Origin of the sequence: Neobacillus sp. GCM10027624, from assembly GCF_042675345.1 — a bacterium.
GTDB classification, from domain to species: Bacteria; Bacillota; Bacilli; order Bacillales; family Cytobacillaceae; genus Neobacillus; species Neobacillus cucumis_D.
This window is the reverse complement of the sequence record NZ_JBHTHD010000011.1, coordinates 690995-805520: the sequence shown is the minus strand read 5'-3', so window position 1 is coordinate 805520 and position 114526 is coordinate 690995. Positions and strand designations below refer to the sequence as shown.

122 protein-coding genes, 2 tRNA genes, 1 pseudogene and 2 other annotated features (2 of these 127 cut by a window edge) are annotated in these 114526 nt (G+C 38.6%); of the genes and pseudogenes, 30 read left to right on the top strand and 95 right to left on the bottom strand.

Annotation, left to right across the window (positions count from 1 at the left end; all coding sequences use genetic code 11):
- From ACFQZ9_RS20455 to ACFQZ9_RS20445, 3 genes are all read right to left on the bottom strand, one after another.
- A protein-coding gene (locus ACFQZ9_RS20455; protein WP_498945122.1) for an endonuclease MutS2 crosses the window boundary here: on the bottom strand, window positions 1-1827 show its 5' portion. The gene continues 99 nt to the left of window position 1, outside the view; only the first 1827 of its 1926 coding nucleotides appear in the window; the start codon lies at window positions 1825-1827; the stop codon falls past the left edge of the window.
- A gap of 390 nt (window positions 1828-2217) precedes the next feature.
- A complete protein-coding gene (locus ACFQZ9_RS20450) occupies window positions 2218-2895 on the bottom strand; it encodes an LrgB family protein (RefSeq protein ID WP_498945121.1) in 678 nt (225 codons plus the stop codon).
- On the bottom strand, window positions 2879-3268 hold the full coding sequence (locus tag ACFQZ9_RS20445; RefSeq protein ID WP_198308846.1) for a CidA/LrgA family protein: 390 nt from the start codon (window positions 3266-3268) through the stop codon (window positions 2879-2881). The genes ACFQZ9_RS20450 and ACFQZ9_RS20445 overlap by 17 nt, the downstream gene beginning before the upstream one ends.
- A gap of 129 nt (window positions 3269-3397) precedes the next feature.
- On the opposite strand from ACFQZ9_RS20445, the gene ACFQZ9_RS20440 reads away from it, so the two are divergent.
- Entirely contained in the window at window positions 3398-4000 is a 603-nt protein-coding gene (locus ACFQZ9_RS20440; RefSeq protein WP_498945120.1) for an SCO family protein, read from the top strand.
- Between the two features lie 60 nt (window positions 4001-4060).
- Here the strand turns inward: ACFQZ9_RS20440 and ACFQZ9_RS20435 are convergent, their stop codons facing one another.
- Window positions 4061-4195: a hypothetical protein gene (locus ACFQZ9_RS20435; RefSeq protein ID WP_256218458.1), complete on the bottom strand. Its 135-nt coding sequence runs from the start codon at window positions 4193-4195 to the stop codon at window positions 4061-4063.
- 204 nt (window positions 4196-4399) lie between these two features.
- Between ACFQZ9_RS20435 and ACFQZ9_RS20430 the strand changes: the two genes are divergently transcribed.
- Window positions 4400-6019 (top strand): ABC-F family ATP-binding cassette domain-containing protein, encoded by a 1620-nt coding sequence (locus tag ACFQZ9_RS20430; RefSeq protein ID WP_498945119.1) that lies wholly within the window; start codon window positions 4400-4402, stop codon window positions 6017-6019.
- 55 nt (window positions 6020-6074) lie between these two features.
- Here the strand turns inward: ACFQZ9_RS20430 and ACFQZ9_RS20425 are convergent, their stop codons facing one another.
- A complete protein-coding gene (locus ACFQZ9_RS20425) occupies window positions 6075-6206 on the bottom strand; it encodes a YuzL family protein (RefSeq protein ID WP_498945118.1) in 132 nt (43 codons plus the stop codon).
- 99 nt (window positions 6207-6305) lie between these two features.
- Here ACFQZ9_RS20425 and ACFQZ9_RS20420 point away from each other — a divergent pair, with 99 nt between their 5' ends.
- On the top strand, window positions 6306-6548 hold the full coding sequence (locus ACFQZ9_RS20420) for a YkuS family protein (RefSeq protein WP_133337998.1): 243 nt from the start codon (window positions 6306-6308) through the stop codon (window positions 6546-6548).
- Between the two features lie 30 nt (window positions 6549-6578).
- On the opposite strand, the gene ACFQZ9_RS20415 is transcribed toward ACFQZ9_RS20420, so the two are convergent.
- On the bottom strand, window positions 6579-6941 hold the full coding sequence (locus tag ACFQZ9_RS20415) for a hypothetical protein (protein WP_498945117.1): 363 nt from the start codon (window positions 6939-6941) through the stop codon (window positions 6579-6581).
- 169 nt (window positions 6942-7110) lie between these two features.
- Window positions 7111-7599, bottom strand: a complete 489-nt coding sequence (locus tag ACFQZ9_RS20410) for an Hsp20/alpha crystallin family protein (protein WP_498945116.1) — start codon at window positions 7597-7599, stop codon at window positions 7111-7113.
- A gap of 93 nt (window positions 7600-7692) precedes the next feature.
- Between ACFQZ9_RS20410 and ACFQZ9_RS20405 the strand changes: the two genes are divergently transcribed.
- Both ACFQZ9_RS20405 and modB read left to right on the top strand, forming a co-directional pair.
- Window positions 7693-7956: a hypothetical protein gene (locus ACFQZ9_RS20405; protein ID WP_133338004.1), complete on the top strand. Its 264-nt coding sequence runs from the start codon at window positions 7693-7695 to the stop codon at window positions 7954-7956.
- Window positions 7957-8112: 156 nt separating this feature from the next.
- Window positions 8113-8781, top strand: a complete 669-nt coding sequence (gene modB / locus ACFQZ9_RS20400; protein ID WP_498945115.1) for a molybdate ABC transporter permease subunit — start codon at window positions 8113-8115, stop codon at window positions 8779-8781.
- Between the two features lie 25 nt (window positions 8782-8806).
- On the opposite strand, the gene mprF is transcribed toward modB, so the two are convergent.
- Complete coding sequence (gene mprF, locus ACFQZ9_RS20395; RefSeq protein WP_498945114.1) at window positions 8807-11335, bottom strand: bifunctional lysylphosphatidylglycerol flippase/synthetase MprF; 2529 nt, start codon at window positions 11333-11335, stop codon at window positions 8807-8809.
- A gap of 222 nt (window positions 11336-11557) precedes the next feature.
- Between mprF and ACFQZ9_RS20390 the strand changes: the two genes are divergently transcribed.
- The 4 genes from ACFQZ9_RS20390 (at window position 11558) to ACFQZ9_RS20375 (ending at window position 16165) form a co-directional block, all read left to right on the top strand.
- Window positions 11558-12010: a cupredoxin domain-containing protein gene (locus ACFQZ9_RS20390; protein WP_198308852.1), complete on the top strand. Its 453-nt coding sequence runs from the start codon at window positions 11558-11560 to the stop codon at window positions 12008-12010.
- Between the two features lie 267 nt (window positions 12011-12277).
- Window positions 12278-14503, top strand: coding sequence for a formate acetyltransferase (gene pflB / locus ACFQZ9_RS20385; protein WP_498945113.1), 2226 nt, complete (start codon window positions 12278-12280; stop codon window positions 14501-14503).
- A 61-nt stretch (window positions 14504-14564) separates the two neighbouring features.
- Entirely contained in the window at window positions 14565-15302 is a 738-nt protein-coding gene (gene pflA, locus ACFQZ9_RS20380; protein ID WP_498945112.1) for a pyruvate formate-lyase-activating protein, read from the top strand.
- A 131-nt stretch (window positions 15303-15433) separates the two neighbouring features.
- Window positions 15434-16165: an urease accessory protein UreH domain-containing protein gene (locus tag ACFQZ9_RS20375; protein WP_498945111.1), complete on the top strand. Its 732-nt coding sequence runs from the start codon at window positions 15434-15436 to the stop codon at window positions 16163-16165.
- 25 nt (window positions 16166-16190) lie between these two features.
- Here ACFQZ9_RS20375 and ACFQZ9_RS20370 read toward each other — a convergent pair whose 3' ends face one another.
- Window positions 16191-17771, bottom strand: coding sequence for a cation:proton antiporter (locus ACFQZ9_RS20370; RefSeq protein WP_498945110.1), 1581 nt, complete (start codon window positions 17769-17771; stop codon window positions 16191-16193).
- 507 nt (window positions 17772-18278) lie between these two features.
- Here ACFQZ9_RS20370 and yidC point away from each other — a divergent pair.
- On the top strand, window positions 18279-19070 hold the full coding sequence (gene yidC / locus ACFQZ9_RS20365) for a membrane protein insertase YidC (protein ID WP_198308857.1): 792 nt from the start codon (window positions 18279-18281) through the stop codon (window positions 19068-19070).
- Window positions 19071-19107: 37 nt separating this feature from the next.
- Here the strand turns inward: yidC and crcB (ACFQZ9_RS20360) are convergent, their stop codons facing one another.
- Window positions 19108-19467, bottom strand: coding sequence for a fluoride efflux transporter CrcB (crcB, locus tag ACFQZ9_RS20360; RefSeq protein WP_198308858.1), 360 nt, complete (start codon window positions 19465-19467; stop codon window positions 19108-19110).
- A complete protein-coding gene (gene crcB / locus ACFQZ9_RS20355) occupies window positions 19464-19847 on the bottom strand; it encodes a fluoride efflux transporter FluC (RefSeq protein ID WP_498945109.1) in 384 nt (127 codons plus the stop codon). The genes crcB (ACFQZ9_RS20360) and crcB (ACFQZ9_RS20355) overlap by 4 nt, the downstream gene beginning before the upstream one ends.
- 145 nt (window positions 19848-19992) lie before the next feature.
- On the opposite strand from crcB (ACFQZ9_RS20355), the gene ACFQZ9_RS20350 reads away from it, so the two are divergent.
- Complete coding sequence (locus tag ACFQZ9_RS20350; protein ID WP_498945108.1) at window positions 19993-20556, top strand: YhcN/YlaJ family sporulation lipoprotein; 564 nt, start codon at window positions 19993-19995, stop codon at window positions 20554-20556.
- Window positions 20557-20644: 88 nt separating this feature from the next.
- Here the strand turns inward: ACFQZ9_RS20350 and ACFQZ9_RS20345 are convergent, their stop codons facing one another.
- Window positions 20645-20848 (bottom strand): DUF6501 family protein, encoded by a 204-nt coding sequence (locus ACFQZ9_RS20345; protein WP_133338072.1) that lies wholly within the window; start codon window positions 20846-20848, stop codon window positions 20645-20647.
- Window positions 20849-21014: 166 nt separating this feature from the next.
- Window positions 21015-21776, bottom strand: coding sequence for a VOC family protein (locus tag ACFQZ9_RS20340; RefSeq protein WP_498945107.1), 762 nt, complete (start codon window positions 21774-21776; stop codon window positions 21015-21017).
- A gap of 191 nt (window positions 21777-21967) precedes the next feature.
- On the opposite strand from ACFQZ9_RS20340, the gene sda reads away from it, so the two are divergent.
- Entirely contained in the window at window positions 21968-22093 is a 126-nt protein-coding gene (sda, locus tag ACFQZ9_RS20335) for a sporulation histidine kinase inhibitor Sda (RefSeq protein WP_371261560.1), read from the top strand.
- A 61-nt stretch (window positions 22094-22154) separates the two neighbouring features.
- Here sda and odhB read toward each other — a convergent pair whose 3' ends face one another.
- The 13 genes from odhB to trpE form a co-directional block, all read right to left on the bottom strand.
- Window positions 22155-23423 carry a 2-oxoglutarate dehydrogenase complex dihydrolipoyllysine-residue succinyltransferase gene (gene odhB / locus ACFQZ9_RS20330; protein ID WP_498945106.1) on the bottom strand — a complete coding sequence of 423 codons (1269 nt, stop codon included), beginning with the start codon at window positions 23421-23423 and terminating at the stop codon, window positions 22155-22157.
- Window positions 23416-26265 carry a 2-oxoglutarate dehydrogenase subunit E1 gene (locus tag ACFQZ9_RS20325; protein ID WP_498945105.1) on the bottom strand — a complete coding sequence of 950 codons (2850 nt, stop codon included), beginning with the start codon at window positions 26263-26265 and terminating at the stop codon, window positions 23416-23418. Before ACFQZ9_RS20325 ends, odhB begins: the two co-directional genes overlap by 8 nt.
- Window positions 26266-26475: 210 nt before the next feature.
- Window positions 26476-27876 carry a HAMP domain-containing sensor histidine kinase gene (locus ACFQZ9_RS20320; protein ID WP_198308865.1) on the bottom strand — a complete coding sequence of 467 codons (1401 nt, stop codon included), beginning with the start codon at window positions 27874-27876 and terminating at the stop codon, window positions 26476-26478.
- Complete coding sequence (locus ACFQZ9_RS20315) at window positions 27873-28550, bottom strand: response regulator transcription factor (RefSeq protein ID WP_198308866.1); 678 nt, start codon at window positions 28548-28550, stop codon at window positions 27873-27875. The genes ACFQZ9_RS20320 and ACFQZ9_RS20315 overlap by 4 nt, the downstream gene beginning before the upstream one ends.
- Window positions 28551-28587: 37 nt before the next feature.
- On the bottom strand, window positions 28588-28713 hold the full coding sequence (locus tag ACFQZ9_RS20310) for a hypothetical protein (RefSeq protein WP_268884128.1): 126 nt from the start codon (window positions 28711-28713) through the stop codon (window positions 28588-28590).
- A gap of 380 nt (window positions 28714-29093) precedes the next feature.
- Entirely contained in the window at window positions 29094-30173 is a 1080-nt protein-coding gene (gene mnmH, locus ACFQZ9_RS20305) for a tRNA 2-selenouridine(34) synthase MnmH (protein WP_498945101.1), read from the bottom strand.
- 219 nt (window positions 30174-30392) lie between these two features.
- Window positions 30393-31178 carry a tryptophan synthase subunit alpha gene (gene trpA, locus ACFQZ9_RS20300; RefSeq protein WP_498945100.1) on the bottom strand — a complete coding sequence of 262 codons (786 nt, stop codon included), beginning with the start codon at window positions 31176-31178 and terminating at the stop codon, window positions 30393-30395.
- A 2-nt stretch (window positions 31179-31180) separates the two neighbouring features.
- The gene (gene trpB, locus ACFQZ9_RS20295) at window positions 31181-32380 is read right to left on the bottom strand and encodes a tryptophan synthase subunit beta (RefSeq protein ID WP_498945099.1); all 1200 of its coding nucleotides are present in this window, start codon (window positions 32378-32380) and stop codon (window positions 31181-31183) included.
- A complete protein-coding gene (locus tag ACFQZ9_RS20290; protein WP_498945098.1) occupies window positions 32377-33003 on the bottom strand; it encodes a phosphoribosylanthranilate isomerase in 627 nt (208 codons plus the stop codon). Before ACFQZ9_RS20290 ends, trpB begins: the two co-directional genes overlap by 4 nt.
- Complete coding sequence (gene trpC / locus ACFQZ9_RS20285) at window positions 33000-33791, bottom strand: indole-3-glycerol phosphate synthase TrpC (protein WP_498945097.1); 792 nt, start codon at window positions 33789-33791, stop codon at window positions 33000-33002. Before trpC ends, ACFQZ9_RS20290 begins: the two co-directional genes overlap by 4 nt.
- The gene (trpD, locus tag ACFQZ9_RS20280; protein WP_498945096.1) at window positions 33792-34817 is read right to left on the bottom strand and encodes an anthranilate phosphoribosyltransferase; all 1026 of its coding nucleotides are present in this window, start codon (window positions 34815-34817) and stop codon (window positions 33792-33794) included. It abuts the gene before it with no gap.
- Window positions 34789-35400, bottom strand: a complete 612-nt coding sequence (locus ACFQZ9_RS20275) for an anthranilate synthase component II (RefSeq protein WP_498945094.1) — start codon at window positions 35398-35400, stop codon at window positions 34789-34791. Before ACFQZ9_RS20275 ends, trpD begins: the two co-directional genes overlap by 29 nt.
- Window positions 35397-36785, bottom strand: a complete 1389-nt coding sequence (gene trpE, locus ACFQZ9_RS20270; RefSeq protein WP_498945092.1) for an anthranilate synthase component I — start codon at window positions 36783-36785, stop codon at window positions 35397-35399. The genes ACFQZ9_RS20275 and trpE overlap by 4 nt, the downstream gene beginning before the upstream one ends.
- 69 nt (window positions 36786-36854) lie before the next feature.
- Window positions 36855-37131 (bottom strand) — a binding site (T-box leader).
- Window positions 37132-37169: 38 nt separating this feature from the next.
- Window positions 37170-37426: a binding site (T-box leader), on the bottom strand.
- A gap of 181 nt (window positions 37427-37607) precedes the next feature.
- Here trpE and bcbE point away from each other — a divergent pair.
- Window positions 37608-38891 (top strand): MFS transporter, encoded by a 1284-nt coding sequence (bcbE, locus tag ACFQZ9_RS20265; RefSeq protein WP_498945091.1) that lies wholly within the window; start codon window positions 37608-37610, stop codon window positions 38889-38891.
- Between the two features lie 33 nt (window positions 38892-38924).
- Here bcbE and ACFQZ9_RS20260 read toward each other — a convergent pair whose 3' ends face one another.
- Complete coding sequence (locus ACFQZ9_RS20260; protein ID WP_498945090.1) at window positions 38925-39725, bottom strand: DUF2935 domain-containing protein; 801 nt, start codon at window positions 39723-39725, stop codon at window positions 38925-38927.
- 197 nt (window positions 39726-39922) lie between these two features.
- Here ACFQZ9_RS20260 and ACFQZ9_RS20255 point away from each other — a divergent pair, with 197 nt between their 5' ends.
- Window positions 39923-40828, top strand: a complete 906-nt coding sequence (locus ACFQZ9_RS20255; RefSeq protein ID WP_498945089.1) for a nuclease-related domain-containing protein — start codon at window positions 39923-39925, stop codon at window positions 40826-40828.
- A 55-nt stretch (window positions 40829-40883) separates the two neighbouring features.
- On the opposite strand, the gene ACFQZ9_RS20250 is transcribed toward ACFQZ9_RS20255, so the two are convergent.
- The 4 genes from ACFQZ9_RS20250 to ACFQZ9_RS20235 all read right to left on the bottom strand — a co-directional run bounded on the left by ACFQZ9_RS20250 (window position 40884) and on the right by ACFQZ9_RS20235 (window position 45014).
- Entirely contained in the window at window positions 40884-41243 is a 360-nt protein-coding gene (locus ACFQZ9_RS20250) for a hypothetical protein (RefSeq protein ID WP_498945088.1), read from the bottom strand.
- A gap of 227 nt (window positions 41244-41470) precedes the next feature.
- Window positions 41471-43339: a PTS fructose transporter subunit IIABC gene (locus ACFQZ9_RS20245; RefSeq protein WP_498945087.1), complete on the bottom strand. Its 1869-nt coding sequence runs from the start codon at window positions 43337-43339 to the stop codon at window positions 41471-41473.
- A gap of 11 nt (window positions 43340-43350) precedes the next feature.
- Complete coding sequence (gene pfkB, locus ACFQZ9_RS20240; RefSeq protein ID WP_498945086.1) at window positions 43351-44265, bottom strand: 1-phosphofructokinase; 915 nt, start codon at window positions 44263-44265, stop codon at window positions 43351-43353.
- Window positions 44262-45014, bottom strand: coding sequence for a DeoR/GlpR family DNA-binding transcription regulator (locus ACFQZ9_RS20235; RefSeq protein WP_498945085.1), 753 nt, complete (start codon window positions 45012-45014; stop codon window positions 44262-44264). The genes pfkB and ACFQZ9_RS20235 overlap by 4 nt, the downstream gene beginning before the upstream one ends.
- Window positions 45015-45206: 192 nt before the next feature.
- Here ACFQZ9_RS20235 and ACFQZ9_RS20230 point away from each other — a divergent pair.
- The 3 genes from ACFQZ9_RS20230 to ACFQZ9_RS20220 all read left to right on the top strand — a co-directional run bounded on the left by ACFQZ9_RS20230 (window position 45207) and on the right by ACFQZ9_RS20220 (window position 45783).
- A tRNA-Gly gene (locus ACFQZ9_RS20230) sits at window positions 45207-45280 on the top strand.
- A gap of 4 nt (window positions 45281-45284) precedes the next feature.
- Window positions 45285-45376, top strand: a tRNA-Ser gene (locus tag ACFQZ9_RS20225).
- A 113-nt stretch (window positions 45377-45489) separates the two neighbouring features.
- The gene (locus tag ACFQZ9_RS20220; RefSeq protein ID WP_498945083.1) at window positions 45490-45783 is read left to right on the top strand and encodes a DUF6509 family protein; all 294 of its coding nucleotides are present in this window, start codon (window positions 45490-45492) and stop codon (window positions 45781-45783) included.
- 35 nt (window positions 45784-45818) lie between these two features.
- Here ACFQZ9_RS20220 and ACFQZ9_RS20215 read toward each other — a convergent pair whose 3' ends face one another.
- The 4 genes from ACFQZ9_RS20215 to ku all read right to left on the bottom strand — a co-directional run bounded on the left by ACFQZ9_RS20215 (window position 45819) and on the right by ku (window position 48502).
- Window positions 45819-46022 carry a cold-shock protein gene (locus tag ACFQZ9_RS20215; protein WP_026576573.1) on the bottom strand — a complete coding sequence of 68 codons (204 nt, stop codon included), beginning with the start codon at window positions 46020-46022 and terminating at the stop codon, window positions 45819-45821.
- A 173-nt stretch (window positions 46023-46195) separates the two neighbouring features.
- Window positions 46196-46396 carry a cold-shock protein gene (locus tag ACFQZ9_RS20210; RefSeq protein ID WP_026576574.1) on the bottom strand — a complete coding sequence of 67 codons (201 nt, stop codon included), beginning with the start codon at window positions 46394-46396 and terminating at the stop codon, window positions 46196-46198.
- A 208-nt stretch (window positions 46397-46604) separates the two neighbouring features.
- Window positions 46605-47555 carry a nucleoside hydrolase gene (locus ACFQZ9_RS20205; RefSeq protein ID WP_498945082.1) on the bottom strand — a complete coding sequence of 317 codons (951 nt, stop codon included), beginning with the start codon at window positions 47553-47555 and terminating at the stop codon, window positions 46605-46607.
- Between the two features lie 92 nt (window positions 47556-47647).
- Window positions 47648-48502, bottom strand: a complete 855-nt coding sequence (ku, locus tag ACFQZ9_RS20200; RefSeq protein ID WP_198308884.1) for a non-homologous end joining protein Ku — start codon at window positions 48500-48502, stop codon at window positions 47648-47650.
- A gap of 131 nt (window positions 48503-48633) precedes the next feature.
- Between ku and ACFQZ9_RS20195 the strand changes: the two genes are divergently transcribed.
- Entirely contained in the window at window positions 48634-50472 is a 1839-nt protein-coding gene (locus ACFQZ9_RS20195) for a DNA ligase D (protein ID WP_498945195.1), read from the top strand.
- Window positions 50473-50481: 9 nt separating this feature from the next.
- Here ACFQZ9_RS20195 and dapF read toward each other — a convergent pair whose 3' ends face one another.
- The 7 genes from dapF to ACFQZ9_RS20160 all read right to left on the bottom strand — a co-directional run bounded on the left by dapF (window position 50482) and on the right by ACFQZ9_RS20160 (window position 55671).
- Window positions 50482-51465 carry a diaminopimelate epimerase gene (dapF, locus tag ACFQZ9_RS20190; RefSeq protein ID WP_498945081.1) on the bottom strand — a complete coding sequence of 328 codons (984 nt, stop codon included), beginning with the start codon at window positions 51463-51465 and terminating at the stop codon, window positions 50482-50484.
- An 83-nt stretch (window positions 51466-51548) separates the two neighbouring features.
- Window positions 51549-52325, bottom strand: a complete 777-nt coding sequence (locus tag ACFQZ9_RS20185; protein ID WP_498945080.1) for a hypothetical protein — start codon at window positions 52323-52325, stop codon at window positions 51549-51551.
- Between the two features lie 107 nt (window positions 52326-52432).
- Window positions 52433-53293 carry a patatin-like phospholipase family protein gene (locus ACFQZ9_RS20180; RefSeq protein WP_198308887.1) on the bottom strand — a complete coding sequence of 287 codons (861 nt, stop codon included), beginning with the start codon at window positions 53291-53293 and terminating at the stop codon, window positions 52433-52435.
- Between the two features lie 77 nt (window positions 53294-53370).
- Entirely contained in the window at window positions 53371-54150 is a 780-nt protein-coding gene (locus ACFQZ9_RS20175; protein WP_498945079.1) for an ABC transporter permease, read from the bottom strand.
- On the bottom strand, window positions 54147-55055 hold the full coding sequence (locus ACFQZ9_RS20170) for an ABC transporter ATP-binding protein (protein WP_498945078.1): 909 nt from the start codon (window positions 55053-55055) through the stop codon (window positions 54147-54149). The genes ACFQZ9_RS20175 and ACFQZ9_RS20170 overlap by 4 nt, the downstream gene beginning before the upstream one ends.
- Window positions 55055-55246: a PLD nuclease N-terminal domain-containing protein gene (locus ACFQZ9_RS20165; RefSeq protein WP_198308890.1), complete on the bottom strand. Its 192-nt coding sequence runs from the start codon at window positions 55244-55246 to the stop codon at window positions 55055-55057. The genes ACFQZ9_RS20170 and ACFQZ9_RS20165 overlap by 1 nt, the downstream gene beginning before the upstream one ends.
- Window positions 55247-55347: 101 nt before the next feature.
- Window positions 55348-55671 (bottom strand): DUF4870 domain-containing protein, encoded by a 324-nt coding sequence (locus ACFQZ9_RS20160; protein WP_026576584.1) that lies wholly within the window; start codon window positions 55669-55671, stop codon window positions 55348-55350.
- Window positions 55672-55958: 287 nt separating this feature from the next.
- On the opposite strand from ACFQZ9_RS20160, the gene ACFQZ9_RS20155 reads away from it, so the two are divergent.
- Both ACFQZ9_RS20155 and ACFQZ9_RS20150 read left to right on the top strand, forming a co-directional pair.
- A complete protein-coding gene (locus ACFQZ9_RS20155) occupies window positions 55959-57095 on the top strand; it encodes an amidohydrolase (RefSeq protein WP_198308891.1) in 1137 nt (378 codons plus the stop codon).
- 294 nt (window positions 57096-57389) lie between these two features.
- On the top strand, window positions 57390-57950 hold the full coding sequence (locus ACFQZ9_RS20150) for a GNAT family N-acetyltransferase (protein WP_498945077.1): 561 nt from the start codon (window positions 57390-57392) through the stop codon (window positions 57948-57950).
- A gap of 81 nt (window positions 57951-58031) precedes the next feature.
- Here the strand turns inward: ACFQZ9_RS20150 and ACFQZ9_RS20145 are convergent, their stop codons facing one another.
- Window positions 58032-58190: a hypothetical protein gene (locus tag ACFQZ9_RS20145; protein ID WP_498945076.1), complete on the bottom strand. Its 159-nt coding sequence runs from the start codon at window positions 58188-58190 to the stop codon at window positions 58032-58034.
- A 234-nt stretch (window positions 58191-58424) separates the two neighbouring features.
- On the opposite strand from ACFQZ9_RS20145, the gene ACFQZ9_RS20140 reads away from it, so the two are divergent.
- Entirely contained in the window at window positions 58425-59792 is a 1368-nt protein-coding gene (locus ACFQZ9_RS20140) for an MATE family efflux transporter (protein ID WP_498945074.1), read from the top strand.
- A 9-nt stretch (window positions 59793-59801) separates the two neighbouring features.
- Here ACFQZ9_RS20140 and ACFQZ9_RS20135 read toward each other — a convergent pair whose 3' ends face one another.
- Window positions 59802-60596, bottom strand: a complete 795-nt coding sequence (locus ACFQZ9_RS20135) for an SDR family oxidoreductase (RefSeq protein WP_498945073.1) — start codon at window positions 60594-60596, stop codon at window positions 59802-59804.
- 196 nt (window positions 60597-60792) lie between these two features.
- Here ACFQZ9_RS20135 and ACFQZ9_RS20130 point away from each other — a divergent pair, with 196 nt between their 5' ends.
- Entirely contained in the window at window positions 60793-61272 is a 480-nt protein-coding gene (locus ACFQZ9_RS20130; RefSeq protein ID WP_498945071.1) for an Hsp20/alpha crystallin family protein, read from the top strand.
- Between the two features lie 64 nt (window positions 61273-61336).
- Window positions 61337-61813, top strand: a complete 477-nt coding sequence (locus ACFQZ9_RS20125; RefSeq protein WP_498945070.1) for an Hsp20/alpha crystallin family protein — start codon at window positions 61337-61339, stop codon at window positions 61811-61813.
- A gap of 29 nt (window positions 61814-61842) precedes the next feature.
- Here ACFQZ9_RS20125 and yoyC read toward each other — a convergent pair whose 3' ends face one another.
- Window positions 61843-62121: a protein YoyC gene (gene yoyC / locus ACFQZ9_RS20120; protein ID WP_498945069.1), complete on the bottom strand. Its 279-nt coding sequence runs from the start codon at window positions 62119-62121 to the stop codon at window positions 61843-61845.
- A 94-nt stretch (window positions 62122-62215) separates the two neighbouring features.
- Between yoyC and ACFQZ9_RS20115 the strand changes: the two genes are divergently transcribed.
- The gene (locus ACFQZ9_RS20115; RefSeq protein ID WP_026576592.1) at window positions 62216-62458 is read left to right on the top strand and encodes a hypothetical protein; all 243 of its coding nucleotides are present in this window, start codon (window positions 62216-62218) and stop codon (window positions 62456-62458) included.
- Between the two features lie 50 nt (window positions 62459-62508).
- Here the strand turns inward: ACFQZ9_RS20115 and ACFQZ9_RS20110 are convergent, their stop codons facing one another.
- The 6 genes from ACFQZ9_RS20110 to deoD form a co-directional block, all read right to left on the bottom strand.
- Window positions 62509-63327, bottom strand: coding sequence for a hypothetical protein (locus tag ACFQZ9_RS20110; protein ID WP_498945067.1), 819 nt, complete (start codon window positions 63325-63327; stop codon window positions 62509-62511).
- Window positions 63328-63388: 61 nt separating this feature from the next.
- Complete coding sequence (locus tag ACFQZ9_RS20105; protein ID WP_498945066.1) at window positions 63389-64330, bottom strand: CobW family GTP-binding protein; 942 nt, start codon at window positions 64328-64330, stop codon at window positions 63389-63391.
- A gap of 997 nt (window positions 64331-65327) precedes the next feature.
- Window positions 65328-66083 (bottom strand): LCP family protein, encoded by a 756-nt coding sequence (locus ACFQZ9_RS20100; RefSeq protein ID WP_498945065.1) that lies wholly within the window; start codon window positions 66081-66083, stop codon window positions 65328-65330.
- A 121-nt stretch (window positions 66084-66204) separates the two neighbouring features.
- Window positions 66205-67671 carry a lmo1851 family serine protease gene (locus ACFQZ9_RS20095; RefSeq protein WP_498945194.1) on the bottom strand — a complete coding sequence of 489 codons (1467 nt, stop codon included), beginning with the start codon at window positions 67669-67671 and terminating at the stop codon, window positions 66205-66207.
- A 206-nt stretch (window positions 67672-67877) separates the two neighbouring features.
- Window positions 67878-70070, bottom strand: a complete 2193-nt coding sequence (locus ACFQZ9_RS20090; protein ID WP_498945064.1) for a heavy metal translocating P-type ATPase — start codon at window positions 70068-70070, stop codon at window positions 67878-67880.
- 187 nt (window positions 70071-70257) lie between these two features.
- Window positions 70258-70962: a purine-nucleoside phosphorylase gene (gene deoD, locus ACFQZ9_RS20085; RefSeq protein ID WP_498945063.1), complete on the bottom strand. Its 705-nt coding sequence runs from the start codon at window positions 70960-70962 to the stop codon at window positions 70258-70260.
- Window positions 70963-71144: 182 nt separating this feature from the next.
- On the opposite strand from deoD, the gene yoyE reads away from it, so the two are divergent.
- The gene (gene yoyE, locus ACFQZ9_RS20080; protein ID WP_268884107.1) at window positions 71145-71276 is read left to right on the top strand and encodes a protein YoyE; all 132 of its coding nucleotides are present in this window, start codon (window positions 71145-71147) and stop codon (window positions 71274-71276) included.
- 26 nt (window positions 71277-71302) lie between these two features.
- Here the strand turns inward: yoyE and ACFQZ9_RS20075 are convergent, their stop codons facing one another.
- The 5 genes and pseudogenes from ACFQZ9_RS20075 to ACFQZ9_RS20055 form a co-directional block, all read right to left on the bottom strand.
- Window positions 71303-71611: a YodL domain-containing protein gene (locus tag ACFQZ9_RS20075; protein ID WP_498945062.1), complete on the bottom strand. Its 309-nt coding sequence runs from the start codon at window positions 71609-71611 to the stop codon at window positions 71303-71305.
- Between the two features lie 161 nt (window positions 71612-71772).
- Window positions 71773-72543, bottom strand: a complete 771-nt coding sequence (locus tag ACFQZ9_RS20070) for a sporulation protein (RefSeq protein WP_498945061.1) — start codon at window positions 72541-72543, stop codon at window positions 71773-71775.
- 15 nt (window positions 72544-72558) lie between these two features.
- The gene (locus ACFQZ9_RS20065) at window positions 72559-73350 is read right to left on the bottom strand and encodes a serine/threonine-protein kinase (RefSeq protein WP_498945060.1); all 792 of its coding nucleotides are present in this window, start codon (window positions 73348-73350) and stop codon (window positions 72559-72561) included.
- 624 nt (window positions 73351-73974) lie between these two features.
- Window positions 73975-74117: pseudogene (locus ACFQZ9_RS20060) on the bottom strand (transposase); the annotation flags it as partial.
- Window positions 74118-74519: 402 nt separating this feature from the next.
- Entirely contained in the window at window positions 74520-74693 is a 174-nt protein-coding gene (locus ACFQZ9_RS20055; RefSeq protein WP_071355860.1) for a YozD family protein, read from the bottom strand.
- A 188-nt stretch (window positions 74694-74881) separates the two neighbouring features.
- Between ACFQZ9_RS20055 and ACFQZ9_RS20050 the strand changes: the two genes are divergently transcribed.
- Window positions 74882-75049: a hypothetical protein gene (locus ACFQZ9_RS20050; protein WP_155925828.1), complete on the top strand. Its 168-nt coding sequence runs from the start codon at window positions 74882-74884 to the stop codon at window positions 75047-75049.
- A 5-nt stretch (window positions 75050-75054) separates the two neighbouring features.
- Here the strand turns inward: ACFQZ9_RS20050 and yodN are convergent, their stop codons facing one another.
- The 13 genes from yodN to msrA all read right to left on the bottom strand — a co-directional run bounded on the left by yodN (window position 75055) and on the right by msrA (window position 86398).
- Window positions 75055-75750 (bottom strand): germination protein YodN, encoded by a 696-nt coding sequence (gene yodN, locus ACFQZ9_RS20045; RefSeq protein WP_026576603.1) that lies wholly within the window; start codon window positions 75748-75750, stop codon window positions 75055-75057.
- A 144-nt stretch (window positions 75751-75894) separates the two neighbouring features.
- Window positions 75895-76116 (bottom strand): YozE family protein, encoded by a 222-nt coding sequence (locus ACFQZ9_RS20040; protein ID WP_026576604.1) that lies wholly within the window; start codon window positions 76114-76116, stop codon window positions 75895-75897.
- Window positions 76117-76258: 142 nt separating this feature from the next.
- Entirely contained in the window at window positions 76259-76543 is a 285-nt protein-coding gene (locus ACFQZ9_RS20035; RefSeq protein WP_498945059.1) for a YokU family protein, read from the bottom strand.
- An 11-nt stretch (window positions 76544-76554) separates the two neighbouring features.
- Window positions 76555-77982, bottom strand: a complete 1428-nt coding sequence (kamA, locus tag ACFQZ9_RS20030; protein WP_498945058.1) for a lysine 2,3-aminomutase — start codon at window positions 77980-77982, stop codon at window positions 76555-76557.
- Between the two features lie 156 nt (window positions 77983-78138).
- A complete protein-coding gene (locus ACFQZ9_RS20025; RefSeq protein WP_498945057.1) occupies window positions 78139-79539 on the bottom strand; it encodes a sigma-54 interaction domain-containing protein in 1401 nt (466 codons plus the stop codon).
- 66 nt (window positions 79540-79605) lie between these two features.
- Window positions 79606-80463 carry a putative beta-lysine N-acetyltransferase gene (gene ablB, locus ACFQZ9_RS20020; RefSeq protein WP_498945056.1) on the bottom strand — a complete coding sequence of 286 codons (858 nt, stop codon included), beginning with the start codon at window positions 80461-80463 and terminating at the stop codon, window positions 79606-79608.
- 108 nt (window positions 80464-80571) lie between these two features.
- Window positions 80572-81840, bottom strand: coding sequence for a zinc-binding metallopeptidase family protein (locus ACFQZ9_RS20015; protein WP_498945055.1), 1269 nt, complete (start codon window positions 81838-81840; stop codon window positions 80572-80574).
- Between the two features lie 32 nt (window positions 81841-81872).
- Window positions 81873-82538, bottom strand: coding sequence for a sugar phosphate isomerase family (locus ACFQZ9_RS20010; RefSeq protein WP_498945054.1), 666 nt, complete (start codon window positions 82536-82538; stop codon window positions 81873-81875).
- Complete coding sequence (locus ACFQZ9_RS20005; RefSeq protein ID WP_498945053.1) at window positions 82523-83215, bottom strand: CoA transferase subunit A; 693 nt, start codon at window positions 83213-83215, stop codon at window positions 82523-82525. The genes ACFQZ9_RS20010 and ACFQZ9_RS20005 overlap by 16 nt, the downstream gene beginning before the upstream one ends.
- Window positions 83216-83230: 15 nt before the next feature.
- Window positions 83231-84574, bottom strand: coding sequence for a PLP-dependent aminotransferase family protein (locus tag ACFQZ9_RS20000; protein WP_498945193.1), 1344 nt, complete (start codon window positions 84572-84574; stop codon window positions 83231-83233).
- 526 nt (window positions 84575-85100) lie between these two features.
- Window positions 85101-85259 carry a YjcZ family sporulation protein gene (locus tag ACFQZ9_RS19995; protein ID WP_198308914.1) on the bottom strand — a complete coding sequence of 53 codons (159 nt, stop codon included), beginning with the start codon at window positions 85257-85259 and terminating at the stop codon, window positions 85101-85103.
- Between the two features lie 151 nt (window positions 85260-85410).
- On the bottom strand, window positions 85411-85842 hold the full coding sequence (msrB, locus tag ACFQZ9_RS19990) for a peptide-methionine (R)-S-oxide reductase MsrB (RefSeq protein ID WP_198308915.1): 432 nt from the start codon (window positions 85840-85842) through the stop codon (window positions 85411-85413).
- Complete coding sequence (gene msrA / locus ACFQZ9_RS19985) at window positions 85832-86398, bottom strand: peptide-methionine (S)-S-oxide reductase MsrA (RefSeq protein ID WP_498945052.1); 567 nt, start codon at window positions 86396-86398, stop codon at window positions 85832-85834. The genes msrB and msrA overlap by 11 nt, the downstream gene beginning before the upstream one ends.
- 128 nt (window positions 86399-86526) lie before the next feature.
- On the opposite strand from msrA, the gene ACFQZ9_RS19980 reads away from it, so the two are divergent.
- Together ACFQZ9_RS19980 and ACFQZ9_RS19975 are read left to right on the top strand one after the other, a co-directional pair.
- Window positions 86527-87279, top strand: a complete 753-nt coding sequence (locus ACFQZ9_RS19980; RefSeq protein ID WP_498945051.1) for a DUF4397 domain-containing protein — start codon at window positions 86527-86529, stop codon at window positions 87277-87279.
- 100 nt (window positions 87280-87379) lie between these two features.
- On the top strand, window positions 87380-88744 hold the full coding sequence (locus ACFQZ9_RS19975; RefSeq protein WP_498945050.1) for an RsmF rRNA methyltransferase first C-terminal domain-containing protein: 1365 nt from the start codon (window positions 87380-87382) through the stop codon (window positions 88742-88744).
- Window positions 88745-88785: 41 nt separating this feature from the next.
- Here ACFQZ9_RS19975 and ACFQZ9_RS19970 read toward each other — a convergent pair whose 3' ends face one another.
- The 9 genes from ACFQZ9_RS19970 to ACFQZ9_RS19930 all read right to left on the bottom strand — a co-directional run bounded on the left by ACFQZ9_RS19970 (window position 88786) and on the right by ACFQZ9_RS19930 (window position 97146).
- Window positions 88786-89364, bottom strand: a complete 579-nt coding sequence (locus ACFQZ9_RS19970) for a YpmS family protein (protein ID WP_198308919.1) — start codon at window positions 89362-89364, stop codon at window positions 88786-88788.
- A gap of 6 nt (window positions 89365-89370) precedes the next feature.
- Window positions 89371-90195, bottom strand: a complete 825-nt coding sequence (locus ACFQZ9_RS19965; protein WP_498945049.1) for an SGNH/GDSL hydrolase family protein — start codon at window positions 90193-90195, stop codon at window positions 89371-89373.
- Window positions 90196-90339: 144 nt separating this feature from the next.
- Window positions 90340-90918, bottom strand: a complete 579-nt coding sequence (locus ACFQZ9_RS19960) for an SCO family protein (RefSeq protein WP_498945048.1) — start codon at window positions 90916-90918, stop codon at window positions 90340-90342.
- Window positions 90919-90998: 80 nt separating this feature from the next.
- Window positions 90999-92150 carry a Ger(x)C family spore germination protein gene (locus ACFQZ9_RS19955; RefSeq protein WP_198308922.1) on the bottom strand — a complete coding sequence of 384 codons (1152 nt, stop codon included), beginning with the start codon at window positions 92148-92150 and terminating at the stop codon, window positions 90999-91001.
- On the bottom strand, window positions 92140-93255 hold the full coding sequence (locus ACFQZ9_RS19950) for a GerAB/ArcD/ProY family transporter (protein WP_498945047.1): 1116 nt from the start codon (window positions 93253-93255) through the stop codon (window positions 92140-92142). Before ACFQZ9_RS19950 ends, ACFQZ9_RS19955 begins: the two co-directional genes overlap by 11 nt.
- Before the next feature lie 10 nt (window positions 93256-93265).
- Window positions 93266-94783, bottom strand: a complete 1518-nt coding sequence (locus ACFQZ9_RS19945) for a spore germination protein (RefSeq protein WP_498945046.1) — start codon at window positions 94781-94783, stop codon at window positions 93266-93268.
- A gap of 93 nt (window positions 94784-94876) precedes the next feature.
- Window positions 94877-95857, bottom strand: a complete 981-nt coding sequence (locus tag ACFQZ9_RS19940; RefSeq protein ID WP_498945045.1) for a DUF418 domain-containing protein — start codon at window positions 95855-95857, stop codon at window positions 94877-94879.
- Between the two features lie 58 nt (window positions 95858-95915).
- Window positions 95916-96758, bottom strand: coding sequence for a DegV family protein (locus tag ACFQZ9_RS19935; RefSeq protein ID WP_498945044.1), 843 nt, complete (start codon window positions 96756-96758; stop codon window positions 95916-95918).
- Window positions 96759-96894: 136 nt separating this feature from the next.
- Complete coding sequence (locus ACFQZ9_RS19930) at window positions 96895-97146, bottom strand: DUF2535 family protein (RefSeq protein ID WP_198308927.1); 252 nt, start codon at window positions 97144-97146, stop codon at window positions 96895-96897.
- A 296-nt stretch (window positions 97147-97442) separates the two neighbouring features.
- Between ACFQZ9_RS19930 and ACFQZ9_RS19925 the strand changes: the two genes are divergently transcribed.
- Window positions 97443-98918 carry a PAS domain-containing sensor histidine kinase gene (locus ACFQZ9_RS19925; protein ID WP_498945043.1) on the top strand — a complete coding sequence of 492 codons (1476 nt, stop codon included), beginning with the start codon at window positions 97443-97445 and terminating at the stop codon, window positions 98916-98918.
- Window positions 98919-98952: 34 nt separating this feature from the next.
- On the opposite strand, the gene tatC is transcribed toward ACFQZ9_RS19925, so the two are convergent.
- Both tatC and ACFQZ9_RS19915 read right to left on the bottom strand, forming a co-directional pair.
- On the bottom strand, window positions 98953-99690 hold the full coding sequence (tatC, locus tag ACFQZ9_RS19920) for a twin-arginine translocase subunit TatC (protein WP_498945042.1): 738 nt from the start codon (window positions 99688-99690) through the stop codon (window positions 98953-98955).
- Between the two features lie 103 nt (window positions 99691-99793).
- Window positions 99794-99988 (bottom strand): twin-arginine translocase TatA/TatE family subunit, encoded by a 195-nt coding sequence (locus tag ACFQZ9_RS19915; protein WP_026576628.1) that lies wholly within the window; start codon window positions 99986-99988, stop codon window positions 99794-99796.
- A 303-nt stretch (window positions 99989-100291) separates the two neighbouring features.
- Here ACFQZ9_RS19915 and ACFQZ9_RS19910 point away from each other — a divergent pair, with 303 nt between their 5' ends.
- Window positions 100292-100534 (top strand): hypothetical protein, encoded by a 243-nt coding sequence (locus ACFQZ9_RS19910; protein WP_198308931.1) that lies wholly within the window; start codon window positions 100292-100294, stop codon window positions 100532-100534.
- A gap of 47 nt (window positions 100535-100581) precedes the next feature.
- Here ACFQZ9_RS19910 and ACFQZ9_RS19905 read toward each other — a convergent pair whose 3' ends face one another.
- From ACFQZ9_RS19905 to ACFQZ9_RS19835, 15 genes are all read right to left on the bottom strand, one after another.
- Entirely contained in the window at window positions 100582-101070 is a 489-nt protein-coding gene (locus ACFQZ9_RS19905) for a dihydrofolate reductase (RefSeq protein ID WP_498945041.1), read from the bottom strand.
- On the bottom strand, window positions 101067-101861 hold the full coding sequence (locus ACFQZ9_RS19900; protein ID WP_498945040.1) for a thymidylate synthase: 795 nt from the start codon (window positions 101859-101861) through the stop codon (window positions 101067-101069). Before ACFQZ9_RS19900 ends, ACFQZ9_RS19905 begins: the two co-directional genes overlap by 4 nt.
- A gap of 126 nt (window positions 101862-101987) precedes the next feature.
- Entirely contained in the window at window positions 101988-102566 is a 579-nt protein-coding gene (locus ACFQZ9_RS19895) for a TerD family protein (protein WP_198308934.1), read from the bottom strand.
- A 34-nt stretch (window positions 102567-102600) separates the two neighbouring features.
- Window positions 102601-103212: a TerD family protein gene (locus ACFQZ9_RS19890; RefSeq protein ID WP_198308935.1), complete on the bottom strand. Its 612-nt coding sequence runs from the start codon at window positions 103210-103212 to the stop codon at window positions 102601-102603.
- Window positions 103213-103235: 23 nt separating this feature from the next.
- Window positions 103236-104342, bottom strand: a complete 1107-nt coding sequence (locus ACFQZ9_RS19885) for a toxic anion resistance protein (RefSeq protein ID WP_498945039.1) — start codon at window positions 104340-104342, stop codon at window positions 103236-103238.
- Between the two features lie 3 nt (window positions 104343-104345).
- Window positions 104346-105983, bottom strand: coding sequence for a YceG family protein (locus tag ACFQZ9_RS19880; protein ID WP_498945038.1), 1638 nt, complete (start codon window positions 105981-105983; stop codon window positions 104346-104348).
- Window positions 105984-106390: 407 nt separating this feature from the next.
- A complete protein-coding gene (locus tag ACFQZ9_RS19875; RefSeq protein ID WP_498945037.1) occupies window positions 106391-107218 on the bottom strand; it encodes an HAD family hydrolase in 828 nt (275 codons plus the stop codon).
- A complete protein-coding gene (locus ACFQZ9_RS19870; RefSeq protein ID WP_498945036.1) occupies window positions 107215-108336 on the bottom strand; it encodes a cysteine protease StiP family protein in 1122 nt (373 codons plus the stop codon). Before ACFQZ9_RS19870 ends, ACFQZ9_RS19875 begins: the two co-directional genes overlap by 4 nt.
- The gene (locus tag ACFQZ9_RS19865) at window positions 108329-109687 is read right to left on the bottom strand and encodes a phosphoribosyltransferase family protein (RefSeq protein ID WP_498945035.1); all 1359 of its coding nucleotides are present in this window, start codon (window positions 109685-109687) and stop codon (window positions 108329-108331) included. The genes ACFQZ9_RS19870 and ACFQZ9_RS19865 overlap by 8 nt, the downstream gene beginning before the upstream one ends.
- On the bottom strand, window positions 109638-110822 hold the full coding sequence (locus ACFQZ9_RS19860) for an HpcH/HpaI aldolase/citrate lyase family protein (RefSeq protein ID WP_498945034.1): 1185 nt from the start codon (window positions 110820-110822) through the stop codon (window positions 109638-109640). Before ACFQZ9_RS19860 ends, ACFQZ9_RS19865 begins: the two co-directional genes overlap by 50 nt.
- Before the next feature lie 74 nt (window positions 110823-110896).
- Window positions 110897-111673 carry a TerC family protein gene (locus tag ACFQZ9_RS19855; protein ID WP_498945033.1) on the bottom strand — a complete coding sequence of 259 codons (777 nt, stop codon included), beginning with the start codon at window positions 111671-111673 and terminating at the stop codon, window positions 110897-110899.
- Between the two features lie 80 nt (window positions 111674-111753).
- Entirely contained in the window at window positions 111754-112335 is a 582-nt protein-coding gene (locus tag ACFQZ9_RS19850) for a TerD family protein (RefSeq protein WP_198308943.1), read from the bottom strand.
- Window positions 112336-112439: 104 nt separating this feature from the next.
- Entirely contained in the window at window positions 112440-113021 is a 582-nt protein-coding gene (locus tag ACFQZ9_RS19845) for a YpjP family protein (RefSeq protein WP_498945032.1), read from the bottom strand.
- Between the two features lie 153 nt (window positions 113022-113174).
- On the bottom strand, window positions 113175-113948 hold the full coding sequence (locus ACFQZ9_RS19840; RefSeq protein WP_498945031.1) for a class I SAM-dependent methyltransferase: 774 nt from the start codon (window positions 113946-113948) through the stop codon (window positions 113175-113177).
- A 237-nt stretch (window positions 113949-114185) separates the two neighbouring features.
- On the bottom strand, window positions 114186-114526 hold the 3' portion of the coding sequence (locus tag ACFQZ9_RS19835) for a BrxA/BrxB family bacilliredoxin (RefSeq protein ID WP_498945030.1). 97 nt of this gene lie beyond the right edge of the window; the window shows 341 of its 438 coding nt (coding positions 98-438); the start codon falls outside the window, past its right edge — the gene reads right to left on this strand; the stop codon is at window positions 114186-114188.

Sequence of the window (114526 nt, the reverse complement as noted above, 5' to 3'; positions counted from 1 at the left end):
ATAATCATCCGGGTAAAGCTCAGCTGCCGATATATAAAGCTTTAATCTCTTATGGTTCACGGAAATCCTCTCACCTTTGATTTGAACAAGATAGTTCCCTTGCTGATCCGGACCGGTATAGATGATCCCATATTCATTGGAAGGAGAAATTTTGACATTGTCGCCCTGATGATAAATTGGGACATTATGATTATCTTTAATTACTTCCTTCCGTTTTTGATGCTTGTTCACAATGATTTGTTTTTCTATTTCTTTACGTTTCCAGGAATCGGTTTCGGCCATTTCATAATGTTTTTCTTCCTTATAGGTAATCGCATGCGCTCTTTCAATGATGTTTGGATGGATTCCCAGCTTAAGTGCAATCGCAAAGGCCTGGCTATCTCCCCCTCTGCCAATATTAAGGCGATACGTAGGCGAGAGCGTCTCCAAATCGAATTCCATCGATCCGTTTATAAATCCTGAATGCACTTCGGCAAATTCCTTTATTTCGCTATAGTGAGTGGTTGCAAATAATGTAGCCCCTTTATCATAGAGTGTTTCTAAAATAGAGGTTGCTAACCCCATCCCTTCACCGGGGTCCGTTCCCGATCCCAACTCATCTAATAAGACCAATGATCGATCATTGGTATCCTTTAAAATTTCAATGATATTCACGATTCTAGAACTAAAGGTGCTTAAATTCTCAGTAATGCTTTGGCCGTCCCCAATATCAACAAGAATACGATGAAAAATACTAAGACTACTTCCCGTGGCTGCAGGAATATGAAGGCCGCTTTGTACCATTAGCGTCAATAGCCCAACGGTTTTAATCGTTACCGTCTTTCCTCCTGTATTTGGACCAGTAATCACTAATGCATTCTCTGTATTACCTAATTCCAGTGTTAACGGTACTGCCTTTTCTCCAAGCAATGGATGTCTTGCTTGAATTAATTTGATTTCATGTGATTCATTGATCCCTGCCTTCACACCATTCAGGGTACGGCTATATTTTGCTTTCGCAAATAAAAAATCATAATGAACCATAATTTCCATTGCTGAGCAAATTTGCAGTTGATTTTCCTCTACTAAACCAGTTAGATAAACAAGGACCTTTTGTACCTCTACCTCTTCATCTGCTATTAGCCAGGTTAATTGATCCTGGTAAAGCGAAATTTCCTCCGGCTCAATGAATAAGGTTGAACCTGATGCAGAGGTATCAAGGACAGTACCTTTGATTTTGTTCCGATATTCTTTTTTAATCGGAATAACATATCTACCGTTTCTTTGACTGACAACATTTTCTTGAAGATAGGTTTTATATTTATTGGAACGAATCAACTGCATGGTTTTCTCTTTTAAGCGTTCTTCATGAATCATGATTTGTTTTCTGATTTTTAATAATTCTTTGCTTGCATAATCATCCACCCCCCCATTCCTGATACAGCGGATAATTTCTTTCGCAAGCTCTGGCAGATCATTGATTGCCTCGACATATGAGGCAACTCTCGGTGCGAGGTATTCCTTATCTTTCATAAATCTTCGCATTTTCCTGCAGCAGTCCAAAAACTCATAAAGTTTTGCCAGTTGCTCCGGACGGAGTGCTACTCCCTTATTTAATTGAAGGGTTAGCTGCTTCATACCATCCATCCCATGTACAGGTACACTTGAGCTTTTTTTCAAAATTTCTACCGCTTCTGACACCTCATCGAGCCATGCTTCAATTTGTTTTAAATGGTTAGATGGAATGAGAGTTAGGATTTTTTCTTTTCCTTCGTCTGTTAAGGCAAATTGAGCAATCTGCTCTTTAATTTGTTGAAATTCCAATGTTTTAAAAGTATGTTGATTCAATTTGATTTTTCCTCCCTAAAAATAAAAATAGCCGCAATGAACAATGTCATTGCGGACAATGTGAAAAAATGAGTCTTCCCCTTCATTTTTTCATGCATAAATTTCTCCAAAATAAAAACTGTCTACACAAGTGTACACAGCATCATGGAATAGGAATGTATGCTTATGTTCGCCCATTGTTCTTAACTTCATCCCATAGCAAATAAACCCTCTTTCACCCTTTTAAAAAATGAATGAGGCTAATGGAATGATTGTATCCAATTATTGGATTAGTTAAGAACGACACCTAACATAAAAACATACTCCTTACTTTTTACAATTTATCAAATATAGCATATTCAATTTGGAACAAATTGTCAATAACAGAAGAGAAATTCAGATTAGAAATTTTTAAAGTAAAACAGGAATAAGATACGGTAGAATACAGGATGTCAGTATTGCAGCAATTCCCATCGCCGCTCCAGCTACTGCCCCTTGGATTTCCCCCTCCTTGACTGCTTCAGCAGTTCCAATCCCGTGAGCAATCGTTCCAATTGACAGGCCGCGGGCAAACGGATGATCAATCTTAAACAAGTTTAATAATTTTGGACCAAACATCGCACCAATCATCCCGGTAATAATGACAAAGGCTACAATTAACGGCAGGTTCACTTTTAATATTTTACCAATCTCTGTTGCCACCGGTACAGTTACAGATTTGATACTTAAGGCAAGAAGAATGGTTCTAGAAAAGTGAAAGGCTTTCGCAAAAAGCAAGGCAGAGCCAATTGTTAAAACGGTCCCTGCAATCAACCCAATCAACGCAGCACCAAAATATTTAGATAAAAGATGCCAATTCTTATATATCGGTACCGCAAGAGCAACTGTTGCCGGACCGAGCAAAAAGGTCATGATATTCTTTGCGGGAGTATAATCATCATAAGATATATGCAGCCCCAGGAGAATGGCAATGATCAAAATTGTACTTAGAAATACAGGACTGGTTAATGGTGTGGGATATTTTCCTGCTAAAAAAATTGTCAATCTATAGATTAACAGCGTTAAAAGGATACTAAATAGCGTGATCATGATAATCTACTACCTTTTCTTTTTTCTTTATGACAGCCTGAGTTGTTTTTCCAGCCGTTACCAAACCAATGAATGCACTAATAACAAGAATAAAAAGAAAGACCATCCCTTTATGAAGCAGAGTTGGACCCAGAGTCATTAAACCAACCGAAATTGGAATGAAAAAGAAGCCTAAATGCTTCAAAAGCCAGCCGGAAACAAGTTCAATTTGGTCAATTTTAATGATTTTAAGCCAGAGTAAAACCAATAGAATCATCAAACCCATTACATTCCCTGGGATTTTTAAATGTGTAAAATGGACGGTCCAATTTCCGATTTGATAAATCAAAACTAAGGTCAACAATTGGCAGCATATTTTCCATCCTTTTTTCATCCACTGAACCCCCACTCCGTTTTTATTTAGTATAAGGGATAAACGTTTGAACAACTATCTTTTGTTCACAAATTATCCATATGATTTTTTTTAAAACTTCTTTATCTTATTGATAGGAGGGATTACAAAATGAAAAAGATCTACCTTATATGCACTCTCGCTGTATTCGTTGGTATAGCAGCTGGTATTGCTTTTTTTCTGATTCGTGATGCAAACGCAAAAATACCGTCAAATATTACCTTAATTAACCAAAATGGAGATTCATACAAATTTGGAGCGGACGATTCAAAGCTAAAGCTTGTAGAATTTATTTATACTCATTGCCCTGATATTTGTCCGACAACTACGCAAAAAATGAATGTTTTAAAACAAGAATTGGAGAAAAGCGGTGTTTTTGGCAAGGATATCGAATTTCTTACGATCACCATCGATCCATACCGCGATACTCCCAAGGTATTAAGAGGTTACATGGAGGGATTTGGAATTAGCAAGGATCAAAATTGGCTGTTTTTAACTGGGGATAGGCAGAACATTAAAAGAGATCAGAAAAGTATTAGAGAAATCGCCACCTCCTTACAATTTCAATACAAGGATCCAGGAAACGGACAATTTATCCATACTACGAACACTTATTTAGTGGACAAAAATAATAAGTTTATTGCCAAATTCCCAATGGGAGAAAAATTCGACAAAAAAGAAGTGTATGAAAAAATCATGAAAAAAATTAATTAGAATTACCTTTCACTAAAAAAAGCGGTTAGTCCATAGGATTAACCGCTTTTTTTAACCTATTTAATTCACCGATGAAGGATATCTTTTAATTTGCTGCAAGGATAAAAGGTAATTGGACTTTGGTTTTGTTAGACTTACTTTAATACCAGCTTTTTTTAATTTATTAACGAATTCTGTAAGCTGCTTTTTTGCCATGCTTCTCACCTTCTTTAACATCATAGGTACATTCTACAACAAATATATGAATAAAGTGTGAAAACCCGAAAAAAAATTTAGAAATATTTTCATGTTAGGATGAACCGTCTACACGAAATAATGGAACTGCTATTACTAATAGTTTCGTTCCATGAGTTATTAATGGTATAATAAATAGATATTTTGTTTTGGAGGATTTTAACTATGATTACCGTTAGCAATGTAAGCTTAAGATATGGAGACCGCAAACTGTTTGAAGATGTTAATATTAAATTTACACCCGGAAATTGTTATGGTCTGATTGGGGCAAATGGTGCCGGAAAATCTACATTTTTAAAAATACTTTCTGGTGAAATCGAAGCACAAACCGGGAACGTTTCACTTGGACCAAATGAGCGGATGGCAGTATTAAAACAAAACCACTTTGAGTATGAAGAATATGAAGTTTTAAAAACTGTTATCATGGGGCACGCAAGATTATACCAAGTGATGCAGGAAAAGGATGCCATCTACATGAAGGAAAATTTCACCGATGAGGATGGGATGAAGGCTGCGGAGCTTGAAGGTGAATTTGCAGAGTTAAACGGCTGGGAGGCTGAGCCGGAAGCCGCTATTCTCCTAAAAGGTCTTGGGATTGAAGAAGACCTGCATTATAAAACAATGGCTGAATTGACTGGATCTGAGAAGGTAAAAGTCCTTCTTGCTCAAACCTTGTTCGGACGCCCTGATGTCCTTCTTTTGGACGAGCCAACGAACCACTTAGATATAAAAGCGATTCAATGGCTTGAAGATTTCTTAATAAACTTTGAGAATACCGTTATTGTCGTTTCCCATGATCGTCATTTTCTAAACAAGGTTTGTACCCATATTGCTGACCTAGATTTCAGTAAGATCCAAATCTATGTCGGTAACTATGATTTTTGGTATGAATCAAGCCAGTTAGCTTCAAGGATGGCTTCCGACGCCAACAAGAAGAAGGAGGAAAAAATCAAGGAGCTGCAAAGCTTCATTGCCCGCTTTAGTGCAAATGCTTCCAAATCCAAGCAGGCTACCTCCCGTAAAAAACTATTAGATAAAATTACGTTAGATGATATCAAGCCATCATCACGCCGCTATCCATTTGTCGGCTTTACACCAGAGCGTGAAATCGGCAATGACCTTTTAAGAGTCGAAGGCTTAACGAAAACGATTGATGGTGTGAAGGTTCTTGATAATATCAGCTTCTTTATGAATAAGGGAGACAAAATTGCACTTGTTGGAACAAACGAGCTTGCAAAAACCACTTTGTTTAAAATTTTAATGGGTGAAATGGAACCCGATAGCGGTTCCTTTAAATGGGGAATTACAACAAGTCAGGCTTATTTTCCAAAGGATAACTCCGAATTCTTTGAGAACAGTGAATTAAATCTTGTGGAGTGGCTCCGCCAGTTTTCACCTAAAGATGAAAGCGAAAGCTTTTTACGAGGCTTTTTAGGAAGAATGCTATTTTCAGGTGAGGAAGTATTGAAAAAGGCTAGTGTGCTTTCAGGTGGCGAAAAGGTTCGTTGTATGCTTTCAAAAATGATGCTAAATGGCGCAAACGTATTGCTGCTGGATGAACCAACCAACCACCTTGATTTGGAATCCATTACAGCATTAAATGATGGATTAATTAATTTTAAGGGATCTCTTTTGTTTTCATCCCATGACCATCAGTTCATTCAAACGATTGCCAATCGAATTTTTGAACTGACACCAAAAGGATTAGTTGATAAACAAATGAGCTATGATGAATATCTTGAAAATGCTGATATTCAAAAACAAGTAGCGGAAATGTATCAATAAGAAAAAAGCGGGCACGCAATCGTGTCCGCTTTTTTCTGTCTAGCTTCAGTAATGCCTAGGGACTTTTTTTCCTTCTACGGGATGATGGCTCAGACCTTGTTCCTGTTTCCGTATTTGTCGTCCCTTGTCCCTCTACTTGAGAAGAATTAAGCCCTATTTTCGAAGCATCTTTTTTACGCTTTCCCATATGAACACCTCCCATTATAGTTTTGGAAAAATATCGGTACTTATACGGAATAATTCAGGAAAACTTAGGCAAGATAATCTACAGGAGGAGGTGTTTTGTATGGCAAAGATTGGAGTAGAACAATCTCTTACAAATATTCAACAGGCACTAAGGGAAAAAGGTTATGATGTTGTTGAACTGAAGCAGGAATCAGATGCGCAGAATTGTGATTGCTGTGTGGTTACTGGAATGGACTCTAACGTTATGGGAATGCAGGATACCTATACAAAGGGATCGGTCATTGATGCCAATGGAATGTCCGCTGACGAAGTATGCCAACAAGTTGAAAGCAGACTGCAATGATTTTCTCAGGAAGACTAAAGGTTGAAAACTTTAGTCTTTTTTCATATCTTCTTCTTTTTTGGGGTTAATGTTGACTTTTGGACCAAAACCTTTTGCTTGTTTATTTATGTTCTCCTTTCGGGCAGGCTCTTCTTCTACTTTTTCTTCATCCTCATTTAGATTTGGGGTATATTCACTTCCATAAGTTGCACCAATATTCAATTTCCCCTTCAATTCTTTAATTCCTAACTGGCCAAAATTATTATTAAGCTCATATTTATCTAAAATGATTTTTTCAATGTTAATTTTTTCAATAATAATCGGAGGCTCTTTATGAATGATTTTTTTCTCTTCAGACTCCTTTTTTTGTTCCTGGATTGCTAATAAAGATTTTTTCAATTCTTTTACATCCAATTCTAGGGAAGTCAATTTTCTTTTTAAGCTCTTTACATCATCATTTTTATTGAAAATGAGGAATAAATCTTTTAGTGACATGTGCGCGGACGCTCCCTTATTTTATCCTTACTTATATATATGGGTGATAAAGATAAACATGTCCAAATAAAGAAAAGGAGACCTTATTCTAGTCAATCGGGATTATTTCTCCTTTTTCCATTTTCCGTTGATAGCTGACAAATAAAATTCCGTTCCAAAACTTTGCATTTATTTCACTGGGGTTAATTTGATCGGGAAGTTTAATCTGCCTCTTAAATTCACCATAGAACCTTTCCGAATAGGCTATTTTCAAATTAGGATGAATGGGCAGTGCGGTCCCTTTAATCGTTAAAATATCTCCGTTAAGGCCTAATTCAATATTTTCTTTCCTAACTCCGGGGAGCTCGATTAAAACCATTACTTCCTCCTCCCCTTCCAAAATATCAATGGATGGAAAGGTACGTGAGTTTTTATCCTCTCGCATATTTTTTTCACTATTTCCGTAAATAGGTGATTTAAAGGAAGGATCATTCATAAATTGTTTTGCAAAATCTTGTTCAAATATATTTTTCCAGAAATCGCCTCCTTGCATATTTTGAGCGACCTCCAGCCATTGTTTTAATTTATCCATATCCATCTTACACATCTCCTTCATCTCTTGCCCCGTTCATTCGGGATAAACCTCAGGAACAATGCATATATTTAACCACAAGCTTAAGGAGGAGATAACATGCCGGCTCCGGTTCCGTATATTAATATAAATATATTTATGATTAAAATTAATTCCTTTGAAAATGCATCTGCTGTAAATATTGGTCAAAATCTTTTGGCTGAATGGCATAATTCAGACAAAAAAAATCAAGGATATGGGCAAAACTTTGGTGATAAGAGCGACTTTTTTGGGAATAGAAGTTTCGTAGATGATCGTGATCAAATTGACTCCCCAAGTTCCTTTGAAACAATAGGCAATCCGTTTCCGTGCCGGGAGGAATAAACGCAAAACGAAATTGTGGTTTTTTCTTTGAGGATTCTCTCCAATTAGATATAATGATTACAGTATATCTTCTCTCTCTTCTATGATTATTTACAAAGAAGGACAACGAGAACTGTATTCGAAAAATTACGGCTTTATTGTATTGGATTGATGATTTTGTTTCCAAATGAATTTTGGTCCCCAATTACCTTATCGTTAAAAATAGCATCGATTTCCGTCGTGATTGTTTTTTTATTCGGGATTATTTTCGCAAGATTATTCTCAATGCGAGCATTTAAAGGGAAGGCATTTATTGAAACCATCCTAATGCTTCCCATTGTACTCCCGCCAACTGTAATCGGCTTTTTACTGATCTTCTTTTTCGGAAGAAATAGTCCTGTTGGTGCCTTGATTGAAGAAATTTTTCATCAATCAATCATGTTCACTACATGGGCGGCTATAATCGCATCTACCATTGTGGCATTTCCACTTATGTTTCAAACGGTCAAATTAGGTTTTCAATCGGTTGATAAAGATATTGAAGAAGCTGCAAGAGTAGACGGAGCAAATGAAATGAAAGTTTTTTTATTTGTCACACTCCCCTTGTCGGCTAAATCCATGGTCACAGGTTTAATTTTAAGCTTTGCCAGAGCATTAGGTGAATTTGGAGCAACCCTTATGTTTGCCGGAAATATACCTGGTAAAACACAAACAGCCCCTACTGCAATCTATGTGGCAATGGATTCAGGGAATATGTCACTTGCGTGGATGTTAGTTTTGTCAATGGTTGTGGTCTCTTTTTTAATGCTATTTGTAACCAATTACTCCGTAAAACAAAAGCCATGAACAGTTTTTCGCTGTCCATGGCTTTTTATCTTCTTTTTTTTGAAATCAATAAAGTTATTTGTGCCATTGTAAAAGCCAGTGAGGATTTTCTTCGATAGGCAAGGTATTTTGGCTCCCAGATATTTGTATATTTCTCTTTAAATCCTCGAAGCCCCTGGAAGTCATAGATAAAGTGCCCATGAAAGAAAATTTGGGCCGCAACTTTTTCGCTTAGAGAAGCGAATCTTGACATACCGACATTTGCGAGCGGCGCCATTCCCATATTAAAACGATCATATCCCTGTTCTTTTGCCCAATCAATTAAAGAAAGGATAAGAAAATCAATCAATCCCGCCTGTAAATTTGGTTTCAACCTCATCAAATCAATGGAAACCGTGTTTTGGTCATCGTATACCTGCATAATCGTAATAAAACCAAGAATTTGATTCCTTTGATTTTTCACAAGGGCGATGGGTCCTTTATTTAAATAATCTCGGTCAAAAAACCCAACAGAAAATCCTTTTTCGGATCTGCCCTGGAGCCAGTCGTTTGAAATTCCATTTAATTCATTTAATAAATCTTCCGAAAAAGGAGGTTTTATAATTTCAAACTGATAGTCTTCCCGGATAAATTTGTTTCGTAAGGTTCGTAAATCTTTCATATTATGTTCTGAAAGTGAAAAGGTTTTAAGCTTGACGTATGCCTCCTCACCTAATTTAAAAAAGGCATACCCGCTGCCGTAGAGCAATGGCAAAATATCATCACTGACCTGATAAAAAACTGGTGTGAAACCATGCAGATCTGAAATTTCCTGAAATTCCTCAATCGCATTTGAAAGCTCTCTTTTTTCCCCAATAGGATCTCCTAGGATCACAAGCTTATCTGCATATTGCTGAAAGGAAATCAGGACATTCCTTTTACTGTTCCAAAAAATATACTTATCATGAAGAAAAATTAAATGGGACAAGACCTTCGCCTTATATTCCGTTAAATGGGACATGATTTCTTGTTCTTGACCTTTTGATTTCTCAAATTTCCAATTTTTTGGCTTACTGCTTAAATAACCAAATACAAGGATTAAAAAGGCAATAACCAACCCGATCAAGGCACTATTGAATAAGTCATGATAATCTACGATTACATACGGTAGAAACCTTCTAGGCATCTCTAATTTGGCTGAAGGTAAATTTAAATAACCGATTAAAATGTACATGGATGTAATAATTAAGATTAGTGTAACATCAAATAAGGTTTTCCCCCATGTAAGAACATAGCTTTCACGGTAAAATTGCCCCTTCGCCATTCTTAAAAGAAGGGCAACTATAATTAAAAAAATCGCTTCCTCATAATCAATTCCTTTAAAAATAGAGAATAACGCAGCAAGAATTAAGACAAACATGGTTAATTCATACGTTCTCTTTACACTATACTCAATGCCCCTTGATAATCCCAATAAAAGGAAACCCGCGGCAACCGAGAGCTGATGGGATACATTTATAATCGGAAATGACAGGATCTCCTGTGCAATCCTAAGACGCGACATGATGCCCGGTACACTTGCTGATAAAAGCAGAATCAATCCTGATAAAAATACCATCAAGGTTAGTACAATATGGCTGAACCCCTGCACAATTAATTTTGGTAAATTACTCCAGGTTCTGTTCCATTTTTCCCAATACATTTTGACAAACAGAACGATACTAGCTAAAAACGGTAAAATATAATACCCAAATCGATAAAATAAAAGAAGCACAATCACTTTTTCCTGCGCTATATGTAAATCCTGCATTCCCCAAATAAATACTAAATCAAATGAGCCCAGGCCTCCGGGAATCATACTAATAATCCCTGCACAGGCAGCAATGATGTACACAGGAAAAAGCTGCTCAAAAGAAATCGAAATCCCAAAAAGCTGGCTTAAAATCCAGATGGCCATAAAAACGGCAAACCATTCAACTACGGATACAATAATTAGTTTGACTGCCGAGTTAATGGTAATTAAGGACGGACTGTCCTTTTTAGTTTTTATAATATGTATAAATAGAAATACCGGTAAGTATAATCCAACGCCAAGTACGGCAAAAAACAGCCATTTCACATCCTTGAACAATGGAAAGTGATGATAGAATAGGGTAACAAACCACGATAGGACTGAAATTCCCGTTAAATAAAAAAGGGAAACAGTTGCGATTACCCCTAGCAGCTTTCGCTTATCCTGTTCAAGACTATGAAAAAAATAGGTTCTTAGCATCGCACCGATAATACCGCCAAATCCAATTAAATTGGAAAAAGAATTAGCGATGAAGGATTGCTCTAAAAGCTCTTTTTTAGGGACCTTTAGTCCAAGAATTCGAACTAACAGTACATCGTAAAGCAGCATTGGAAGTACGGCCGTAAAAGTTATAGCCAGGATTAGAATGAGCATGCTGATATGTAATTTATGGAGTTCATCCTCTAGTAATTGTCCGTTCACATTTCCTGTGAATTTCTTTATTTCAACAATGGCAAAAATCAATAAAAAAAGTGGAAAGATAAATTTTGCTGATTTTAGTAATTTTTCTTTTTTGATCCCCAACAAGATAACCACCTATTTTTTCTCTACTAATTTTAATATAAACTTTTCCATAGGAAAAAGAAATCAATTTATTTTTGATTGACCTTGCTTACTTCTATTCTAGACAGTTTAATGAATCCCCAACCGTTTAGAATTCTTTGCGTTAAAAGTTTGAAAAAATAGACAAGTTTTCTAGCCCTGTCCCATAAACATGAATTAGGACAAATCTGTGGGGGGTTAGAAATGAGATTTTTAGTGTTTAAGAAAGAAACATTGTTATTTTTCTTAGCTGTTGGGTTTGTACTCGTAACAGTCTCTGCTTGGTTTATATTAAGGGCTGGAGATACAGCTGTGTTTAACCAGCAATCAAATGAAAAAGTTCGTGAGATTCATATGGTTACGGTGGAATATAAAACACAAACAAAGGATGGTAAAGAATTAGAAGCATACCGCTGGGATCCCGGTACCATTGTTTTGGAAAAGGGTGAAAAGGCCGAGTTATATATAAATGGAATAAACGGGGAAGAACATCCCTTTTATATTGAGGGCACCAGCATTAAAGGTACTGTAAAAAAGGGAGAAGAGACGGTGGTTCCACTCCAGTTTGATAAAGAAGGGACCTACCGCTTAGTTTGTGAAGTCCATTCAGATAAGGCACATAATGGACCCATGATCGCAGATATAGTTGTGGATTAAAAAGCAGGAGATTCCCCTCCTGCTTTTTCTTATTTAGTTCCACCTACTATATAACAGTGCCACAATCCCCTTTCGATTATTCTAATACAGGAAATATTCCCTTGCTAACAAAAGCAGACTCCCCTCCCCTCCAATCCCTTTATTCACAATATCTTAACAATTATCCCTTTTGTTTGTGATTCATTTCACATTTTAACTGTTATACTGAATGTAAGATATATATATCAAATCTGTTATATGTTTTTAGAAAATAAGAGGTGAAAAATCATGGAACAATGGCAAGGTTTTAACAAAGGTGTTTGGACGAGAGAAGTAAATGTTAGAGATTTTATTTTGAAAAATTTCTCTCCATACGAGGGAGATGACTCATTTATAACCGGTGCTACTGAAGCAACCAATAAACTTTGGGCACAAGTTATGGATCTTACCAAACAGGAACGTGAAAACGGCGGCGTCTTGGAAATGGATACCGAAACAGTTTCAACCATTACCTCTCATGGTCCTGGCTATCTTGATGAAGAACTTGAAAAAGTAGTTGGGGTTCAAACCGATAAACCATTCAATCGTTCCTTACAGCCATTTGGCGGGATTCGGATGGCAAAACAGGCCTGCGAAGCATACGGTTATCAATTAAATCCCGAAATTGAAAGAATTTTTACTGATTATCGTAAAACCCATAATCAAGGTGTTTTTGATGCATATACACCGGAAATGCTGTGTGCACGAAAAGCAGGAATTATTACGGGGCTTCCAGATGCATACGGACGCGGGCGTATCATTGGAGATTATCGCCGTGTCGCTTTATATGGTGTTGATTTTTTGATAAAAGAAAAACAAAAGGATTATAGGGATACAAGCAGTGTGATGACAGAAGAAACGATTCGTTTACGTGAAGAATTATCAGAGCAATATCGTGCCTTAAAGGAATTAAAAGAATTGGCAGCAAGCTACGGATTTGACATAAGCCAACCTGCTAAAAATGCGGCCGAGGCATTTCAATGGCTGTATTTCGGTTATTTAGCCGCTATTAAAGAGCAGAACGGTGCTGCAATGAGTCTTGGCCGTGTCTCAACCTTCCTCGATATTTATATTGAAAGAGATTTAGAGAATGGATTTTTAACAGAATCAGAGGCACAGGAACTAGTAGACCATTTTGTTATGAAGCTTCGCTTAGTAAAATTTGCCCGCACACCTGATTATAATGAATTATTCAGCGGCGACCCTACATGGGTAACGGAATCAATCGGTGGCATGGCACTGGATGGGCGTCCTTTGGTCACAAAAAACTCATTCCGATTTCTAAATACATTAGATAATCTAGGTGCTGCACCGGAACCAAATTTAACCGTTTTATGGTCTGCACAGCTTCCGGAAAACTTTAAAAACTATTGTGCGAAGATGTCCATTAAAACGAGCTCCATTCAATATGAAAACGACGATATCATGCGTCCGGAATATGGCGATGACTATGGTATTGCCTGCTGTGTATCTGCAATGGAAATTGGCAAGCAAATGCAGTTCTTCGGGGCACGCGCTAACCTTGCCAAAGCTCTTCTCTATGCTATAAATGGCGGTGTTGATGAAAAATTAAAAATTCAAGTTGGCCCTCAGTATCAACCAATTAAAGCGGATGTATTAGATTATGAGGAAGTCATGCAAAAGTTTGATCAAATGATGGAATGGCTGGCAGGTTTATACATTAATACGCTAAATATCATCCATTACATGCATGATAAATACAGCTATGAAAGAATTGAAATGGCTCTGCATGATACAAAGATTCTTCGGACAATGGCAACAGGAATTGCCGGTTTAAGTGTCGTAGCTGACTCTTTAAGTGCCATTAAATACGGCGAGGTAAAAGTAATCCGCGATGAAAATAATATTGCCATTGATTTTGAAGCCATTGGAGACTTCCCAAAATACGGGAACAACGATGATCGGGTTGACAGCATAGCGATAGAAATTGTGGAAAACTTTATGAAAAAGCTTCGAAAGCACCACACTTACCGTGATTCTGTTCATACCTTGTCTATTTTAACGATTACATCAAACGTTGTTTACGGTAAGAAAACAGGGAATACACCGGATGGACGCCGGACAGGTGAACCATTTGCACCAGGTGCAAACCCAATGCATGGACGTGATACAAAAGGAACCTTAGCTTCCCTTTCTTCTGTCGCAAAACTGCCATACAGCTATGCAATGGATGGAATTTCAAACACCTTTTCCATTGTTCCAAAGGCATTAGGAAAAGAGGAAGATGTAAGAGTTCGCAACCTTGTATCCATCTTGGATGGTTATATTATTAAATCCGGACATCATTTAAATGTTAACGTATTTAATCGGGAAACACTAATAGACGCGATGGAACATCCGGAACAATATCCGCAGTTAACCATCCGGGTCTCCGGATATGCGGTGAACTTTATTAAATTAACAAAAGAGCAGCAGCTTGATGTAATTAACCGTACCTTCCACGAGTCACTTTAATCAACCATTGGAGCTTCCCTTAGGTGGGGCTCCTTCCTTAAAATGAAAGGGGAAAATAACCATGAACGGAAATATCCATTCAATCGAAACTTTAGGGACCGTAGATGGCCCAGGAATTCGTTATGTAATTTTTACTCAAGGCTGTCTGCTGCGCTGCCAATTTTGTCATAATGCCGATACATGGGAAATTGGCGCGGGAAAACAAATTACAGTTTCTGAGGTGATGGATGATCTCATGAGTTACCTCCCTTTCATTCAAGCATCTGGCGGTGGGATTACCGTAAGCGGCGGGGAGCCCTTGCTACAAATTCCTTTTCTTACAGAATTATTTAAGGAATGTCGGCGGATGGGAATCCATACCACAATAGACTCATCTGGGGGATGCTTCTCACATTCTACGCATTTTATAGAGCAGCTCGAGGAGTTATTACATTATACAGATCTAATCTTACTTGATTTAAAACATATTAATCGAAAAAAACATATTCACTTAACCGGGATGGCGAATGATCATATTCTTGAATTTGCAAAGTTTTTATCTGAACGTAAGATATCGGTTTGGGTACGGCATGTCCTTGTACCCACAGTTACAGATGACCCGGAGGACCTTGAACAACTTGGAGAATTTATCGGCACCCTTGAAAATGTTAAAAAAATCGAGATTCTTCCTTATCATAAGCTTGGGGTATATAAATGGGAGGCATTGGGGCATGAGTATCCATTAAAAGGGGTGGAACCGCCTTCAAAGGAAATGGTAGACTATGCTTACAAAATGCTTACATCACATTGGAAGGCCTAAACACCGAATCAGTTTGGATTCGGTGTTTTTTCTTACTATATTGTGAACTCCCTTCTATCTGCATTTATTTTTGATAAATTAATAGTATAGTACAAGCAGCGAAATATGCAGCACTATAGGGGTGAGTCAATATGTACGAGGCTTTTAGTTCAATCAGCAGAGTTTTAAGCAGTCCGTTTCAAGTTTTATTTTATGAAACAAAACAAATTCCGCTGCTTGCAGCTTTTTTGCTTGGGTTAATTGGTGCCCTTGCTCCTTGTCAGCTTACCAGCAATATTAGCGCCATTACTTTTTACGGAAATAAAAGCCTGCAAACAAAGAAAACGTGGGTGGAGGCACTCTTCTTTATTTTTGGAAAAATTATAGTATTTTCTACTTTAGGACTTGCCGTTTGGCTGATTGGTCAGGAATTCCAAACAGCGATTACCAGCTTCTTTGCCATTTTCCGTAAATTAATCGGACCCTTTATTATCCTTTTGGGTTTATTTTTAATAGGGATTATCCAATTAAACTGGATTAACCGGCTCTTTTCATTTATCCCTAATCAAAAGAGCGGAGGGATTTTCGGATCTTTCATAATGGGAGTCACTTTTTCAATTGCATTTTGCCCAACTATGTTCGTTTTGTTTTTCCTGACCCTGATGCCAATTGTGCTAGGTTCTAGTTACGGTGCAGTTCTCCCAAGTATTTTCGCCATCGGTACATCCCTTCCACTCCTTATCTTTATGTTTATGGTTTGGTTTCTTGGAATGGATGGGGCAATTATGAAAAAAAGCCGACAATTTGGTTTACGGATACAGAAAACGGCCGGATTCTTTCTACTCCTTCTCGGAATATTAGATACCATTACATATTGGATTTAAAAAAATGCGGAACCTTCCGCATTTTTTAATGATTTTTTTCATCTAACTTTACTAAAAGGTCCATTACTTCGACTTCCTCCAAATTTGCAATATCATTTGAAATGACTTCATCTTTATTAAGATGGCTTATTGCCTCATGTTCAGCATATAATGCCTGTCTCCATAATAAATTTCTCTGTTTTTCCTTTAATTCAGAATGAATTTTATATAAATCTTGAAGCTCCGTTTCAACTCGAGATTTTTTTTCCTGATATTCGGTAACCATTTCAGCTGAAACCGGTTCGGTTATAAATAATTTCCTTTTCACCCTGGTTATTTCTTCAATGGCTGAATCATATCGATGGATTTTTGCAATCAAATGTTCATACTCCAATGATCCCCGTCCTTTGGGCTTAACACCTAAGACTGTAATTAGGGGTTTGACCGTAAGTCCTTGAACCACTAAAGAGAAGAGGACAACAAAAAACGTTAACACTAGCAATTCGTCTCTTCCTTTAAAACTGTATGGTAGACTTAATACAAGTGCAATGGAAAGAGAGCCCTTTAGTCCTCCCCAATTAATAATATGCTTCCAAGCCCATGGAAAATCTTTATTAAAGATAAGACTTAAATAGACCGCAATACTTCTTGCAATTAAAACAATCAAAATCGCACCAATAATCGTCCCCCATTTATTGCTTAAGCCGATCCTTGTAATTTCGAGACCCACCATTAAAAACACAACTGAATTAGCTAATAAGGCGGCAACATCCCAAAAGTTTCCTATGTTTAATCTTGTTGTCGGAGACATGCCAATCCTTGCCCCAAAATTACCTAAAATAATAGCTGCTACAACAACGGCAATCACACCTGAACCATGCACACTTTCAGCTAATAAATAGGAACCGTAAAATAAAATGATACTAAAGATGATTTCAAGCGGATAATCATCATAAAACTTTGTTAAAATGGAGAATCCGTATCCCAGCGCTCCTCCCACAATGAGCCCGAGAAAAATGACCTTTACAAATATCCAGATTCCCATTCCTAAACCTTCCCAGCCCAAATCCAGATAAGTTAATAAATAAAACGCTGAAATTTGATAAAGAACAACTGCCATGCCATCATTAAACAAGCTTTCCCCTTCCACAATGATGGCTAACTTTTTATTGACCCCGACACTTTTAAATATGGATAAAACGCTTACTGGGTCCGTAGCACTCATTAATGCGGCAAAAACAAAAGCAGCTTGTATCGACAAATTCAGCTGAAAATAAGATGAAAACCCAACAACTAAATAAGATATTAACGTTGCCCCAAATGCAAGAGCCAGAATTGGAAGCTTATTATTTTTTAACTGAGGAAAAGGAAGTTTTAGCGATGCTTCCCCTAAAAGCGCAGGCAAAAACAGGGTAACGATGACAAAATGAAAAACCTCCCCCTGTGTAATAAAGTTTTTTAATGATGCTAAAGTGGAAAAATCAGTAAGGCCAATCAATGCACCGACTAAAACTAATGCAATCGGATAGGGTTGTTTTAATTTTTTTGCAATGGCTGTAACGAATGCTGCAAGCATGATGAGTGCGAACCCAATGACAAAAATAGAATGCACATCTAAATCCTTCAAAAATAAAACTCCTTTAGTGCAAATATACCAACATCCTTACTTTTCTCATTTTCAATAAAAATAAACCGCAATCAGTTGATAATAGTGATTCTCATAATCTATTATTCCTTCCACAATTCAGTATTTGATTATTTGCTAAAACTCCTTTATACTCTTATCATTGGCTTAAAAGCGAGGTGAAAATTTTTGTTCCAGATTTTGATTGATCATTCCGATATCAATACACTTACAGCCCTCTATGTCAGTCTTTATTTAGGGATTTCTTTGAAATTTCTACTGGCTTGGAGTGTAAAATATTCCTTTATGGATTCCTTGTCTAATCCTGCGGACACAAAAATTATTCACCCTATTTATTTTTATAAAGAAAAAAGCCGTTTAAATGGGAATTTTATTCTAATAAGAATTGTCAAATATATTCGTAGAAAAAAATGTTCACAGGATGATTCTGAAGATTCTGTTTCCTCTCATTACTTATATACAATCTAACCACACATTTTAGGAGGAAATATGAAAACAAAACGATCTTCATTATTATTGATTGCTCTATTATCTTTAACAACATTATTACTTTCAGCTTGTTCTAGTCAGGCTCAAGGCGGAAAAAGTACTGGTTTTTTCCATACCTATTTTGTACATCCCTTTTCGGTTGTGATTCAAACTGTTGCAGATTTTTTTAACGGAAATTATGGATTAGCAATTATCCTTGTTACCCTTGTCATCCGACTCATTCTGATGCCATTAATGTTGAAGCAATATAAAAATCAAATGGGTATGAAGGAAAAAATGGACGTGCTAAAACCTGAGATGGATGCCATCCAGAAAAAGATGAAGGCTGAAACGGACCCGAAAAAGAAGCAGGAGCTTCAGGCAGAAATGATGGGCCTTTACCAAAAGCATGGGGTCAATCCATTAAATATGGGTTGCTTGCCACTCCTTATCCAAATGCCTATTTTGACAGGATTCTATTATGCAATACGTGGATCCCAAGAAATTGCTCATCATAAGTTTTTATGGTTTAGCCTTGGTCACCCTGATATTGCGATTACGATTATTGCCGGTGTAATTTATTATTTTCAATTTAAGGTCTCTCAATCCAATATGCCTACCCCGCAGCAACAGCAAATGAAGTATATGGGATTATTATCTCCATTAATGATTGTAATGTTCTCATTTCAAGCACCAGCTGCACTCCCGCTTTACTGGGTAGTCGGGGGAACATTCTTAATCATTCAAACCATGATCAGCCGAAAATTGTATCAAAATCATAAAAAAGAAGAAGTAGCCGTTAAGCAAAAATAAGATTATAAAAGGAAGCATCTTTATCTGATGCTTCCTTTTATATTTTCTTCCCAATTAATATTCCTAAAAAAGCAAGGATGATTCCCGCAAGATAACTAATGACCAAATAGCGAAAAAAAAGTTTATTTTTTTTGCCTTTTTTAAGACCGGAGAGTTCCAGCTTAAAGGTGGAGAAAGTAGTAAATGCACCCATAAAACCAACACCAAGCAGATTATACAAATGGCCTTTAACGGGAATTCCAACAATAAGTCCCAACAAAAAAGCACCGGTTAAATTGACCGTTAAGGTTCCTATTGGGAATCCGGATTGATTATGTTTTTGAAACGATTTGCTAATGATAAAGCGGCCAATGGCCCCAAAAAATCCGCCAAGTGAGACAAAAAGTACTTCAGTCATTTTGCTTTCCCCGTTTCATTCCCAAAATTCTGCCCTATTTTAACAAATAAAAGACCGCCAAATAAACTAAACAAAACATAGATCAATCCCTTAATATAAGCCTCCGCTTCCATTAAGCGAACTGTTTCCAAGCAAAAAGTCGAAAAGGTAGTATAGGAACCAACCACTCCTGTTGAAAAAGCAGTAATAAAATAGGGGTGAAGCTTTTTGGATTGACCAAACCTGCTTGTAAACCACCCCAGCAGAAAAGCTCCAGTTAAATTAATCAGAAGTGTGCCGATGGGAAAACGTTCCCCCCAAATATTAACCGCTAGAAGGGATAAACCATATCGCAATAAACTTCCAATGATTCCACCCATTCCAACAAACAAATATACCAAATTCAAACACCTCGATAACCGAATAAAAAATCCATTTCATTTTAACATATCCATGTTTTTCTTTCGTCATAACCGCTTGAATATTTTTATTTATAAATGGAATGCTATCCTTGAAACAACTTAGAAAAAGGAGTGTTTGGACAGCATGAAAAAGACTGCTTTCTTAATTGGTTCCCTTGTCTTTAGTCTTTACTTAACAGGGTGTGGTAAAAATAATGTTAATGATGATGTGGCAAATCGAAATCGAAACGTAAACGAACCAACAAGGGTAAACTATAATCCTCACGGTGGACCAGCGGTTACGGGTGTAGACAATTCTGATACAGGGCTTAACCGTAATAACGTTACAGATGTCCGTAATGACAACAATGTTGATAATCGAATGAGTGTGGCCGACGAAGCGGCAGATCGGGTATCCGACCTTTCCGAAGTAGATTCAGCAACTGTAATTGCTTCAGATGATAATGCATATGTAGCTGTTAAATTGTCTGGCAATGATAAATTAACGAATAAACTTGAAGATAAAATTTCTGACAAAGTGAAGTCAGTAGACCATGATATCGATAATGTTTATATTTCTGCCAATCCAGATTTCTTTGGTCAAATGAATCAATGGGCCGGTGATATTCGCGATGGCAGACCGGTAACCGGGTTCTTTAAAGAATTTTCCGATTCTATCCGCCGCGTCTTCCCAGACTTAAAAGATTAAATAACTTCTGTTGCAAAAATGCCTGGCGATTGCCAGGCATTTCTAATTTTTCAATTTGACCGCGGGCTATGCCTGTGTCTGAATGTCTTTATACTTCTTGGAAATATTCTTTGTAAAATCCGCCAACTTTACCTGTATTGTCAACGATGTAATAAAATTCTTCTGTTTCATTTTTTACATCATATTCTTTACCGGCAGTTAAAGCACGATTAACAATATATTTTTTGGCATCCGTATGTACACATTTTACTTTTTTTAATGTTTCACGGTCACGCCATGTTAAATGGATCATTGCGGCCACCCTTTCCATTGTTGTCCATCTTCTAGTATAATCAATCACGGCAGGCACGCGCAACCATCTAAGTATTTTATTCGACTTAATAATTACTTGGTCTGTTAAACTTAGTTGTTGATTTCCTGATTTCCGCTCCAATCACCTTTGTCTTTAACATAGGAAATCACGTAAGAATATCACCAAAAACGATAATTGGTTCCTTCGCTATTGGTGGATCTATTTCAACCTGAAACGGTCTGTCACCTTTTAATTTATGGATGCTCTTCAAAATTTCACTATTCTTTTTATCATGAAAAACAAGATCAGTTTTGCCCACTTTTAATTTATTTTTAGATTCAATTGGTACTCCCAACAATCGAGCCCAGTCATCAGTAACTTGCTCAACATTTGAAACGACAAAGGAAATTGATTTAACTGATTGATTTTCCTGCTTTGGCGGCAGCATTCCGGTTCGTTTTAGATCTTCGAATCTTTCTTGGTCACTCTGATTCCATTGAATGAAAAATGGATAGGGAAGCGGTCCGTCTTGCTGGATAAACAACATCTTCCATGAAATCTCTACTCCATCATCCCGCAGTCTTTTTCCTTCAAAAATTTCCGTCGGATGATATCCTTTCGTTTTTAAATCTTCCTTTAACCTGACAATATGACTCGTTCGGAAACAAATCTGGCCAAAACCTTCAAATTGTTTGCTGTCATTTAAGAGCTGCGATATTAACGGATTCTCTGATTGGTTTGCCACCTCTGGATTTTCAACTGCTAAATATTCAATATACGATAATCCGAAATACAGTAAGCTATTATAGGTACCCCAGTTAATATGACTACCTCCACGAATGGCTTTTAGCCCATATTTCTCCCACTCGAGTATTGCTTGGGCAGGGTTACGATTTATAAAATGGACAATATGATCCAATTGTAACAACTCAATCATCTCCTTCCTATTGCTTGTCTTTATTTTAACCTGAATCGTATCGCGGTTCTATTGAAATGCTTTTCATTAATTTGTTAGAAATTTTTATGATTAAGGGGTTTTCATTTTAAATGAAAACCATTACAATAATAAAAACTGAATATTCAATCCATTTTTCCGAGGGGGCATTTAAGGTGAAAATTATGAGTAACGAGCAGTTGGTTGTGTCATATCGGGATGCATTAAAGTCTGGTAAGGAAAAGGAATGGATCAAAATTTTGAAGGATGAAATTCAACGTCGTGGATTGAGACCGTTTAAGAAAAGCTGATTTCTTATTTAAAATTGTAACAAACCGCCGAGAACTCTCGGCGGTTTTCTAATTTAAAGTATTAACCTTCCAAAAGAAGTGATTCCGGATCTTCAATCATTTCCTTCACTTTGGCTAGGAAGCTTACAGCCTCTTTTCCATCGACAATTCGATGATCATAAGATAGCGCAATATACATCATCGGGCGGTTCTCCATTTTATCTTTATCAATGGCAACCGGACGAAGCTTGATACTATGCATTCCCAAAATTCCTACTTGCGGGCCGTTTAAAATCGGAGTGGACATTAAGGAACCAAATACCCCGCCATTTGTAATCGTAAAGGTACCGCCCTGCAGGTCACTCAACGCTAATTTATTGTCTCTTGCCTTTTTCGCTAATTCACCAATGTTGCCTTCGATTTCAGCAAAGGATTTACGATCAGCATCACGAACAACAGGAACAATAAGGCCATCTTCAGTGGAAACAGCGACACCAATATCATAAAACTGTTTAATTAACAATTCTTCTCCTTGAATTTCCGCATTAAGAAGCGGGAATTGTTTCAAAGCTCCAACTACAGCTTTTGTAAAGAAAGACATAAACCCAAGTCGAACATCGTGTTGCTCAAAGAACCGATCTTTTCTTCGCTTTCTCAAGTCCATGACGGCAGTCATATCAATTTCGTTAAAGGTTGTAAGCATTGCAGTTGATTGACTAACTTCCAACAAGCGCTTAGCAATTGTTTGTCTGCGTCTTGACATTTTTTCACGTAAAACTGGTTTTGTCGGATCTTGTGCAACTGCCGGTGCAGCAGGCGCCGCTTTAGCAGCCGGTTTTGCTGCATTTGGCTGATAGGATGATACATCCTGTTTGCGAACCCGTCCAAGTGGGTCAGCAGTTGGAACACTCTGTAAATCAATCCCCTTTTCCCTTGCCAGCTTTCTTGCTGCTGGGGAAGCAATCGGACGCTGCCCGTTCCCTTCTGTATTTTCTGAAACAGGTGCAGGGTTCGCATTAACAGATTGTGAAGATTCCATAACCGGTTGTTGAGCCTTCGGTTGTGCCGCAGCTTCCGGTTTCGCTTCTGAAGGTGCAGTTGTTTCGGCACCTGTAGCGTTTTCATTTACGATTGCAATGGCTTCACCAACGTTAACCGTATCTCCCTCTTCATATTTTTGTTCCGTTAAAACTCCTGCATAGTCAGAGATAATCTCCACGTTTACCTTATCTGTTTCGAGTTCTACTAGGTATTCGCCCTTCTCTACAAATTCACCAACATTTTTTAGCCATTTAGCAATTGTACCCTCACTAATGGATTCTGCTAATTCGGGAACTTTTATTTCAGCCATTGTTTAACCCTCCATCTTCTGCCCTCGTTAATGCTGCATTTATAATTTTAGATTGATAAAGCTTATGAACATTTGGATCTCCCTCTGCGGGGCTAGATCGTCTTCTGCGACCAATATATTGAACACGAACACCATTTGTGGCGATTTCATTTAATCGCGGTTCTACAAAATACCAGGCACCCATATTTTTCGGTTCCTCTTGTATCCAGAAAATCTCTTTTACATTTTTAAATTGGTTAAAAATATTTTTTAAAATTTCTGTTGGGAACGGGTAAATTTCCTCTAAACGTAAAATTTGCAACCATTCATTATCTGGGTAATTTTTTAATTGCTCAGCTAAATCAATCGCAATTTTACCGGTACAAAGTACAATTCGCTCTACTTTATCCTCTTGACCATCTCGGTTAAATTGTTCCATTACCGGTCTGAATTCGCCTGTACTTAATTCGCTTGCCGGTGAAGAAACCATCGGATTCCTCAATAAACTTTTTGGTGACATGATGACAAGCGGTCGAATCTCTTCTTTTAAAAGCAGTGCTGCTTGTCTTCGTAATAAGTGAAAATATTGTGCTGCACTTGTAAGGTTGGCAACCGTCCAGTTCTTTTCAGCAGCTAATTGTAAAAATCTTTCTACTCTACCACTGGAATGTTCAGGTCCCTGTCCCTCATATCCATGAGGCAATAATAAAACTAGGCCTGATTTCTGTCCCCATTTTGCTCTTCCCGCAGCGATAAATTGGTCGAACATTACCTGGGCTGCATTCGCAAAATCACCATATTGTGCTTCCCAAATCACCAGTGTTTCCGGTGCGAAAATATTATAGCCATATTCGAAGCCAACCACTGCCGCTTCTGTCAACGGGCTATTATGAATAGCAAATGATGCTTTTGAATCAGAAATTTGATGAAGAGGAGAAAATGTCTTTCCAGTAACAGAATCATGCAATACTAAATTCCGGTGCGCAAATGTACCGCGTTCGGAATCCTGACCGGTCATCCGGATAGGAGTACCCTCTTTTAAGATGGTTGCAAAAGCCAATGTTTCTGCCAACGCCCAATCAACCTTGCCATTCTCCTCAAATGCATCCACGCGTCGGTTGAGAATCTTTTCTAGTTTATTAAATACTTTGAAATCAGATGGCCATTGAAGCAGTTCGTGATTGATTTGTTTTAGCTGATCCTGTGGAACACTTGTTGCGATTGTTGGCTCCTCTTCAAGGAATACCGGAATCTCTGGTTCCGCTGTCTCGTGGTCACCTTTATATTTTGAAACTTTTTCATAGGCAGCTTGCAGTTTCCCCTGAATTTCTGCCTCCATCTGTTTAAACTCTTCATCCTTAAGAATTCCTGCCGCTATAAGTTTATCGGCGTATAAATCCTTAATAACCGGATGTTTGTGAATTAATGTATACATTTGCGGACTAGTTGTCATCGGCTCATCCATTTCGTTATGTCCAAATCGTCTATATCCAACTAAGTCAATTAGGAAGTCTTTTTGAAATACTGAGCGATATTCAGCCGCTAAAGCAGCAGCTTCAAGAACTGCTTCCGGATCGTCACCGTTTACGTGTAAAATTGGAATTTCAAATCCTTTTGCCAAGTCACTTGCATATCGAGTAGACCTGGAATCACGAGATTCGGTTGTAAATCCGATCGTGTTGTTAGAAATAATGTGAATAGTACCACCGGTCCGATATCCATTTAATCGGCTAAGATTTAATGTTTCCGCTACAATGCCTTCTCCAGGAAATGCCGCATCCCCGTGGATTAAGATTGCAAGCGAAGCCTTCAAGTTTTCAACCGGATAGCCTGTTTCTTTTCGATTATCCTGTGCTGCTCTTGTATATCCTTCAACAACAGCTCCCACATATTCAAGATGGCTTGGGTTATTGGCGAGTGTCACTTTTGCCTTTTTGGAATTTTCACCTGTAATTTGGCGATTTAAACCAAGATGATATTTCACATCTCCTGTCCAGCCAAAGTTGATTCCAATTGACCCTTCTGAAGGAACAAGTTCCTTATTTGGGGCATGCTGAAACTCAGCAAAAATCATCTCATACGGTTTTCCAAGGACATGTGCAAGAACATTCAGCCTGCCACGGTGGGCCATTCCGATATTAATTGTTTCTGCACCGTCAACCACTGCTTCTGAAATGATTTCATCAATTAATGGAACCATTGTATCCAAGCCTTCAATTGAAAATCTTTTTTGACCCACGAAGGTTTTATGAAGGAATTTTTCAAAAGCATCCACTTCAATTAACCGTTTAGTGATTTTTAACTTTTTCTCGTTTGTTAAATTGCTGTGGAGATTTCCTTTTTCGATTTTATCACGAAGCCAATTTTTTTCCTCGACATTATGTACGTGGTCATACTCATAAGCAATCGACTTTGTGTAGATTTCCTTTAGCCAAAGGTAGGCATCATATGCCGTTTTAATTGCTGCCGGTGGATTGGTTAACATAATGTTAGCTGACATTGCTTTTAAATCTTCCACACTAAGCCCGTAATAAGCGGGATCAATTAATTCGACTTCCTCCCTTTTATTTCCTAAAGGATAAATACTAGCAGCAAGATGACCATATCCACGGATATTTTCCGCAAACTTAACGGCTGCTAATATTTTTTCTGTTTGAACCGACCTTGTTTCAGGAACAACCTGAACATTATCCTGCAAAAGTGAAAAATCAGCTTCATTCATTTGCTCAAATAGCAATCTCATTTCCGGATCAATGGATTCGGGATTTTGTTGATAATTTTCAAATTGCTCAATAACATATCCAAGATTGGGGCCAAAAAAACTCTCCAAATAAGCTTTTTTGTCTACATTTGGTCTGTTCATTCTTTATTCCCCTCCAATCAAAACCTTATTTTCATAGTCTTTATTACTATTACCCATTCATACAAAAAAACCAGCGCTAAACAAAAAAATCATTTTTATATTTTTCACCATACAAACAGTAGTAACGTGGACTACTATAGCATTATAAACCTCTCTTGTCAGCTATTCAAAAGAAAAGGACCGAAAATTCGGCCCAAAAAAAAATATTTTTTAAACTGCAACAGGAAGAAGAATGTTTACCTTCGTCCCAATTCCCTCTTCACTTTCAATCGAAATTGCTCCATTATTTTTTTCAATCAACTGCTTTGCAATCGATAATCCCAATCCAGTCCCTCCATTTTCACGGCTGCGGGCCTTGTCAATGCGATAGAAACGATTAAACACTTCAGACACATGTTCGGATGGAATCCCAATTCCATGATCAATAACCGATAATAAAACGTTTTTATCAATTCGATGACAGGTAATTTGAATTGTACGATTTTCCTTTGAATACTTAATGGAATTATCTAATAATATGATTAACACCTGCTGCAAATGTTGTTCTGACAATAGGGCCTGCGGAAGTCCAGATTCAAGTTCCATTAGAAATTGGAAATCCGGATGGACGACCTCAAGATTTTTGACTACTCTTTGTAAAACAACAGGGATATTGGCCTTTTCACCACTTAAACTTCGTTGGTTTCCAGCTCTAGTTAATTCAAGTAAATCAACAACAAGCTTTTTTAATCGGGCCAGCTCCTGAAGCGATGCCTGTAAGGACTCATCTAGAATAGCCGGGTCTTTTTTGCCCCAGCGATTTAATAAAGATAAATGCCCCTCTAAAATAGAAACAGGAGTCCTTAGTTCATGAGAAGCATCCTCTACAAATTGTTTTTGTTGAAGGAAGGATGTTTCAATTTCATCCATCATTTTATTAAATACATTTGTAAGTTCAGTTAATTCATCTTTTTGTTTATATACTTCCATTCGCCCCTGAAAGCCATTTTCTTTAATTCTTTTCATCGCATCCGTTAAGTCCCTAACAGGAGTCAAGAGTTGTCTTGCAAGGAAAAATCCACTGATAGCACTAAACAAAATAGCGGCAACCCCAAAAACGGTCATCACCCAGAAAAAATGGTCCATCATTTTTTGATAGTTGTTTAATTGACGGACGATTTCTATGGTTCCTTCAAAATTGGACCCTTTAATCGGTGACCTCGCAACAATGGCTTCTTTTCCCTCAGCCGAAATCTTTTCAATTAAGGACGTTTTTATTGGAGTGGGCTCCAATACAGTAAAATTACCATTCTTATCAGAAACGACCACTTCTCCTTTTTGGTCATAGACCCGGATTAATTGGTCCTTATCATTCATTTTTCGTAAAAAATCTCTACTATTTTTTATATCTTCGCGTGTTAATGAGTCTGCTTTTTCCTTGAAATACGTTTTCAAATCCGTAATTGTCCGATTTACGGCAATTTCTTCCCGACTCATCATCCATTTAGAAACAGTATGATATTCCAAAAAACTAAATAAAAAGAAAGTAAAAAAAATGGCTGTAGAACCGCTTAGTACGAGCTTGTTTTGCCATGAAAGCCTATTTAAATAAAATTTAAGTTTTTTGATCATCTCATAACATATCCCGTACCGCGAACTGTTTGGATATAGCTTCCCTCATGATCATCATCAATTTTTGTACGTAAATACCGGACATAGACATCCACAACATTTGTCTCGACACCGGTATTATAGCCCCAAACCTTATTTAAAAGAACTTCTCTTGTTAAAACGATATTGATATTGCTCATGAAAATCACCAGCAAATCATATTCGCGCTTTGTCAAATTAATGACCTTATCACCTTTTCTGACAACACAGGATTCAATTTCAACAGTGAGATCTTTGAAGGTTAAGGTAGTTAAGCCCCCGGAAGTTAAGGCTTCCGTTCTTCTGAGCACAGACCTAAGACGTGCCAGTAGCTCTTCAATTGCAAAAGGTTTAATTAAATAATCATCTGCACCGCTGTCCAACCCGGAAACTCGATCAAGCACACTGTCCCTCGCTGTAATCATAATAATCGGAAGTGTTTTATTTGTTTGCCTTATTCTGCGGCATACTTCCACTCCATTTAATTCAGGCAGCATTAAATCCAGCAGGATGGCATCCCAATTTTCAGACAAAGCGGCCTGCAAACCGCTCCGTCCGTCAGAACAAACCATGGTTTCATAACCCTCATACTTTAATTCAAGCTCGATAAACCTTGATAAATTTTTTTCATCTTCAATGATTAAAATTCTTGGCATCTATTCCACGCTCGCATATAAATTTGACATATTACTATTATTTTAACTGATGTTTATCTTGAAGAAAATTCATGACTGCATGCACAATCTCAATTGATTGGAAAGACATGAGGGAAAGTGCACTTAAAGAAAAGAAGCCTACAATTAATAGTCGTACCCACATGTTACACCCCTCCTTTTTAATCGAATTAACGAATGAATGATCACTGGCAGGAATGGTCAATAGTCAATACGCTAATAAATGGAACATCTATCTATATCGTACCTTTAGAAATTTAAAGCATAATGAAAGGAAAATGAGAATTTGCTAATAAAATAATCTTTCCCTCTATAAATAACAGAAAAACACATGCCTTTATAGCATGTGCAATAGTGGGAACTCTCATTATTGGTTAAACGGCTACTTAGCAGCATAACTAACCGCCTAAGCAAGAATGATATAATTTGTACCGATCGTAATTGTTAAGTCCCCAATTCTTATCCATACAAGTTCATCATAAAGCAGCAAATCGAAGGTTTGATGAAAAAAACATTAAAATTAGATTAGAAAAGAGGCTCCATTTCTTTCTTTCCCTTTAAAGAAAGTCGTCCTAAGTGATAAATAATCTTTTCAGCAGCCTCCTCTGGAGTCTCGGCTGGGATATCAATAAAATCACCTTCATATTCATATCGCTTATGGTCATACCTTGGATCGTAATAGTGTTCCAATAATTGTTCAATTAATTCTGGATAATTACCTTTCTGGAAAGCTTCTATAAGTCCGTTTTTAATTTCTATATTGGTTACACGTCTTAAGACCTTTTCAAGACCCGCACGAATCTTTTCCTCGTACCAGGGTTCGTTTTCGTAGGGTGTCACATATTCATCAATAAGTAACTTAACCCTTTGTTCGATTGGGGAATGAACATAGAAGTTGATCCCACGAAGCTTTTTCTCCATTAATTCTTCCGGCTGTACAGCTTTACCAATACGTTTGCTTTCCGCCTCAATTAAAAAATAGAAAGAGCCTTGAATTTCCTTTAGTCCATTGAATAGCAGCGAGTCAAATGTTTTTTGATTATGGCCATCACTAAGACCGATGGTCCCAAAAATAGATCCGCGATGTCCCGCCATTTCTTCAAGGTCTAAGACAGGATAACCTTTACTTGTTAATTGTTTTAGGATGACTGTCTTACCAACACCCGTTAACCCGTGTAAAACAATTGCTCTTTCAGGAAACATGGTTGGAATTTGACTAAGAATATACTGACGATATGCTTTATAACCGCCGACCAACCGCCAGGAATAGATACCAGCAAACTCCAAAAAGGTGACAACTGCATTACTGCGCATTCCTCCGCGCCAGCAGTTAATAATTAATTCCTCCCCTGCCGAAGCAGCTTCCTTAATTGTGTGAAGCATATCAGGGATTTTAGGAGACACAAATTCCATTGCTTTCCATTTCGCAGCAGCCTGTCCTTCATGCTTATATATTGTACCTATAACAGCCCGCTCTTCATCTGAAAATAAAGGGACATTGATCGCCTCAGGAATTGCACCGTCCTTAAATTCAATTGGTGAGCGGACATCAATGATGATAGGATTTTTCAATTTATAAAGATCCTCAGCATTAATTTCCTTCATTATTACTTACACTCCTCTATTTGGGAATATATGGATAAATAAAAACAAACTTCCAATTCTGGAAGTTTCCATCACAAATGTCTTTAACTAATAAATCCGTCTATGAAAAAACATTGAATACCTTCATATTATATAGAATTTAAACTGTACAATCAAGGGAACGGGTTTTTCTGTTAATTTTTCACAAAAAAAGTCTACTTGGGGAAGTAGACTTTTTTTCTATATAACATTAGATTCAGGTTTTAATACCGCCATAAGTTTTTCTAATTCGGTTAAATTATTTTGGTTTAATAAATCAACGATTCTACTGCCAACAATTACTCCATCGCAGTATGGTGTAATTTCTTTTATTTGCGTTTCATTTGAAATTCCAAATCCGGCTAGAACAGGAATTGGACTGTTTTCCTTGATCGTGTGTAAGAACTGATTCAAATCTTGATTATACTCATTTCTTGTTCCGGTTATCCCCTTTACCGTTACAGCATATAAGAAGCCGTTGCCTTTTGCTGAAATGGCCTTTATCCGTTCTATTGGAGTGGTTAACGTAACAAGCCGAATCAGCTCAATTTTAGCGTCCTCTAAATAGGGAGCAATGATTTCTTCTTCCTCAACAGGTAAATCAGGAATAATACATCCGTCCACCCCAGCCACTTTAACATCCTCTACAAACTTAGCTATTCCATAAGCGTAGATTGGATTTAAGTAGGTCATCATTACAATCGGAACTGAAATCTTTACTCTTGCTTTGGCAATCTCTGCAATGATCCCCTTTAATGTCGTGCCATTTGCTAACGCTCTAATCCCGGCCTGCTGAATCGTCGGACCATCTGCAACAGGATCGGAAAAAGGAACTCCTACTTCAATTGCCGTAGCACCTAATTTTTCGAGGGTAATAAGGCGGTCACAAAGGACCTCCAAGCCGCCGTCCCCTGCCATTATATAAGGAACAAATGCTTTTCTCTTTTGTTTATTTAATTCATTAAATGTTTGTGTAATTCGATTCATTTCTACCTTCCCCCTTTTAACCTTGCTCTTACGGCATCAACATCCTTATCCCCACGCCCTGACAAGCAGACAACCAGATGTTCTGATTCTTTCATTTCAGCAGCAAGTTTAACAGCAAATGCAACTGCATGAGAGCTTTCTAATGCAGGGATAATTCCTTCTAGTTTTGATAAAAGCTGGAACGCATCAAGTGCCTCTTGATCGGTAATCGAGTTGTAAATCGCACGGCCGCTTTCATGTAAGTAGCTATGTTCCGGTCCAATCCCCGGATAGTCAAGACCTGCCGAAATCGAGTGAGCCTCGATAATTTGCCCGTCATCATCTTGTAAAAGGTACATTAGTGCACCATGCAATACTCCAGGACTCCCGCTTGTTAACGAAGCGGCATGAAAACCGGTTTCAATCCCCTGCCCAGCGGCTTCAACTCCATATAATTTAACCTCTTCATTTTCAATAAAAGGATAGAACATTCCCATGGCATTGCTTCCACCACCTATACAGGCAACCACTGCCTCCGGCAGTTTGCCTTCTTTTTCAAAAAATTGCTGTTTCGTTTCCTTTCCAATCACGCTTTGAAAATCACGAACAATCATCGGGAACGGGTGCGGACCTGATACAGAGCCTAACAGATAGTGAGTATCATCAACATTTGCCACCCAGTAGCGAAGCGCCTCATTTACCGCATCTTTTAATGTTGAACTTCCAGTTGTTACACTGACTACCTTTGCTCCCAGTAATTCCATACGATATACATTCAGTGCCTGGCGTTTGATATCCTCAGCACCCATAAAAATAATACAATCAAGATTTAGCAGTGCACATACCGTAGCTGTCGCAACCCCATGCTGGCCGGCACCTGTTTCAGCAACGATTTTTCTTTTCCCCATTCGAACCGCTAAAAGAGCCTGGCCAATGGCATTGTTAATCTTGTGTGCTCCGGTATGATTTAAATCCTCTCTTTTTAGATAGATTTTTGCCCCACCGGCATATTTGGTTAGGTTCTCGGCAAAATAGAGCGGTGTCTCCCTGCCGACATATTCTTTTAAAAGCTGATTAATTTCCTCCTGAAAAGATGGATCCTTCTTTGCAATTTTATAAGCCTCTTCTAGTTCCATAACTGCCTTCATCAAAGTTTCAGGGACAAATCTGCCGCCAAAAATGCCGAAGTGTCCTTTTTCATTTGGTAATGTATAACTTGTCATACTGTTGTCCTCCTCGCAAGGCTTCCCTTTGCCTTTTCAATAAATATTTTAATTTTTTGAAGATCTTTCTTTCCGTCTGTCTCGACCCCGCTTGAAACATCAACCATATCAGGCCGGATTGTTTGGATCGCTTCCTCCACATTCTCCTGATGCAACCCACCGGCTAAAATAATTTTCTTTTCCTTAAGAACATCAAGGTTAATGTTTTTCCAATTAAAGGCGATCCCATTTCCACCCCTGTACTTTCCTTTTGGGCCATCAAGCAGGAGGTATTCACACGGATAATTTTTTATTTCTTCGAGGGTTTCGTCCGATTCAATACTTGCCGCCTTTATTACCGGTAATGTTAGCCCCTCACTTAACGATGCTAATTCATCTCCGTGTAATTGTATATGGGTTAATCCAGTGAAGTTGGCAATCTTCTCTATTCCTTCCACGGTTGCATTGACAAACACTCCGACCTTCATAACCTCAGAAGGCAGCTTTTCAATGATTTCCTTTGCATTTTCCAGTTCTACTTTTCTTTTACTCTCTGCAAAAACGAAACCAATTGCATCTGCACCATAGGCTACAGCAGCCAGGGCAGTGTCAACATCTGTAATACCGCAAATTTTCACCTTCATTGCTCCACACCCCCTGCAAGAGGAAGACGAAAATTAACCACTGACTGATTTACATCTTTGCTGACCATCAAGGCTTCCCCGACTAGAATACCGTTCGCACCTGCATTTCTAACCCTTTCAACATCTTCTGTTGAATGAATGCCACTTTCGCTGATAAGAAACGCTCCGCTTTCTCTAACAAGTGCTGCCAAATTTTCCGTTACTTCAAGAGACACCTTAAAGGTCTTTAAATCCCTATTATTGACTCCAATAAGTTTTGCACCTAATTTTAGGGCGCTATGCAATTCATCCAGGTTATGGACTTCAACTAAGACTTCTAATCCAAGGCTTGTTGCATATTGATGAAGTTGGAATAGTTTGTTCTCATCCAGTGCAGCAACTATTAATAAAATGATGTCAGCCCCATTTGCAGCAGCATGGTCAATTTGAACCGCATCAATCATGAAATCCTTACAAAGGATCGGCAGTTCTACTGCTTCCCTTATTGTTTTTAAGTCCGAAAAGGCACCTTTAAAGAAGGTTTGATCGGTTAAAACCGAAATGGCTGATGCGCCGGAACGTTCGTATTGCCTCGCTTGTTCTGCCGGATTAAGTGCTTGGTTAATAATCCCTTTTGACGGTGAAGCACGTTTAAATTCAGCTATAATCGAAATTTCCTCCGCCTTCTCGAGCTTACGAATGAAAGATTTTCTATCCTCTAAGCTTGGAGGTAGGGTTGGTCTCGTTTCTCGAAGAATCGGAAGCTCCAGTTTTTTTTGTTCAATAATCCGATCTAATATCGTTCCCATTTAGATTGCCTCCCTCTGCCCTGCTGCAGTTTTCTCAATTAATTGTTGAAGTTTCTCGTAAGCGGCACCTGAATCAATTACCTCTCTAGCTTGATTGATGCCGTCCTGAATGGAGACAGCCTTTCCAGTTGTATAGATTCCAAGGCCTGCGTTCAATAATACCGTATCCCGGTAAGCTCCTCTTTCCCCTTTAAGTACTCGCACTAGGATTTCGGCATTTTCCCTCGAATCTCCTCCCTTTATCTCGCTGTTATCATAATGTGGAAGACCAACTTCCTCTGGTGAAAAAGTATATTTTGTGATCGTGCCATTTTCTAGAATACTTAAATGATTTTCGCCCTGTAATGATGCTTCGTCCATATACCCTGCACCATTTAAGACAATTGCCCGCTTACGGCCCAGTTTGTGCAGCACTTCCGCAAACACCGGCAGTAAGTCGCGTCGGTAAACCCCTAATAATTGAAAATCTAAATCAATCGGATTAGTTAGTGGTCCAATAAAGTTAAACACGGTTGGAATTCTTAACTGCTTACGAACCATCCCGATTTTTTTAAGTTTTGGATGGACATTAGGGGCAAACAAAAAGGCAATGCCCACCTCATCTATCACTTCTTCAATTCGTTCTGGTGCTAAATCTAAATTGATTCCGAGCTTTTCCAGAACATCAGCACTCCCTGTTTTGCTTGAAATACTCCTATTTCCATGCTTGGCAACCGGTATCCCTGCCCCGGCAATTACAAAAGCAGAAGTGGTACTAACATTAAAACTTGATGATCCGTCGCCTCCTGTACCACAGTTATCCAGAACATTCGGAAACTTCTTTTTAAAGCTTAGGGTATTTTCCTTCAACGCCCTTACAATACCAGTGATTTCTTCCACTGTTTCTCCTTTTGACTTTAACCCCATTAAAAAGGCGGCAATTTCACTTTCTGATACTTCCTCACAGAGGATATTGTCAATTGCTTCTTTCATTTCGTTTTCAGTGAACGATTTTTTTTCAGCTAATTGGAGTAAATAATTTTTCATCACGATTCGTCCTTTCTATGTCATTTAAGAAATTTTTAAGGATCCCTTTTCCAGTTGGTGTCCCAATTGATTCGGGGTGGAACTGAAGCCCATATACCGGATAGTGCCTATGCTTAATCGCCATTATCTCTTGGTCATCCATCGAAAGTGCAACAGATTCAAATTCTTCAGGGAGACTGTTTTTTTCAATCACTAACGAATGATAGCGCATCACCTCTAATGGGGATGATAAGTATTCAAATAGTCCGCCGCTGTTATGCGTGATAAAAGACGTTTTCCCATGCTTAATTGAATCAGCCCGTGTAATATTTGCCCCAAAAGCATACCCAATAGCCTGATGTCCAAGGCAAATCCCTAAAATAGGAACCTTTTGATAAAACTCCTTAATAACTTCGACGCAAATCCCAGCATCCTCCGGTCTGCCAGGTCCGGGTGAAAGAATAATGGCTCTAGGATTTAACTCCTTCAGCTGCTCTATTGTAAGTTGATTATTGCGAATGACAGTTGCTCTTTCTTCTAATTCACCAAGATATTGGTAAAGGTTAAATGTAAAAGAATCAAAATTATCGATTAGTACAATCATTTTTCACCCTCCAAAAATGATTTCAATTTATTTATAGTTTCTTCGTATTCGGACTCTGGATTAGAGTCGTGAACGATGCCTGCACCGGCTTGAATATAGGCATTGCCCTCTTTCAGAATCATCGTTCTAATTGCTAAGGCAAAATCCATATTACCGTTTGCGGAAAGGTATCCGATTGCTCCGGAATAAAGACCGCGCTTGGATTTTTCTAAAGAATTTATAATTTCCATTGCTCTAATTTTTGGTGCCCCAGAAACTGTTCCGGCCGGCAGGCATGCTGCCAACGCATCAAGGGCTGTGTTTTGGGAAGTTAACTGCCCGCTGATTTCCGAAACCAAATGGATGACATGGCGGAATTTTTCAACAGCCATATATTTATCAACCGTAACAGTTCCAAATTCGCAAACCCTGCCAAGATCATTTCTACCCAGATCGACAAGCATTTTATGTTCAGCTAATTCTTTTTCATCTGCCAGCAGTTCTTTTTCAATTAATTGGTCATCTTCTGGACTTGTTCCTCTTCTTTTTGTCCCTGCAATCGGATTTGCGATCACTTGTTTTTCCCTTACCTTAATCAAACTTTCCGGCGACGAACCAATGACTGTGTATGGTTCAAAATCAATATAAAACATATAAGGAGTTGGATTATTCGCACGATGTTTACGGTAAATGGATAATGGTGTACCCTGAAAGGCTGACTTCATCCGCCTTGAAAGGACAACCTGAAAGATATCTCCGGCAAGGATATGTTCCTTTGCCTTTTTCACATTATTGATAAAAGTCTCTTTCGTCGTCTCTGACTCATATCCGTTAAACTGGCAGGGTTCCTCTTCAAGAAAATAGTCAGGTTGTTTTAACTCCTCGACTCTTTCCTGAATTCTTTTTTCAATTTGAATCGGATCAGATTCCTCTAAAATTGGCAAGCCGCAAACCATTACCTTTTCCTGTAGGTGATCAAAGACAATTAATTCTTCGTAAAACATCAAATGTACATCTGGCATATTTAAGCTATTTTCTAAACTTGGGCCAATATCTTCATACTGCCGGACGATATCATAGCCAACATACCCGACAGCCCCCCCGATAAATGGAAAAGGAGTTTCATTCATTTCCATTTTTGGGAGCAGTCTTTTTAAAATCTCTAACGGATTTCCTCGGAGGATTGTTTCCTCGCCATTGCGTTTTATTAATTGAGCATCATTTCCTGTTGCAATTAATTCCAGGGCAGGATCCGCTCCAATAAAGGAATAACGTCCCGAGTCATTATATTTATGGGAACTCTCTAATAAAAATTTCTTTTTGCCACTTATTTTTTTTAATATAGAGATCGGTGTCAGGGTGTCTCCTTTTAATTCCTGAACCAAAAAGTTACTTTTTGTTTTCATACCATTTGCGCTCCTTTCAAAAATAAAAAAATCGCCCTCTATGGATGCATTTGAAAATTTCATGCATCCATAGAGGGCGATTCTTAAACCGCGGTGCCACCTCCGTTTGAAACAGACCTCACAACCTGTTTCCTCTTTCAGATACAGGACATATTCGTCCGATATCCTATCCTTATAACGGTGGAACTCCGTGCAGTCCTACTGATCTAAGAAAGCATTTTCGCTTCCTGCGTTCAAACTGCATCTCGCAAGTCCATTCCACAAATTTCCTCTTACCGGGCTCTCACCCTCCCCGGCTCTCTGGAAAGAATCAAATATGTGTACTCCTCTTGCTTAACGATTTTTCATTTTTAATTTTTTCAAAACAAAAAGGGCCCCCCATCCAAAAAGGACGGAAGACCCGTGGTGCCACCTTCATTAGCTAAAAAATCAGCTCACTTTACCGATATCGAAGCAGGTTGAAAACTGCTTGAATATCTGTCTCATGTAACGATGAGATTTTCGCCAAAGCCTACTACGCCATTTGGGGGTTCGGTTTGGGGCTCAGAAGTCCATTCACCATTACGTCTACACTGATTCGCACCATCCATCAGCTCTCTAAAGAATCCGTAAAAGTTACTACTCTTCATCAATGCCGTAACAATCTTTATTAATTGTTTTTAATAATAATCACTTTCCAACCGTTTGTCAACCATCAATTTTGGAATTTTCGAAATTGAATCTCAACCTAATTCCATTTAAAGGATTTTGGGTTCCTAATTATTTTGACTCAAATAAGCCAATATTAACAGTAGCACATTATGAAGGCGGGATAGAAGGGTAATGGAACATATCGAGCAAATTTGCCCAAGTCCACGGGCAGTGAAAAAAAAATCATCATCGGCCGGGAAAAAAAAGTCCGGTGAAATATCGAAGCAAAAGTGGGCCATTGTTTCTCTTTCCTCCATTCCATTGGTGATGACATTAGGGAATTCCATGTTAATACCTGTTTTGCCTGCAATGGAAAAAAAATTAGATATTTCTTCGTTTCAAACGAGTATGGTTATAACGGTTTATTCAATCGTTGCCATTTTTTTAATACCTGTCGCAGGTTACTTGTCCGATCACATCGGCAGAAAAAAAGTCATTATTCCCAGCCTCATCATTGCTGGTATTGGTGGAATAATTTCAGGCTGGGCCGCTTGGAAATTTGACAATGCGTATTGGCTCATCTTACTGGGGCGATCCCTCCAAGGGGTTGGTGCTGCAGGTGCAGCACCCATTGTCATGCCATTAGTGGGAGACATGTTTAAAAAAGACGATGACGTCAGCAGCTGCCTCGGGCTGATTGAAACATCCAATACATTTGGGAAGGTGTTAAGCCCGATTTTGGGAGCTTTTTTAGCCGGTTTCATCTGGTTTTTACCATTTTTCTCTTTTCCGGTATTTTGCGGGATTTCCGTGATTTTAATGATATTTTTAGTGAAGTGTCCTAAATCAACTCAAAAACCAATTCCGTTTAAGCAATTTTTCCAAAATGTAAAGAAAACCTTTACCCAGGAAGGAAAATGGTTATATGCTATTTTCTTTATTGGCGGAATCTTAATGCTTATTCTGTTTGGAATTTTGTTTTATCTTTCTGAAATTTTCGAAAAAGAATATGGGATTCACGACTTGAAAAAAGGGTTCTTTTTAGCATTACCACTTGGCGCCCTTTGTTTATCATCTTTTATTTCAGGAAAGATCATTAAAGAAAATAAAGTTCTAATGAAATGGTTAACGTTTGGCGGAATTGTGGCTGCAGCTTTGTCCATTGCCGCCCTTTGGTTCTCGATAAAGTTATGGTTCATGATTACTATGTTTTTAATTAGCGGAGTAGGAATTGGCGCAGGGCTTCCGTGTTTGGATGCTTTAATTACCGAAGGAATTGAGAAAAAAGAACGTGGAACGATTACTTCGATTTATAGTTCGATGAGATTTATTGGGGTGGCTGTCGGTCCTCCACTGATCGCCTTGCTCATGAAGCAGTCCAATCATTGGATTTTTATTTTGCTGAGCGGGCTAAGCATCATTGCTGCAATCGTTGCTTTAATGGCGATCAAGCCAGAGGCGGAGGGACAGCAATAAACGCTGGAAATTTTTCCAGCGTTTTTTATTTTATCAGTCTTCCTTTAAACGGGGCTTTGTCGGGTCACAGTTCGGTTTATCAATATTTGTTGATTCCGCCAGTTTCATCAGGTAATAGCATTCTTCCCTAAACATATGGTCCGCCATTAACGGAGAGAAGGTACCTAAAGCCTGGGCGCTTAACTCGAGTTCTTCAATTTCTTGAAGAAATTTTTGAAACAACTTAATTCCTAATGTCACGTCTGAATTCAGTTTTTCTAATGCCGGAAAATTGGTGAGTTGGGTTCTTAAAAATCCTGTCATTTCTACTGCTTTTAGGTAAAAATCTTCAAAATGTTTTGTATAAGTATCACTTTTTTCTTTTAACCTTTTTTCAACACTATCAAGGTTGGCGGAAATTGCGCTAGAGTGCCCTGCTGCATCCAATATCCATACGAGATGATGGTGCAGTTCATGGTAGACAGGCGGAATTTCCTGTGCTTTTAAGTGTTTTAATATACGTACATATTCCTCCAGTTCATTTACCATGTGATTAAGAAAAGATGGGGATAAATGGATTTTTATTTTACTGGTTAGATGTCTTTTGATTAAATTAAATTTAAAGTCGCGCAGCCTAAGGGTTTCAGTTTCCGCTTTTTCAGTTAGTTGATTAATATCTGCAGATTTAGCTTGTTCAAGAAGATGATCAAATGAATGAATAAATTGTGATGCAATTTGAATCTCATTTTTTTCTACAGGAGCTAATGCTTCGTGGATAAATCGGGAATGATCACCTAATATTTGCAGCCAAAACCGATGCTCGAATCTGGCGGTTCTCTCAAAAATATCGTTCATTCCTTTTCCCCCTTAATGAAAATCCAATTAAAAGTTTATTCCGTTTTCTCGAAAAAATGTTAACAAAGGATTCATATTTTTTCCTGTTAAACAAAAGATTTTTATATAAAATTTTACTTGGAGCTTTAAAAGAAAGGAGGTGAAGTTTGTATTTTTACCTAAATTTTCTTTTTAGGAAATATAGAAAGGAGCGAAGTATGCCTTTTAAAGCACGGATTGAGCCAGATGATTTGAAAAGATTTAAAATTTTGAAAGAACGGATGGAACTCACTGCTGATGAAAAAAGGTATCTTTTAAGCCTTATAAAAGGCTTTGAAGGGGAAGTTCAGTTCGATTTGTTGATTGAAAAACTTCAAAGTAAACCGCTTATTTTAAATGATTTGTTCCTGGAAGTAGGGAACACAAAATTTCAAATTGATTCCTCTCTTATTTTCCAAGAAACTTTACATTTTTTTGAGGTAAAGAATTATGAGGGCGATTATATTTACGACCCTGAAAATTTCCGTAGTGTATCAGGGAAAACCATTCAAAATCCTTTAGACCAACTAAAACGCAGTAAGGTCCTCCTTCGACAACTTTTGAAGAATCTTGGATATAATCTCCCGATCGAAGGACATGTTGTTTTTATTAACCCCGAGTTTTTGTTATATAATGTCCCTCCAGAACTGCCGTTCATTTTTTCACCTCAGATTAATCGTTTTATGAAAAAACTAGATTCGAAATCATCCAAGATAAATCAGTGGCATATTAAGATTGCAAGCCAATTGGCAGCTATGCATCTCGATAAGTTATCCCTGATTAAATTACCTTCATATCAACGGGCTCCGTTAAAATTGGGCCCAATATGTAAAGTATGTAACTCTTTTTTTGTGTCTCCGAAAGGCCACAGTTTATTGTGTCATGATTGCGGATGCAGTGAGACGGCTGAATCTGCAGTATTACGCTATGTTGAGGAACTTAAGCTTTTATTTCCTTTTCGAAAGATTACCACGAACGAGGTATTTTATTGGTGCGGGGGTGTAATTTCGAGGAAGAGAATTTGCAAGATTTTGGGGAAATATCTACAGGTTCACGGGGTCCATCAATGGGCATTTTTTGATTAAGGGGTATCGCTATTCATATTTTTCAAAATACATTTTCATAGTTTTCCTTAGCTTTTTATATGGTCAGCTTGAAGAAGATACTTTTAGATGTCTTCTCCAGGTTTTTGCCTTTATCCCCTCGATGATGGTCGTTTTCAAAGGATATCTTCGGATTTTCATCCTTCATCCCCTCGATGAAGGACATTTTCACGGGTATCTCCGGATTTTCGACCTTCATCCCCTTGATGAAGGTCGTTTTCACGGGTATCCTCTGCTTTTTGTCCTTCACACCCTTGATGAAGGTCGTTTTCAAAGGTATCTTCGGATTTTCATCCTTCATCCCCTCGATGAAGGACGTTTTCACGGGTATCTCCGGATTTTCGACCTTCATCCCCTTGATGAAGGTCGTTTTCAAAGGGTATCTTCGGATTTTCATCCTTCATCCCCTCGATGAAGGACGTTTTCACGGGTATCTTCGGATTTTTGTCCTTCATCCCCTTGATGAAGGTCGTTTTCACGGAGATCCTCTACTTTTCGGCCTTCATCCCCTCGATGAAGGACATTTTCAAGGGTATCCTCTGCTTTTCGGCCTTCATTCCATCGATTATCCTATTTAGCAGATAGCAAAAAACCGGCAGCCCCCCGCTGCCGGCTCAACATTCACTATTCAGACTTCACAGGCTTCTTTAGAATCCCAAGTAACACAGCCGTCACAACCGCACCAACAAAGATCGCTAATGCGTACTGAAGAGCCCCGCCTTCAACTAATGGAACAACGAAGATTCCGCCATGTGGTGCACGAAGACCGATTCCAAATGCCATAGACAAAGCACCTGAAATTGCTGAACCAACCATCACAGATGGAATCACGCGAAGCGGGTCTGCTGCCGCAAACGGAATCGCTCCTTCCGTAATGAAAGATAGACCCATTACATAACAAGCCTTACCAGCATCACGGTCTTCCTTATTGAACTTCTTCTTAAATAATGTCGTTGCAATCGCGATACCAAGCGGCGGCACCATACCTGCTGCCATAATCGCTGCCATTGGCTCATAGACACCATTCGCAAGTAACCCGGTACCAAATACATAAGCTGCCTTATTGATTGGGCCACCCATATCAAACGACATCATCAAACCTAACACAATTCCTAGTAAAATAGCATTTCCTGTTCCGAGACCTGTTAACCAATGGGTAATTTCTTTATTTAACCAAGTAACCGGATGGTTAACTGCAAAGAGCATGATAAATCCGGTAATCCCAATCCCAAATAAAGGATAGAGCAGAATACTTTTAATTCCTTCCAATGACTGTGGAAGTCCAGCAAATACCTTTTTCAAAAGAACCACAACATAACCCGCAAGGAAACCGGCAATCATCCCGCCAAGGAAACCGGCACCGCTCGATGCTGCCATCATACCGCCAACCATACCAGGCGCGAATCCAGGACGATCGGCAATGCTAAGTGCAATGAAGCCAGCCAAAACAGGTACAATTAAACCAAATGCATTTCCACCGCCAATGGTCATTAGCGCTTCAGCAATTTTGTTATAGGATGGATCGTCTGGTTTAAATGAGTTATAGCCAAACATAAAACAGATAGCGATGAGAATACCGCCCCCAACAACAAATGGAAGCATGTTGGAAACACCATTCATTAAATGCTTATAGAAGCCTTTTCTTCCACTGGAATCGGCACCGCTATTCTCACTTTTGCCGCCATTCCCCGAATATACTGGTGCATCCTGCTTTAAAGCACGCTCAATCAAATTTTGCGGCTTTCGAATACCATCGGCAACGGCCGTCTGAATCACATGCTTACCCTTAAATCTTTCCATTTCCACATTGATGTCTGCAGCAATAATAACTGCTACGGCATTCTCAATTTCCTCTTTCGTTAAAACGTTTTTCGCTCCGCCGGAACCGTTTGTTTCAACCTTGATGTCAACACCCATTTCCGCTGCCTTAGCTTTTAAAGAATCGGCCGCCATATAAGTGTGGGCAATACCCGTTGGACATCCTGTAACCGCTACAATGGCATTCTTTTTATTCGAAACATCCTGCTCTTGTTCATCTTCCTGGTCGTAAAAATTGATCACCTCAAGGACATCATCAGCAGAAACAGCATGAAGTAACTTTTCACGTACTTCCTGTTTCATTAGTAAACCTGAAAGGCGTGCAAGGGCTTCAAGGTGTGTATTATTTGCGCCCTCTGGTGCTGCAATCATAAAGAACAAATGGGCAGGCTGTCCATCAAGTGATTGATAATCTACCCCTGAAGTGGATTTACCAAATACGATTGCTGCTTCCCTAACCGCTTTTACTTTAGCGTGAGGGATTGCAATTCCGTCACCAATACCCGTAGTACTCTGTTCTTCACGTTTTAGAATGGCTGCTTTAAATTCTTCACGATTCGTAATTTTATTGGCCTTAAATAGCACGTCAACGAGCTGGTCGATGGCTTCTTCTTTCCCCTTGCCATCTATATTTAAAAGAATAGTATTCTTTGTAAGCAATTCTGTTATTTTCATGGCTTCTCCTCCTATTTAACCTCTCTAATTTTTACCTGCCCAAGGAGTTCTTCAATTAAATCTTTTGTACACAATCCGAGTGAAAAGGCGGTTGCGCTGCCTGCGGCTACACTATATTGAAACGCCTTTTTCACATTAGAAGTTTTTTGATATTCAGCCAAAAAGCCTGCCACCATTGAATCTCCGGCACCCACTGAATTTTTCACCACGCCTTTTGGCACCTCGGCAATGAGGGCCATTTCGTTATTTATAAAAACAGCCCCTTCTCCAGCAAGTGAAACAATCACGTTTTTAGCCCCCATATCAATTAACTTCTTTCCAAATGGGATGACATCTTCACAGCTTGAAAGGGTAGTTTGAAATAAATCGCCAAGTTCGTGATGGTTTGGTTTAATTAAAAATGGATGGTAAGGAAGAACTTTTTTTAACAAGTCGCCCTCAGCGTCAACAACAAATTCAGCCTTACTTTCTTTACAAATCTTGACCAACTCTTCATATGTGGTCACTGGCATTGTCGAAGGAATGCTTCCCGCGAGGACCAATAGATCCTTTTCAGTTAAATGGTTAATTTTCTCCTTTAACTCCCTGAAATTCTCTTCGGAAATCCTTGGACCGTTCGCATTGATTTCGGTCTCGTCGCCAGTTTTCAACTTAATATTGATTCGAGTATCTTCGTTAACTTTGATAAAATCCGTTTCTATTTTTTCATTTTGTAGGTAATCTTCAATGTATCTTCCGGTAAAACCACCGTTGAAGCCCAAAGCCCTGCTGGTTAGACCTAATTGGCTTAAAACCCTTGAAACATTGATTCCCTTACCGCCAGGAAACTTTGTTTCCCTTGTTGTTCTATTCAGTTCTCCTAACTGGATGCTTTCGAGTTGAACGATATAATCAACAGAAGGGTTTAAGGTTAATGTATATATCATGCTGTCACGACCTTTAATGTAGTTCTATTTTTATATTGTGTTTGCGTTTCATCGTCCAGATCATTGGTAATCACCACAGCCTCTGAGATATCGGCTATTTTTGCAAAGGCAACTTCCGAAAACTTGGAGTCGTCTGCTAAGACGTATGCTTCTCTTGAAAGAGAAATCGCTTTATGCTTCACCATTGCCTCTTCTTGATCTGGTGTTGTAAAACCAAACTGAGGATGGATTCCATTTACCCCCATAAAGCATTTATCGAACCGATAAAGATCGAGACTTGCTAATGCTCCACGGCCGATGATCGCGTTTGTGTTCGGTTTTGCAAATCCTCCAATTAAATAGGTTGGAATTCCTTTATTTAGTAATGGCGTTAAATGAGTTAGGCCATTTGTTACGACAACAATGTCAGTGAGATTTAAGAATTCTACCATTTCAAGAACCGTTGACCCCGCATCAAGATAAATGCAGTCGCCTTTTTCTACCAAACTTGCAGCATATTGGGTGATTCGCCGTTTTTCTTGAAGGTTTTTGGCTGATTTCTCAATCATGCTCGGTTCTTGCAGCTTCCCTTGCAGTCTTGATGCACCGCCATGAATTCTTTTTAAATGTTTTTCCTTCTCTAATTGTGATAAATCGCGGCGGATTGTTGACTCAGATGTATTGGTGAGATCAACAATTTCCTGGATTTTAACGATATTCTGTTCCTTTAAAAGCTGTAAAATCAGTCGATGACGTTCCGGTGTTAACAAGTCATCACCACCTATAATTATTGTTCTTGATTCTATATTACTGAAACCGATTGCAAAAATCAATCACTTTCTTTCAAAAACAATCATTTATTGAGTGTATTTGAATGGTTTTGAAGGAAATGATAGTTGTTTTGCAAAAAACTAGATGAAAATAAAATATTGTGGTATAATTTTTGATGTTAAAGGGCTAGTGCGGGTGTAGTTCAATGGTAGAACTCCAGCTTCCCAAGCTGGTGGTGCGGGTTCGATTCCCGTCACCCGCTCCAAAATGGAGAAGTACCCAAGTGGTTATAAGGGGGCGCACTCGAAATGCGCTAGGACGGGCAACCGTTGCGTGAGTTCGAATCTCATCTTCTCCTCCATACATATTGTTTCATGGAACACTTTAAAGTAAAGTGTTTTTTTTAATAATCACGGAATCTTAGTTCTATAAAAAATTGTGTATAATAAGAAAGAGTTTATACATAAGCAAAGGATGATAAATTTGAACATTACTGGTCATACAGTTGAAAAACTTGAAGATCCATTTGGTCTGCTTTCAGGCGATCGCTATGAGTTTTTCCTTCAACTAGAAATTGATGAAGAGGATGAACTTTATTCGGAAAAAGGAATTGGCTTAAGGGTAATCTTCGTAATGGATGAAAATGGGGAGAAAATCACGAATTATCATTTTTACGAAAGAGGAACAGAGAAGGTTCTCGATTTTGCCCTAGAAGAAGACGAAGAAGCTTTAGTTATCTCCTATTGTAAAGAAAATATTGGGGAATAATAAAAAGCAGGGGCGAAAACCCCTGCTTTTTATATTTACATAAAGTTTTTACTATGGTTATGGATAACCTGTAATTCTCTAGTAGCCTGTTTCATTTCACTTTTACAAATTGGGCAGAGTGGTACTTCACTGCTTTTAAAATTGTCGCGTATCCAGCATTTACAATTTTCTGAAGTACATTCCCAAACCTTTGTTTCTTCTAATTTTACTTCCACATCATTTCTTCTGCCGAAAGCCAAAATTCTTCACTCCTTGCGCTTATTATCGTCCAAAAAGTTTCCAAATAAAAAAGCCCTAGAGCAAAATCAAAAAACATGCATCCTTGCATTCTATTCCTAATCAAAAGGATTTAGAATCAAGATATAGATAAAAAGGTGATGCATTTCACGAGCATCACCTTTTATTAAAAAGATTAAACTGTTTTTACGTTAGCTGCTTGTGGTCCACGAGCACCTTCAACGATTTCAAAAGAAACCGATTGGCCTTCTTCTAATGTTTTGAAACCTTCAGTTTGAATTGCAGAAAAGTGAACGAATACGTCTTGACCGCCTTCAGCTTCAATAAATCCAAAACCTTTTTCTGCATTAAACCATTTAACTTTACCGTTATTCATGGATCTTACCCCCAACATATTGTTCACTTTAAAGTTAATTTTACATTTAAATATAGAAAAGTCATAACCTCACCAATTGGGGCAATAGACATCACCCACAAGTTCGTGTAGTTACGACTACTTAATCCAATAAATATTTAACGAACTTAAAGCGTAATTTAATAGTATACTATATTCCTTTAAAAGTCAAATTTTATAAAGGTACCTGTCATTCTTTTCCCTGAATAAAAACCTCCATGAACTGAACAACAAACGTTTGAATATCAGCATCTAAGCCGATATGGTCAAGAGATTCAATTGGTTCTGGATCAGGTTTTGGGCGAAAATCAGCAATACTTTTCCCTTTTGCCGGACCAGTTTCCTCTACCCTCACTCTACGAGGAATGTACTGAACAAAATCAGGATTGACTAAAGCCATAAGCGGAACAACATCATGAAGTGGCGCCCCCTTAATACCGGGAACATTTTTTTGATAAGCATGATAATAATAATCAAATGCTGGTTTTAATAGGGGCCGAAATGGTGTTGGGCTATTTTCTGATAGAAATTGAATCACTTCCGGGGTGATAATAGCCCGATTAGTGATATTTAGGGGGAATAAGTAAACATTATGGGCTTTTTCCATTACGGAATTGGCTGCAATTGGGTCAACATAAAAATTCGCTTCTGCTTCCGCTGTTATGTTACCCGGCACTAAAAAAGCCCCTCCCATTATATAAAAAGCCGTCACGTCTTTTAGCGCTTTGTTACCATATATAATAAACATCAATGCTAGATCCGTAAGCCTGCCAACAGAGACAATCACGATATTTCCGCTATATTGCTTTATGATCTCTAAAATTTTATTAAAATCATATACCTTTATATTTTTTAAATTGTCAGGAGGTTTTATTGGGCCTAAACCTTCCTTCCCATGAATCTCAGGGTAATATTGGACTGGTTCTCCTGATAATGGGCCGGCGCTCCCAGCGACTATAGGGATATCCTCTCTTCCTGCTAAATTTAACAAATAAGCTGTATTTCTAATTGAAATCTCTTTGGGAGTATTTCCATAGCCACTGACAATCCCGACAAGATTAATTTTTGGATTTAGCAGGGCATACATAATCGCAAAAGAGTCATCGATTCCGGGATCAGTAATCATCAGGACATTTACCATTATTTCACCCCTTTTTTATCTATTGTATTCCCCTATACCTGTCTTACATAAAAAAAACCGATTTGACCTGCATTCAAATCGGCAATTACTCCTTATGCTTCTTTTTTCACTCTTGAAACGGTCTTTTTCTTTGGGGAGGCAGCTTTTTTCTTTGGGGCCACGGCTTTTTCCGGTTTAGTGCGATCAATCGATGCCTGCAAGGCTGCCATTAAATCGGTAACGTTAGATGGAGCTTCTTTGGCAGCAGGCGTCACCACCGTTTCTTTTTCCATTCGTTTGGACTCAATTAATTCTAATAAGGCTGTTCGGTATTCATCCGTATATTTTTCCGGGGTAAAATCGGTTGTTAATTGGTCAATGAGCATGATGGCGGTGTCCAGTTCTTTTTTCGTCACTTTATCCTCCGAAGGAACGCTGGGAACATCTCCTGCATTTCGGACCTCATCAGGATAGTGAATGGTTTCCATTACCAATGTATTCTCATACACCCTTATCACGGCCATTTGTTCCTTTGATCGAATCACGATTTTAGCCAGTCCAACCTTTCCGGTTTCTTGAAGGGCTTTACGTAATAACGAGTAAGCTTTTCCTCCTCCTTCATTTGGTGACATATAATAACTGCGATCAAAATAAATAGGATCAATTTGTTCCATTTTGACAAAATCAATAATTTCAACCGCTTTATCTTCGTTTTCTTTTCGTAACTTTTCAAGGTCATCATTGTCCAGGACGACAAATTTCCCCTTTGTGTATTCATAAGCTTTGACAATATCCTCAGGTTTGACCTCTTCTTCGCAAACCGAACAGATTTTTTCATACCTGATTGGAGCATGACACTTATTATGAAGGGTCCGAAGCTTGATATCCTTATCTTCTGTTGCCGTATGAAGCTTGATGGGAATATTCACGAGCCCAAAGCTGATACTTCCCTTCCACATCGTATGCATATACTGATTCTCCATTCTTTTTATTTTTATTTTGCTAAACGGACAAACCTGTCATTCCTATAAACAACTGGAAAAGGATGAAGAGCGTCTTTTTGAAACAAAATAAGGCTAAAAAGAAGGGACCATTACAGATGAAACCGATGCTTCCAAGTCTGACTTTTGATCGTCCTGTCCATCCTGATTGGCTGTACGAGGTGAAATATGATGGATTCCGTGCACTATTGGAATGGAATACAAAGGGGATTACTCTAACAAGCAGAAATGGCAAGCCCCTCATTCCACAATTCCCGGAAATAGAAGAATTTTTATTACAATATCAACGTGAATTTGAGCCTTTTTTACCACTGCAGCTTGATGGCGAGCTTGTATTATTGGAAAATCCGTGCAAAGGTAATTTTTCTGGCATTCAAGTACGCGGACGGTTAAAGTCAGAAAAGAAAATTAGCGAACAGGCACAAAATGTACCATGCCAGCTGATGATATTTGATGCACTTCAACTATCAGGGAAGCCCCTTCATGCGGAGCCATTTACGAAACGAAAAAAAGAACTAATAAAATTGTTTGAGAAGCTCCACTTTAATCAAGAGGCTGATCCTTACTCCAATCAGTTAGTGCAGTTCGTTAAAGCCTATGATGATTTTGAGATGCTTTGGGAAAAAGTTGTTCTTTTTGATGGCGAAGGAATTGTCGCTAAGCAGCAAAACAGTCTATGGGAAGAGGGAAAGCGTTCAACCCAGTGGCTAAAGTATAAAAATTGGAAATATGTGAGCTGTTTTATCACCTCTTTCGAAAAAACAAATGGGTACTTTTACGTAGGAGTGTATCAGGACAAAAAGATTCATCCGATTGGTCAGGTCATTTTTGGGTTTAAACCGGAGGAGAAGCAGGCTCTTCAACAAACAATTAAACAAAATAAAATAAAGGAAGATGAGCAGTTTATTTATGTAGAACCAGCTATTTGCCTTGAAGTAAAATATTTAGAGTTATATGATGGACAGCTCCGTGAGCCGCATTTTGACCGGTTCCGCTTTGACTTAGAGCCAGCAGATTGTACCAATGATCGGTTTTTATTTCAACAAAAAAATCTTCCGAAGGACTTAGACATTTCACATCCGGATAAACCGCTTTGGGATCAGCTAAATATTCAAAAGGCAGATTTTATTCTTTACTTAAGAGAAATATCCCCCTATATGCTGCCCTTTTTGGAAAACCGGCTTTTAACGGTTATTCGCTACCCGCACGGAATGTTTGGGGAACCTTTTTACCAGAAAAATTGCCCTGATTATGCTCCTGAATTTGTGGAAACCTTTAAACATGAAAATATCGACTATATCCTTTGTAACCATCTTAAAACGCTAATCTGGCTCGGAAATCAATTAGCCATTGAATTTCATATTCCGTTTCAAACCATTTACAGCAGAGGGCCAAGTGAAATTGTCTTTGATCTAGATCCACCGTCAAAGGATGATTTTCATTTAGCGGTAAAAGCCGCTTTACTAATCAAGGAAGTCCTCGATCAATTGAACCTGATTGCCTTTATTAAAACCTCAGGAAATAAAGGATTGCAAATTTACCTTCCTTTACCTGAAAATATGTTTACCTATGATGATACAAGGCTGTTTACGAGCTTTATTGCCGACTACTTAATATCACGTGCCCCTGATTCGTTTACAATCGAGCGAATGAAAAAGAACCGTGGAAATCGCTTATATGTGGACTATATCCAGCATGGTGAAGGGAAAACAATTGTTGCGCCTTATTCGATGAGGGGAAATGAACGTGGCGGTGTAGCCACACCACTTTACTGGGATGAAGTAAACGAGAAGCTTGAATCAGCGCAATTTACAATGAAAACCGCCTTAACCCGGGTTCGGAAACAAGGGGACCCGTTTCGAACCTATTTTTCTACAAAATCAGTTCAGCCCTTTGCACCTGTTCTCGATGTTCTAAAGAATAATAAAAAAGGATAAGGGGGGCCCTTATCCTTTCATGATGCCAGTTAAAAACGCCTGTGCTTCTGACTGGAGTTTCTCATATGCTGCCTGTTCTGCAAGATCTTCTTTAGAGTTTACTGTAAATGTTTCCTCAGCAAAATTTACTTCAATAGAAGCAGTATAAAGATACGTTGCATTACCAATTAAATCAATGTGGTAAGTCCCGTTGTTTTCATGAACCACACATTGAACCTTCCCGCCATTATTATAAACATTTACAGCCTTTTCAAAATCATTTAACCCATTTAAGCAGGTAACTAGGCTTGAGGCAGACATTGCCGTTCCGCAGGCATTGGTAAAACCAACTCCCCGCTCGAATGTCCTCACATAAATATTTCCTTTGTCTAAGTCTTTTACAAAGCTTACATTGACTCCATCAGGAAATAAAACATTCGGCCCATTTACCTTTTCACTGAGATCTTTTTGAAGATCTGATTGAATTTGCTCTGTTTCTACAATGGTAATTAAATGTGGGTTGGGAACCGCTAAGGCAGTAAAGGTTAATTCGTGAGATAACTCTGGAATTTTTTCATTTCTTAAGGCCGGCTGATCTAATTGTAATGGTAAATCCTCCAGTAAAAACGAAACAGGAGAGATCTCTACCTGATACGTTGTTACATCCGGGAAAATATCCTTCTTTTTGCTCACCTTTAAGTCGGTCTTCATTGTTTCAATAATCGCTTCTTTCTGATCCCGCATCTCACAAATATAACGGGAAACAAGACGAAGTCCATTTCCACACATTGAGGCTTCCGAACCATCTGTATTAAAAACTCTCATTCTTCCATCCGCATGGTCACTTTTCAACATGAACAGAATTCCATCTGCCCCGAGTTCAGAGTTTCGGTTACATAAAACCCTTGCCAAATCGGCCCTTTCCTTTTCAGAAAATGTATAGGAATTAGAAATTTCATCGATTAAAAGAAAATCATTACCTGAACCGTGCCCTTTAATTAAGTTGATTTGCACTTTAAAACCCTCCAGCATCACGTAATTGCATTTATTCATTATAGTATCAAATTCTGGTAGGGAAAGGAACTTAAACCTGCTAATTATCTTTCTATAAAATATTCGTTTATGAGAAAAGACATTTGTAAAAGCTTGTCACTTTCTGAAATGCCTTCCGTAAATGAAAGAACCGGTGTATTTGGCTCCGGAAAAAAATCACTCCATTCCACCGGCATCCAGCCCCTACGGAAACGTCCCAATTGGTGGTTGACTGAATTTATTATTTTCTCATCCATAAAAAGGGAAGCACCCTCTACTGCTCCAATGAACCTTTCATTTGCGTCAAAAAGTTCCTTCTTATATTTTCGAGCATTCAATTTCCGGATTTGATAATATCCTTGATAAACTTTGTTTCGGTCAAATACCTCAATTTTTTTGTATTTACCCTTTTTAACCTTATAAATCCCAATTAATTGATGATTCATATCATTAAGCGCATATATTTTTGAAAAGACCGGAAAACCAAATTTTTTCCCTCGGTATTTTTTGATCTCTCCTGCTAGGTTTCCATCGGGAAAATAGAGTTGCAAACGCTTTGGTAAATAAACGGCTAATAAATGCCCCGTTTCAAAAATGGAATGGTAGAAACTGCGGGATTTCAACATATTTTTCTTTATTAATAGTGCTTGTCTAACCTTGAATAAGTAGATTTGAAAGCTGATGAAGCTGTAAATGAGAAAGGGGATGGTTAACAGCATCATTTTCTTGTTCTGAAAAAAAGAAAGATCTACTACTATAATTAAAAATGCGGGAACTAGTGCAGCGATGCTGCCATTGAGACTGATGCTAGCAGATTCGCGGTAATATTTATCTATTTTCATCATGAAAACTCCTTATCCATTCCTCTTATATCAGTCTATTAAATAATACTAAGAAAAATGATAGAAGATTTCCCCTTTAAATCAAAAAAGAGACCTGAAAAAGTCTCTTAATTATTTGATTGCACATATTTTACTATTTTTTCGCTTAATGCTTTGGCATCCTCGTAGCCCTGGTTATATAACTCCTCTAACCGCACTGGATTCCGTTCCATTCTTCCTACCTGGAGCGGCTTTAATGGCCGGATAATAAAAACATTTCCATTCTTCTCTTCTTTTTCTAAAAAAGCGAGAGTGTCGTTATACACTTTATACCGATTCCTTAAAGCCTTTTGCAGCCCTTTATAGTCAGGATATTTTCGATTTACAAGAAAATGAAATTTCGAAGGCTTTTTCCGGTAGTCAATATTTCTTGTAAGAATCACAATATTTTTCTTAAAGCCATCTGTTTGGGCTTTTTTAATTGGAATAGGATCACTAATTCCACCATCAAGCAAAGTTTTATTTTGATAGGTTATTTCTGGCGCAATAAATGGAAGCGAACTCGATGCCCGTAAAACAGTCAGTAGTTCTTGGCCATAATCTCTTTTATTGAAATAAATCGCTTCCCCTGTTAAGCAATCGGTTGCTCCCACAACAAATTCAGAGGGACTATTATAAAAGACATCATAATGATAGGGAACATGTTGATTGGGGATTTCATCGAAGATAAAATCCATTCCAAAAAACTGACGATTTTTAAAATAATTTCTCCAAGATATATATCGCGGATCCGAAGCATACTGAATTGTTACGGTCTTATTTCTCCCCTTTTGTTTTGACAAATAGGATGCTGCATTACACGCCCCCGCTGACACCCCAATTACATAAGGGAAAAATAATTGATTTTCTAAAAAGTATTCAAGAACGCCCGCCGTATAAACACCACGCATTCCTCCGCCTTCGAGAACCAAACCGACTCCATTTAACACATTGCTTCGTCCCTTTCCTCTATCTTTATCATGTTTATTGTGTCATATAAGGACGGATTTGAAAACTGAAATGCCTTTTAGGATGCGAGTTCCTTTTTTCTAAATATAAAAATACTTAGAGCAAGGAGAATGAGAATGCTAGCAGTCGCAAACATACTTGCCGGGAGAGTGTAATCCGATAATTTACCTGTTAATACAACTTCATTGGCATAGCTTGTTAGCATCGCCGGGCTCCATTCCAGCCAATTGGATAGAGAGCTTGAAACCAAACTTAAAATAATCACTACCAAAAGTGAGACAAAGCCAGCCACACCAGGAACGAGATGAGCCGCACTAAAAAACAAAGCGATGGTTAAAATAACGGTAAACCATAGACCATAAAAAAAGAATGCTTGAAAGGCTTCTCCAGCTGCAACCCAATCAAACAATATCCCTGTATAGTACCAAGTTGCTAAGGAACCAATAAAAAAAGATATCCACATTAGCAAAAGCGCGCCCACCCATTTCGCTGTTACAAAAGAGCGGTAAGAAACTGGCTTAACCAAAATCATGGCAGCTACGCCGCTTTTTCTTTCACCGGCAATTAGCGCCATTGTCGTTAGAACAATAATTAACACACCTAAGGAGGAATATTCACTTAAACCACTAACAAATACCTCCTGTGCGGAGGGTTTCGGAATTTCAATCTTTGCTCCCTCTGGCAGATTGCCTAATGAGTCAAGAATCTGCGGCAAATAATAAGAGGATAACGGTTTTTGCACACCTAGTAGAATAAACGTAATTGGCACCCAAATCCATTTGAAATTTCTCCACATTTCTAATAGTTCCTTATTAAGGAGCGTAATCCATTGGTTCATTTTCCCACCACTTTCATAAATACATCTTCAAGTGTCATGCTGCTGATTTCAAATTTTTCAAGAGGCCAGTTTTGTTCCGAAATTTCTTTTAAAATCACCGGTCTGGCTTGTTCAATATCGTTCACGGTTACACTTAGCCGATTGCCTTCATACAAGATGGATTTGGTTAATGGATTTTTTTCAAAAGCATCTGCATATTGCCCGGACTTCTCTTTGAAAAATAAATCGATTCTAGGCTGCTGATGGCGCTCCCTTAATTCCTCCATTGTTCCGGACTCAACGATTAATCCATTATGTAAAAACAGGATTTCATCACTAACCTCTTCCGCATCATTTAAAATATGGGTGGAAAAAAGGATGGTGGTTTCTCTTTTCAGCCCCTCCAATAAATCGAGTACCTCTCTTCGCCCAATGGGATCAAGAGCTGATACAGGCTCATCCAGCATGATCATCTGCGGCCGATGAATAAGGGCTTGTGCAATACCTAAGCGCTGCTTCATTCCGCCTGAATATTTGCCTACCCTTCGATTCTTCGCATCTAATATCCCTACTAGTTCAAGGAGAGTAAGCGAACGTTCTTTTGCTTCATGATTTGTTAAGCCCCCCAATTTCCCCACATACTGCAGGAATTCAAGACCACTCATCCAGTCATAATAAACTGGAAACTGAGGAAGATAGCCGATGATATGACGGATATCTCCATCTTTTTTCGCATCAGAAAAGTTTATTGTCCCGGCTGTCGGTTTCATTAGACCAGCTAACATCCTAAGTGTCGTGGTTTTCCCTGCGCCGTTTGGTCCTAAAAGGGCAATACATTTTCCTTTATCTAAATGAAAATCAAGACCTTTGATTACGGGATTTCCTTGGAAACTCTTTTTTAATCCAGAAATTTGAATAAGGGACATCAGCTTTTACTCCTTCCGATTACAAAATAAAGAATCGGTCCAATTGGATTAAAGAATAAACTTAGCAGTATCCAAAGCCACTTAGGTCCATTTGTTTTTTCAATACGAATGATATCCGCCAATACAACGATTACTAAAATTAACTCAATTACCAGAATGGGCGCAAGGAGTGCCCAGTTTATATCTGCCATGCTATCTCCCCCTTGTTTTCTTTTTATAAATATATGACGTTTGACCTAGAAAAACGTTTCAGAACCCGGCAAATTTTTATACCGGGTTCTGAAAAATTCTTCTATTGAATTAAGCGAAAAATCCATGGAAACCGATATTCTTGGCCTTCGTACGCTTTTATAGCAGCTATAATGGTAAAGACGACTGCTGCAATCCCTAAAACCCACAAGGCAATAATACCGATAATTATGATCGTTAATATCCCGCCTATTATACAATAAATGGTATAGGAAATAAAAAAGTTAAAGTACTCTTTCCCATGATAATCAATGAATGATGATTCGTCTTTTTTGATTAACCAAATGACCAATGGTCCAATAATCGGAAAAATAAAACTTACTATATAAAGAACAGCTGCCAAGAGCCTTTCTTCACTTTTAACCACTTAAGCACCCCCTTCTTTATCAAAAAAATCCTTTCTTTTATATGTACGCTCTATTCTGGAAAAGATTTCATTCTTTCTGGTAAAATCCGCTTATTATTTTCAGGCTTGCTAACAGGGTACACGGGCAAAATAACTTAAAAATAAATTTAATGAACACAAGTTTCAAAATTGGGCTTTTTTGCATATAAAAGAATAAAAGTTATTGTTCGGAACATTTTTAACTTTTCGGAAAATATACTGCTTGGTAAAATAGTTAAATACATGAAATATAGGAAGAAAGGTTTAATATGACGAAAATACTTTTGAAGAATGCAACGGTATATCCGATTACCGCCAACCCTATTCATTCGGGGGATGTTTTAATTGAAGATGGAAAAATCGCTAAAGTTGATCAGCATATCATCACCGATTCAGAAGTTAAAATAATTGATTGTGGAAACGCCTATCTTTTACCAGGTTTTATTGATGTCCATACTCACCTTGGACTTTATGACGAAGGTACGGGCTGGGCGGGAAACGATGCGAATGAAACAGCGGAAGCCCTAACCCCGCATATACGTGCTTTCGACGGTGCCTACCCGTTAGATGCTGCATTTACGGATGCTGTTCGGAGCGGGATTACAACCGTTCATATTATGCCGGGAAGCGCAAATATCATCGGAGGGACCACATCGGTGATTAAAACAACCGGTAAAAATATTAAAAAAATGCTTATTCAAGAGATTGCGGGATTAAAAATCGCTCTAGGTGAAAACCCAAAAAGAATCCACAGCCATGGAAATAGCGACTCCATTACAAGAATGGGAATCATGGGCAAGCTTCGTGAAGCATTTTATCAGGCCATTTACGCTGATAACCCAGAAGATCTAAGGATTGCACCCATTGTAATGGCACTGAAAAGGGAGATCCCCGTTCGGATCCATGCCCACCGGGCGGACGATATCATTACAGCCACCCGTTTTGCGGAGGAATTTAATCTTGATCTGAGAATCGAACATTGTACAGAGGGGCATTTAATTGCAAATGAATTATCCGGGATGAACCTAAAGGTTTCTGTTGGTCCAACCTTAACAAGAAGGTCCAAGGTCGAACTAAAAAATAAAACGTGGAAAACGTATCAGGAACTTACTAATCATGGGGTAGAAGTTTCTATTACCACAGATCACCCTTATACGCCGATTCAATATTTGAATATTTGTGCAGGAATTGCCGTTAGAGAAGGTCTTGATGAACAAAAAGCCTTAAAAGGGATTACGATTTTTCCTGCAAAAAATTTGAAAATTGATCACCGTCTAGGGAGTATTGAAGAAGGAAAAGATGCTGACCTTGTATTATGGAGCCACCATCCTTTCCATTATCTAGCAAAACCAAAATGGACAATGATAGGTGGAGAAATGGTTTTCGAAGAGACAAAAACTTTGTAGAAAATTGGCAAAAATTTTAGTAGAAAAACAAACAAAAACCTATTTATTTTTCTCTTTTTTATATGGTATCATAATTTTGAAGAGACTAATGGTAACTTGGATTTGGGGGACTATTTTAAGCTTTATTTTTCAAAAAAAATGATATAGGGAAGGCAAATGGTGCGCCACCAGTTAACTGGTTCTAGTGGGTTCGATTCCCACCCCGAAATTTTTTAGCAATTCTAATAAAAAATTTCGAGGGTGGGCCGTTTTCTTTTGACATGGGATCGGATTGCCCTAATTGGAGGGATATTCATGCTGAAGAAAAGAGATCTTCACGACAGCCACACACTTTATGAACTAATGACGCATCCAGATGTCTTCCCTTTTGTACGTCAAAAAGCAGCATCCTATGACGAATTCCTATTCGTGACAAAGAAAACCATTGAAGCTGAAGAACGTGGTGAATTAATCTCCCGTACTATTCTTGATGAATGGGGTTCCCCAATTGGTACAATTAATTTATTTGACATTGAAGACAATGCAGGATTTTTGGGAACATGGCTAGGAAAACCGTATCATGGAAAAGGATATAATAATGTTGCGAAAGAAGCTTTTTTCAGTGAGCTTTTCTACGAAATGGGAATTGAAACGATTTATATGCGAATCCGTAAGATAAATATGCGTTCGATTAAAGCAGCGGAAAAACTACCATATGTTATAAAAGCAAATGAAACACGAAAATCACTGTATGAGCAATTAAACGCCAATGGTGAAGTTTACGATTTATATGAAATTCCAAAAGATCAATATACCTTCTATATAATGAGGAACGACTCTCTTCAAACAGATTCAACTCATTTATTGGAAGCATAAAAGCAATCGGCTACCGCCGATTGCTTTTTTACAAGAAAAAAGACTAGCGCCCTTGGGTGCATAGTCATCATCCTACTTCCGTTAATCTGTTACGCTTTGTTCGGTTGTTTCATCTACTTCACTTATACCCATCTGGAGCAAAAAATCTTCTAATTCCTCATTCGTTAACGTTTCAAATCGACCATCATGAAAAAATACCTGGGTTTGATTAGGATTAATACGATTAATATTAAAGCTCATTTTCTTTGCTCCTTTCCATAGATGATACACAACTATTATCCACAAAAAAATCCGTTTTCATTCCCAGTAATCAAATTGTTCAAAAAATTGTAAAAGCAGTTTGTATATGATGTGTGGACTGGAAATGTCTTCCACCCTTAAAAAAGTACTTGTTAACGATATCTTTGCAAACCACTTAAATAGGTTCCATGATATAATATCTCTCTGTACCCTAAAGAAAATGGAGAAACAAAATTGAAACAAACAGTTACAAAGAAGCAAAAGTTAAAACAATTGGTTTATATTTTATTCCCGATTCTGATTACCCAGCTTGGGCTTTTTTCGATGAACTTTTTTGATGTAACCATGTCCGGGCATTACAGCCCTTCCGATTTGGCAGGTGTTGCAATAGGCTCCTCCCTGTGGGTTCCGGTATTTACTGGACTTAGTGGAATATTGCTGGCCGTTACGCCGATTGTTGCGCAATTAAATGGGGCGAAACAGCAGGATAAGGTTGCACACTCTGTGTTTCAAGGACTATATTTATCAGTAATCATTGCCGTTATCGTTATCGCCATAGGCGCTATCATTCTCGATCCCATTTTAAACGGTATGAACCTTGAACCACATGTTCGGAAAGTAGCCCATGACTATCTTGTTGCCTTAAGCTTTGGAATGATCCCACTTTTCGCTTATAACGTATTAAGGTCATTTATTGATGCGCTTGGGAAAACGCGTGTTACGATGGTCATTACCTTAACTTCACTTCCAATTAATGTTGTCTTTAATTATCTCTTGATTTATGGAAAATTTGGTTTTCCTGAACTTGGAGGAATTGGAGCAGGTGTTGCTACAGCGATTACCTATTGGCTGATTACTGGTATTTCAATTTTCATCATCTGTACCAATCAACCATTTTCAAATTTCGGTATTTTTCGCCATTTTCATATAATCTCCCTTTCAAGATCAAAGGAAATCTTAAAAATTGGCATACCGATTGGTTTTTCGATTTTTTTTGAAACCAGCATTTTTGCTGCTGTTACTTTGCTGATGAGTACTTTTGATACCAATACAATCGCCAGCCATCAGTCCGCATTAAATTTTGCTTCATTTTTGTATATGCTTCCTCTCAGCATCTCTATGGCATTAACCATCTTGGTCGGCTTTGAAATTGGCGCTAAAAGAGATCGGGATGCAAAGGAATACAGCTGGCTTGGAGTCGGAATCGCAATTTTACTGGCAGGGTTATGCGGGTTAATCTTACTGCTATTCCGCTATGATATTGCGGGAATTTATACGACAGATCCAGTGGTTTTAAAATTAACGGCGAAATTTTTGCTTTACGCGTTATTCTTTCAATTATCTGATGCCATCCAGGCACCAATCCAAGGTGCACTACGAGGGTATAAGGATGTTAATATTACCTTCTTAGCCTCTTTTCTATCGTATTGGGTAATCGGCCTCCCACTTGGCTATGTAATGGCAGTTTATACTGATCTCGGTGCTTTTGGATATTGGATCGGTTTGATTGCGGGTCTCGCAGTCGGGGCAATTTGTCTTTTATTACGTTTACTTTGGGTTCAAAAAACCGCCAATCGAGCAAACATACAAAAAGAGTCCTAATGATTTTGGTCAGGACTCTTTTATATTATGTTCATCTTTCAATGCTTTTCCTAATACATCTATCCCCCCAGTCACAGGTATAATACTCCCGGTTATAAAACTTGAATTTTCATCGACAAGGAAAGAAATCACTCTTGCAATATCTTCACCTGTCCCTGATCTCCCAACAGAAGTAAGACCATTATCAGAAGAAACGGCTTGTTCGATTGTTTTTTCCTTCCATTGGGTGCTTATATCCCCTGGACTTACCATATTGGCCGTAATCCCATTCATCATTTCCTCAATGGCAATCGTTCTTGTCAAGGATGCTAGCCCCGTTTTTGCTGCAGCAAAAGCAGAACGATAAATCCAACCAGGTGCTGTTTCGACCCTGTCAAACCCCATTGTAATGATTCTTCCCCATTTATTTTTTCTCATAATAGGAATGGTCAGCTTTGATAAATTAAAAACAGCTGATAAATTTCCATTTAATAAATAATTCCATTCTTCAAATGAATAGTCCGTTATTTTTTTTCTTTCGTGTATGTATGGCCCTGCATTATGGATTAAAACATCAATCGAAGGAAATTTAACTAATGCTTGGTGGACCATTCGGATACAATCTTCTTGTTTAGCCACATCCCCTTGAAGTAACAAGCAATCGGTTCCAAAGCTTTTCTCGAGCTGCTTTGCAAGTCCCTTTGCTTCCATTTCACTGCTTCGATAATTAATGATCAACTGATACCCTTTTTCTGCAAGTTGTAAAGCGGTGATTTTACCAATGCCGGTTGCCCCTCCGGTAATCAAAGCAGTTTTTTTCTTCACACACCATTACCTCTCTATTTTGTAATTTATCCTTTTACTATATGTTAAAAAGATTTGATTATATATGCAAATATTAAACATTATCCTTTGGGATTCAAATGAGAAGAGCAGGTTTTTATAACGCATAGGCGTTTGCTAGCATAGTATGTGGTAGGACGAATAAGGCCCTTTTTAGGCAGTTGAAAGGATGAAAAAAATGTTCCCATGGAATATGTTCCCTTTTAATAAGGATATGAAGAATAACCTGCAAAACATGAAACCAGAAGAAATCAATAATTATGTCCAGGATCTCATTGGAAAGGTACTCCCCGGCAGCATGCGCGGAATGATGAATCCAAACGAAATGTTTAATGGATTCGCTTCAGCAGGGTCTACCCAGCAGCAGACCACCACAGGTGCATTGAATTCCTCGGCATTTGAAACGCATGATTTTGTTTACGTGCGGATTCCGATTAAAAGTGAGGAATGGCTCAAGCAGCTGCGTATTTACCATACCTCCAATCAACTTATTGTCGATCATATCCCCCAATATGAAGATAAACATACGATCACCCTTCCGGCGATTGTTAGAAAGAAAGGTGCTTCAGCCAATTATAAGGATGGGACTCTAGAAGTAAGAATTCCCAAAAATATTGATATGCAGTTTTCTCAAATTGATGTGACAGAAATAATGTAGCCATCTACTTTTATGGTATGTTTTTGGTTTAGTAAAATATGATGAATTAGAGGTGGTGGTTGGAATGGAAATGGATAAACTTAAAAAATGGCTGGAATTGACCCAAAAATTTCAAGGTGATACTTTTTGGGAGCAAATCTTTGATGAAAAAAGTGTTGAAAAGGTCATGAAGAGTCCCTCCATTAGCCCCTTTACAAAAATACAGAGTTCTTTTCCAAAATGCGATTTATATGAGACGGATGATATGCTTGTGATTGAAGCCGAAATTCCGGGGATGCGTAAAGAGGATCTTCATATTACTGTCAATCAACAGGTATTGACAATGACAGGTGAATTTAAAACCTTACAGGAAGGAAGAAAATATTTTATCAAGGAAAGAGCAAATCAGACATTTAAAAAGGAATTTATCCTCCCCTTCCCCATTAAAATAACTCAAATCCGGACAGAAATTCGAAATGGATTATTGTTCATTTTCATGCCAATCAATAAAGAGGAAATCGAGACGATTCCCATTACATTTGATCAACTTACTCCTGATTGAAGATACAGACAGCCGCGATGGCTGTCTTTCTATTTTAATTCATCCATCATTTGATTATGAACCTCAATTAACTGAACTTTTGTTTCTGGTGAAATATTTGAATCCACTAGTCTTTTGATAGCGGAATAATATTTTTCATATTTGTTTTTCCGCACCCTAGGGTGCGAGTTTTCATCTAATAATTCTCTTTTTATCGCTTCCTTCAAAATTTCCTCACTGTTTTGATTTTCCACGTTTAATAAACGATTATTCCAAACCTTTCGATATTCATGCAATAACCGATCAAAAATCTCCAACCCAGTTGGCATTTCTATCACCCCAATCACAACCTTAGGTTCATTGTTACATATTTCCTTGTATTTTGTAAAAAATAAAAAGGACCATTTTTGAAAGGAGAAATTTATGTCTACCCCATATAAATGTCCAAATTGTAAAACTAATCGAAGTCGATTTAATATTATTGAACAAGTAGCACACTCGGTCAAGCTTGACCCACAATCCGGTGTGGTTGTAAGAGAGTATGGTGAAACTGAATTAGAACCTTTTCATATCCCATATCAAGGGCCAGAATTCCGAATTCAATGCGGCGCATGCGGACTAATCGAAGATGAGCGCACCTTCATTAAATTTGGACAACAACCTTAAAATAAGAACACCTTTATAAATGTCCTTTTCATTTATAAAGGTGTTTTTTATTATTGTAAATAATTATCTTTTAAAAATTGCTTTGAATCAATTTTCCATCCCTCAATAGGTGAAAACCGCACCATATGAATTTGCCCATTAAATCTTTGTCTTCCTCTATTTTTTATGTACCAATCAATTTCAACGGGAATATCCAAACTAATTTGTTCTGTTAAATCCTCAGGTGGAAGCATAGGTAATCTTGAGATTCTAACTGCATCAATTTTCGTAAGGACAGGTTTCCACTTAATTTTTTGCAAGGAAGGCGTGGAAATAATTTTCGAATCCTGCTGTATAAATCCTGCAATATAGGCATTTATGATCTCATATGGATTTGCCTTCTCGAAATAATCATCTAGTTTCCCTGAGGCTTTTAAAATCATTAACATATGAGATAAGTCCATGGAGTTCGTCCGATGTGTGGTACTTCCATAAAAATGAATACAGAAATGTCCTGGAAAATTGTTTTTCAAAGCTCCGGCACCATGTGGCATACCATGCATTGAAGCGCCTATCCACTGGTCTTTATGAATAACAATAATCGCACGACGTTTCCAGCTCCATTTACCCCCATAGATTTTTTTCATAATCTTGGTATCCCTTGTGGTTAAAGGCTGCACATCCGCGTGGTGGCTGCCTGCACGTCGTTGAACCTTAAATTTTTTCCCTGTTTCCACATCCAGAACGATAAACTTTGTGTACTTTGGTAATATATGATTGACATCTTTCCAAGGGAGCATTTCAATCTTATAACTGATATCCGCTGCACTTACCGCTTGACCATTTAGGAGGATGAGCATAAAAAATATAAACACAGCTGCCTTCTTCATGTAACCCCCCATTTCCATGGAATATAAACTACATTTAAAGAGTTACCTGAAGACCAAAATATCATTCATCCATATGCTGATTTTCAAATTCATTTTCAAGCTGCTCGAGTGCCGTATTCATTTGGCCCCAATCGATGTTTTCCCCAATAAAAACAAGGTTTAACGGTAAATTCATTAGCTCCTTCATATATAAGGGCATTCCATAAGAGAATTGAAATAAAAAAGGATAACTATTGGAATCAAATTTTAGATATCCTTTAATTCGGTAGATCGTATCAGGCAAGGATTTTAAAAACTCTTCAAACCCGGCATGACTAACGGGACCCTGAAATCGGTATACAAAAGTGGATAAATTTAAATTTTTCTGGCTTAAGTGAGTATTCGTTTTATCTGGATAAGAAACTGATAACGCTTTAAGCTGATCTAGCGAAACCTGCGAATAGTTCGTAAGCAGGCATCTTGCTTTTGAATTCAATGCTTGAATTTCGAATGTAATTTTCGCTTGTTCCGACTCTGATAGTTCACTCATTTTATTCACGATAATGAAATCAGCATGTCTAATTTGCTCTAGAATTAACTGCTGAAGCTGGGGACTCATTGATTTTCGATTCAACCATCTTAAGCCATCAACAGTGGTGACAATACCTTTAATATGCAAAGCATCTGCAAATAACGGTGAGAGAATCGCATCTAATACTTCCACAGGATGTGCTGCCCCCGTTGTTTCGATATAAATCACATCTGGTTTTTCATCGATTAATAATCCTTGTAACTGCGCCTCTAGCTTGTCCTGAATCGAACAACAAATGCAGCCGCCAAGCAATTCCTTTAACGCAACGTCTTCGTCCACAACATTTGAATCAATGGAGACTTCCCCCAGCTCATTCATCATGACAGCTACTTTTCTTCCCAGCTTATGTTCCTCTTCAAGGATTCGTTTTAATAAAGTTGTTTTCCCGCTCCCTAAAAATCCTGATAAAATATAAACTTCAGATTTAATCATTCTATTGCCCTGCCTTTTTTCGTTTTTGCATCCCTTCATTATAACGGATATGGATTAATGTAAAAAGAAAAAAGCAGATAAACCTTTATCTGCTTAGATTGTCGAGAAAGGGTATTTTTTCTCGGCAATTTTTTACATTGTCAAATCTAAATTCTAATTTTATTTTATTGATAGTCTCTAAAAGGGCCTGTTGATTTCCGCTCCGGTCACTCGCTTTCCGCGGGGAGGTCCGGGAGTCTCCTCGGCGCTTGCGCCTGTGGGGTCTCCCGTGACCTCTCTATCCCGCAGGAGTCGAGTGCCCTCCACTCCAATCAACAGGGGGTCAAATCAATTATTTAATTCCTCAAAATATTCGCCAGTCTCTACCTTTACTTCTTTGTATCTTTTTGTATAATAATCCTTGCTTTAAAATGGGTTGAATCCGTAAATAAAACACGTTCACCAACCATATTGTCTATCAGAATGCATCACAAAAAAATACCCAATAAACAACATCTTAAAGTAAATAAAAAGATCAGTTTGGCGGCCATTATCCTCATTAAAATAGGTTTAAACTTCTCCAAGGTAAGACGAAAAATTAATAAAATTTGCAATCAAGCCTAGAAGGTGGTCATATAGAACGAATTCATCAATTGAAACACTTTCATACTCACTTTGAGTAACTCATTTAGCTTAAACATTTAGTTCACCACTTATTTTAAAATGTAACGGGTTGAAAAATTTTTGAATATTCCTGTTGATTGGAGCGGAAGGCACGAAGACTCCTGCAGGAGTACGGGGCAGGGGAGACCCCGGAAGCGCCAAAGCGCTGAGGAGGCTCCCCGGCACGCCCGCGGAAAGCGAAGTGCCTGGAGCGGAGGTCAACAGACCTGTTGCACAGACCACTAAACTCTAATATTTTTAAAATAAATTAACGCGGTGAATAGTTAAGGAGAGATTATGAAAGGCTATCGAAATATTTTTGACAGCCCGAGCAGATGAGCCTTCATCCGCTTTTTTAATTAATGATCGACTTAGACTGGTCTTCCTCATCAGGGATTGAATTCACAGTAGCTGAATCTTCTTTTTCATTTCCTTTGGCAAATTGCAATGGCTCAACTTTGGTAATTGGATTCATAATAGCCGATAATCCCAAGCCCACTAATTGTCCCCTACCTAAATCTGTGTTAATGCTATCAACCACTTCATTGATAATCGTTGGTGCAATCGACAATAAATTATCGGATGATTGATTTTTAATTTCATTTTTCAGTGAGGATATAATCGTTTTTAATTCCTCTGTATTTTCAGGATCTACTGCAACCTGCTGAATGTATTCAAGCACTTCTTTACCATGTAGTGGTCGTTTTACTTCATTCATTGTTACTCCATCCGGTGCAAGTTGATCAATGATTTTACTTATAGATGAGGGGTTTAACATGAAAAAATGATCAATGGAAATTCCATAATTTTTTTGAACCGTTTGTTTTAATTCTTTCAAATTAGGTTTTTTATCAACCGTTTTTGAAACCGGTAATAAAACAGGAGCCGTCTTTAATTTATGATTCTCTTGATCATAACGAACTATAACTGCAGCACCTGTTTTCGAAGCTTGAGAGTCTGCATTATTTTCAGTAATTAAAAAATTCACAGCCTTTTTTTGCTCTGAAATTTGCAGCTCATTTACTGACTCTTTAGCAGAATGGAACAGTGCTTTTAACGGGCCGTAACCGAAAAAAGAAAGTACAATCACCACAATTACTAGTTTCCTCATTACAAACACCAACTTTATCCTGATTGTTACTGTCCATTTTCGGAAAACAGTTGAAGAAATATACATACTTAAATAAAAAATCCGGATTCCTCTACATAGAAAGAATCCGGATTTATCCATTTTATTTCATTCTTGTTTTTAACACTTCAATCGCTTTCTTCAATTGGGTATCATTCTTTTGAATTTTGTCCCGTAAGAGCTCCATTAACTTCATAGTGGAGTCCCCTTTTAGATACCCGTTTACTTTTAATTTATTGGCCTTCTGGAATTTTTCAACCGCCTCTTTTGTCTTCTGGTCAAAGAATCCATCTGTCCTGCCTGGATTATAGCCAACCGCTTTTAACATCTTTTGTGCTGTCTTTACATCTTCAGAGGAGCTGGAAAGTGCCAGCTTCTTATCCGGGTTAATAATTGGCAATGATGCATAATCAGGAAGTTTTACCGGATAATCAGGCATAATCCCCTTCTTATGAATCCAATTCCCATCTGGAGTTAGCCATTTTGCAATCGTGTATTTCAGGTTCGAACCATCTGAGAAATCCTGTGCAGTTTGGACGGTTCCTTTTCCAAATGATTTTTCACCCACTAATGGAACACCGGCTGATTCTTTTACCGCCGCGGAAAGAATTTCTGAAGCACTTGCACTGCCTTTATCAATTAAAACGACTAAAGGAAGTGTTGGATTACCTTCATTTTGTGAAGCAAACTCTTTAATCTTACCATTTCGATCCTGTTCCTTTACAACCACTTTACCTTTAGGAACAAACATGCTGGAAATACTGATGGCTTGGTCTAATAATCCGCCTGGATTTTGACGCAAATCCAACACAAGGCCTTTCATGCCTTTCTTTTGTAAATCATTTAAGGTCGTAACAAGTTCTTTTGCGGTATTGCTAGAAAAACTGGTAACCTGAACTTTGGCAATACCTTTACCAACCATTTCACCATATACAGTTTCTATTGGGATCTCGTCACGAACAATTGGGACTTTTACTGGAGCTTCCGTGCCGGGGCGCTGAATGGTTAATTCAACTTTCGTCCCTTTTTTCCCACGAATTAAGGTGACTGCCTGAGTGGAAGTCATTCCTTGCAGGCTTTTTCCATTTACTGCTGTAATCATGTCATTTGGTTTTAAACCGGCTTTTTCTGCTGGAGATCCTTTAATTGGGGATACAATTAAAATATGTCCATCCTTCTCCTGAATTTCTGCTCCAATTCCTTCAAACGAGGAAGATATCGTACTGTGGAAGTCTTTAGCTTCTTCATCACTCATATAATCAGAATAAGGATCATCCAAGGATTCAACCATCCCATTAATAGCCCCATTGATTAGCTTTTGACGATCCACATTTTTGAAATATCCATTGTTCAAAGTATCATAGGCCGTATAGAATTTTTTAAATTCTGCCCTTTCTTTTCCTACTGTTACGACTTTCTCTTCACCAAACGCCAGTGCAAAAGCCGTTATTCCTGCAGATAGAAAAATTATGAAAAACAATAGCATGATAAAATGGAATTTTTTGAAGCGAATATAGCCTGATTTGTTTTCTGCTGCTGTTTGCTCTTGTCCAATTTTCTCTTCATCCAAAGCCTTCACCACTTTCATTCACCAAAAAATTATGTTTCGAGAACAATCATCTTCCTTTTTTCTATGTACAGAGCTCCATTTTTAAGTCTTCTATGAAAAATGGACCCTTAGTGTTTAGAATAACATCTTTTTATTAAAATTAACAAAGAAAAGATAAAGTTGTCTAAAAAAATGGCACTCCCCATTAGGCAGCGCCAAAAATGAAATTAAATTTTAATCCGTTTTAAACGGAGTGAATTGGTTACGACTGATACTGAACTGAATGCCATTGCCGCTCCTGCTACCCATGGTGCGAGGAAGCCTAAGGCAGCGACCGGTATTCCGGCGGAGTTGTATATGAGAGCCCAGAAAAGGTTTTGGCGAATATTTAACATGGTTTTTTTACTTAAAGCGATTGCTTTTGGAATTAGTGTCAACTCTCCACCCAGAATGGTAATATCGGCTACTTCAATGGCTACATCCGTACCCGTTCCTATTGCAATTCCGATATCGGCAAGTGCAAGGGCCGGAGCATCATTGATTCCATCCCCGACCATCGCCACCTTTTTCCCTTGCAGTTGTAGTTCCTTAATATGATTTGCTTTTTCGTCCGGCAAAACCTCGGCAATTACATTCTGAATTCCTACCTGACCGGCAATCGCCTTAGCTGTACCCTCATTATCTCCTGTTAACATATATACTTCTATTCCAAGCTGTTTTAATTGATCAACTGCCAGCTCGGCATTTTCTTTTACTGTATCGGCAACTGCTATTATCCCCATTATGGTTCCTTGAATTGCAATGAACATCGCCGTTTTCCCTTGTCTTTCAAAGTGGAGAAGGTCATTTTGAACAGCTTGGTAGGCAATCCCTTTGATCTCCATTAGCTTCTTTGTTCCAATTACGGCCACTTCATCACCAATTTTTGCCTCTATTCCGTGACCCGGAACGGCTGTAAATCGTTTGACAGGTAGTGTACTTGTTCTCTTCGACATCCCGTATTGGACAATGGCATCTGCCAAAGGGTGTTCTGATGATTTCTCTGCAGAAACAAGATATTGCAGGACCTTCTTTTCATCCTGATAAGCAATAAAATCCGTAACGGTTGGCTGCCCCTTTGTTACCGTCCCTGTTTTATCAAGGACAATTACATTGATTTTATGAGCAGTTTCTAAATGTTCTCCACCTTTAAATAAAATTCCCATTTCCGCCCCTTTACCAGTTCCAACCATAATCGAGGTAGGAGTTGCAAGTCCAAGTGAGCATGGACAAGCAATGACAAGAACGGCAATGGCCGTTTCAAATGCTGACGGAAAATGTCCCGGTTCGATGATAATGTACCAGATTAAGAAGGTCAAAATCGATAAAGCCACTACTACCGGAACAAAATAACCGGAAATTGTGTCGGCAACCCTTTGAATCGGCGCTTTACTTCCCTGTGCTTCTTCGACTATTTTAATAATACCGGCTAATGCCGTATTTTTTCCAACCTTTGTTGCTCTTAGCGTTAACGTACCATTTTTATTGAGGGTTGACCCAATAACAGGATCCCCGATTATTTTTTCAACCGGAATCGATTCACCTGTAATCATGGATTCATCTACGGAAGATTGTCCAGAAACGACCTCTCCGTCTACCGGAATTTTCTCACCGGGTTTAACGATCACCGTGTCCGCAACCTGCACCTCTTCTAGTGGAACCCTGATTTCATTTCCGTTTTTTAAAATGGTTGCTTCTTTTGCCTGTAGTCCTAACAGTTTAGAAATTGCCTCCGTCGTCCGTCCTTTTGCAAGGGCTTCAAATAATTTGCCCAAAAGAATTAAGGTAATTAGTACGGCGCTCGTTTCATAATAAAGATGGGGGGCGTAATAGGGTTGTCCAATTGTTTTAATCCCTTCTGAAAGACTGTAAAAATAGGCGGCAGAAGTACCTAGTGCAACAAGAACATCCATGTTTGCACTTTTATTTTTCAAGGATTTATATGCACTTTTATAGAACGGGCCCCCAATATAAAACTGAATGGGCGTTGCAAGCAACAATTGAAACCATGGATTCATTAAAAAAGAAGGCATAGGCAATCCAATATCCAAAGGCATATGGGCGAGCATGGTGTAAAGTAAGGGAATCGATAAAATAACGGAAAACAAAAGTTTATTTTTTCGTTGTTGTAACTCTTCTTCCTTATGTTGGGCTTTTACATTTCGATCCTCTGTTTCAGTCGCTCCGTAACCAAGTTTCTCTATTTTTTTGATGATTTCGTCACTCGAAACTTTTTCATTTTCAAAGGATACAGCCGCTGATTCCATTGCTAAATTTACATTGGCCTCGACGGTATCCATCTTATTGAGGACTTTTTCGATTCTTGCTGAACAGGCTGCACAAGTCATCCCGGTAATATCTAACTTGAGTTCTTCTTTCATAAAAATGATTCACCACACAATCTTTTATAAAACATGACAGTTTACATTCATTCTACAACGAATTCGACAATTTTCGATGATCGTTCTCACACCTAGTCATTATTAAATTCTCCACAGGAGGATATAGTTCCTCTCTTAAAAACAAAAAACCCCTCTGCAAAGGACGAAGAGGAGTTATGTTGATATTTTATTCTTTTATTGCCGCTTCTAATGCTACTTCAATCATATCATTAAAGGTTAGTTGTCTTTCTTCTGCAGTCGTTTCTTCACCTGTTAGTAGATGATCACTTACAGTCAGAACAGAAAGCGCTTTGCGGCCAAATTTAGCTGCAAGTGTATAAAGTGCGGTTGTTTCCATTTCAAGTGCAAGAATTTGATATTGGGCCCATTTTTCATGTTCAGCATTATCATTGTAGAACATATCGGCAGTAAAGACGCTGCCAACCTTTAAATTTAACCCTTTTTCAATGCCTGCATCATATGCTTTTTTTAATAAATTGAAGTCGGCTGTTGGGGCATAATCAATTCCGCCAAATGTAAGACGATTCATATTGGAATCAGTGGAGCTTGACATCGCCAAAATAACGTCCCGGACCTTTACATCCTTTTGGATGGCACCGCAGGTTCCAACACGGATTAAGTTTTGAACATTATAGCTTTGGATTAATTCATTTACATAAATCGAAATCGATGGAATCCCCATACCTGTTCCTTGAACAGAAACTTTTTTTCCCTTATAGGTACCAGTAAAACCAAACATATTGCGGACTTCGTTATAACATACTGCACCCTCTAAAAAGGTTTCTGCAATATATTTTGCCCGAAGCGGGTCTCCTGGAAGCAGGACTGTTTCAGCAATATCATTTTCTTTCGCTGCAATATGTACGCTCATTTATAATCCTCCAATCATATCTTAGGAAAATCAAACTCGATTATTCCCTGGTGTGGGTATTCTACCCACCATTGACAATATATCACAATCATTTTGTAATGAAAAATCAATCTAGGATCAGACATGAATTTTTATTTTTGTGGGAAACTATTTTTGAAGAAGAAAAGGAGGAGAATTAACGAATGGGAAAAAAACATCGAAACCGCACAGCTTCGCCAAAGAAAAATAATCATATTCCGCCGGAAGCGATAGTGGCTGAACATGAAGCACATGCAAAAGAACATCAGGCTACAGGCGGCCGAAAAAGAACCTAAGGATTTCCTTAGGTTTTTAAACGTTCCTAGCGGATGAGAAGCCGATTTATTGGCTCCCAGCCTCCAGATTTTAATTGGAAGTAATGCTGCCCGCCCCTTCCTTCATCAATCAGAATGATATCCCCTGTCGAAAGGAACCGCCCTTTATAATTTTCAGGGATTCGGTCAGTCACATTAAAACGACTAAAGGTTTCATGAAGGCATTGTTCGCGGTTATTTGCTTTAATGTATGTCCGGTACACAGCCTTATACCCTTTACGCTCTCTGTACTTTGGAGTTTGAAAGATCGTCACATCATATTGCATATTTGCTCTTCGGGTTAACATTCTGATCATCATATTCCTCCAATCAAAGGTTATTACTATATTAATTATAGAAACTCCCTGTCGATTCCTTCCGAAAAAAACGTCTAATTTTGTCGAATGACATTTTCTTTAATTTAATTGAAATGAAAATGCTAAAAACCGATGAAACCTGTGGCTTCATCGTAAAAGGTTTAAGCGTATCTATGGATAACACTTTCGATTTTCTGTTGTAAAGACGGAATGTCCGCATTTGTAACGGTTAATCTTACATTTGTTTCATCCATTTCCAGTGCCTCTGAAAATAGCCCGGCTAATCCCCTGGCACGGCGGTCAACCTGTAGCATAATATCCATGGACCCATTGCCTGAGGGAAAGAAAACCACTTCTAATTCATCTAATTTCCCACGGAACGGTCCGGATGCTGGCACAAATTCAAACTCTTGAACAAATGGCAATCTACGCCGCATCCGGTGCGGTGCCTCTTCACAGTCAGCTTCGCGAATCCGGAACCCTAAATTGTCAATTGCATTAAAGACTGCTGTCATTAATGGATTCGGCACAACCTTTAAGTAATCCTTATCACTTGGGTCTACCCCGTTTTTAATATCCAAGCCTGTAGAAACCCAAACTTTCGATCTGCCAATCGAAACAGGAGTATCCTCTGGAAGCTGGAAAGAAAAAGGAATCTGCTTTCTTTCATTTACTTGAATCGTGAAAGGGGTCGTTAAACGAAAACGATCAATACAAGCAGTAACCGAATATTTACGGTCATCGGCTTCCCTTAAGTATGTGGTATTTAATGATAAGTAAATATCGTCAACCTGCTGTTCAACCTTGCCGCCACATACTTCAACGATTCCCTTTATCATTTCACCAGGCATATACGTATCCTTTTCAAGCTTTGTATCGACGGTTGCCGCTCCTATTCCAACACTTGCAAAAACCTTATTAAAAAATGACATATGGTTGTTCTCCCCCTATATAATCTCTAAAATATCTGCTTCAATTTGTCTGCAATTTTCATACGCTGGTTCAATTTGCAAAAGCCGTCTAATAATATGTTTTGCCCCGCTTGAAATCGATAGTTCTTCTTCCCAGCTTCTTTCCTTTTTATCATGAGGTAAAGGAAAATCAGAATAAAGCAAAAATAAAAGAAAATGACCAAGACCGTAAAAATCAGCTTGCGGGTTGATTTCTTTTCGCAAGTCTTTTTTCCATTTTCGCTTCGTTGCATCAAGTTGACTTAGTTTCCGGGCCAGCCCAAAATCAATAAGCCGGATTGTAGAATCTACAACAATGACATTTGGAATTCGAATATCCCGATGAATGATTTGTCTGTCGTGTAAATGTTCTATAAGTTGCAGTAATTGACTGGCGATTAAAAAGACCTCTTTTTCTAAAAAGGTTTTTCCTTCGATAAAGATCAGCTGCTCAAAATTTTTCCCATTCAGATATTCCATCGTGTAAAAAGGAATACCTGAATGGATTCCCTCTTCAAAATATTGAGGAAATCCTTGATGTTCAATCGATGCCAAAAGTTTTTTTTCGAACTCGAAGCTGCTTTTTCCGGAATCTGTTATTCTTTTGTGAAGCCTTAATGTTTTTAACACCTTTATTTGATGATCCTTTTGATCAACCACAAGATAACAAAAACCATAGCTGCCCGCACCTATTAGCTCGATTACTTTAAATCGGTTCGCAATTAACGCATCTTTGGGAAACGGTCTTTCGATGAACCCAGAGACAGTATGAATCATTTTCTTCCACATATCTTAATTCCTTCAATCAATGGCCTAGCTACTAAAAAAACTAGACATAAAGCTTCCACTTTTATATTTTTTCTTATAATGATAAGACCCGAGTTGGTTATGTTTATGATGTTTCATTTTTTTCCATGCGTCGCTTGAAGATGAGTATTTATGAGAATTAAGTTTGCTATTCAAAATCGATTTTAGAATTTTTTTAAACATCCGCTTTCCCTCCTTCATCTCTGACTACTCATGTATACGAAGGATATATCAAAAGGTTTCGTAAAATTTTTCTTAAAAAAACAAAAAGCGAGCATCCTATGCTCGGCATTTTTTTCTTTGCTAAATTCTAATACCAATTTTTAACAACCTATACAATAGGGCCTGTTGATTTCCGCTCCGGTCACTCGCTTTCCGCGGGGAGGTCCTGGAGCCTCCTCGGCGCTTGCGCCTGCGGGGTCTCCAGTGACCTCTCTATCCCGCAGGAGTCGAGTGCCCTCCGCTTCAATCTACAGGGGGCAAAACAATTATTAATTTCTCTAAATATTCGCCAGTCTCTACCTTTACGTAATTGTATATTTATGTTTTTTTGTGCTTGCTTTTAAATGGGGCGATTCCGTAAATAAAACACGTCCCCCAACCATATTGTCTTTCAGAACGCATCCCAAAAAGATACCCAATAAACATATCTTAAAAAGAATAAGCGGATCAGTTAAGCGTCCATTATCCTCAATATAATAAGTATAAACATTTTCGAGAAGAAACGAAAAATCAATATTATTTGCCAATCAAGCCTAGAAGAGGGTCATTTTGAACTAATTCATCATAGAAACAAATTCATACTCACTTTGCTTAAACATTAAATTCTCACTTATTATAAATAGTTTAGGAGTTAAAATTTTTATTGAATGCACCTGTTGATTGGAGCGGAAGGCACGAAGACTCCTGCGGGAGTACGGGGCTGGGGAGACCCCGCAGGAGCGAAGCGACGAGGAGGCTCCCCGGCACGCCCGCGGAAAGCGAAGTGCCTGGAGCGGAAATCAACAGACTTATTGCACAGACCATACTCTAATAACATTGAAACAAATTAACGCGGTGAATTGTTTTAAAAAAAATAAAAGCTATCGAAAAGAACTCGACAGCCTGAGCGAGCATCTTAAGCTCGCCTTTGTTCGCTTTATTCTAAAAGATTATTCATCTTGAATTTCTTCATCGATAATACTTTTTTCGATTAAATATTCGAAGGTGATATCTGCGAGTTCTTCCAATTCCTCATCACTAGGAACGTATCCCCTTTTTACAAGCTCATGAAAGAAAAATTCTGCAATTTCTTCTGTATCAATAAATACTTCAATTTCTCTCATTAGCATCGCCCCCTTTTTAGAAAATCTATGATGAAACAGGCTTTTTCATGCTAGTTAGTTCACAAAAATGCAAAGTCAGTTTCAAATTGTAATAGCTTTCATTATTACCGATTTTCCTCTTAAAAAACATGTCTATTTTGATTTGGACAAGCATAGGATGGTGAAAAGAACAATTCTGAGGTGATATGATGTCAAACTTACAAATGAAATTTGAGGCATTTATTGAAGACGTGAATCGGGAGGATGGTTACACCCTCCAATTATTTGAAAAGATTACGAATTTATTATTCTTTTTTATTAAATGGGGTGGAATTCCTCTTGTTCTGTACCTCTTATTCGAAATTACGAGGTGGTAGCAAGTCTATACATGGCTTTTACCATCGTTATTCACGAGGCTTTCCAATTTTCTAAGGATTACTCTCATCACATGGTAGTATTCTTGATCGTGAAATAGTTCATATAAAATTCGATAATCATTGAATATATCCAGTAAATTATCAATTAACTCTTTTTTTTCTTTTTTTCGTTCGATTTCTTCATACTCTGCTTTTCTGATGGTATTTTGTAGTTTCTGAGTTTTGGCTGGTTTCTGCTGTTTGTTAATTAAGTATAGGAGACCTAGTTTTTGGATAAATGTATCTGCACTCTCGGCATCTGCAACAAGAGTTAGCTCTTCCTCTCCTGCTTCAAGCCATTCCCCATCACTTACTCTTGAGAGCTCATAAATGACATCTTCCCATGCATCCTCTTTGTAGCGCCAGATTTCGGTTCTAAAGCCGACAATTTTAAATAAATCGGCGCCATACCCGCTCACTTGAACCAAATCACCGAAAAAAAACTTATACTCAATATCGATTTGCTCCTGCTCCATCACAGTACCTTCATATTCTGAAAGAAGCTGAAGTCCCGATTCAACAAAAAGACCATCGCTCTTATTTACCTCGTAGACGTATCGATCATCAAGCCATTTGATATCTGTAACCTTGCCAACTGTACCATACATCGTAATCACGACCGTATCACCGATCTTATACTTCGGTTTTTTTCGTTTCTCCATATCCTCCATCCTCTCAGGTGTTGAGCCGTGAATTTTGATTACAATAGTATATGCACTAATTTATTTGCCGGCACATGCAAGTGAAAAATTAAGTAAGTAAAGAAAATAAAAAAATCGCCCCCTTTATAAGAGACGATTCAAGTATTATTTTTCCGATAAAAGATATTCCTGCCAGGCTTCATCAAATACCGCCATAGATTCTAAATAATGTCCATTTAGTTCAAGGTAGGAGGATAGATCATTGTAATCCTCTGAAGTTTTTGGAAAGCTGTGATCCTCGAAAGCTTCATTGGCAAATCGGCTAATCGCATCCTTTGGCTCGGGATGTCTGTATTTCATTAAAAAATGATAAAAGGATTTCCTCATTAAAAAAACACCTTTCATGTTTTTAAAGAAAACTATAACGGAAAGAGGTTCCTGCGTCTAGAGAAAAGCAAAAAACCCCCCTAAGTTGGATTATTAGTCCAACCTAAGGGGGTCACTTCAAACCTGCTGGCTGTTTAGAATCTTATGAAGAAAAATCAAAGTAATTTTTCTTTAATAATCTTGGAATATTCATTAATTCCTGATAGGTAATAGTTTTTCCAATTTGTTTGCAATCAATTAAATATAATTGATCTTCAATTCCTTTAACAGTCACTTCTTTTTGATAGATCATTGCACACTCGCTGCAGGAAACTGCAGGGGTATCCGTTATTTCAATAGCTCTTGTTCCATCCGGCAATTCCCAATATACTGAATCGGAAATTTCATTAATATTCGTGCTATCGCACCATTCACAACTATGGCTCATGACGGCACCCCCTATTCTTTTGCTTGATCATTTGCTGTACCGGTTTTTTTCAATTCTTCCTTCTTTGCAAGTGCTTGGAATTTCTTCTCCTTCATCTCATCCCGCTTGCCACGGTTATCCTTTAATGAATGATGTTCAGGGTCTTGATTGTAATCATTACGGCGATCTAAACGTGTTAGACCTTCAGGAATAAGGTTAAAGTGCTGATCATTCATGATACCCGCAATTCCCGCCAAGGAGCGTTTTTCTTGATAATCAGGATAGATTCCTTCGAAATAAGCTTCTGCTTTCCCTGGTACATAGTTTTCTGGTTCCGGATAAGAAGTAATAACACCTTCAAAGTTACGAAGAACAACTTTTTCAGGACTTTGAGAAATAAGATAGTTTGGCTGCAAGGAAATTTTTCCGCCGCCTCCAGGAGCATCTACAACGAATGTAGGTACCGCATAGCCGCTCGTATGTCCACGTAAACCTTCAATGATTTCCAATCCTTTTGATACTGGTGCACGGAAGTGTCCAATTCCTTCTGATAGGTCACATTGATAAATATAGTAAGGACGAACACGAATTTTGACAAGATCATGCATTAATTTTTTCATGATTGCTACGCTGTCATTAATTCCGGCAAGGATAACAGCTTGGTTCCCAATCGGTACACCCGCATTTGCAAGCATTTCACATGCTTTCTTTGATTCCTCAGTGATTTCAATTGATGTATTAAAGTGAGTATTCAGCCAGATTGGATGATACTTTTTCAAAATATTGCAAAGGTTTTCAGTAATACGTTGCGGGAATACAACCGGTGCTCTTGTTCCGATACGGATAATTTCAACATGGTCAATTTCCCTTAAATTTTTCAAAATGTATTCTAAAATATTGTCGTTAATTAACAATCCGTCACCGCCGGAAATTAACACATCGCGAACCTGTGGGGTATTACGAATATAATTAATCGCTGCGTCTAGCTGTTTCTTTGGAACGCCCATACCAACTTGGCCGGAGAAACGTCTTCTTGTACAGTAACGGCAATACATAGAACACTGATTGGTTACTAGGAAAAGAACACGATCCGGATAACGATGTGTTAAGCCTGGAACTGGTGAATCCTCGTCTTCATGTAATGGATCTTCCAAATCATATTTTGTTTTATGGATTTCTGCTGAAATCGGAACAGACTGCATCCGAATTGGACAACGCGGATCATCCGGGTTCATAAGTGAAGCATAATAAGGAGTAATATTTAATGGAATCGTCTTAGTTGAAATTTTTACGCCTTCTTCTTCTTCAGGAGTTAAATTGATAACCTTTTTTAAATCATCCACTGTACGGATGGTATTTGTTAATTGCCATAGCCAATCGTTCCACTGCTCTTCGGTTACATCCTTCCATAGTTCGATATCTTTCCAGTGACGCTCTGGCTTGTATAATGTTTGTTTCATAACTACATTCCTCCAATCAATGATTACACTTTATTAATATGCAAGAAGTGTGCCAAAGCGATAAAACCTTGATAATATCCATTTCTTTTTAAAATTGTTGGAATTTTAATCGAAAATTCGTAATTTTAATAAAAAAAGATGCCGAAAATTCGGCATCTAAAAACTTGTTTTCTTCAGTTTATATTGAAGGGTCTGTCTTGGGATTTCTAATAGCTTAGCAGCTTGATTGATATTTCCGCCTGACTCGCTAAGCGCATTTTCAATTAGTTTCTTCTCAAGCTCTTCCATGTTTTTTCTTAATGAAAGGGTCTCACTTTCAACTTCAATCCGCTTTGGCTTATGGGTTACAGCCTGCTGTCTAAGCATAATCGGCAAATCTTCATTTGTTAGATTGTCTCCTTCACATATATTCATCATGTATTCAATTGTATGCTTTAACTCCCTGACATTGCCGGGCCAGGCATAGTCCCTAAAGAAAGCAGTGAGGCGATCATCTAATCCCTTTACGTTTTTTTGCAATTTTTGATTAAAACCCTTAATAAAATGGTCTGTTAGAAAGAATATATCTTCGGTCCTGTCTCTGAGCGGCAGCAGCGAAAAGGTAAAAACGTTTAATCGATAATACACGTCATAACGAATCTTTTGCTCCTCTAAGGCTACAGTCGGATGAACATTCATAGCCGCAATCACCCGCACATCAACAGCGATATTCTGCGCGCTCCCCACTCTTCTAACGATACCATCTTCTAATACCCTTAAAAGCTTTGCCTGTAATTCCACTGGCATGGCATGTAATTCGTCCAGGAAAAGCGTTCCGCCATCTGCGAGTTCAAATAAACCTTTACGCTCAACTGCACCAGTGTAGCTTCCTTTCGCGGTACCGAAAAGAATACTCTCCAGCAGTGATTCAGGTATTGCCGCACAGTTTTGTGCAATAAATGGTCCATCGCTTCGACGTGATTCATAGTGAATTCCTTGAACAAACAATTCTTTTCCTGTACCGGACTCACCATATACAAGGATCGGTGCATCTGATTTTGCCAGTTTTTTTGCTTCGTTTTTCATATTTCTAAAGATATCATTCTCTGTTTTTAAATCATCTAGAGTGTACTTTACATCATTTACCGTTTTTTTCTTGCTTCCTTTATTTAAGCCCTTTTGCAGATCTAAAAGCCTCTCTGCAAGCAGTTTCATTCTAGAATAGTCCTTCGCAATCTCAACAGCACCAATGACTTCCTTTTCAAGAAAAATCGGTAAGGTTGTATTGATGGTATCAATCCTTGTACCATGTAAATTCACATAGACCTGTGTTTGATTATAAATAGGCTTCTTGGTCTTAATGACCTTTAGAAGGGTACTTGATTCCTCCGTCAGGGATGGAAAGGCGTCAAATAAATGTTTGCCCTGCACCTCTTTTACTTCCATTCCATCATGTTTTGCTGCTACTTCATTGTAATAGATAGTTTCTCCATTCGTATTTACGACGTGAATTCCTTCATCAATGCTACTTAATATGGCTGTAAGAACTTCTGATGTTAACGCTGTTAATTGAATCAACTATTTTCACCTGCCAAAAATCATTACAAAACAAGGTGCCGAAAATTCGTCACTAGCGCCGAAAATTTAGCAGTTTGCCAGATTCTTTACCCACATATTCATATCTTCAAGCTTGTCATAAATATAGCAATTGTTCATAAATCTTCCCCGGTAGCTGTATCCCAGTTGAAACAAAGCAGCATTCATGCCAAAGGAAAGCGATCTTGCAATGGAATAAGCACAATAAACGCCCTGTCTCTTTAATTCCCCTTCAAGCTCCTTAAGAAGGATTTTCATTAAACCATATTTTCCACGGTATTCTGGAAGTGTCGCACAATCGGTTAACTCAGCATTTTTGTAAAATGCATTAATCTCAGCGGATGCAGCGCTGACAATTTTTCCTTCATGGAAGAAGACATAATAAACCGTTCCTTCCTGCATCGTCTTTTTCACATATTCCGGGTCATTCATTGGAGTTGGATAAATTTCAAAAACCTGACCATAAAGGGTTGCAAGTTGTTCAGCAAAGCTTTCATCGGCTTTTTTTAACTCGTACTCTTTTGGCGGATAAGGCTTTTCAACTGAAGGGTCCAATTGATAGATGCTTTGAAGGATTTCATCCTCTTTTATCCAATATTCATTCTTTTTCCGTTCTACTGTGTAAAATTTAGAAAAGAAATACGCATCTGAACCGAGAAAATAACGATCAAGAATGGCCTCAGGCTGCAGGCCCTTTTCATAAAATAATTGAAGATCCTCCACTCGGCCCTTAACAATTAATTTTTCCGCTTGGTGTTGATGAACAATTTCTTCTGCCTGCTTTAATACTAAACTAGTATTCCCGCGATAATCATCAACGCGAATTCGTTTGTTAAATGGGTCTACATAAGCATTTAAATAATAATTATTTTCCTCAATGATAATTGTTGTAGCTGTTTCAGTCATTTCAATCACTCCTATTTTTTAATATTAGCAGATTATTGCCATAAAAAAATACCTGACTGGAAAAAGTCAGGCCTTTACATAATCTTAAGATTTAGGGCTCTTTTCCAATTAGTCACTAACGCCGCACCAATTCATTAATGTCCGTGCGATAATTTCACTTGCGATATATAGGTCTTCAAGTTCGATATGTTCATCAGCATCATGTGCGGTTTCGGTAATTCCGGGGCCAAAGACGACTACCGGCGTATTCCCAACAGATGACAGAATTCCACCATCCGTTCCCCATGGGCTTGCTTCAATTACAGGAGCTTCACCGGTAATTTCTTGGAAACTAACCGATAATTCTTTCATTAATGGATGATCACTTTCAAGAGACCCAGGAATCCATCGTCCGCCAAACCATTCGATCTGAAGGGGGTTTGCCCGGAACCATTCATCACACTGATTTAATTCCTGTAAACAATTCTCCATTTCCAGCTTAGCTGTTGGAATGGTTTCATCAGGAGCAACTCCCATTCTACCTTCAATAAAGGCTAAATCCGGAACAGAGGAAGGCCATTCCCCACTATTTATTTTTCCAATATTAATTGGAATTGGGATGGGAATCGAATCAAAAAGGGGATCGGTTATTCTCGCGTTTCGGTCTTTCTCTAATTGCTGCAGGCGCTCAATGACACGAACAGACTTCTCAATTGCACTAATTCCCTCGTACCTTGTTCCCCCATGGGCAGCCCGCCCTTTCACCGTTATCCGAAACCACATGGAGCCTTGCTGTTTAGGAAAAATCTTCATGTTGGTGGGCTCAGGAATAATTGCTCCATCGGCACGATATCCCCTTAAAACTGCTGCGAGCGTTCCGGCACCGCCGCTCTCTTCTTCAATCACACTCTGAAAAATGACATCTCCCTTGAGTTTGATTCCTGTTTCAATTAAGGATTCGATTGCAAGAAGAAGGGCTGCTGAACCGCCTTTCATATCTGTCGACCCGCGGCCAAATAATTTTCCATTTTCAATTCGCCCGCTAAAAGGGTCATGCGACCAGTTTTTTTCATCTCCAACAGGCACTACATCGATGTGACCATTAAGAATAATGGATTTTCCCCCGCCCGTACCTTTTAATACGGCGACTAAATTGGGATTGCCTTCAAAGCTTTGACGGTCACAGCAAAAGGCTGGATGATTTTTTAATTCATCATCGTCAATTTCCCAAATATCCAAATCCAGCCCAAGCTGCCGGCACTTTTCAATCACGATCGCCTGGGCACCGCTTTCATTTCCTCTCGTACTGTTTTCCTGAACCATTAATTGTAAAAGCTTTGCTCCCCGGTTCCGGTTATCATTCAGCCAATTTTTCACTCGATCCTCTATCGTTTTCAATCGATTCACTCCTTTGGTGCCAAATGAAAGAATTAATAAGGAATTTTCCGAATCTGCTCACTAACGGTAAATTCACAGCCCGTTTTTTCTTTAACATTTTCTAAATTAAACGGGGCAAATAGTTCGCTTAAGATTAGTCCCTTTTCTGTCACTTTAAAAACAGCCATCTCCGTAATAATCAAATCCACACAAGCAGAGGAAGTTAATGGCAATGTGCACGCTTTTACGATTTTTGGATTGCCAAACTTATCACAATGATTCATTAAGACAATGACCTTTTTCGCCTTTTGAGCGAGTTCCATGGCCCCGCCCATTCCGGGAACCTTTTTCCCTGGAACAATCCAGTTTGCAAGATCACCTTTTTGGCTGACCTGGAGGGAACCCAGTACGGTGATATCGACTCTGCCCCTGCGGATCATGCCAAAAGCTATCGCACTGTCACAGTACGACCCGCCGCTAATAAGCGTTACCGGAAATCCACCCGCATTACATAAATTTTCATCTTCTGACCCCTTTTGTGGACTAGGGCCCATTCCAGTGATTCCGTTTTCAGCATGAAACATCACTTTCATATCCCTATGAAGGTGATTCGGAACGAGCGAAGGGATTCCAATCCCGAGGTTGACGACCATCCCATTCTTAATTTCTTCGGAGGCGCGTCTTGCCATTTGATTGCGGATATCTACCCCCATGCCCATTTCCAATTCACCCCCTTCGAAGGAATAATATAATCTACGAACACACCTGGAGTAATAATTTCCTCCGGATTCAGACTCCCCATTGGGACAATTTCTTCTACTTCCACAATCGTCAAATCACCAGCCATCGCTACGAGTGGATTATTGTTTCTAGCACTCTTGTCATAAATTAAATTACCATATTCATCTGCTTTCTTAGCATAAATGATGGCAACTTCCGCCGTTAGCGGGGTTTCAACGAGATACTCCTTTCCATTTAAGGTCATAACCGGTTTGTTTTTTGCGACCATATCAATGTCCATTCCGATATCGGATAGAATCCCGGGGAGGCCCACTCCACCTGCGCGGATCCGTTCAGATAAAATTCCCTGCGGTGAAAATTCCACCTCAAGCTTCCCTTCATTCATTAAATTACCTGCAATAGGATTTGAACCAATATGGGAGGCAATCACTTTCACTGCCCGCTCTTGACTGACAATTTTCCCTATCCCGATGTGAGGAAATCCTGTATCATTCCCAATTAACGTTAAATCTCGAATTCCCTTTTCTAAGATTCCATCAATAAGAGTCGGGGGAGATCCAACCCCGCCAAAGCCTCCGAACAACAATGACATTCCGTCATGGAAAAACTCCATTACTTTTTCCAGTGTTGTAATTTTTCCAAATGGATTTTCCATTCTTGTACCACCGCCCTAAACATGTTCAGTTATGTGCTTTGAAAATGCTTCAAATGTAGCTTTTAATAAACTAAAGAGCTCTTCCATCTCCCTTTTGCTAATGGTTAACGGAGGGGAAATGATAATGGAATCTCCGTTAACACCGTCCATTCCCGCTCCTGCCGGATATACAAGAAGACCGTTTTCCTTTCCAAGTGTGACCATCGTCTGTGTGACCGCTGCTTTTCTCGGAAAAGGTCGTTTGGTTGTTTTGTCTTCAACAAACTCAATTCCAAGCAACAGTCCTTTACCACGTACTTCCCCAATAAATGAATATTGACTTTTTAATTTTTCCAGTAGAAATCTTAAGTACACACTCTTCTGTTCTACTTCTTTAACAATCTCATTTTTCTCAAGGTATTCAAGTACGGCCAAGGAAACAGCACAGGATTGTGGATTCGCGCTTAACGTATGACCACTCATGACGGATTTGGTACCAGCGAGTATAGGTTCCATAACTTTTTCGCTTGCAACGGCAGCAGCAATTGGAGTATAACCGGCCCCCATCCCCTTTCCAAAGGTAACAATATCAGGTATTGCCCCCCATTGTTCTATTGCAAGAATTGTGCCAGTTCGGCCAAAACCAGTCATGACTTCATCTGCGATAAAAAGAATGTCGTATTGGTCGCAGATTTTTTTAATAACCTTAAAATAATCCTTTGGCGGGGTAATTGCCCCTCCGGATGCCCCAATGACGGGCTCTGCAATGAACGCCGCAATCTTTTCTGCACCAATACGATTGATGGCTGTTTCTAATTCATGTGCACATTGGTAAGCGCAGGTAGCCGGTTCAAGGTTATAGGGACAGCGGTAACAATATGGAGGGTTAATGACTGGAAAGTCTTCTAATAATGGAACAAATCTGGCCCTTCTGGCGGCATGCCCTGACATGGAAAGAGCCCCCATTGTGATGCCATGATAGCTCACCCATCTAGATAAGATTTTGTTTTTCGTGTGAATTCCTTTTTCCTGCCAGTATTGAATGGCTATTTTCATAGCGGTTTCCGTTGCTTCTGACCCACTGTTAACAAAAAAGCTCCAATTTAGGTCTCCCGGTGTTAGTTCGGCGATTTTTTTAGCCAGCTCTTCTGCGGGATGACTTGTAAACTGCGAACGATAAACAAATGAAACTTTATCGGCTTGTTTATTCATTGCTTCAATGATTTCCGGTACTCCGTGCCCAATATTGGCCGTCACGGCTCCCGAAGCGGCATCAAGATATTTTTTCCCTTCCAAATCATATAAATAGACCCCTTTTCCATAATCAATAACCGGGTATATTTCGTCCATCATTGGTTTGATTAGATACGTACGTTCCACCATTGGCACCACTTCCCTTTTTGCTAAGTCTGCTTTACTAAATTGTATGACCTGTTGTTTGTTCATATGTGGTAGGCAGATTTTTTCCTAGTGCTTATTAGTTGGGATTAGGGTCCATTAAATAATGTTCGCTTAAAATATTTCAAACCCTGCGAGAAATTTTAATTTTTTAAAACGCTTACACGAAGGGTGGCGATATATGTAGTTACTTTCCTTTTTTATTGGCCGCTTTGTGTATTAATTTTCCGGTTTTCCAACTTATTTCCCTTTTTCGATATTATATTTGCCACTTTATCAGTTTTATTTGCCAAATTACTATTTTTACAGTTAATTAGCCAGGCAAATGCCTGGCTAATTAATTTTTTCTCTATTTTTTAGGAGTCTTTTCTCTTTAAATTACCTTTTTTATTTTATTGTCCACTTTGAAAGTTTTATCTTCCGAGTTTCAATTTTATTTCTTACTTTTTTAATTTTATTTGCCATTTTAACTCTTTTATTAGCCACTATCCTATTTACAGTTTTTATTTTAATAAGCCCAGCTTGCTCCGATGATGATGAGCAGGATAAAGAGCACAACGATGAGCGCAAATCCGCCAAATCCAAATCCATAGCCTACGCCGCCTACTGGATAACCATATCCTCCATACGGGTACCCACAGCCTCCGTCAAAACCATAACCATACATTCGTAATTTCACTCCTTGGAAATTTGTTACTTTCTACAGATACTTTATGAGCTGGGCAGTTGTCCCGTATGTGCATTCGCCTATTTTTTTAAAAATCAATCCGCATATACCCAAAATGATAAAAAGCCGCTCAACTAATGGCGGCTTTTCATCATTTTTCAAATAAACTTGTAAATTCCCCGTACCCTTCCTCTTCCAGCTGATCCTTCGGAATAAACCTCAACGAGGCGGAGTTAATGCAGTAACGTAAGCCCGATGGTCCCGGGCCGTCATTAAATACATGACCAAGATGAGAATCCGCCGTTTTACTTCGTACTTCGGTCCGAATCATAAAATGGCTGTAATCTTCTTTTTCAATTACCTCTTCTTCTTCAATCGGTTTCGTAAAGCTTGGCCAGCCGCAACCGGCATCAAATTTATCCAATGAACTGAACAGTGGTTTTCCTGAAACAAGATCTACATAAATGCCTTCCCGATTCTCATTCCAATAATCGTTACGGAACGGGGGCTCCGTTGCACTATTTTGAGTTACCTCATATTGGATTGGTGACAGCCGCTTTTTTAACTCATCCTTATTTACCATCTTGATTCCCCCAATGCCTTTCAATAAAGCTTGCGCGACCTGAGCCTACATGATAAGACTCATAATGAGCGCGCTTTTTCTTATAATAATGCTGGTGATAATCCTCTGCAGGATAAAACGGCTTTGCCGCTAATATCGGCGTGACAATCGGTTTCGAAAACCTGCCGCTTTCCTGTAATTTCTGTTTTGACTCTTCAGCAAGTGTCTTTTGTGTTTCAGTATGATAAAAAATAGCGGTTTGATAGGATTGACCGCGGTCATAAAATTGTCCTCCCGGATCGGTTGGATCAATCTGCTGCCAATATAATTCAAGCAATTTTTCATATGGAAAAATATTTGGATCAAAGGTAATTTGGACGGCTTCATAATGTCCTGTGGTATCCGAACAAACCTGTTCGTAGGTTGGGTTCTCCATCGTACCGCCTGTGTATCCGGAAATCACACTTTTAATCCCGGGCTGCTCATCAAATGGCTTCACCATGCACCAAAAACAGCCGCCGGCAAAGGTTGCTACTTGCACTGTTTCTTCCAATCTACTCACCCCACGATTTTTCATCTTGAACCCAAGTATACAGAATGTTGTTGAAAAAATAAAATAACACGATTACGGCTGAAACGAAATAGACACCTACCTATCCCCAACTGAATAAAGTACTAGTAAATTAGAGAATAGGAGCGAGCAGTATGTCCGAAAATCGAACTCATTCTGATTATCTTCAAAGGGCGGCAATGTATGATACACTCTCCCAATTTTATAAATACTCAAACCCAGAACTTCATATGCAGTTCTACTTAAAACACATGAAGTATATCAATAAAGCCTTCAATACGATGCGGGTCCAGGCACAACAAATGCAGACAGAGTCACATATCCGCATTCTTAACACCTCTCCCGATGCGCCTAATCTAGACATCTATATCAACGGAAAGCGGGTGGTAAGAGACCTGCCCTTTAAAGAAGCGAGCCAGGTACTAACCTTAATGCCCGGTAAATATCATGTAGATATCTATCAATCAGGCAATATGGTCGACAGTGTCTTAAATAAAAAACTCACGATTGAACCGGGTAAATCATACACATGGGCCATCATTGATTCTGTAAAAAAAATGCGTCTCCTCGTTTACCTCAACCAACCGGAGGTACCAATGAATGAAGCAAAGGTACGTTTTATTCACCTTTCACCTGATACTCATGCATTAGACATGGCCGTCAAGGACCGAGATGTTATTTTTCCAAAGGTAGCCTATAAGCAAGCGACAGAATACCTGGCATTATCGCCGATGACAGTGGACCTTGAGGCAAGGGAGGCTGGTACAAAGAACGTAATCCTTCCAATGCCGAACTCGCAATTTAAGGCAAATGAAGTCTACACGATTGCTTTGGTCGGTTTGTCCAAAGGAAGTCCCGCGCTGCAAGCGATTGTGATCAAAGAGTAACGAAGACTGAGTACAAATCTCAGTCTTTTTTGCCGCTTGACTTCTAGCGGCCAAACCCCAATAATCATGATAGGATTTGAAACAAGAGAGGAGCTTTATCATGCAACTTCCCTCCGAATTTATTCGGAAGTTTACCGATTTACTTAAAGAGGAATCCCACGATTTTTTCCATACATATGAAGAAACAAGAATGAGCGGACTGCGGTTAAACCCGCTTAAAATAACGGAAGAGAACTGGTCCCAACGCTCACCCTTCACTCTAAAAAAAATCCCTTTTGTCCCAAATGGTTATTATTATGACCCTGAAAAGGACCAGCCGGGAAAACATCCATATCATGCGGCGGGGCTTTATTATATTCAAGAGCCGAGCGCAATGTTTGTAGCAGAACAGCTTGCACCAAAGCCGGGTGAACGAGTTCTTGATTTATGCGCCGCACCCGGAGGAAAAACAACACAACTCGCAGGGATGATGGAACAAAGCGGAATCCTTGTTGCCAATGAAATCAATTCCAAACGGGCAAAGGCCTTGTCAGAAAACATTGAACGATTGGGAATTTCCATTGCTTTAGTAACCAATGAAACGCCGGAACGGCTTGCAGAAAGGTTTCAAGGCTATTTCGATAAGATTCTTGTTGATGCACCTTGTTCGGGGGAAGGAATGTTCCGTAAGGATGAGGAAGCGATTGCCTTTTGGAGTGAGGCCCATGTAGAAGCGTGTGCGAAACAGCAGAAAAATATTCTTGATGCTGCCTACACTATGCTAAAGGAAAATGGTATCCTTGTCTATTCTACCTGTACCTTCTCACCGGAAGAAAATGAACAAACGATTGAATATTTTTTGAAAAAATATCCTGATTTAGAGCTGCTGCCAATTGAAAAGACAAATGGAATCCAAAATGGCCGGCCGGAATGGTCAACCAGCAAAATGAACGACCTTGAACAAACAGCCCGCTTGTGGCCGCATCATCTAAAAGGGGAAGGCCATTTTGTAGCTAAGATTCATAAAACGGGCGTTGAAGAACCAGCAAAAATAAGAGAGATATCCTCAAATGCCAGCAGGGCACAGCTTAAAGATTTCTATGAGTTTACCAATCAAACCATAAAAGGAAAAACATTCGATCACTTCTATCTCTTTAATCAACAGCTCTATGCATTACCGGATAATTGCCCTAGTTTTCAGGGGTTAAAAATCCTGCGGGCAGGGCTTCATCTTGGCGAATTAAAAAAGAATCGTTTTGAACCAAATCATGCGTTGGCGTTAGGGTTAATGGCAAATGAGGCAAAGCACTGTTTTCCGTTAAAAGATGACCAGTGGTTTCATTACTTAAAAGGTGAAACGTTGACAACAGGGAACGACCGAGGCTGGATGCTCGTAACCATCGATGACTATCCACTCGGCTGGGGGAAAGAAGCAAAAGGGGTATTGAAGAATTTTTACCCAAAAGGACTTCGAATCCAAAAATAAAAAACAGGGTGCCTTTACATATCAGAGGAGGCACCCTGTTTTTATTCGACTGGAACTAAGATGATAAAGGAAATATCATCTTTTTCTAAGTCAAACTTCTCTGCTTTTATTTTTAGATCACTTTTAAGTTTTAATTGCTGCATATGGACATAGACGCGTTTGTTGTCCGGCTGAATGTCCACTCCCCTAGGCAGCTTATAGTTTTCTTCAATGAATTTCAGTACATAGGAAACAGGCAAATTCAGGTTTCCGATTTTAATCGACTTTTGCTTCAGAACTAAATCACCGTTTGACAAAGCTTTCGGCTTAAAGGTCATTTTTAAATTAAGCTGTTCACTAAAAAACGGGATCGTTCCGTAAAGCTCAACCTCATCTCCTAATATAACACGATAAGCTATTGGGGAATCAGCCGCTTCTGTTTGTAAATAATGGTTGATAAGCCGATTCAAATCCTGCTTATTGGATCGAATCCGAAATGAAACATAATCCCCGTTTTGCCCTTTAACAAGGCTTTCCTGCTTCTCCGATGACGGAGATAATAGCTGGCCGCCAATAATCATGACAATTAAAATGTTAATCCCTAATAAGAGCCAGAATCCCCTTTTCCATTTATTTTTCATACAAAACTAATTCTCCTCTTTACTGACCATCAACGAATTCCTTTCCAGATCAGGTAATGTGCGTTCTCCCAGTGTCTGGTTAAGCCTTTGTGCAATTAATTTATATCCTTTATCATTTGGATGAAAATTATCCTTATACAAAAGATTTTCCGAGTTCTCATTAAACAAGTCGTCAATATGGACAAAGTAGGCATTGGGATAATTAGCAATTACAGACTGACCAGCGCTGTTCCAATCCCCGACAATTTGGTCGAGTTCCTTAATATTGCCAAACCATTTAGAAAACGGATTGTACAATCCGACCAAAACGATTTTGGCGTTGGGATTTTCCTGTGTAATGGTCTCCATTATTTGCGTCAAATGGACACTATATTCCTCTTTGCCTCTCGTGAAATCGGAAAATTGCAGATCGGTGATATTATCTCTAAGAACTTTTACAATATCATTGCCGCCAATGGTTAGGATCACTAAATCAGCCTGTGATATGGCCGATTTCACTTCCGGCGTTTGCAGCCGATTCATCAATTGTGTTGTCCGGTTTCCCTTTACACCAAAATTATAAAATTCCGCTTCTTTTATGCCCTTTTCCTTTTCAAGCATTTTTTTAAGATAGGGCAAATATCCACCTTTATTGGTGCTATCACCGACACCTTGTGTTAAGGAATCACCTGCAGAAACAACGGTTAATTTTCGTGGAATAAAATCAGCCGGCACTTGCTTATAAACAATCTTTGAAGCTTTTTTATAGGAGTGCGGTTTCCATTGAGTGGACCCGTCACAAGAACAAAGGAATAATGAGGAGAGAATTAGAAGAGTGAAAAAATTTTTCATAAGACTTCACCTTCCTCTCAAACTATAAATATTATAACATGTGAAAAAACATTCAAACTGAATTGACAAAAACTAACAACCAAAGGGTTGGAAACGCTTTCAAAATAGGGTTTGGCGGTAAAAAAATAGACCTATTTATTAGGTCTATTTCAGTGCTTTAATATCATTGATAATTTCATCATATGGAACTTCTTTAAAACCGTTATAAGATTTTTTAATATTTCCATCCTGATCAACTAAATAGATGGAGGTACCGTGAATTACCTGGTTCCCCTCTTCTGGTTTTTTGACAAGGGCCTTGTAATTTTTCAAGGCAAAATTTTCGATAAATGGCTGGGAATAGCCGGTTAAGAATGTCCAATTTTTAAAATCAATTTGATATTGATTGGCAAACTCCGTTAATTTTTGTGGAGTATCTACCTTTGGATCCACACTATAGGAAACAAACTCGACATTTTTCAAACCTTCATCCTTCACCTTTTTTTGCAGCTTTTGCATATTGGCTGTCATAGGTGGACAAATATCCACACAGCTGGTAAAAATAAAATCAGATATCCAGACCTTCCCTTTTAAATCCTTTAATCCAAAGGGCTTACCGGCTTGAGTTGTGGCTGTAAAATCCTTTATTGGCCAATTTACTGCATTTTTGATTTCTTTCTTTCCACAAGCTGACAAAACCAATGTACATAATAACAATAAAGTCAGCCAAATCCGAACTTTCATGATATCACCCATTACTTTTCTTTTTCATTCCGTGTATAGTGTAACAAAGATTTGGATATGAAGAAAGCATTGTGACTGAATTAATCGATTACTCCTGTTTGAACAATCGTGTTTTTTACCTTGACCTCAAATGACGCCTGCTTGTATCGTTCTCTCCACTCATCTTTTGATAGTCTTTTTCCTCGTAAATGGGTCATGTATTCATTTCCAAACCCGACAGGATCTGAACTTAAAGATTGAAAATAATTGAGTAATTTTGTAATATCATGTTCCATCACTTTATTTATTTTCTTTTCTATCAACTTAATTGCCTTTGGATCCCCAACAGTTAACGGCTCTGTTGTTTCCAATAATCGGGCTTTTATCTTTACAGTTATCCGAAAACGCAGATTTTCTTTATCGATCAATTTGATTTTCGCACTGCTTTGAATATTATCTATATTAACAAATAATTTATTATATAAATTACGAATTGCATGCTCACCTGTTTTCATCCGAATTTTTTCAAATTGGGAACGATCAAAACCGAGGTCTTTTGATCCGGCATTATATTTATCCGATAAGAGTTTTACATAAAACAGCTTGTCAGGCTTTATTTCAGCTACTAATCGGTCATCCTTAAACAAACCCATTCCTTTTATTTTGATATCATTGTTTTTAAGTTTTAAAATAGGCAGTAAAGGATCCTTGCCAAAATCATAATAGGTATGATTAAATTCCTGAAGTGTAGGAGAAAGAATTTGTTCACTTTCAACATTTTGTTTTATCAAGTTATACAAGTAGGTTCCCAGATTGACTTTATTATGAGTGACACCTGATTGCATTAAATCCGACGTCTTTCCATCTGCAACGGTTAAATAAACCATATTCCCCACGGTAGCATCACGGTTCAATGCATCCACCAACTGGATAATCCCCTTCTCAGCAAGCTCTTTGCTATATATGACACATCTCATTTGGCCAGTAACGAGTCGTTGGTTCGATTGAAGATTCTGCTTTTGTTTTAACCCCTTACTTGTATTGGCATCGACTGTAATTAATTTTGTCACATTTTGAGCCAGCGGATCGAATCGATGGACGACAACTGTCCCTTTAATTACATTTTCCTTCTCCAAATCATACCCAGCTGCTGTGACCAATGCTAATTTTTCTAACTGTCTTGGTTCTACACACCCAGTGTTCATTACTATACAAAGAATCATCATCGGTAATAGTTTCCATTTAGGCCACATTGGTTTTCTTCCTCCTTTGAAACCATTTTTTCACGAAGACAATCATTGCAAGCAGAATCGGGTAACAGAAGGCGGCAATAAATCCAGCCTTGGCTACATAATCTGTAGCCATATTCATTTGATATCTGGCTTTAAAAAAAAAGGTGGCTCCCCAAGTTAGGATCGCTAAAATCCAGATCCCATGTTTTTGTTTTTTATTAAAAATCCTCATAAATCCTTTTGACGCTGCCCAAAGATACGCACACATATTGGGCAAAATGATTAACATCCAAAAGGAAACGGCAATAAATTCGAAACGCTCAAGATTTGGGAGCCGAACAATTTTAAACATTGACAATACTGGCCAGATGGTACGGGCCAGACTATCTTCTGCAAAAAACGTTATAGATACAAGGGTTACGATCCCAAATAACAACGTTGTATATAAATTTCCAATTTGAGTAAAAAGAAAGACTTTCTCTTTTTCCTTCACATAGGGATAAACAAATAACAGTAGTTCAAATCCCATGATGGATAGGGAGGAGTCATGTATTCCAGTCAATAGCTGCTTCATATCGGCTGACATGATTGGAAACAAATGGGTAAAATCAGAATAATGGATCGGCACCAGGAGCAGAGCACCCAGCCAGATGGTCCCTACTACCGAAAGAAAGGCAACTCCAATCACAACCCGAATGCCCCCATATACCGAATAAACGGCTAAGAGAATAAGAACACCAGCTAACTGCCATGTCGGCAAATCTGGAAAAATCCACACTCGAACAATTTCAATATAATTCATAAAAATAACAAAAAAATCAGCCGTTAAATAAAGCATATAAAGAATATTTAGTCCATTCCCGATCCATTTTCCAAAAACATCGTTGTGAATTCCATATAAATCGGCACTATCATATTGCTTTAGAATCAACACCATCAACCCTAAGACAAGGCCCGCTAGGATCCCCGCCAATAACACAGAAATCCAAGCGTCGTGTTTAGCAGACAGATACACAATCCGCGGCAGTCCAATTAATCCAACTCCCGTTTGTACGGAATGAATAAAAAACATTAGAAGAAAGGCATTAAATAGTAAACCTTCTCTTGGACGTAAATTTACCTTCATGATCTCGCCCCTATTCATCTACATCCTTTTTACGCTTTGCTTTTTTTGGTGGAAATCGATAAGGATTCTCAGGATGGTTTGTTACGGGCCTGTATGGAAGATATTTAGGAGGAATTCTGAAGACGCTATATCCTAAATCTCTCCATCTAAAGGGATAAATTGGTGCAAGATAGGGTCTTCCTAACGTATCCAATTTTATGAGGTGAATGAGGAAAAAACAAAACGAAACCATTATGCCAATTCCCCCCCATAACCCCGCCATAATGATTATCGGAAAGCGAATGATTCGAATAGCTGTACCCATTAGGTAACTTGGAGTCGTAAAAGAACCAAGAGCACTTAGGGCAATAATAATAATAAGAATATTACTTGTAAAACCCGCATCAACCGCGGCTTGTCCAATTACAATACCGCCTACAATACCCATGGTTTGACCGACCTTGGTCGGCAGCCGTGCACCAGCCTCCCTTAATAGTTCAATAATGAACTCAAGAAGAAGAGCTTCAAAAACAGGCGGAAATGGAACTTGTGAACGTGATTGCCCCAGTGAAACAAGTAGAGGTGACGGAATTACCTCATAATGATAGGTCAAAACCGAAACATATGCCGGTGTAAGCAAAACGGATAAAAAAGTTGCCAGTAAACGTAGCATACGAAGAAAAAAGCCCATATTCCAACGCATATAAACATCTTCTGTTGATTCAAAAAACGTAAAGAAGGGTGTAGGACCATAGAGTGCATCCGGACTTCGGTCCATAAGAACCGCTACCTTGCCACTCAGTAAAGCAATCGTAATACGGTCCGGCAATTCCGTTGTAATTAACTGCGGAAATACAGTCCAGCTGTTACTTTCTAACAATTGCCCAAGAACAGTGCTATCAGCTACATGATCAATATTCAGATCATTGATCCGTTGCCTAAATGTGTTGACATTTTCGTCATCGGCAACACCTTTTATATAAACAAGCTTTGCCTGCTTTTTTGATCTCGTGCCAATCGTGAGGTCCTCCATGCACAAATTTGGATCCTTTAGATTATTCCGTAAAATATTGATATTTCCAAGAAGTGATTCTGTAAAAGCAATTTTTGGACCGTAAACTAGTGATTCCGTTTCCGCTTTTTCCAGTGATCGTTCAACTGTTTTCGATGCAACTGCTAACAGACCATATGGTTCACCATCGATATAAATATAAATCTGCCCTTCAATTAATGCCTGAATGACATCTTTCAGTTTATTAGCAGCAGAAAGCTGAGCAATCGGCAAAATTTGTGCCAGAGATTCAGGAGTCCATTTGGATTGAGTACTTTTAATAATTGGATCAAGAATATCCTGATCTAATCCATTTTTATCAATTAAGCTGCTTAAGTAGCAAAATAGAATCTTTTTTCCTTCTTTTGTAAGTGTTCTAAAGGTTAAATCCGAGCAAGCATTTAGCTCCTGCTTTAATTCTTCCTTCAGTTCCTCCACACTTAAGCAATGTGTTTTCGTTTCTTCTGAAGTTTTTTTCCCCGTCATCCATTTGAACATTGGCAACACCTTTGAACTTCAATTTTTTTTAGCATTACCAAATAAGCTATATTTAACCAAAAAGAACAGGATGGTGACCAGCACCATCCTGTTTTATGGTTTTTCTTTGTATATTGCCAACCGCCAAATCCATTCAAGCGGCCCGTATTGATAATAATGCAGCCAAACTGCGCTAAATAATAACTGTATGGAATAGATAACTAAGCATATATATAAGGTATTCAAATAGGTTATATGCCCGAATAGGTCGAAGGCATTTCCAACGATTAAAATGAAGACGGTTTGGGAGACATAGTTGGTGAGCGACATCCGTCCATAGCTTTTTAATGGAGATAATATATTTCGAAACAGTTGAGATTGCAAAAGTAGAATCAGTATCCCAACATAAAAGGTAGAAACAATGGGACCAATCATAATGCCGATGGTTAAAAACCAATTCGAATGGAACGGATTAAATGGAGCCGAGGGCATATGTTGATATTGAAAAAATAGACCAAGAACGGTCACGAGAAACGCTGACACTGTAAGAATAGTAATTTGTTTTTTTTTTTGAGTAATCTCTTCAAACACTCGATATTGACCAGCTGCAAGACCTAATAAGATTAGGGGCACTGTCATAAATATTTTCGTAGCCAAGATGGCGAATAGAATGAGTAACAAAATCCCAATTGCCAAGTTAATCTCTTTTCTTACTTTATAAAAAGGCAATAGAATCAGACCACAGCTTGCATAAACGGTTAGAGCTTCTCCCGGCTGAAAAATAAAGTGAACAAACCCGAAGATAAAAAGAATAATGATTCTCCGTAAAAATAAAACCGTAGCATTTTTCCCTTTTATCACTGCTCTAGTGAGAAAAATATACATGCCGACACCAAACAAAAAGGAAAAAATCGGGTAAAAACGCCCTTCGACAAACAGAAATAAAAACTTTTGATAGGAGTCATCATTGGAGTCTGGGAGCGGCTTTTGTGCTGATAGTATCGCAAGAATATTAACTAAGATGATTCCTAAAAGCGCAAAACCTCTTAAGTAATCAAGTGTATCTATACGTTCGTTTCGTTCAACTTTGTTCATGATTAACTTCCTCTATAAAAATTGGATGGTGTTTTGGCACCATCCAATCTTACAATCCTTATTCATAGTAATACATTAAGGCAATCGCACCAGGTCCTGCATGTGTGATTACCGTCGGCCCTGTATAGTCAATTTCCACGTCCTGAACACCAGTCAATTCGAAAATGCTCTCTTTTATTTTTACCGCAAGCTCATTGGCCCCTGCATGGGCAATCCCTACGCCTCGAACGGTTTTCCCCTTGATATCCTCAGTAAATTGTTTCGTAAAAAACTTTACCACCTGGGAGTAACTCCTTGCCTTTGTAACCGGCGTATACTCTGCACCTTCAAGCGAGGCTATTGGTTTAATATTTAACAAAGAACCAATAAATGCTCTGCCTTTGCCAATTCGGCCGCCTTTTACAAGGTTCTCTAATGTATCCACCATTATATATAATTTAGTATGGTTTCGGACTGTTTCAAGACGTTCAAGGATCTCTTCCATACTTTTTTCCTGCTTGGCCATTTCAGCCGCTTCCCTTACTTGAAAGGATAAAGCCTTTGAAATAAATTTGGAATCAAAAACGGTCACTTTTGTCTTTGTCATTTGGGCAGCGCTTTCCGCAGAGCGAACGGTTCCACTCATTTTTCCCGTCATATGGATGGAAAGAACCTCATATCCTTCTTCCCCTAAGCGGTCATATACTTCAAGAAAAGCGCCCGTGGAGGGTTGTGAGCTTTTCGGCAATTCATCTGTTTGACTCATATTTTTTATAAAATCAACCGGAGCCAATTCCACCCGGTCTAGGTAGGTTTCTCCATTTATGGTAATCGACAAAGGCACAACCTCAACACCAAGTTGATCAATCACATCTTGAGGCAAGTCCATTGTTGAATCGGTTACAATTTTAATTTTACTCATTTAGTCACTTCCCCACTCTTACTGCTTTGTATTATACAGGTTACACCTTTTGATGGAAACACAATCTCTCATTTTATTTTAATAAAGTAGTTTTTTCAAAAAATAAAGAGCATCGGTCAGCCGATGCTCGAAGATATTAAGCGTTGTTTTTTAATTCATCTACTTTAAATAGTTTTTCATAGTCTGGCCATTTCATGACCTTTTTCAAATACTCTTTAAAGGAGTAACATCTTTTGGGACTTTGCTCTTTGTAGATGGACGTGATAAACGTCTGTAAACGGACTTGGATCATAAATTTAAAAGGGCTATCTTCCTCCAATACAGGAATTTCCATGACTTTAACCTTCTGTCCAACAATCGTTTTGAACTCTAGGCTTTTTAGTAACAAAAATATCAATCCTTTTTACCCGTTTGATACTATTATACACCTTCCCTAACTCGAAATGTGTCTAATTGTGCTTGTATCGGAAAAATATTTGTGAAGTTTTTTCTTAAACATTATTCTTTCCACATGCATAGTAAGAAGATAGATTACTTACAAATGTGTTCATGTAAAATCTTAGTTATTTCCTTTACATTTCCAATTAATATGCCAAAAGTAGGGAAATTCTCTTGAAAAATAATTTAATAAAATTTAATATTATTATAATAGTAGATAAATCGAAAGGAACTGGGTTGATACAAATGGACAGTTCTGCAATTTTAATCGAAAAAAGAATTATATTAGAAAAACATTTAAAAGATGGACTAAATAGTTATCAATCTTTATTGGCCTGCAACTCAGATGCCCTTTTTGCCATTGATTTAGCTGGATATTATGTATTTCTTAATCCAGCCTGTGAGCAAATTACAGGGTATAGCCAAGAAGAAATTTCGAAAAAGAAATTCTTTGAGGTTCTCGCACTTGAAGATGTGGCAAAGGTTTCATCTTACTTTTACCAAGCTTTAGAAGGTAGCTTTCAAAATTATGATTGCAAACTGATTCAAAAGAATGGTCAGCTTGTGGATTTAAATGTCACTAATTTACCAATTACTGTAAATGACGAAATCATTGGTGTTTATGGTGTGGCTAAGGATATTACGGAAATTAAACGAAAGAGACAGCGCTTAAAGGACAGTGAGGAGCTTTATCGAATTTTAACGGAAAACTCAATGGATATTATTGTAAAAACAGATATTGCAGGTAATTTCATTTATGTATCACCTGTTTGCGAACAAATTCTCGGCTACACACCTGCCGAACTGGTTAGCCAATCAAGTTTAGAATATATCCATAGAGACGATGTTGATCGCTATCTCCTCAATTATCAGAAAGCCATTCATATTCAGCCTAAATCATTGGATACATACCGGATGCGGAAAAAAGACGGCAGTTTTATTTATATGGAAATTCTCAGTAACTCCTACCGTAATAGTGATAAAGAAGTGCGAGTGATTTCCGTATTACGAGATATTTCTGAACGAATCAATGCGGATTTAGACAAAAAACGAACTGAGGAACTGTTATTAAATTCAGAAAAGCTTTCCGTTGCCGGACAGCTAGCTGCGGGAATTGCCCATGAGGTTCGAAATCCATTAACCGCTATTAAAGGATTCCTGCAATTATTGAATATAAATCAAGGCCAGAAGGATTATATAGATATTATTCATTCTGAAATCGATCGAATTGAAATGATTTTAACCGAATTATTGGTCATTGCAAAACCACAAGCTATGAAAACAGCTAAAACAAATATTCGGGAATTAATCGAAGGTGTGAAAACCCTTATTGACACACAAGCCATTATGACAAATGTTCAAATTGATACAGTCTATCCTTCTCCACTTCCGGAGATCAATTGTGATGAGAATCAATTGAAACAGGTGTTTATTAATTTCCTTAAAAATTCGATTGAAGCAATGCCTGCAGGTGGAAAGGTAACGATTCAAATAGAATGCAAGCATCAAAAGGAGATGATCATCCGCTGCATTGATACGGGTAGTGGAATTCCTTCTGAACATTTGAAAAGAATTGGCGAGCCTTTTTTTACGACGAAAGAAAAAGGTACGGGTTTGGGACTATTGGTTAGCAAGAAAATAATTGAAAATCACCATGGTAGAATTCATATTGATAGTGATAAAAATGGAACGTCTGTCGCAGTAATCCTTCCAATAACATAATAAACGACCTTAAGTAAGCCTTAAGGTCGTTTTATTATACTTCCACTAATTCTTCGTCCTGCTGTTTTTTCAATTTTTTCCGATAAACGAATTTCGATAAATTTATACTGATTTCATATAGGAGCAAGAGTGGCAGTGTCACTACAAAGTCGGACATAAAATCAGGCGGTGTGATAACTACTGCAATGATGATCAGAATAAAATAGGCATATTTGCGAATTTTTGATAGAACAAAAGGATTAATAATCCCCAGTGACGTTAAGAACATTACGACAACCGGAAGTTCAAATAATACACCAAACGGTAGGGTCATATTCATGATAAAACTGAAATAACGGTCTGCAGTGAAATTGGTGACAAACATGTCTCCTCCAATTCCAATCAAGAATTTAAAGACCATTGGGAAAATAACAAAATAGCCAAAGCAAAGACCAATAATAAATAAGAAGAACAATGCAGGTACATAAGAAAGGGTTACTCGTCTTTCCAACGGTCTTAATCCTGGTTTGACAAACATCCAAATTTGCAAAGCTAAAACTGGAATCGTTCCTGCAACGGCTACAACCCCTGCAAGCATAAAATAAATCCTAATAATATCACTTGGACCGAGAACCATCAATTTCATATCAAGACCACGGACAAACCATTTATAAATATCATCAACATAAATAAAAGCAGCAATAAATAAAACAAGAAATGCAAGTACGGTTATGATAATCCTTTTGCGTAATTCCTCTAAATGATCGACTAACTGTAATTCTTTATCATCCATTAACTTCCCCTGCCAATTTCAAAGGTTGAAAAATAAATATGTTTTGTCAATTTCCACTAATATACAATAAGTAGAAAAGGTGCAAGACACGGTATCTTACACCTTATTTAGTCAATTTTTTCTTATCCTCATCGATATCTGGCATGACATCATCGGTAAGTTCACGTGTTGATTTTTTAAACTCCTTTAACGTCTGACCGAAGGCACGACCGATTTCTGGTAATTTTTTAGGGCCAAAAATAATTAATGCAAGCACTAAAATCAAAATTAATCCAGGTACTCCAATATTAGATAACATGGAATAACCTCCTCTTTTTCAGTTGTTCATTACTCCTACAATTATAGTGTTAAAAAATCAATTTGAAATCAATAATGCTGATAGTTCATAATAAATTCACATTTGCACCTAAAAACTATTCGTCATTACTATATAAATCTAATAATCACTATAGTCAATTTAACAATAACCATTCTGTAAGTCAATGTACAATACAACTTATTTAATTTTTAAAATATTTTGACAATCATTCGTTACCACGATTATAATTGGAGTTAAAGCCACATATTGTTTGCAAATTTTAAATGGATTGGATGTGAACCGATGGAATTTTCTCTTTGCAGTTTTGATAGTGCCCTACCGGTTGAGGTAACTATTGATGATGACAACGGAAGATATACCATTCGCAAAAGTGACCGGAGCGGAGAATATTTTAATAGCCCAAAAGAGCTAATTCAATGGGTGAAAACGAATTTTCACGAGGAGGAATTCTGTCACCCACATGAATTCAGAGGCATGCTTGCCAAAATAGCAGAGTATGAGGTAACGGGAACATATACATTATAAGAGACATTTAAAGCACCAGCATTTTTCAACTGGTGCTTTTTTGGTGGTTAATTTTTTCGATCATAGACCTTAAATTCATAATCGAATGGATTTTTTTCGTCTTTTATTCCTTTTTCAGAGGTTTGCAGCTTCCATTCTGAATGATTGAATTCCGGAAAGTAAGTATCTCCCTCAAATTCAGAATGTATCTCGGTAACGTACAAACGATCCGCATATTGGAAGGTCTCTTTAAAAATCTCTGCCCCGCCGATGACGAAAATTTCATCTTCTTGTTTGCGGCAGTAGCCCACAAAATCCTCTACAGAGTAAAACATAGTGCAGCCCTCAGCCTGGTAATTCTTCTGACGGGTAATCACGATATTTTGTCTTCCCGGAAGGACTCGCCCGATAGATTCATGTGTTTTTCGCCCCATTACAATTGGATGGCCCATTGTGACTCTTTTAAAGTATTTTAAATCTTCCGGTAAATGCCAAGGTAATTGATTGTCCTTGCCGATCACTCTATGATCATCCATCGCTACGAGAAAAGAAATCATACACTTACCACTCCTTTAATGTGTGGATGCGGATCATAGCCTTCTAATGAAAAGTCCTCAAATTCGAACCCAAAGATATCTTTCACTGCAGGATTCATCTTTAATTGCGGCAGTGGGCGAGGGTCTCTTCCCAGTTGCATCTTCACCTGGTCTAAATGATTTTGGTAAATATGAACGTCACCAAAGGTATGGATAAACTCACCCGGTTTTAGATCGCAGACCTGGGCAATCATGTATGTTAAAAGAGCATATGATGCAATATTAAATGGGACCCCAAGAAAAACATCGGCTGAACGCTGATAGAGCTGGCAGGATAGTTTCCCGTCGGCAACATAAAACTGAAACATACAGTGGCATGGCGGCAGCGCCATGTTATCGATTTCAGCTACGTTCCATGCATTAATGAGGAGTCTTCTTGAATTTGGATTGGTTTTGATTTGGTCGATCAACTCGCTGATTTGGTCGACAGTTTTTCCATTTGCACCAGTCCAGGAACGCCATTGATGTCCGTAAACCGGACCCAATTCACCGTTTTCATCGGCCCACTCGTTCCAGATACGCACGCCATGGTCCTGAAGATACTTTACGTTCGTATCCCCTTTTAAAAACCAAAGCAATTCATAGATGATAGATTTTAGATGAAGTTTTTTTGTTGTTAAGAGCGGGAAACCCTCTTCAAGATTAAATCTCATTTGGTAGCCAAAGGTACTGATGGTTCCTGTACCTGTGCGGTCTCCTTTAACGGTACCATTATTTAAAACATGCTCACATAGCTGTAAATATTGCCTCAATTTTTTACACTCTCCTGTCCAAACATCATTATAATATTTTAACAATGACTTGATCATTTTGAAAGGTTTATGCAAAAACGTTTTTTTATTTTTTCAAAAAAAAGAAGCCGTCCAAATGGACGACTTCTATACTTCCAACCCAAAGTTCCGGCAAAGAGAAGCTAAACCGCCGGCGAATCCACTACCAACCGCGTTAAATTTCCAATCCCCGTTATGGCGATACAATTCACACACAACGATAGCGGTTTCAACGGAAAAATCCTCGCCTAGGTCAAAACGTAAAATTTCACGGCCGCTTTCTTCATCGACCACCCGGACAAACGCATTAGAAACCTGACCGAAGTTTTGGTTTCTTGCCTCTGCATCATGGATGGTAACGGTAATCGCAATCCGGTGAATACTTGGAGGAACCTTGCTAAAATCAATCTTAATTTGTTCATCGTCCCCGTCACCTTCTCCGGTACGGTTATCTCCGGTATGTTCGACACCACCTGATGGATGAACTAAATTGTTGTAAAAAATAAAATCGGAATCATTTATAACCCGGCTGTTTGCATCTGTTAAAAATGCACAAGCATCGAGGTCAAAGTCATTTCCGCCATGATAGCGGTTTGTATCCCAGCCAAGTCCGATAATCGCCTTGGTTAAGCCTGGATTGGTTTTTGTAAGATCAACTCTTTGTCCTTTTGCTAGATTAATCCCCATACTGATCACCTCATCGCTAACATTTTAATCTTTTTTAACTAAAAGAACGAACCACTTCGCCAAGGCTGCCGGCATTTGTCCCGTTACCAACCGCAGCGAACTTCCACTCTGTTCCGTGGCGATAGATTTCCCCAGTTACGAGGCATGTTTTACCGCTGTAGTTGTCTGTTAAGCTATAGTGCAGCAATTCTGTATGATTGCTGGAGTTGACAATCCGGATAAACGCATTTTGAATCATTCCGAAATGCTGTTTTCTTTTTACCGCATCATAAATATTAACAACAAAGACTAATTTATGGATATTCGACGGTACTCTGCTTAAATCAATCATAATTTGCTCGTCGTCGCCATCGCCAGCACCGGTTAAGTTGTCTCCAGAGTGCTGAACACTGCCGTCTCTACTTTTTAAATTTCCAAAATATACAACATCATTATTGTTTTGCAGCTTATCATTTTCGCCAAGCATGATGACAGATGCATCGCAGTCAACATTTGCCGAATTGCCTCCGCCTCCGAACAAGGAGCCTAGTATACCGCCTCCGCCCGTTTTAACTGGGTCCCAGCCTAAACCTACCATGATTTTTGTTAATCCTGGATTTGATTTTGTTAAATCGATTCTTTGACCTTTTTGTAAATTAATCGCCATATTAGATCACCTCATTAAAATATTTAACTTTGTATTTTTATCTTTTTAAAATTATCCTGTAATTGTTCTAAGCGTCTGGTTCCTTCTTCACGCAGACGTTTGTTTTCCTCTTCGATCGATTTCGTTTCCTGCATTCCTTTGATGATAATATTCCAGGACTCTTCGACGGTTTCAATTTTAATGCTCGGTCCGCCGGCAAGTCTTGCAATATCAACACTTTGCTGGGAAATGTTCTGGGCATTTTTCAAGAGCATTTCATTTGTACGGCGGTCAAGCTCGCTCATTGAGTCCGCCACAAGCTTCTGCCTTTTTGCGGCGACCGCTTGAATTAAACCATTTTTAAAAATCGGAATCGTAGTCACAAAAGCTGAATTGATTTTTCCAATCAGCTTTGTGTTGCCCCTTTGAAGCAGACGGATTTGTGGTGCTGTCTGTAAGGAGACCATTTTCGCCATTTCTAAATCATAAATGCGTTGTTCTAATAGCTCGATTGAATTCCGCAATGAATCTAATTGCATCGAGGCCAGTTGGTCACCTGATGCTGCACGGGCTTCAAGTTGTGGCAATTGATTATTTTTTAACTCCTCAGCCTTCAGCTCGCCAGCGACAATATATTTTTCAAGCGTTAAATAATATTGATAGTTTTGCTCATACATTTGCTCGAGCATGGTTGTTGAATCAACCATCTCTTTTTGATATTTGGAAATTTCAACATATACCTTATCGATTTCCTGCCCCATTGTCTGATATTTTCCAAAAAGCTTTTCCACCATCTTTTCGCCTTTTTTAAAAAGCTTGCCGAAAAAACCTTTCGAGGTCTTTTGGAAATCCTTAGCATCAAATTTATCCATGATTCGACCTAGCTGTTTCAGAAGCTCGCCTGAATCTTCCACTTTTGTCGTCCGCATATTGCCTAAAATTTGATCAGAGAAACGGGAAATTTGCACTGCCGGCTCTTTTCCAAACTCCAAGATTTGAATCTGGTCGCGTTCGTCAATCGTGCGGGCCAAGTTTTGAATTTCCGGTTCCTTCCGAAGTGCAAGCTTTATATCGGATACCTTTGTTTCTGATAGTTGATCATCCTTGGCTGTGGTTATTAAGTTTCCAGAAGGATTTAGTGATTGGTCCACTTTCTAATCTCCCCTTAAATTTTTTAATATCCCTTGAAAAAGTACTCTTTTTAAAATCGACGGTTCTTTATATTCCAGTTCAAAAACAACCTCTTCAAGCCAGTGGGTATCATAAAGACTTTCATCGAGAAAATTTTCGATATCGTTATGTCCCGGTGGATTGTAAATTATAATATCAATCCCGAAATGGTTAAGAAGCAGTAAGAGGGCCGCATCTGACCTCGAAAGCATCCCGGTTAATTCATTCATATAAAGAATAATTTTCGGCACATGCTGGGAATAGTCAAATCGTTCCAGCAGCTGAATCAGGCTTTTCGGCATATGCATCGCCTGGCTGAACAAATAGATTTTTACTTCTTCCTCACTTTCAGAATGCAGCGCCTTTAAATCCGGCTTTTCACAAATTCTTCTTACGGCATGGGCAATTCCTTTTTGTAAGCCGGAGGCAAGAAATGAATAAGGCCAGTAGTGTGCTTCCATCATTTTTTCGACATTCAATAATCCGTCCTTATCCAAAGCATTTCGATAATGAAAACGGAAATCACTCGTGCCGGGCATTGTAAATGGGAGCTTTCGGATGAGCAGGCTGTACTCTGATTCTGAAAGCGCATGCAGACGTTCCCAGTACTCTTTTTTGTTTTTGCTAACACCCTTTATCTTGGCAAAAATTGTCGGAATTTTAACTTGTCCATTTGCTACTTCAAAATCCGGCCGAATCATCGCAATTTCCTTCCCTATGAGATATAGTTCATCATAGGTTGTTCGAAGTGTCAGCGATGACGGAGTGTAATCCCGTAACTGCCATGGTTTATAAAGGCCAGATCCCTCTTGGTTGAGAATCGATTCAATTTCCCGTGAAGCCCGGTAGGCCACCGTCGTTTTCCTACTTCTTTTTTCGGTTGGAAATGGTTCAGCAGGCCGTTTATTTTGAAAGTTGTGAGTGAATACCTCTTCTTCTATAAGGCCGGATAAAACATCTTTCCCCTCCGGATGAAAAATGACTAAATCACATCCGAGCTTTATCAAATAATATAGGAAATATTGATGGCTTTTTTTGAAATCTCCGTACCATATAAACTTTGGCATTTCCCTTTGAGGATTAGATTTTCCTAATGGCGGCTGCAGGTGATTGATGGACCATTTTACCACATCGACAAGGACACGCCTTAATTCATGATTTCGTAACCCTCCGTCCTCAAGCTGGGAAAAGAGCTCAAGTGTAGCAATCATCGCTTCTCTAATTTTTCGATGAATCGCTGGAATCGCTGATTTTAATAACAGCTGCTCCCCATCAAGAAAGGCGGTAAATCGATTGATGGACAGCTTTTGTTCCTGGTAGAGATTTAATACTTTTTGAATCGATTGAAAATGTGCATTATTGATTGCTTTGTTCAGTGTGTCTTCACTCAATAAATGTAATTGCAGTTCTTCGGTATTCACATAGTCAAAAAGCTGATTATAGTATTCATCCGCGTCTAAAGGTATACCAAGAAAAGTTCCAAGGACCTGCCCGATGTTAATAGCTCCATTTTCTAATGAAAATTCAGGGCGCTCATTCACCGGCTTCTTTAAAAGATCAAGCCAATTTTCATATGAAAGGGATACCTGTTTGACGTTTAGTTGGTTATATGCTGGATTCATTCATAATCCCTTCCCTCTAAAAGCAAAACGCTTCAAATAAGATAGAAAATTATGTAAGGTTTCTCTTCCATCATAACATAGTTAGCGGGTCCATTCATTTCTTAATACGAAAGCAGCGTAAAAATGTTTCAGATTTTGCCGCTATTCCTGTTTTTTCACCTTTTTCCTTGTCCTTACATATCATTGAGTACTGATATATGAAGAAGGTGACTTGAATGAGATTTCTCTATAAGCGACCGAGGATGGAGCAAGTAAACGAGGAACTGGATACCCTTATGGATGTCATGAGTTCTGACCTCTTTGTTCTATTAGACTTATTTTGGCTAAGCCTTATCTTTTCTCTGCTGCTAACCCCAGCTCTGCAAACGGTTACCTATTTTATTCTTTTTTTCGCAAGCAGCTATGTATTATTTACTAGTGTTTACTTCTTTATTTTTAAACGAATGTTCAAGAATTGTTAGAAATTGCTGCATTATTTCTTCCCCAGCAAGGATGCCCGCTCTTTCCGTATAGGTAACTCCCTTTTTTGGGCCGAACTGTGCAAGTTCTCCGTGAGCCGGGACGAACCTGTTTTGACAATTCATCAGAAAATCCCAGTCAAGTATCGAATCTCCCGCGCCTGCAAGAGCCGGTGAACCTTCGCGACTGCATATATATTCAAGAGCTGCACCCTTGTTAATAGCATTGGGGATTAAGTAAAGCTTTCTCCCCTGCAAGGAAACTCTCCAGCCATATTTGGAAACTGTACTACTTAAGCTTTGCACTTCTGAGAGTGAAGGGGAACTTTCTAATAGATAATAGAAAAATAGATTCTCGGCCGACTTAAGACGTCCGTTAAAATGAAAGCCTCCCCTTTTTAATCCAGCCTGTAATTCATCCAGCCGAGCCGATTCCCTTTGGATTTTGGACAAAATATGCTGCGACCAATCCATTAACGGTTCCCCTTTATATAAAATCATCGCACCATTAAACGTAATCGCATAGGGCAGGGAAATCGAATCTCCAAAAATTGTAAACCGTTTATATTGGGCAGTGGTTCTTGTTGTAACAGGGATAAATAAACAATTGCGGCAAAGCTCAACTAGGGCATGATAGGCCGTTTCTGTCATAAATGCTATAGGGTTTCCATCCTTCACTTCCACAGATCTTAGCGAAGTTTCTTTGGGAAGTCCAAGTTGTTCTATGGCTCTTTTTGAGTAAACTAATGTACGGTCCAGATCAGAGGCGATGATCATTTCTTATCCACCTTTACCGATTTAATTAACCCGCAACAAGAATAATTTAGGTCAGGGTAGATAACCACTTCCACGCCCTTTTCTTTAGCCAGCATAAGGATATGTTTCACATAGGGGCTCGACGGGTCACGCATTAAGATTTTCCACGGAACCCTTCTTAACAACACCCGGGTTGTTTCACCCACCCCCGGCTTAATGTAGTGCATGCTTTCAATGGAAAATTCCACTTGAATCTTCTTTACATCCTTCATCCCTAAAAATTCGGCCTTTATGGTTTCTAGGTTTCTTTCAGCTGCCGCTTTTGCCGCCTTAATTGTGATGAATGGATATTCTGCAGTAATTAGGTTAATATATTCATTTGAAACATCAGAAGAGAGAAGTTCACGGTAAAACTTTGCTCCGTGGAAATCATCCTTTCCGATATATTTTTCATTCAAGACGGTCCTGCTTACCAACCCGGAAACGGTGGAATTCAGGCATGCGCTGGGAATTAAAAAATCCTCCCTCGTCCCGAAAAGCGGTGTACAGTAACCTGGATCGGCAAGAACAGCAAGCCGGTCATCCAGCGTCACACCATATTTTTTTTCGTATTGCTGACAGGCCTTTTCGAGTTCAAGAGAAATAGCCCCTTTTCCTGTCCAGCCGTCCACGAATTGAATTTTCCCCTGCGGATGTTTTTCCAGAATATAGTGAAGGGCATTTTCGTCAATTCCCCGGTCACGAATGATCGAAATACTGTAATGGGGCAGGGAGACATTATAGCGCTGCAGAAGATAGCGTTTAATTAAAATCCCCACTGGCGTTCCGGCACGGGCAAGCGAGCAGAGAACGGTGTTTTCCCCTTTTAACTGATAGATTTGCTCCGCCACAATCCCAATACAAAGAGCGACTTTTCGTTTATAATCATGTAATGATTGCCGGAACAAGTTTACATAGGCTCTAGGTGGCTGGTACTCGATAGGGAGCGACTCACTATAGTGCTGGCCGGACTGTACCCGCACCTCACGATTGGCAGTCGAATCCTCAAGCTGGTATTCACTTAAATCCTTTAGGAGAAAAACAACATCGTCCTCTCGGTAGGATCCGATTTTGGCTGGATTCTGAATGAATTTATTCATTATCTTCACCTCTTTTTGCAGAGAAAAATATGAGCTTGATTGATTTAATCTGTAATTTTTCAAGTTCCGTTATGATTGGCTGAAGATGCTGAGAATCTACTTCTCTTTCAAAAAAAACAAAAACCTCATCATATTCAAATGGAGGAATATTGTAAACAAAATGCGTGATTTCCGGGTCGTCCGGTGCAGGAAAGGAAACACCGAATCTCGCCCCATACCCCTGTTTATTTTCAATATGGATCGGACTTCTCGTCGTAGATTGATAGGAAACATCCTGACCCATTTCTGCTGCAAGCTTCATTGGAATATACATAAATTCCCCCGTACCAAGGCATAGTGTTTTTCCCCCTATCCTTTTTAGGCGGAGAAATGCGGCTGCTTTCGATATTTTCAGATGATTGGTCTGATTATCGATGCTTGTGATTCCGAAGCGTCCTGTCTCCTGAATAAAACGCTCCAGATTTCTTGACGTCTGATAATCGGAACTTGAAAAAAATGGCCCTAATTGAATGATTTCTTTTGAGGAAGTGAAATTGTTTTCCCGTTCATTTCCCTTGTTTCTTTTATGAACCTCCCTCAGCTGCTTCACTTCAACTTTTCCTGCTATTAAGGATACCGTTCGGATTGTAATTCCCAGTTCTTTTTCCAGTTGGGTAAATTTCATCGTATGTTCATCCGATCGCCAATCCAATATCGAAACAACGGTATAAATCGCCCTTGGAAACTGAGAATGAATAGATTGGATAATATTGAGAGCCGTTTTTCCTGTCGTCATTTCGTCATCAACAAGGATAATCTCCCGCTCATTTTGAATCATTGCTTTAGGAATATAACAGCGATGGGAGGTAGCATGGGAATGCTCTTCTTCAAAGGTTATTTCAGGCTCCCGTCCGACGAGGATTTCTCTTGTCGTATGAAAAAAATCCGCTGATTTGAAACTGTCAAAAAAAGCATGCCCCAGTGCGGTCGCAGTTTCTGCAAAGCCGATGACGACCGGACGGATTGATGATGGAATAAATGCGCTTCCGGACAATGGTTCATTTCGAATAAACTTGTCTAATAAATGAGGAGTGTCAGGACATTTAACTCCTTTTACTGATTCTAAATATCGGGCAGCAAGTAATGCAGCTGTTATCAGTCCTTTATTGGCATCAATCGGTAAATGCTTCCCGAGTACTTTACTGACGAATAAAAATGATCGTTTTTTATTGATCCTTGCCGCCATCGTGAAAAGATCCTCAACCGGCAAACTGTAAGGATTTTCGTTTACTTCCACTTCAACTTCAATAGTATCCAAAATATTAAACGTAAACTTCTTTTTTAATAAGGTCGATGTTTGTAACTTCTGCATGTAACACCCCGTAAAGCTGTGATTTTAAAAGAATCTTTTTTGCCCAAACATAATGCGGCTTTATTTCATTCATTTTGTTTGCAAAGCCGCTTCTGACTACTCCAAGATGACCTCCGGCCGCTTCTACAATCGTACAGGCATCCATATATTCCTCAAATGAAATGACATTCAGCGCTTGGACGGTTTTAATATGCGAGGGATGAATTACTGTTTTTCCTGTCAATCCGTTTGCAATATCCATAAGAACCTCACGAATTAGCCCATCCATATTTTGGTCAATTAATTCAGCACGTAATTTCAACCCTTCGTCCCCATACCTCTCACGGAAGGGGGTCTGCCGAAGCTGCGGCTTTAACATTCTTTCTTTGGCTGAAAAATACTCCCAAACCGGTCCGGAAACAATATAGGGGTCATCCCCTCGCTGAAAAATATTAATGATATCAGCAATGCAATCTCGTAAAATAGCAATATCATAAACCGTTGTATCCGCACTTCGTCGAATTCCATACAAGCCGCTAAAATCGGTTGCCCCAATCCTTACGTTCAAGATCAGCTCACGATTCTGATCAAGAAGTTTTTTTATTTTAAGCAATTCATCCAATCTTGTCTCTTTTTGAATGACCTTTGCCGTCTCAAGGATTGGCATTGCATAAAAAGGATGCTGTGGACTATGTATTTCTCGTACTAACTTTAAAAGCACCTCGCCATCTTCGGATGAAAACTTTGGCAGCACTACACCCGTTAACAATTTTATCGCTTTTCCTAACTTTTCTTTGAGCCTTTGAAACTGCCTGCAGTCGCGAATCCGGATAAACATTAAGGGTAAATCTTCAAACCGTAAAAACTGCCTGTTTAGCTCTTCAAATAGTTTGGAAAGCTCCTTAACAAGTTTTTCTTCCGCTCTTCCAATTTCAAGATCACCGACTGCATCTTCTAAATCGATCACAAGTGATGTCAATCCTTCATGTTTTTTTGATAGGATTTCCTGATGAATATTCGGACGGGTTGCCGGCATATAAAGCGTTGCTCCAAGCCCATACGATAATAGCTCACGGTTCACAAATTTATTAAAGTCTTGCGGCTTTTGATAGAATAGATGCTCCATCTCATCATAAAAATAGGAGAAAAATTTCATTTTTAACTTACTCCTCATGATAAAAATAAGGGAACGGACTTTCGCCAGCTCCCCCATGTAATATAATATGCTGATTAACCGTTCTCTTTGCTAACTTCTTTTTTCTTGTTGATGAAATGAACGATAAATGTAGCACCGAACGTAAAGAGTAAAATAATAAAGAAATAAAGTGGTTCCAATTCATAATGGAAGAGAACACCAGCAAACATCTTAACTGAAATAATTAAAATCAAGATATAGGCGGTTGTTTCAAGTTCCGGTATTTTGTCAATAAGGGCAAGAAAGACTCCTGCAACTCCACGCATCATTAATACGCCGAGCATTCCGCCAACTAATAATACCCAAATCTCATTGCTTACCCCAAATGCAGCCAGTACGCTGTCAACGGAGAAGGCGATATCCATTAATTCTACTGAAGCAACGGTTCCCCAAAAGGTTCCGAACATCCGGATTAATAAACCATTTTTGTTGATTCCCTCTGCTTCTTCGTCCTCTTCCTTACTTTCTTTATGTTTGTCAATAAAGTATTTAATAGCCAACCACGCCAGATAGGCTGCACCTAGTGCTTTTACCCACCATAGTTTTATTAAATAGACCCCAATTCCAATCGCAATAAAACGAAATGCATAGGCACCTAATAATCCATAAAAAAGTGCTTTTTTACGTTTTTCCGGAGGCAGATGTTTTACCATTACCGCTAAAACGAGGGCATTATCCGCAGACAGCAATCCTTCAAGAATGACTAAAGTTCCAATTAATCCCCAACTTACCGGATCTGATAAAACCTTTACCCACATATCCCACTCAAAGAAATGTGAATAGGTGTCTAATATTCCTTGTAAAACCGACATTAAAAAAATTCCTCCCAGATGTTCTATGTGTTTTTTAGAAAAGACCCAGCCTTAAAAGGTGGGTCTTTTTATTTTAATTATTAACCAACCTGTAACCCAAAATCAGTCGCTAACGCTGCCAGTCCACCTTGATAGCCGCTTCCGATTGCACTAAATTTCCATTCACCATTATGACGGTATAATTCGCCTACAACCAATGCAGTCTCGATAGAGAAATCCTCTCCAAGGTCGTAGCGGATCAGTTCTTCCCCTGTTTCTTCACTAAAAATTCGTGCATAGGCATTTGAAACCTGCCCGAAGTTTTGATTTCTGCTGTCTGCATCATGAATCGTAATTGTAAAGGCAATTCGTTGAATAGAGGCAGGAATTGCTGTTAGATTAATTTTTACCTGCTCATCATCGCCGTCACCGGCACCTGTACGGTTATCTCCAGTATGTACTACAGCACCATTAGCGCCTTCTCGGTTGTTATAGAAGATAAAGTCAGATTCATTTGTAACCTTCCCGTTCTCGCCAAGAAGGAATACGGATGAGTCTAAATCAAAATCCTTACCACCATCATATTTATTCGTATCCCAGCCTAAACCAACAACGACATTTGTTAATCCCGGATTGGTTTTTGTTAAGTCCACTTTTTGACCTTTTGATAAACTAATTGCCATTTTCCATTCCTCCAATTTAGGTAATAGTCTATTTACGAGTTTTTCTTAAAAAGGTTTCATTTATTATAATAAATTTTTTTACCTATGCTTCGCAAATTCTTCCATCAGCTCATCCATTTGGGCGGAGTGTTTTTTGCCCAATAAATCGAACCGAGATTATAATGGCTTTGGTAATCATCATGGTAAGTATGATAATGAAAATTAAACCAGTAGCCTTCTTGCGGCGGCTGATCTCTTCTAACATGAAATCTAAGAATATCCTTGTTTGTTACACTGTTTTTGATATGAAAGATTTTTTCTGAGTGTCCTCCGCTCGGCTGTTCCGTGATGGCAAGATTTCTTAAATCCTCCTCGGGAAATTGGGTGGCAGTTTCTGTAATCGCTTGTTCAATATTAGGTAAAATAATCGTGCGAAATTCATTCTCGATTACTGGTTTTATTTTGCTTCCAAATTTTTGATAGGATTGTTCCTCTGCTTGTTTAAGTAGTTCTTCCATAAAGTGGTCCCGATTAAACTCCGTTTCTTCTGCAAGAGTAGGAGTTTGGACAAAATTGCCTGAAGGTGCTGCAGCCTGGTCTGAAGGTTTTCCTCCGTTGATATTATTCATTAATTGGGATGGTGAAACAAGACCAAAGGTCAAAATCGATACCATCACCACAAAAGATTTACGAATCCATTTTTTCAAAATAAACGCCCCTTTTTGAAATGGAAGGGTGAAGAAATCCATTTTTATTCTTACAAAATATTATACTTCTTTTTTATGGAAATTGGAAAAAATAGATTAGGATATTTTTTGAATTATATAAAAAAACAAACTGAGGCCAGTAGCTCTCAGTTGTTATTTTTCAAGTATCCCAAAATGAAATTTAGCGGTTTTTCGGCGAAAAACTGTGAAGCCATATTTTTCAAAACGCTGGCTTTTATAATGGTCTTTTAAGATGACCTTTCGTTTGCAAACTCTTAATGCCTCGGAGATGGTTTCTTCATTCAAATCATAACGGAGTGCAAAATATCCTAACGACTTAATCCCGTCTGATTCATGGATGCTTTCTTCAAACATCGGGTCGAAATATACGCAATCTATAGATGAGGAAGGCTGACTCTTTAAATAATCCAAAGAAAAAGTTGTGTTCACCTTTATTCTTTTCATCGCAGTATTGATTTCTAAATAACCAGAATCCCAGGATTGAAGTCCCTCCTTTACGAGAAACGAAAGGTATTTTTGTCCCTCAATCCCTGTTACTGTGCCTTCGAACCCAACCACAAAGCCAGCAACTATGGCATCTGATGCGAGACCGAGAGTGCAATCTAGCAAGGACATTCCACTCGATAAGTCTGCCGCCTCAATAAACGGATCTTGCTCCCCGTTTAATAGTCTTTTTATCCGAAACATCGCAGAATTAGGATGAAAGAAGAAGGGTTCCTTGTGTTCCTGATTATATAGCTCAAGCCTTTCTTTTCCTACAATAAGACAGCTGCCAGCTGCCTCTTTTTGAATTTGGCTAATCGATTTCTTTTTCCTAGGGATATAGGGGATATCGAGTGTTTCCGCTACGTTTCTTGCTTTATCTATCATCTGGTCGTTTGTTCGTCCTGCTGTTGTAACAAACATATTATCCCTCTTTAATCTAAAAAATCTCTTTTAAACTTTGTTGTTGATTTCCGCTCCAGGCGCGAGCGGTTCGTGGGCGGTCCGGGGAGCCTCCTCGTCGCTTCGCTCCTGTGGGGTCTCCCCTGCCCCGTATTCCCACAGGAGTCTTCGCGCCTTCCACTCCAATCAACGTTGTTAAAAAAATCAACATTATTCTTTAAAACAGTATAAAAGAAAAAAGGACGTCGGCAGACATCCTTATTTACAATGTACTTCAAACGCATTAATTAAATTTTGCATAACTTCTTCCATTGCGTGGCCTTCGATATCATGGCGCGGAATAAAATGGACGACTTCTTTATCCTTTAATAAAGCAAAGGATGGAGAAGACGGTTCATGACCCGCAAAATATTCACGCATTTTTGCCGTTGCTTCCTTATCCTGGCCGGCAAAAACCGTTACAAGGTGATCCGGTTTTTTCTCACTATTCAACACTGCCTGTGTAACAGCCGGACGCGCTAATCCACCTGCACAGCCACACACGGAATTCACTGCTACAAGGGTAGTCCCCTTCACATTTTCAATAAAATTTTTCACAT

Bases quoted from the DNA above. Each gene is read 5' to 3' on its own strand.
- ACFQZ9_RS20450 (WP_498945121.1), bottom strand. From the start codon at position 2,895: ATGATCACGCTATTTAGTATCCTTTTAACGCTGTTAATCTATAGATTG.
- ACFQZ9_RS20445 (WP_198308846.1), bottom strand. From the start codon at position 3,268: ATGAAAAAAGGATGGAAAATATGCTGCCAATTGTTGACCTTAGTTTTG.
- ACFQZ9_RS20440 (WP_498945120.1), top strand. From the start codon at position 3,398: ATGAAAAAGATCTACCTTATATGCACTCTCGCTGTATTCGTTGGTATA.
- ACFQZ9_RS20435 (WP_256218458.1), bottom strand. From the start codon at position 4,195: ATGGCAAAAAAGCAGCTTACAGAATTCGTTAATAAATTAAAAAAAGCT.
- ACFQZ9_RS20430 (WP_498945119.1), top strand. From the start codon at position 4,400: ATGATTACCGTTAGCAATGTAAGCTTAAGATATGGAGACCGCAAACTG.
- ACFQZ9_RS20425 (WP_498945118.1), bottom strand. From the start codon at position 6,206: ATGGGAAAGCGTAAAAAAGATGCTTCGAAAATAGGGCTTAATTCTTCT.
- ACFQZ9_RS20420 (WP_133337998.1), top strand. From the start codon at position 6,306: ATGGCAAAGATTGGAGTAGAACAATCTCTTACAAATATTCAACAGGCA.
- ACFQZ9_RS20410 (WP_498945116.1), bottom strand. From the start codon at position 7,599: ATGGATATGGATAAATTAAAACAATGGCTGGAGGTCGCTCAAAATATG.
- ACFQZ9_RS20405 (WP_133338004.1), top strand. From the start codon at position 7,693: ATGCCGGCTCCGGTTCCGTATATTAATATAAATATATTTATGATTAAA.
- ACFQZ9_RS20390 (WP_198308852.1), top strand. From the start codon at position 11,558: ATGAGATTTTTAGTGTTTAAGAAAGAAACATTGTTATTTTTCTTAGCT.
- pflB (WP_498945113.1), top strand. From the start codon at position 12,278: ATGGAACAATGGCAAGGTTTTAACAAAGGTGTTTGGACGAGAGAAGTA.
- pflA (WP_498945112.1), top strand. From the start codon at position 14,565: ATGAACGGAAATATCCATTCAATCGAAACTTTAGGGACCGTAGATGGC.
- ACFQZ9_RS20375 (WP_498945111.1), top strand. From the start codon at position 15,434: ATGTACGAGGCTTTTAGTTCAATCAGCAGAGTTTTAAGCAGTCCGTTT.
- yidC (WP_198308857.1), top strand. From the start codon at position 18,279: ATGAAAACAAAACGATCTTCATTATTATTGATTGCTCTATTATCTTTA.
- crcB (WP_198308858.1), bottom strand. From the start codon at position 19,467: ATGACTGAAGTACTTTTTGTCTCACTTGGCGGATTTTTTGGGGCCATT.
- ACFQZ9_RS20350 (WP_498945108.1), top strand. From the start codon at position 19,993: ATGAAAAAGACTGCTTTCTTAATTGGTTCCCTTGTCTTTAGTCTTTAC.
- ACFQZ9_RS20345 (WP_133338072.1), bottom strand. From the start codon at position 20,848: ATGATCCATTTAACATGGCGTGACCGTGAAACATTAAAAAAAGTAAAA.
- sda (WP_371261560.1), top strand. From the start codon at position 21,968: ATGAGTAACGAGCAGTTGGTTGTGTCATATCGGGATGCATTAAAGTCT.
- odhB (WP_498945106.1), bottom strand. From the start codon at position 23,423: ATGGCTGAAATAAAAGTTCCCGAATTAGCAGAATCCATTAGTGAGGGT.
- ACFQZ9_RS20325 (WP_498945105.1), bottom strand. From the start codon at position 26,265: ATGAACAGACCAAATGTAGACAAAAAAGCTTATTTGGAGAGTTTTTTT.
- ACFQZ9_RS20320 (WP_198308865.1), bottom strand. From the start codon at position 27,876: ATGATCAAAAAACTTAAATTTTATTTAAATAGGCTTTCATGGCAAAAC.
- ACFQZ9_RS20315 (WP_198308866.1), bottom strand. From the start codon at position 28,550: ATGCCAAGAATTTTAATCATTGAAGATGAAAAAAATTTATCAAGGTTT.
- ACFQZ9_RS20310 (WP_268884128.1), bottom strand. From the start codon at position 28,713: ATGTGGGTACGACTATTAATTGTAGGCTTCTTTTCTTTAAGTGCACTT.
- mnmH (WP_498945101.1), bottom strand. From the start codon at position 30,173: ATGAAGGAAATTAATGCTGAGGATCTTTATAAATTGAAAAATCCTATC.
- trpA (WP_498945100.1), bottom strand. From the start codon at position 31,178: ATGAATCGAATTACACAAACATTTAATGAATTAAATAAACAAAAGAGA.
- trpB (WP_498945099.1), bottom strand. From the start codon at position 32,380: ATGACAAGTTATACATTACCAAATGAAAAAGGACACTTCGGCATTTTT.
- ACFQZ9_RS20290 (WP_498945098.1), bottom strand. From the start codon at position 33,003: ATGAAGGTGAAAATTTGCGGTATTACAGATGTTGACACTGCCCTGGCT.
- trpC (WP_498945097.1), bottom strand. From the start codon at position 33,791: ATGGGAACGATATTAGATCGGATTATTGAACAAAAAAAACTGGAGCTT.
- trpD (WP_498945096.1), bottom strand. From the start codon at position 34,817: ATGAAAAATTATTTACTCCAATTAGCTGAAAAAAAATCGTTCACTGAA.
- ACFQZ9_RS20275 (WP_498945094.1), bottom strand. From the start codon at position 35,400: ATGATTGTACTAATCGATAATTTTGATTCTTTTACATTTAACCTTTAC.
- trpE (WP_498945092.1), bottom strand. From the start codon at position 36,785: ATGAAAACAAAAAGTAACTTTTTGGTTCAGGAATTAAAAGGAGACACC.
- bcbE (WP_498945091.1), top strand. From the start codon at position 37,608: ATGGAACATATCGAGCAAATTTGCCCAAGTCCACGGGCAGTGAAAAAA.
- ACFQZ9_RS20260 (WP_498945090.1), bottom strand. From the start codon at position 39,725: ATGAACGATATTTTTGAGAGAACCGCCAGATTCGAGCATCGGTTTTGG.
- ACFQZ9_RS20255 (WP_498945089.1), top strand. From the start codon at position 39,923: ATGCCTTTTAAAGCACGGATTGAGCCAGATGATTTGAAAAGATTTAAA.
- ACFQZ9_RS20250 (WP_498945088.1), bottom strand. From the start codon at position 41,243: ATGAAAATCCGAAGATACCCTTTGAAAACGACCTTCATCAAGGGGATG.
- ACFQZ9_RS20245 (WP_498945087.1), bottom strand. From the start codon at position 43,339: ATGAAAATAACAGAATTGCTTACAAAGAATACTATTCTTTTAAATATA.
- pfkB (WP_498945086.1), bottom strand. From the start codon at position 44,265: ATGATATATACATTAACCTTAAACCCTTCTGTTGATTATATCGTTCAA.
- ACFQZ9_RS20220 (WP_498945083.1), top strand. From the start codon at position 45,490: ATGATAAATTTGAACATTACTGGTCATACAGTTGAAAAACTTGAAGAT.
- ACFQZ9_RS20210 (WP_026576574.1), bottom strand. From the start codon at position 46,396: ATGAATAACGGTAAAGTTAAATGGTTTAATGCAGAAAAAGGTTTTGGA.
- ACFQZ9_RS20205 (WP_498945082.1), bottom strand. From the start codon at position 47,555: ATGGTAAATGTCCTGATGATTACTGATCCCGGAATCGATGACTCTTTT.
- ku (WP_198308884.1), bottom strand. From the start codon at position 48,502: ATGCATACGATGTGGAAGGGAAGTATCAGCTTTGGGCTCGTGAATATT.
- ACFQZ9_RS20195 (WP_498945195.1), top strand. From the start codon at position 48,634: ATGAAACCGATGCTTCCAAGTCTGACTTTTGATCGTCCTGTCCATCCT.
- ACFQZ9_RS20185 (WP_498945080.1), bottom strand. From the start codon at position 52,325: ATGAAAATAGATAAATATTACCGCGAATCTGCTAGCATCAGTCTCAAT.
- ACFQZ9_RS20175 (WP_498945079.1), bottom strand. From the start codon at position 54,150: ATGAACCAATGGATTACGCTCCTTAATAAGGAACTATTAGAAATGTGG.
- ACFQZ9_RS20170 (WP_498945078.1), bottom strand. From the start codon at position 55,055: ATGTCCCTTATTCAAATTTCTGGATTAAAAAAGAGTTTCCAAGGAAAT.
- ACFQZ9_RS20165 (WP_198308890.1), bottom strand. From the start codon at position 55,246: ATGGCAGATATAAACTGGGCACTCCTTGCGCCCATTCTGGTAATTGAG.
- ACFQZ9_RS20155 (WP_198308891.1), top strand. From the start codon at position 55,959: ATGACGAAAATACTTTTGAAGAATGCAACGGTATATCCGATTACCGCC.
- ACFQZ9_RS20150 (WP_498945077.1), top strand. From the start codon at position 57,390: ATGCTGAAGAAAAGAGATCTTCACGACAGCCACACACTTTATGAACTA.
- ACFQZ9_RS20145 (WP_498945076.1), bottom strand. From the start codon at position 58,190: ATGAGCTTTAATATTAATCGTATTAATCCTAATCAAACCCAGGTATTT.
- ACFQZ9_RS20130 (WP_498945071.1), top strand. From the start codon at position 60,793: ATGTTCCCATGGAATATGTTCCCTTTTAATAAGGATATGAAGAATAAC.
- ACFQZ9_RS20125 (WP_498945070.1), top strand. From the start codon at position 61,337: ATGGAAATGGATAAACTTAAAAAATGGCTGGAATTGACCCAAAAATTT.
- yoyC (WP_498945069.1), bottom strand. From the start codon at position 62,121: ATGCCAACTGGGTTGGAGATTTTTGATCGGTTATTGCATGAATATCGA.
- ACFQZ9_RS20115 (WP_026576592.1), top strand. From the start codon at position 62,216: ATGTCTACCCCATATAAATGTCCAAATTGTAAAACTAATCGAAGTCGA.
- ACFQZ9_RS20110 (WP_498945067.1), bottom strand. From the start codon at position 63,327: ATGAAGAAGGCAGCTGTGTTTATATTTTTTATGCTCATCCTCCTAAAT.
- ACFQZ9_RS20105 (WP_498945066.1), bottom strand. From the start codon at position 64,330: ATGATTAAATCTGAAGTTTATATTTTATCAGGATTTTTAGGGAGCGGG.
- ACFQZ9_RS20100 (WP_498945065.1), bottom strand. From the start codon at position 66,083: ATGAGGAAACTAGTAATTGTGGTGATTGTACTTTCTTTTTTCGGTTAC.
- ACFQZ9_RS20090 (WP_498945064.1), bottom strand. From the start codon at position 70,070: ATGAAAGAAGAACTCAAGTTAGATATTACCGGGATGACTTGTGCAGCC.
- deoD (WP_498945063.1), bottom strand. From the start codon at position 70,962: ATGAGCGTACATATTGCAGCGAAAGAAAATGATATTGCTGAAACAGTC.
- yoyE (WP_268884107.1), top strand. From the start codon at position 71,145: ATGGGAAAAAAACATCGAAACCGCACAGCTTCGCCAAAGAAAAATAAT.
- ACFQZ9_RS20075 (WP_498945062.1), bottom strand. From the start codon at position 71,611: ATGATCAGAATGTTAACCCGAAGAGCAAATATGCAATATGATGTGACG.
- ACFQZ9_RS20070 (WP_498945061.1), bottom strand. From the start codon at position 72,543: ATGTCATTTTTTAATAAGGTTTTTGCAAGTGTTGGAATAGGAGCGGCA.
- ACFQZ9_RS20065 (WP_498945060.1), bottom strand. From the start codon at position 73,350: ATGTGGAAGAAAATGATTCATACTGTCTCTGGGTTCATCGAAAGACCG.
- ACFQZ9_RS20055 (WP_071355860.1), bottom strand. From the start codon at position 74,693: ATGAGAGAAATTGAAGTATTTATTGATACAGAAGAAATTGCAGAATTT.
- ACFQZ9_RS20050 (WP_155925828.1), top strand. From the start codon at position 74,882: ATGTCAAACTTACAAATGAAATTTGAGGCATTTATTGAAGACGTGAAT.
- yodN (WP_026576603.1), bottom strand. From the start codon at position 75,750: ATGGAGAAACGAAAAAAACCGAAGTATAAGATCGGTGATACGGTCGTG.
- ACFQZ9_RS20040 (WP_026576604.1), bottom strand. From the start codon at position 76,116: ATGAGGAAATCCTTTTATCATTTTTTAATGAAATACAGACATCCCGAG.
- ACFQZ9_RS20035 (WP_498945059.1), bottom strand. From the start codon at position 76,543: ATGAGCCATAGTTGTGAATGGTGCGATAGCACGAATATTAATGAAATT.
- kamA (WP_498945058.1), bottom strand. From the start codon at position 77,982: ATGAAACAAACATTATACAAGCCAGAGCGTCACTGGAAAGATATCGAA.
- ablB (WP_498945056.1), bottom strand. From the start codon at position 80,463: ATGACTGAAACAGCTACAACAATTATCATTGAGGAAAATAATTATTAT.
- ACFQZ9_RS20010 (WP_498945054.1), bottom strand. From the start codon at position 82,538: ATGGGCATGGGGGTAGATATCCGCAATCAAATGGCAAGACGCGCCTCC.
- ACFQZ9_RS20005 (WP_498945053.1), bottom strand. From the start codon at position 83,215: ATGGAAAATCCATTTGGAAAAATTACAACACTGGAAAAAGTAATGGAG.
- ACFQZ9_RS19995 (WP_198308914.1), bottom strand. From the start codon at position 85,259: ATGTATGGTTATGGTTTTGACGGAGGCTGTGGGTACCCGTATGGAGGA.
- msrB (WP_198308915.1), bottom strand. From the start codon at position 85,842: ATGGTAAATAAGGATGAGTTAAAAAAGCGGCTGTCACCAATCCAATAT.
- msrA (WP_498945052.1), bottom strand. From the start codon at position 86,398: ATGAAAAATCGTGGGGTGAGTAGATTGGAAGAAACAGTGCAAGTAGCA.
- ACFQZ9_RS19980 (WP_498945051.1), top strand. From the start codon at position 86,527: ATGTCCGAAAATCGAACTCATTCTGATTATCTTCAAAGGGCGGCAATG.
- ACFQZ9_RS19975 (WP_498945050.1), top strand. From the start codon at position 87,380: ATGCAACTTCCCTCCGAATTTATTCGGAAGTTTACCGATTTACTTAAA.
- ACFQZ9_RS19970 (WP_198308919.1), bottom strand. From the start codon at position 89,364: ATGAAAAATAAATGGAAAAGGGGATTCTGGCTCTTATTAGGGATTAAC.
- ACFQZ9_RS19965 (WP_498945049.1), bottom strand. From the start codon at position 90,195: ATGAAAAATTTTTTCACTCTTCTAATTCTCTCCTCATTATTCCTTTGT.
- ACFQZ9_RS19960 (WP_498945048.1), bottom strand. From the start codon at position 90,918: ATGAAAGTTCGGATTTGGCTGACTTTATTGTTATTATGTACATTGGTT.
- ACFQZ9_RS19955 (WP_198308922.1), bottom strand. From the start codon at position 92,150: ATGTGGCCTAAATGGAAACTATTACCGATGATGATTCTTTGTATAGTA.
- ACFQZ9_RS19950 (WP_498945047.1), bottom strand. From the start codon at position 93,255: ATGAAGGTAAATTTACGTCCAAGAGAAGGTTTACTATTTAATGCCTTT.
- ACFQZ9_RS19945 (WP_498945046.1), bottom strand. From the start codon at position 94,783: ATGTTCAAATGGATGACGGGGAAAAAAACTTCAGAAGAAACGAAAACA.
- ACFQZ9_RS19940 (WP_498945045.1), bottom strand. From the start codon at position 95,857: ATGAACAAAGTTGAACGAAACGAACGTATAGATACACTTGATTACTTA.
- ACFQZ9_RS19935 (WP_498945044.1), bottom strand. From the start codon at position 96,758: ATGAGTAAAATTAAAATTGTAACCGATTCAACAATGGACTTGCCTCAA.
- ACFQZ9_RS19925 (WP_498945043.1), top strand. From the start codon at position 97,443: ATGGACAGTTCTGCAATTTTAATCGAAAAAAGAATTATATTAGAAAAA.
- tatC (WP_498945042.1), bottom strand. From the start codon at position 99,690: ATGGATGATAAAGAATTACAGTTAGTCGATCATTTAGAGGAATTACGC.
- ACFQZ9_RS19915 (WP_026576628.1), bottom strand. From the start codon at position 99,988: ATGTTATCTAATATTGGAGTACCTGGATTAATTTTGATTTTAGTGCTT.
- ACFQZ9_RS19910 (WP_198308931.1), top strand. From the start codon at position 100,292: ATGGAATTTTCTCTTTGCAGTTTTGATAGTGCCCTACCGGTTGAGGTA.
- ACFQZ9_RS19905 (WP_498945041.1), bottom strand. From the start codon at position 101,070: ATGATTTCTTTTCTCGTAGCGATGGATGATCATAGAGTGATCGGCAAG.
- ACFQZ9_RS19895 (WP_198308934.1), bottom strand. From the start codon at position 102,566: ATGGGGATTAATCTAGCAAAAGGACAAAGAGTTGATCTTACAAAAACC.
- ACFQZ9_RS19890 (WP_198308935.1), bottom strand. From the start codon at position 103,212: ATGGCGATTAATTTACAAAAAGGTCAAAGAATCGATTTAACAAAATCA.
- ACFQZ9_RS19880 (WP_498945038.1), bottom strand. From the start codon at position 105,983: ATGAATCCAGCATATAACCAACTAAACGTCAAACAGGTATCCCTTTCA.
- ACFQZ9_RS19875 (WP_498945037.1), bottom strand. From the start codon at position 107,218: ATGATCATCGCCTCTGATCTGGACCGTACATTAGTTTACTCAAAAAGA.
- ACFQZ9_RS19870 (WP_498945036.1), bottom strand. From the start codon at position 108,336: ATGAATAAATTCATTCAGAATCCAGCCAAAATCGGATCCTACCGAGAG.
- ACFQZ9_RS19865 (WP_498945035.1), bottom strand. From the start codon at position 109,687: ATGCAGAAGTTACAAACATCGACCTTATTAAAAAAGAAGTTTACGTTT.
- ACFQZ9_RS19860 (WP_498945034.1), bottom strand. From the start codon at position 110,822: ATGAAATTTTTCTCCTATTTTTATGATGAGATGGAGCATCTATTCTAT.
- ACFQZ9_RS19855 (WP_498945033.1), bottom strand. From the start codon at position 111,673: ATGTCGGTTTTACAAGGAATATTAGACACCTATTCACATTTCTTTGAG.
- ACFQZ9_RS19850 (WP_198308943.1), bottom strand. From the start codon at position 112,335: ATGGCAATTAGTTTATCAAAAGGTCAAAAAGTGGACTTAACAAAAACC.
- ACFQZ9_RS19840 (WP_498945031.1), bottom strand. From the start codon at position 113,948: ATGTTTGTTACAACAGCAGGACGAACAAACGACCAGATGATAGATAAA.